Origin of the sequence: Aliivibrio sp. EL58 (genome assembly GCF_900312675.1) — a bacterium.
In the GTDB taxonomy this organism is placed as follows: Bacteria; Pseudomonadota; Gammaproteobacteria; order Enterobacterales; family Vibrionaceae; genus Aliivibrio.
Genome location: NZ_OMPC01000009.1, coordinates 1211102 through 1326444 on the forward strand (window position 1 = coordinate 1211102; position 115343 = coordinate 1326444).

General features: G+C 39.3%; 112 protein-coding genes (2 of these 112 running past the window's edge). 48 read left to right on the plus strand and 64 right to left on the minus strand.

The genetic code is table 11. The annotated features are described in order from the left end of the window. The 10 genes from ED622_RS16460 to ED622_RS16500 all read right to left on the minus strand — a co-directional run. Nucleotides 1-1796 carry the 5' portion of an extracellular solute-binding protein gene (locus ED622_RS16460; protein ID WP_122035863.1) on the minus strand. The gene continues 49 nt to the left of window position 1, outside the view, so only the first 1796 of its 1845 coding nucleotides appear in the window; it begins with the start codon at nucleotides 1794-1796; its stop codon lies off the left edge, out of view. A 39-nt stretch (nucleotides 1797-1835) separates the two neighbouring features. Further along, complete coding sequence (locus tag ED622_RS16465) at nucleotides 1836-2888, minus strand: ABC transporter permease subunit (protein ID WP_122035865.1); 1053 nt, start codon at nucleotides 2886-2888, stop codon at nucleotides 1836-1838. 3 nt (nucleotides 2889-2891) lie between these two features. Next, nucleotides 2892-3920 (minus strand): ABC transporter permease subunit, encoded by a 1029-nt coding sequence (locus ED622_RS16470; RefSeq protein ID WP_122035866.1) that lies wholly within the window; start codon nucleotides 3918-3920, stop codon nucleotides 2892-2894. A 262-nt stretch (nucleotides 3921-4182) separates the two neighbouring features. Next, nucleotides 4183-4350: a hypothetical protein gene (locus ED622_RS19975; protein WP_162922540.1), complete on the minus strand. Its 168-nt coding sequence runs from the start codon at nucleotides 4348-4350 to the stop codon at nucleotides 4183-4185. A gap of 165 nt (nucleotides 4351-4515) precedes the next feature. Then, nucleotides 4516-5247: a DUF3726 domain-containing protein gene (locus tag ED622_RS16475; protein ID WP_122035868.1), complete on the minus strand. Its 732-nt coding sequence runs from the start codon at nucleotides 5245-5247 to the stop codon at nucleotides 4516-4518. After that, complete coding sequence (locus tag ED622_RS16480) at nucleotides 5244-6929, minus strand: hypothetical protein (protein WP_254052649.1); 1686 nt, start codon at nucleotides 6927-6929, stop codon at nucleotides 5244-5246. Before ED622_RS16480 ends, ED622_RS16475 begins: the two co-directional genes overlap by 4 nt. A 120-nt stretch (nucleotides 6930-7049) precedes the next feature. Then, a complete protein-coding gene (locus ED622_RS16485) occupies nucleotides 7050-8642 on the minus strand; it encodes a BCCT family transporter (RefSeq protein ID WP_122035872.1) in 1593 nt (530 codons plus the stop codon). Between the two features lie 99 nt (nucleotides 8643-8741). Next, nucleotides 8742-9731 (minus strand): membrane dipeptidase, encoded by a 990-nt coding sequence (locus ED622_RS16490; protein ID WP_122035874.1) that lies wholly within the window; start codon nucleotides 9729-9731, stop codon nucleotides 8742-8744. Between the two features lie 56 nt (nucleotides 9732-9787). Further along, nucleotides 9788-11251: an aldehyde dehydrogenase family protein gene (locus ED622_RS16495; RefSeq protein ID WP_122035876.1), complete on the minus strand. Its 1464-nt coding sequence runs from the start codon at nucleotides 11249-11251 to the stop codon at nucleotides 9788-9790. An 89-nt stretch (nucleotides 11252-11340) separates the two neighbouring features. Then, nucleotides 11341-11751: a RidA family protein gene (locus ED622_RS16500; RefSeq protein WP_371413440.1), complete on the minus strand. Its 411-nt coding sequence runs from the start codon at nucleotides 11749-11751 to the stop codon at nucleotides 11341-11343. 142 nt (nucleotides 11752-11893) lie between these two features. Between ED622_RS16500 and ED622_RS16505 the strand changes: the two genes are divergently transcribed. Next, nucleotides 11894-12778, plus strand: a complete 885-nt coding sequence (locus tag ED622_RS16505) for a LysR family transcriptional regulator (RefSeq protein WP_045101431.1) — start codon at nucleotides 11894-11896, stop codon at nucleotides 12776-12778. 68 nt (nucleotides 12779-12846) lie between these two features. On the opposite strand, the gene gmhB is transcribed toward ED622_RS16505, so the two are convergent. Continuing rightward, nucleotides 12847-13398: a D-glycero-beta-D-manno-heptose 1,7-bisphosphate 7-phosphatase gene (gmhB, locus tag ED622_RS16510; protein WP_045101430.1), complete on the minus strand. Its 552-nt coding sequence runs from the start codon at nucleotides 13396-13398 to the stop codon at nucleotides 12847-12849. Nucleotides 13399-13639: 241 nt separating this feature from the next. On the opposite strand from gmhB, the gene metN reads away from it, so the two are divergent. Genes metN through ED622_RS16525 form a run of 3 tightly spaced genes read left to right on the plus strand, consistent with a single transcriptional unit; the run spans nucleotide 13640 to nucleotide 16192 of the window. Next, nucleotides 13640-14674: a methionine ABC transporter ATP-binding protein MetN gene (gene metN / locus ED622_RS16515; protein ID WP_122035880.1), complete on the plus strand. Its 1035-nt coding sequence runs from the start codon at nucleotides 13640-13642 to the stop codon at nucleotides 14672-14674. Next, complete coding sequence (locus ED622_RS16520) at nucleotides 14664-15341, plus strand: methionine ABC transporter permease (RefSeq protein ID WP_061005169.1); 678 nt, start codon at nucleotides 14664-14666, stop codon at nucleotides 15339-15341. The genes metN and ED622_RS16520 overlap by 11 nt, the downstream gene beginning before the upstream one ends. A 41-nt stretch (nucleotides 15342-15382) precedes the next feature. Next, nucleotides 15383-16192 (plus strand): MetQ/NlpA family lipoprotein, encoded by an 810-nt coding sequence (locus ED622_RS16525; RefSeq protein WP_122035882.1) that lies wholly within the window; start codon nucleotides 15383-15385, stop codon nucleotides 16190-16192. A gap of 62 nt (nucleotides 16193-16254) precedes the next feature. Here the strand turns inward: ED622_RS16525 and ykgO are convergent, their stop codons facing one another. Continuing rightward, entirely contained in the window at nucleotides 16255-16392 is a 138-nt protein-coding gene (gene ykgO / locus ED622_RS16530) for a type B 50S ribosomal protein L36 (protein ID WP_012549672.1), read from the minus strand. Beyond that, nucleotides 16392-16649, minus strand: coding sequence for a type B 50S ribosomal protein L31 (locus ED622_RS16535; protein WP_061005174.1), 258 nt, complete (start codon nucleotides 16647-16649; stop codon nucleotides 16392-16394). Before ED622_RS16535 ends, ykgO begins: the two co-directional genes overlap by 1 nt. A gap of 145 nt (nucleotides 16650-16794) precedes the next feature. Here ED622_RS16535 and tsaA point away from each other — a divergent pair, with 145 nt between their 5' ends. The 15 genes from tsaA (at nucleotide 16795) to ED622_RS16610 (ending at nucleotide 31365) form a co-directional block, all read left to right on the plus strand. Further along, nucleotides 16795-17493, plus strand: coding sequence for a tRNA (N6-threonylcarbamoyladenosine(37)-N6)-methyltransferase TrmO (tsaA, locus tag ED622_RS16540; RefSeq protein ID WP_122035884.1), 699 nt, complete (start codon nucleotides 16795-16797; stop codon nucleotides 17491-17493). Nucleotides 17494-17642: 149 nt separating this feature from the next. Next, nucleotides 17643-19358 carry a proline--tRNA ligase gene (locus ED622_RS16545; protein WP_122035886.1) on the plus strand — a complete coding sequence of 572 codons (1716 nt, stop codon included), beginning with the start codon at nucleotides 17643-17645 and terminating at the stop codon, nucleotides 19356-19358. A 472-nt stretch (nucleotides 19359-19830) separates the two neighbouring features. Beyond that, complete coding sequence (locus ED622_RS16550) at nucleotides 19831-21435, plus strand: ABC transporter substrate-binding protein (RefSeq protein ID WP_254052650.1); 1605 nt, start codon at nucleotides 19831-19833, stop codon at nucleotides 21433-21435. Further along, the gene (locus ED622_RS16555) at nucleotides 21426-22409 is read left to right on the plus strand and encodes an ABC transporter permease (protein ID WP_162922541.1); all 984 of its coding nucleotides are present in this window, start codon (nucleotides 21426-21428) and stop codon (nucleotides 22407-22409) included. Before ED622_RS16550 ends, ED622_RS16555 begins: the two co-directional genes overlap by 10 nt. A gap of 16 nt (nucleotides 22410-22425) precedes the next feature. Next, nucleotides 22426-23193, plus strand: a complete 768-nt coding sequence (locus tag ED622_RS16560) for an ABC transporter permease (RefSeq protein ID WP_122035891.1) — start codon at nucleotides 22426-22428, stop codon at nucleotides 23191-23193. 1 nt (nucleotide 23194) lies between these two features. Next, nucleotides 23195-23956 (plus strand): ATP-binding cassette domain-containing protein, encoded by a 762-nt coding sequence (locus ED622_RS16565; RefSeq protein WP_122035893.1) that lies wholly within the window; start codon nucleotides 23195-23197, stop codon nucleotides 23954-23956. Further along, nucleotides 23940-24527 (plus strand): ATP-binding cassette domain-containing protein, encoded by a 588-nt coding sequence (locus ED622_RS16570; protein WP_122035894.1) that lies wholly within the window; start codon nucleotides 23940-23942, stop codon nucleotides 24525-24527. Before ED622_RS16565 ends, ED622_RS16570 begins: the two co-directional genes overlap by 17 nt. A gap of 368 nt (nucleotides 24528-24895) precedes the next feature. Further along, the gene (locus ED622_RS16575; RefSeq protein ID WP_122035895.1) at nucleotides 24896-25759 is read left to right on the plus strand and encodes an urease accessory protein UreD; all 864 of its coding nucleotides are present in this window, start codon (nucleotides 24896-24898) and stop codon (nucleotides 25757-25759) included. 15 nt (nucleotides 25760-25774) lie between these two features. Further along, complete coding sequence (locus tag ED622_RS16580; protein ID WP_122035896.1) at nucleotides 25775-26077, plus strand: urease subunit gamma; 303 nt, start codon at nucleotides 25775-25777, stop codon at nucleotides 26075-26077. A gap of 10 nt (nucleotides 26078-26087) precedes the next feature. Further along, entirely contained in the window at nucleotides 26088-26441 is a 354-nt protein-coding gene (locus ED622_RS16585; protein WP_122035897.1) for an urease subunit beta, read from the plus strand. Next, complete coding sequence (gene ureC / locus ED622_RS16590; RefSeq protein WP_122035900.1) at nucleotides 26441-28144, plus strand: urease subunit alpha; 1704 nt, start codon at nucleotides 26441-26443, stop codon at nucleotides 28142-28144. The genes ED622_RS16585 and ureC overlap by 1 nt, the downstream gene beginning before the upstream one ends. Before the next feature lie 71 nt (nucleotides 28145-28215). Further along, entirely contained in the window at nucleotides 28216-28704 is a 489-nt protein-coding gene (ureE, locus tag ED622_RS16595; RefSeq protein WP_122035902.1) for an urease accessory protein UreE, read from the plus strand. An 11-nt stretch (nucleotides 28705-28715) separates the two neighbouring features. Continuing rightward, nucleotides 28716-29381 (plus strand): urease accessory protein UreF, encoded by a 666-nt coding sequence (locus ED622_RS16600; RefSeq protein ID WP_122035904.1) that lies wholly within the window; start codon nucleotides 28716-28718, stop codon nucleotides 29379-29381. 10 nt (nucleotides 29382-29391) lie between these two features. Then, entirely contained in the window at nucleotides 29392-30012 is a 621-nt protein-coding gene (gene ureG / locus ED622_RS16605; RefSeq protein ID WP_122035906.1) for an urease accessory protein UreG, read from the plus strand. An 84-nt stretch (nucleotides 30013-30096) separates the two neighbouring features. After that, nucleotides 30097-31365 (plus strand): RidA family protein, encoded by a 1269-nt coding sequence (locus tag ED622_RS16610; RefSeq protein WP_122035909.1) that lies wholly within the window; start codon nucleotides 30097-30099, stop codon nucleotides 31363-31365. 123 nt (nucleotides 31366-31488) lie between these two features. Here ED622_RS16610 and nanQ read toward each other — a convergent pair whose 3' ends face one another. Genes nanQ through ED622_RS16630 form a run of 4 tightly spaced genes read right to left on the minus strand, consistent with a single transcriptional unit; the run spans nucleotide 31489 to nucleotide 35167 of the window. After that, a complete protein-coding gene (nanQ, locus tag ED622_RS16615) occupies nucleotides 31489-31959 on the minus strand; it encodes an N-acetylneuraminate anomerase (RefSeq protein WP_122035911.1) in 471 nt (156 codons plus the stop codon). Between the two features lie 56 nt (nucleotides 31960-32015). Beyond that, a complete protein-coding gene (locus ED622_RS16620) occupies nucleotides 32016-33533 on the minus strand; it encodes a sodium:solute symporter (RefSeq protein WP_122035914.1) in 1518 nt (505 codons plus the stop codon). A 54-nt stretch (nucleotides 33534-33587) separates the two neighbouring features. After that, nucleotides 33588-34463: an N-acetylmannosamine kinase gene (locus ED622_RS16625; RefSeq protein WP_122035916.1), complete on the minus strand. Its 876-nt coding sequence runs from the start codon at nucleotides 34461-34463 to the stop codon at nucleotides 33588-33590. Further along, nucleotides 34460-35167: an N-acetylmannosamine-6-phosphate 2-epimerase gene (locus ED622_RS16630; RefSeq protein WP_122035918.1), complete on the minus strand. Its 708-nt coding sequence runs from the start codon at nucleotides 35165-35167 to the stop codon at nucleotides 34460-34462. Before ED622_RS16630 ends, ED622_RS16625 begins: the two co-directional genes overlap by 4 nt. 258 nt (nucleotides 35168-35425) lie before the next feature. Between ED622_RS16630 and nagA the strand changes: the two genes are divergently transcribed. After that, the gene (gene nagA / locus ED622_RS16635; RefSeq protein WP_122035920.1) at nucleotides 35426-36586 is read left to right on the plus strand and encodes an N-acetylglucosamine-6-phosphate deacetylase; all 1161 of its coding nucleotides are present in this window, start codon (nucleotides 35426-35428) and stop codon (nucleotides 36584-36586) included. Between the two features lie 60 nt (nucleotides 36587-36646). Here nagA and ED622_RS16640 read toward each other — a convergent pair whose 3' ends face one another. Further along, nucleotides 36647-37525, minus strand: a complete 879-nt coding sequence (locus ED622_RS16640; protein ID WP_122035922.1) for a MurR/RpiR family transcriptional regulator — start codon at nucleotides 37523-37525, stop codon at nucleotides 36647-36649. A 291-nt stretch (nucleotides 37526-37816) separates the two neighbouring features. On the opposite strand from ED622_RS16640, the gene ED622_RS16645 reads away from it, so the two are divergent. The 4 genes from ED622_RS16645 (at nucleotide 37817) to ED622_RS16660 (ending at nucleotide 41897) form a co-directional block, all read left to right on the plus strand. Further along, entirely contained in the window at nucleotides 37817-38710 is an 894-nt protein-coding gene (locus ED622_RS16645) for a dihydrodipicolinate synthase family protein (RefSeq protein ID WP_122035924.1), read from the plus strand. Nucleotides 38711-38839: 129 nt separating this feature from the next. After that, nucleotides 38840-39046, plus strand: a complete 207-nt coding sequence (locus tag ED622_RS16650) for a YaeP family protein (protein ID WP_122035926.1) — start codon at nucleotides 38840-38842, stop codon at nucleotides 39044-39046. After that, the gene (locus tag ED622_RS16655) at nucleotides 39046-39234 is read left to right on the plus strand and encodes a DUF4250 domain-containing protein (RefSeq protein ID WP_122035928.1); all 189 of its coding nucleotides are present in this window, start codon (nucleotides 39046-39048) and stop codon (nucleotides 39232-39234) included. Before ED622_RS16650 ends, ED622_RS16655 begins: the two co-directional genes overlap by 1 nt. 461 nt (nucleotides 39235-39695) lie before the next feature. Further along, the gene (locus tag ED622_RS16660) at nucleotides 39696-41897 is read left to right on the plus strand and encodes an immunoglobulin-like domain-containing protein (protein WP_122035931.1); all 2202 of its coding nucleotides are present in this window, start codon (nucleotides 39696-39698) and stop codon (nucleotides 41895-41897) included. Between the two features lie 111 nt (nucleotides 41898-42008). Here the strand turns inward: ED622_RS16660 and ED622_RS16665 are convergent, their stop codons facing one another. Beyond that, on the minus strand, nucleotides 42009-43355 hold the full coding sequence (locus ED622_RS16665) for a sodium-dependent transporter (protein ID WP_122035933.1): 1347 nt from the start codon (nucleotides 43353-43355) through the stop codon (nucleotides 42009-42011). A gap of 492 nt (nucleotides 43356-43847) precedes the next feature. Here ED622_RS16665 and ED622_RS16670 point away from each other — a divergent pair, with 492 nt between their 5' ends. The 3 genes from ED622_RS16670 to ED622_RS16680 are packed head-to-tail and all read left to right on the plus strand — an operon-like array spanning nucleotide 43848 to nucleotide 46247. Continuing rightward, a complete protein-coding gene (locus tag ED622_RS16670) occupies nucleotides 43848-44288 on the plus strand; it encodes an ATP-dependent zinc protease (RefSeq protein WP_122035935.1) in 441 nt (146 codons plus the stop codon). Further along, nucleotides 44288-45193: a 30S ribosomal protein S6--L-glutamate ligase gene (gene rimK, locus ED622_RS16675; RefSeq protein ID WP_122035937.1), complete on the plus strand. Its 906-nt coding sequence runs from the start codon at nucleotides 44288-44290 to the stop codon at nucleotides 45191-45193. Before ED622_RS16670 ends, rimK begins: the two co-directional genes overlap by 1 nt. Continuing rightward, a complete protein-coding gene (locus tag ED622_RS16680; protein ID WP_162922542.1) occupies nucleotides 45180-46247 on the plus strand; it encodes a succinylglutamate desuccinylase/aspartoacylase family protein in 1068 nt (355 codons plus the stop codon). Before rimK ends, ED622_RS16680 begins: the two co-directional genes overlap by 14 nt. A gap of 70 nt (nucleotides 46248-46317) precedes the next feature. Here the strand turns inward: ED622_RS16680 and ED622_RS16685 are convergent, their stop codons facing one another. The 4 genes from ED622_RS16685 to purL all read right to left on the minus strand — a co-directional run bounded on the left by ED622_RS16685 (nucleotide 46318) and on the right by purL (nucleotide 51995). Further along, complete coding sequence (locus ED622_RS16685) at nucleotides 46318-46803, minus strand: GreA/GreB family elongation factor (protein WP_122036167.1); 486 nt, start codon at nucleotides 46801-46803, stop codon at nucleotides 46318-46320. Between the two features lie 97 nt (nucleotides 46804-46900). Further along, nucleotides 46901-47221 carry a DUF3622 domain-containing protein gene (locus ED622_RS16690; RefSeq protein WP_122035939.1) on the minus strand — a complete coding sequence of 107 codons (321 nt, stop codon included), beginning with the start codon at nucleotides 47219-47221 and terminating at the stop codon, nucleotides 46901-46903. Between the two features lie 169 nt (nucleotides 47222-47390). Beyond that, nucleotides 47391-47900: an RNA methyltransferase gene (locus ED622_RS16695; RefSeq protein ID WP_122035941.1), complete on the minus strand. Its 510-nt coding sequence runs from the start codon at nucleotides 47898-47900 to the stop codon at nucleotides 47391-47393. 198 nt (nucleotides 47901-48098) lie between these two features. Further along, a complete protein-coding gene (purL, locus tag ED622_RS16700; protein ID WP_122035943.1) occupies nucleotides 48099-51995 on the minus strand; it encodes a phosphoribosylformylglycinamidine synthase in 3897 nt (1298 codons plus the stop codon). A gap of 362 nt (nucleotides 51996-52357) precedes the next feature. On the opposite strand from purL, the gene mltF reads away from it, so the two are divergent. Continuing rightward, nucleotides 52358-53842 carry a membrane-bound lytic murein transglycosylase MltF gene (mltF, locus tag ED622_RS16705; protein WP_122035945.1) on the plus strand — a complete coding sequence of 495 codons (1485 nt, stop codon included), beginning with the start codon at nucleotides 52358-52360 and terminating at the stop codon, nucleotides 53840-53842. 163 nt (nucleotides 53843-54005) lie between these two features. Further along, nucleotides 54006-54164 carry a hypothetical protein gene (locus ED622_RS19980; RefSeq protein ID WP_162922543.1) on the plus strand — a complete coding sequence of 53 codons (159 nt, stop codon included), beginning with the start codon at nucleotides 54006-54008 and terminating at the stop codon, nucleotides 54162-54164. Nucleotides 54165-54258: 94 nt separating this feature from the next. Here ED622_RS19980 and tadA read toward each other — a convergent pair whose 3' ends face one another. After that, nucleotides 54259-54789, minus strand: a complete 531-nt coding sequence (gene tadA / locus ED622_RS16710) for a tRNA adenosine(34) deaminase TadA (RefSeq protein ID WP_122035947.1) — start codon at nucleotides 54787-54789, stop codon at nucleotides 54259-54261. Nucleotides 54790-54791: 2 nt separating this feature from the next. Further along, nucleotides 54792-55664, minus strand: coding sequence for a LysR substrate-binding domain-containing protein (locus tag ED622_RS16715; protein ID WP_122035949.1), 873 nt, complete (start codon nucleotides 55662-55664; stop codon nucleotides 54792-54794). A gap of 189 nt (nucleotides 55665-55853) precedes the next feature. Here ED622_RS16715 and ED622_RS16720 point away from each other — a divergent pair, with 189 nt between their 5' ends. From ED622_RS16720 to fghA, 4 genes are all read left to right on the plus strand, one after another. Further along, nucleotides 55854-57002: an S-(hydroxymethyl)glutathione dehydrogenase/class III alcohol dehydrogenase gene (locus tag ED622_RS16720; RefSeq protein WP_122035951.1), complete on the plus strand. Its 1149-nt coding sequence runs from the start codon at nucleotides 55854-55856 to the stop codon at nucleotides 57000-57002. A gap of 159 nt (nucleotides 57003-57161) precedes the next feature. Further along, complete coding sequence (locus tag ED622_RS16725; protein ID WP_122035953.1) at nucleotides 57162-58451, plus strand: dicarboxylate/amino acid:cation symporter; 1290 nt, start codon at nucleotides 57162-57164, stop codon at nucleotides 58449-58451. A 294-nt stretch (nucleotides 58452-58745) separates the two neighbouring features. Further along, nucleotides 58746-59894 carry an S-(hydroxymethyl)glutathione dehydrogenase/class III alcohol dehydrogenase gene (locus ED622_RS16730; RefSeq protein WP_122035955.1) on the plus strand — a complete coding sequence of 383 codons (1149 nt, stop codon included), beginning with the start codon at nucleotides 58746-58748 and terminating at the stop codon, nucleotides 59892-59894. A gap of 217 nt (nucleotides 59895-60111) precedes the next feature. Continuing rightward, a complete protein-coding gene (fghA, locus tag ED622_RS16735; RefSeq protein WP_122035957.1) occupies nucleotides 60112-60954 on the plus strand; it encodes an S-formylglutathione hydrolase in 843 nt (280 codons plus the stop codon). A 96-nt stretch (nucleotides 60955-61050) separates the two neighbouring features. On the opposite strand, the gene ED622_RS16740 is transcribed toward fghA, so the two are convergent. After that, nucleotides 61051-62355 carry an amino acid permease gene (locus tag ED622_RS16740; RefSeq protein WP_122035959.1) on the minus strand — a complete coding sequence of 435 codons (1305 nt, stop codon included), beginning with the start codon at nucleotides 62353-62355 and terminating at the stop codon, nucleotides 61051-61053. 290 nt (nucleotides 62356-62645) lie between these two features. Between ED622_RS16740 and ED622_RS16745 the strand changes: the two genes are divergently transcribed. Genes ED622_RS16745 through ED622_RS16755 form a run of 3 tightly spaced genes read left to right on the plus strand, consistent with a single transcriptional unit; the run spans nucleotide 62646 to nucleotide 65022 of the window. Further along, nucleotides 62646-63026: a Rid family detoxifying hydrolase gene (locus ED622_RS16745; RefSeq protein WP_122035961.1), complete on the plus strand. Its 381-nt coding sequence runs from the start codon at nucleotides 62646-62648 to the stop codon at nucleotides 63024-63026. Nucleotides 63027-63048: 22 nt separating this feature from the next. Further along, entirely contained in the window at nucleotides 63049-64326 is a 1278-nt protein-coding gene (locus ED622_RS16750) for a serine dehydratase subunit alpha family protein (RefSeq protein WP_122035963.1), read from the plus strand. Nucleotides 64327-64386: 60 nt separating this feature from the next. After that, nucleotides 64387-65022: a transcriptional regulator gene (locus ED622_RS16755; protein ID WP_122035965.1), complete on the plus strand. Its 636-nt coding sequence runs from the start codon at nucleotides 64387-64389 to the stop codon at nucleotides 65020-65022. Between the two features lie 72 nt (nucleotides 65023-65094). Here the strand turns inward: ED622_RS16755 and ED622_RS16760 are convergent, their stop codons facing one another. The 3 genes from ED622_RS16760 to guaB form a co-directional block, all read right to left on the minus strand. Further along, on the minus strand, nucleotides 65095-66654 hold the full coding sequence (locus ED622_RS16760; RefSeq protein ID WP_122035967.1) for an AbgT family transporter: 1560 nt from the start codon (nucleotides 66652-66654) through the stop codon (nucleotides 65095-65097). 276 nt (nucleotides 66655-66930) lie between these two features. Then, entirely contained in the window at nucleotides 66931-68484 is a 1554-nt protein-coding gene (gene guaA, locus ED622_RS16765; protein ID WP_045101397.1) for a glutamine-hydrolyzing GMP synthase, read from the minus strand. A 209-nt stretch (nucleotides 68485-68693) separates the two neighbouring features. After that, nucleotides 68694-70157, minus strand: coding sequence for an IMP dehydrogenase (guaB, locus tag ED622_RS16770; protein WP_045101396.1), 1464 nt, complete (start codon nucleotides 70155-70157; stop codon nucleotides 68694-68696). A gap of 208 nt (nucleotides 70158-70365) precedes the next feature. Here guaB and xseA point away from each other — a divergent pair, with 208 nt between their 5' ends. Further along, entirely contained in the window at nucleotides 70366-71700 is a 1335-nt protein-coding gene (xseA, locus tag ED622_RS16775) for an exodeoxyribonuclease VII large subunit (protein WP_122035969.1), read from the plus strand. Here xseA and ED622_RS16780 read toward each other — a convergent pair. The 21 genes from ED622_RS16780 to trmJ form a co-directional block, all read right to left on the minus strand. Then, nucleotides 71693-71926 carry a zinc ribbon domain-containing protein gene (locus ED622_RS16780; RefSeq protein ID WP_122035971.1) on the minus strand — a complete coding sequence of 78 codons (234 nt, stop codon included), beginning with the start codon at nucleotides 71924-71926 and terminating at the stop codon, nucleotides 71693-71695. The two genes, xseA and ED622_RS16780, sit on opposite strands and share 8 nt — an antisense overlap. 307 nt (nucleotides 71927-72233) lie before the next feature. Continuing rightward, nucleotides 72234-73112: an alanyl-tRNA editing protein gene (locus ED622_RS16785; protein WP_122035973.1), complete on the minus strand. Its 879-nt coding sequence runs from the start codon at nucleotides 73110-73112 to the stop codon at nucleotides 72234-72236. A 74-nt stretch (nucleotides 73113-73186) separates the two neighbouring features. Beyond that, nucleotides 73187-74689 carry a ribosome biogenesis GTPase Der gene (gene der / locus ED622_RS16790; protein ID WP_122035975.1) on the minus strand — a complete coding sequence of 501 codons (1503 nt, stop codon included), beginning with the start codon at nucleotides 74687-74689 and terminating at the stop codon, nucleotides 73187-73189. A 180-nt stretch (nucleotides 74690-74869) separates the two neighbouring features. After that, nucleotides 74870-76027 (minus strand): outer membrane protein assembly factor BamB, encoded by a 1158-nt coding sequence (gene bamB / locus ED622_RS16795; RefSeq protein WP_122035978.1) that lies wholly within the window; start codon nucleotides 76025-76027, stop codon nucleotides 74870-74872. 10 nt (nucleotides 76028-76037) lie between these two features. Further along, nucleotides 76038-76649 carry a tetratricopeptide repeat protein gene (locus ED622_RS16800; RefSeq protein ID WP_122035979.1) on the minus strand — a complete coding sequence of 204 codons (612 nt, stop codon included), beginning with the start codon at nucleotides 76647-76649 and terminating at the stop codon, nucleotides 76038-76040. Nucleotides 76650-76660: 11 nt separating this feature from the next. Continuing rightward, a complete protein-coding gene (gene hisS / locus ED622_RS16805) occupies nucleotides 76661-77929 on the minus strand; it encodes a histidine--tRNA ligase (protein WP_122035981.1) in 1269 nt (422 codons plus the stop codon). A gap of 41 nt (nucleotides 77930-77970) precedes the next feature. Next, a complete protein-coding gene (ispG, locus tag ED622_RS16810) occupies nucleotides 77971-79089 on the minus strand; it encodes a flavodoxin-dependent (E)-4-hydroxy-3-methylbut-2-enyl-diphosphate synthase (RefSeq protein ID WP_122035983.1) in 1119 nt (372 codons plus the stop codon). Nucleotides 79090-79101: 12 nt separating this feature from the next. Beyond that, entirely contained in the window at nucleotides 79102-80019 is a 918-nt protein-coding gene (locus ED622_RS16815) for a RodZ domain-containing protein (RefSeq protein ID WP_122035985.1), read from the minus strand. Next, entirely contained in the window at nucleotides 80009-80770 is a 762-nt protein-coding gene (gene pilW, locus ED622_RS16820) for a type IV pilus biogenesis/stability protein PilW (RefSeq protein ID WP_122035986.1), read from the minus strand. Before pilW ends, ED622_RS16815 begins: the two co-directional genes overlap by 11 nt. A gap of 30 nt (nucleotides 80771-80800) precedes the next feature. Then, nucleotides 80801-81919, minus strand: a complete 1119-nt coding sequence (locus ED622_RS16825; protein WP_122035988.1) for a bifunctional tRNA (adenosine(37)-C2)-methyltransferase TrmG/ribosomal RNA large subunit methyltransferase RlmN — start codon at nucleotides 81917-81919, stop codon at nucleotides 80801-80803. Nucleotides 81920-82160: 241 nt separating this feature from the next. Beyond that, nucleotides 82161-82595 (minus strand): nucleoside-diphosphate kinase, encoded by a 435-nt coding sequence (gene ndk / locus ED622_RS16830; protein WP_122035990.1) that lies wholly within the window; start codon nucleotides 82593-82595, stop codon nucleotides 82161-82163. A 143-nt stretch (nucleotides 82596-82738) separates the two neighbouring features. After that, a complete protein-coding gene (gene pepB / locus ED622_RS16835) occupies nucleotides 82739-84025 on the minus strand; it encodes an aminopeptidase PepB (protein WP_122035991.1) in 1287 nt (428 codons plus the stop codon). Between the two features lie 230 nt (nucleotides 84026-84255). Then, nucleotides 84256-84456, minus strand: coding sequence for a Fe-S cluster assembly protein IscX (gene iscX, locus ED622_RS16840; protein ID WP_122035993.1), 201 nt, complete (start codon nucleotides 84454-84456; stop codon nucleotides 84256-84258). 115 nt (nucleotides 84457-84571) lie between these two features. Then, nucleotides 84572-84910, minus strand: coding sequence for an ISC system 2Fe-2S type ferredoxin (gene fdx / locus ED622_RS16845; RefSeq protein WP_122035996.1), 339 nt, complete (start codon nucleotides 84908-84910; stop codon nucleotides 84572-84574). Nucleotides 84911-84912: 2 nt separating this feature from the next. Further along, nucleotides 84913-86766, minus strand: coding sequence for a Fe-S protein assembly chaperone HscA (gene hscA, locus ED622_RS16850; protein WP_122035998.1), 1854 nt, complete (start codon nucleotides 86764-86766; stop codon nucleotides 84913-84915). Nucleotides 86767-86801: 35 nt separating this feature from the next. After that, nucleotides 86802-87317, minus strand: coding sequence for a co-chaperone HscB (gene hscB / locus ED622_RS16855; protein ID WP_122036000.1), 516 nt, complete (start codon nucleotides 87315-87317; stop codon nucleotides 86802-86804). Between the two features lie 15 nt (nucleotides 87318-87332). Beyond that, on the minus strand, nucleotides 87333-87656 hold the full coding sequence (gene iscA / locus ED622_RS16860) for an iron-sulfur cluster assembly protein IscA (RefSeq protein ID WP_045101378.1): 324 nt from the start codon (nucleotides 87654-87656) through the stop codon (nucleotides 87333-87335). 127 nt (nucleotides 87657-87783) lie between these two features. Beyond that, nucleotides 87784-88161 (minus strand): Fe-S cluster assembly scaffold IscU, encoded by a 378-nt coding sequence (iscU, locus tag ED622_RS16865; RefSeq protein ID WP_045101377.1) that lies wholly within the window; start codon nucleotides 88159-88161, stop codon nucleotides 87784-87786. Nucleotides 88162-88193: 32 nt separating this feature from the next. Next, entirely contained in the window at nucleotides 88194-89408 is a 1215-nt protein-coding gene (locus tag ED622_RS16870; protein ID WP_122036003.1) for an IscS subfamily cysteine desulfurase, read from the minus strand. 31 nt (nucleotides 89409-89439) lie between these two features. Beyond that, entirely contained in the window at nucleotides 89440-89946 is a 507-nt protein-coding gene (iscR, locus tag ED622_RS16875) for a Fe-S cluster assembly transcriptional regulator IscR (protein WP_122036005.1), read from the minus strand. A 96-nt stretch (nucleotides 89947-90042) separates the two neighbouring features. Then, complete coding sequence (trmJ, locus tag ED622_RS16880) at nucleotides 90043-90780, minus strand: tRNA (cytosine(32)/uridine(32)-2'-O)-methyltransferase TrmJ (RefSeq protein ID WP_122036007.1); 738 nt, start codon at nucleotides 90778-90780, stop codon at nucleotides 90043-90045. A gap of 207 nt (nucleotides 90781-90987) precedes the next feature. On the opposite strand from trmJ, the gene suhB reads away from it, so the two are divergent. Further along, complete coding sequence (gene suhB / locus ED622_RS16885) at nucleotides 90988-91791, plus strand: inositol-1-monophosphatase (RefSeq protein ID WP_122036009.1); 804 nt, start codon at nucleotides 90988-90990, stop codon at nucleotides 91789-91791. A 98-nt stretch (nucleotides 91792-91889) separates the two neighbouring features. On the opposite strand, the gene truC is transcribed toward suhB, so the two are convergent. Together truC and ED622_RS16895 are read right to left on the minus strand one after the other, a co-directional pair. Then, nucleotides 91890-92654 (minus strand): tRNA pseudouridine(65) synthase TruC, encoded by a 765-nt coding sequence (truC, locus tag ED622_RS16890; protein WP_371413446.1) that lies wholly within the window; start codon nucleotides 92652-92654, stop codon nucleotides 91890-91892. Nucleotides 92655-92676: 22 nt separating this feature from the next. After that, nucleotides 92677-92991 (minus strand): YqcC family protein, encoded by a 315-nt coding sequence (locus tag ED622_RS16895; RefSeq protein ID WP_122036013.1) that lies wholly within the window; start codon nucleotides 92989-92991, stop codon nucleotides 92677-92679. A 102-nt stretch (nucleotides 92992-93093) separates the two neighbouring features. Between ED622_RS16895 and ED622_RS16900 the strand changes: the two genes are divergently transcribed. Both ED622_RS16900 and ED622_RS16905 read left to right on the plus strand, forming a co-directional pair. After that, the gene (locus tag ED622_RS16900; protein ID WP_122036015.1) at nucleotides 93094-94131 is read left to right on the plus strand and encodes a DUF3549 family protein; all 1038 of its coding nucleotides are present in this window, start codon (nucleotides 93094-93096) and stop codon (nucleotides 94129-94131) included. Between the two features lie 4 nt (nucleotides 94132-94135). Further along, nucleotides 94136-94444 (plus strand): DUF3301 domain-containing protein, encoded by a 309-nt coding sequence (locus tag ED622_RS16905; RefSeq protein WP_122036017.1) that lies wholly within the window; start codon nucleotides 94136-94138, stop codon nucleotides 94442-94444. A 75-nt stretch (nucleotides 94445-94519) separates the two neighbouring features. Here ED622_RS16905 and ED622_RS16910 read toward each other — a convergent pair whose 3' ends face one another. From ED622_RS16910 to ED622_RS16940, 7 genes are all read right to left on the minus strand, one after another. Then, nucleotides 94520-95797: a carbohydrate porin gene (locus ED622_RS16910; RefSeq protein WP_122036019.1), complete on the minus strand. Its 1278-nt coding sequence runs from the start codon at nucleotides 95795-95797 to the stop codon at nucleotides 94520-94522. A 255-nt stretch (nucleotides 95798-96052) separates the two neighbouring features. Then, the gene (locus tag ED622_RS16915; RefSeq protein ID WP_122036020.1) at nucleotides 96053-97057 is read right to left on the minus strand and encodes a LacI family DNA-binding transcriptional regulator; all 1005 of its coding nucleotides are present in this window, start codon (nucleotides 97055-97057) and stop codon (nucleotides 96053-96055) included. 70 nt (nucleotides 97058-97127) lie between these two features. After that, complete coding sequence (locus ED622_RS16920) at nucleotides 97128-97451, minus strand: PTS lactose/cellobiose transporter subunit IIA (protein WP_122036022.1); 324 nt, start codon at nucleotides 97449-97451, stop codon at nucleotides 97128-97130. Between the two features lie 11 nt (nucleotides 97452-97462). Further along, nucleotides 97463-98398: an ROK family protein gene (locus ED622_RS16925; protein WP_122036024.1), complete on the minus strand. Its 936-nt coding sequence runs from the start codon at nucleotides 98396-98398 to the stop codon at nucleotides 97463-97465. A gap of 26 nt (nucleotides 98399-98424) precedes the next feature. After that, nucleotides 98425-99834, minus strand: coding sequence for a glycoside hydrolase family 1 protein (locus tag ED622_RS16930; RefSeq protein WP_122036026.1), 1410 nt, complete (start codon nucleotides 99832-99834; stop codon nucleotides 98425-98427). Nucleotides 99835-99920: 86 nt separating this feature from the next. Further along, a complete protein-coding gene (locus tag ED622_RS16935) occupies nucleotides 99921-100226 on the minus strand; it encodes a PTS sugar transporter subunit IIB (protein WP_122036028.1) in 306 nt (101 codons plus the stop codon). Nucleotides 100227-100258: 32 nt separating this feature from the next. Then, the gene (locus tag ED622_RS16940) at nucleotides 100259-101629 is read right to left on the minus strand and encodes a PTS sugar transporter subunit IIC (protein ID WP_122036029.1); all 1371 of its coding nucleotides are present in this window, start codon (nucleotides 101627-101629) and stop codon (nucleotides 100259-100261) included. A gap of 950 nt (nucleotides 101630-102579) precedes the next feature. Here ED622_RS16940 and ED622_RS16945 point away from each other — a divergent pair. Together ED622_RS16945 and ED622_RS16950 are read left to right on the plus strand one after the other, a co-directional pair. Beyond that, complete coding sequence (locus ED622_RS16945; protein WP_122036031.1) at nucleotides 102580-102849, plus strand: hypothetical protein; 270 nt, start codon at nucleotides 102580-102582, stop codon at nucleotides 102847-102849. Then, nucleotides 102849-103298 carry a YaiI/YqxD family protein gene (locus tag ED622_RS16950; protein ID WP_061005246.1) on the plus strand — a complete coding sequence of 150 codons (450 nt, stop codon included), beginning with the start codon at nucleotides 102849-102851 and terminating at the stop codon, nucleotides 103296-103298. Before ED622_RS16945 ends, ED622_RS16950 begins: the two co-directional genes overlap by 1 nt. Nucleotides 103299-103385: 87 nt before the next feature. On the opposite strand, the gene ED622_RS16955 is transcribed toward ED622_RS16950, so the two are convergent. Both ED622_RS16955 and syd read right to left on the minus strand, forming a co-directional pair. Continuing rightward, entirely contained in the window at nucleotides 103386-104159 is a 774-nt protein-coding gene (locus ED622_RS16955; RefSeq protein WP_122036033.1) for a Zn-ribbon-containing protein, read from the minus strand. A gap of 99 nt (nucleotides 104160-104258) precedes the next feature. Beyond that, on the minus strand, nucleotides 104259-104807 hold the full coding sequence (gene syd, locus ED622_RS16960; RefSeq protein WP_122036034.1) for a SecY-interacting protein: 549 nt from the start codon (nucleotides 104805-104807) through the stop codon (nucleotides 104259-104261). A gap of 107 nt (nucleotides 104808-104914) precedes the next feature. On the opposite strand from syd, the gene queF reads away from it, so the two are divergent. The 5 genes from queF (at nucleotide 104915) to xni (ending at nucleotide 112149) form a co-directional block, all read left to right on the plus strand. Further along, complete coding sequence (queF, locus tag ED622_RS16965) at nucleotides 104915-105760, plus strand: NADPH-dependent 7-cyano-7-deazaguanine reductase QueF (protein ID WP_122036036.1); 846 nt, start codon at nucleotides 104915-104917, stop codon at nucleotides 105758-105760. Nucleotides 105761-105855: 95 nt separating this feature from the next. Then, nucleotides 105856-108078 carry a lipopolysaccharide assembly protein LapB gene (locus tag ED622_RS16970; RefSeq protein ID WP_122036038.1) on the plus strand — a complete coding sequence of 741 codons (2223 nt, stop codon included), beginning with the start codon at nucleotides 105856-105858 and terminating at the stop codon, nucleotides 108076-108078. 173 nt (nucleotides 108079-108251) lie between these two features. Then, complete coding sequence (locus tag ED622_RS16975) at nucleotides 108252-109814, plus strand: GGDEF domain-containing protein (protein ID WP_122036041.1); 1563 nt, start codon at nucleotides 108252-108254, stop codon at nucleotides 109812-109814. A 95-nt stretch (nucleotides 109815-109909) separates the two neighbouring features. Further along, the gene (gene ppnN / locus ED622_RS16980) at nucleotides 109910-111268 is read left to right on the plus strand and encodes a nucleotide 5'-monophosphate nucleosidase PpnN (protein ID WP_122036044.1); all 1359 of its coding nucleotides are present in this window, start codon (nucleotides 109910-109912) and stop codon (nucleotides 111266-111268) included. Between the two features lie 92 nt (nucleotides 111269-111360). Continuing rightward, on the plus strand, nucleotides 111361-112149 hold the full coding sequence (gene xni, locus ED622_RS16985) for a flap endonuclease Xni (protein ID WP_122036046.1): 789 nt from the start codon (nucleotides 111361-111363) through the stop codon (nucleotides 112147-112149). Nucleotides 112150-112379: 230 nt separating this feature from the next. Here the strand turns inward: xni and rlmM are convergent, their stop codons facing one another. The 3 genes from rlmM to ED622_RS17000 are packed head-to-tail and all read right to left on the minus strand — an operon-like array spanning nucleotide 112380 to nucleotide 114755. Beyond that, a complete protein-coding gene (gene rlmM / locus ED622_RS16990) occupies nucleotides 112380-113471 on the minus strand; it encodes a 23S rRNA (cytidine(2498)-2'-O)-methyltransferase RlmM (protein ID WP_105054109.1) in 1092 nt (363 codons plus the stop codon). Then, a complete protein-coding gene (locus tag ED622_RS16995) occupies nucleotides 113468-113854 on the minus strand; it encodes a DUF423 domain-containing protein (protein ID WP_122036048.1) in 387 nt (128 codons plus the stop codon). Before ED622_RS16995 ends, rlmM begins: the two co-directional genes overlap by 4 nt. Continuing rightward, complete coding sequence (locus tag ED622_RS17000; protein WP_122036050.1) at nucleotides 113847-114755, minus strand: transcriptional regulator GcvA; 909 nt, start codon at nucleotides 114753-114755, stop codon at nucleotides 113847-113849. Before ED622_RS17000 ends, ED622_RS16995 begins: the two co-directional genes overlap by 8 nt. Before the next feature lie 369 nt (nucleotides 114756-115124). On the opposite strand from ED622_RS17000, the gene csdA reads away from it, so the two are divergent. Next, nucleotides 115125-115343 carry the beginning of a cysteine desulfurase CsdA gene (gene csdA, locus ED622_RS17005; protein WP_162922544.1) on the plus strand. It continues 999 nt past the right edge of the window, so the window shows 219 of its 1218 coding nt (coding positions 1-219); its start codon is at nucleotides 115125-115127; the stop codon falls past the right edge of the window.

The window sequence follows — 115343 nt, forward strand, 5'->3', positions numbered from 1 at the left end:
CCTGATTTCATTGCGGCCTTCGTCTCTTTTTTCATTGCGTCATCAATCCAGAATGTACTGAAGGTTTGAGAGAATCCCCAACCATGGAATAAATACCCCGTTTGTTTGGTTGCCATATTTTCTGGCAATTTCATCCAACGCCAGTAACCTGCGCGAGCATAAGGAACCATGTAACCAGGAACAATGACGTTAGCATCCGCAATCACTTGTTGGATCTTACGAGAAAGGGCGCGTTTTTTCTCAATATCAAATTCATTCTTAAATGAATCAATCAAGCTATCTAACTCTTGAGAGGTAAAATTGGTAAAGTGGTTTGTTTGTGGTTTATTGGCATTGTCTGAATGAAAGTATTCCCAATAAGCAGGGATATCAGCGGTTCCCATATTATGAAAAGAGATGTCATGCTTTTTCTCAAGCACATATTTGAACATACTTGAGCCATCAATCAGGTTCAGTTCAAAATCTAAACCGGCCAGTTTTGCTCGTTCTTTTAAAACAGCAACACGAGGAGTGAATGTCTGTTGAGAGTAAGTCACTGCAAAGCTCAAACGCTCGCCTTTATCATTAAGACGAATACCATCAGACCCTATGTTAGTAAATCCTGCTTTTTCAAAATATTCGATGGCTTTTTTTGCATCAAATTTAGGAGCCTTAATCTCTGTATTATCATAGCCAATATGACCAAATCCCATCCCGTTAGGTTTACGAGAATAGTCTCCACGAAGGACTTTTTCGATCATCATGTCAAAATCCGTTGCATGCATAATGCCTTTGCGAACATTAATATCGTTCAGCATTGGTTTTGCCGTGTTCAGCCATAATCCTCCGGCTCCTACCGCAGCTTGGTTGTATACCCACGCTTTTTGAATATAGCCACTTTGGTAGTTTTTACCGTTAGATTTTTCATGCCACAGATCAGGGCGCACTAATCCAAATGAATCTAGATTTCCTTTTTCAAAATGTTTTAAGGCGATATCTGCATCACGGATCACCTTGATGTTTATTTTCTCAACGTTAAAGCGATTTTGATTGTATTTATTCTCATAACCCCACCAATCCTCACCCACATGTTTCAAGGTGATATTCTTACCCTTTTTAATTTTATCGATGTAGTAAGCCCCTGTTGTTGGCTCAGGTTTGAAGTTATATTTACGAACGAATTTGTCGTCGATACCGTCATTGTTTTCATCTAATTTAGGTTTGCCATAAAAATGCTCAGGGCGAGGCATTAGGTTGGTGTATTCAATTAACTCATCACGATTTCTTGGTTTTGCAGAGACGATTGCCACGGTATGCTTATCAAAGGTAATAATGTTCGAAATTTCATTGGTGAAAAAGTCATTATACCAAGGCGCAACAATGTCTGTTGAGCGCATTAGTTTAAGCATAAATTGGTAATCTTTTGCAGTAACCGGTTTACCATCACTCCACGTCGCATTAGGGTTTAATTTAAAATAGACCGTTTTATTATCATCCCCAAACGCCCATGACTGTGCCAAACCTGGCAGCCATTCACCCGTATTCGGATGTTTGATTAATGGGGGTAAGTTTGCTTCTAGTACCCACGCCCTAAAAGCACCATTTGAATCTGGACCAACAGAGCGAAATGTTTGTGGAAAGCTCAATGTATAGGTTCGATAGGTTCCACCAAAAGTCGCTTTAGGTGAAGAAAACGTTGGGGCTGAATCGTTAGTCTGCCATTCTAAATTAGTGGGTAGATCGGCTGCAAAAGCAGTAAAGCTCAACAAAGCACTGGTTGATGCCGCTAATAACGTAAGTCTGCTTTTTATTGTCATAGATTCCTTCCTATTCTTATTATTTATAATCAAGTTACGCTATACGTATCTAGTGTGTTTTTTAGGATCAAACGCTTCTCGGATCCCTTCGCCAATGAAGGTCACCATGATTAATACCGTCACAATCGCCGTCACCACCGAGCTCGCTATCCAAGGTGAATCTAAATTGGATTTTCCTTGCTGCAATAACTCTCCCCAACTTGGTGTTGGAGGCATTAAGCCAAGGCCTAAATAATCCAAAGCCGTAAGAGCGGTAATATTTGCTACTATAGTAAATGGAGCTAAAGTCACAATCATCACCATGGTATTAGGTAAAATATGATGGAATAAAATTCGAGAATTAGATGCCCCTAGTGCTTTGGCTGCCATCACATATTCTCGGGCTTTTTCTTTATAGGTCATGGTTCGCATGTACCAAGTCATCCCCATCCAGCCAAACATGACATTAATTAGAGTGAATAACATAAAGCTCGGTTTCATTATCGACACCAAAATCATGATGACGTATAAAAAAGGTACCATGGACCAAACTTCAATAAAGCGTTGGAAAAACAGATCAAACTTGCCACCAAAGAATCCCATCGCACAACCGACTGAAACGCCAATCGCATAAGAGATGACTAACGTAATTAAAGCAAAGCCCATAGCAATTCGAAAGCCATAAAACAAACGCGATACAATATCTCGACCAATAGTATCTGTTCCTAAGTAGTGTTTTTCTTTGGCACTTGGCTCGGTCGGAGGGAAGTCCCCTGAAAAATCTTGTTCATAAGGATTCCAAGGTACGATTGGCATAATGACAAAGTTCCCTTTATCTTCTTGCTCAAAATGGGTCTGTAGATCTCTATAGTTAGTTTCATGGACATAATCTAAACCAAACGTCTCTCCTGATTTCACATCACCATACGTTGGAAAATGCCATTCACCTTGATAACTCACAAGCAATGCTCGGCTATTAACCAATACCTCTGCAAAAATAGAAAGTACTAGTAATAGTGATAACATGAGCAATGACCAATAACTGCGTTTAATCCCTTTAAATCTCTGGATCTTCTTTTGTGTTAGTGGACTTAAATTTAAAATAGATGACATACATTAAGCTCCAAATTTCACACGCGGATCAACCGCTGCAACACACACATCCGACACTATATTACCAATCATTAGCATCATTGCATTGATTGCAAAAAGTCCCATAACAACAGGGTAATCTCTCTCTATAATGGCTTCATAACCAAGTAGACCAATACCATCAATATTGAAAATAACTTCAATTAAGAAGGAACCCGTCATAAAAAACATCAGTGAATTACCAAAGTGACTCGCAACAGGAATTAGGCTGTTTCTTAATGCGTGTCGACGAACGGCTTTTCTAAATGGCAAGCCTTTAGCAATGGCGGTACGAACATAGTCTGCCGCTAAGTTTTCCATTAAGTTATTTTTCATGGTCATGGTAAGCAATGCAAAATCACCGATGAGATAACAAAATAGAGGTAATACGGCATGCCACATAATGTCTTTTATTTGCTCAAATACTCCGAAGTCATCAAAATCATCGCCAACAAAACCACCCATTGGAAACCATTCCAATTGATAGCTAAACAAACTAATTAAGAAAACACCAATAACATAACCAGGTAGTGCAAAACCGACAAAAATAGCAATAGAGGAGGTAGAATCAAGAATGGAACCGTGTTTTAAGGCTTTAAGGTAACCAAGAGGAATTGAAATTAAATAGCTTAATAAGAAGGTCATTCCCCCATAAAATAAGGAGACAGGTAAACGCTCTGCAATCATATCCCAAACAGGTTCATAGTAGCGGGTAGACTCACCAAGATCGAGAACCACTAATTTTGTTAACCAATCATAATAAGCTTCAAAAACTGGCTTATCTAAACCATAAAATGCATTAAGTTCTGCGATCTGGTCTTCAGATAATGCGTTATTGCCATCGGTAACGCTGCTGGTTCCTCCCGTTTCAGACGCCCCCTGCATTTGTAAACTTAAAAGCATACGCTCTACAGGACCACCAGGAACAAAACGCGTTAGCGCAAAGATAAGTAAGGTAATTCCAATGAAGGTTGGGACAACCAATAAAAGTCGTCTAAGTAGGTAAGATATCATCCGTGACTATTGCTCCAAATCTAATCTGCAGACTCCGCTGCATTTGTTTTTTATAATAGTTTTATTAACTTAGCTCAATAGCATTTCAACTACAATCAGAGCTATTGAGAGTGTAAGCGAGTTAACAGTTTGCAGAATAGTGAGAAAATTAGAAAGGGAAAGACGAGTTTTGGGCTCAGTGGTTAAAAAAGTATCACAAAATAAACCTCATTGGATTAGATTATCCACAAGGAAAAATAAAGGCCTACACTAAGCCAATAGTTTATTGAAATGGCATCGCGGTTAAGTGAGCTAATATATCTTGTTGTTGCTCATCGGTAAGTAGATCCCATGTATTTACGGTATTATCCGTCTGAGTGTCTTGCTCACTTAATGCTTTTGTTGTTTCTACTCCTGAAACTGCTTGGCTAGTATTGTCTAATTTATTCATAATAGTTCACCCAATCCTTAGTACTTATTCATTAAGTGTAAGTGATTCTGCGTTATAAAAAACACCATCTCTGTTTTAATTTTGAGACAAAACAAAAACGCCCATCACTTTCATGATGAACGTTTTGTATTCAGAGCTAATCACTCCACTGAGTATCAGTAATAATTAAACCAACTCTCCTGCCCCTTTTAAAGACTGCTCACTGTTCTCAACTAAAATAGCGGTCGCGGTTTTTTTTAAACTTTCCCAATCAACGTCATCAACGGCAATGCCATTGCGCCATGCATTTTCTTGTGTGGCATGTAATTCGGTTGAATCAATGTGAATGCTATAGCCTTCCGATAATGCCACCACATCAAAATCTCTTATCGATAATTCAATCGTCATATCATTGAGATTTATACTATTTAAATCAACTCTATCCGATAGGAATAACTCAGGAGAAACACAACCTCGATTAAGTATATACAGCGTTCTCTTAGGGCTGGTTCCATTATCCCAAAACGCCTTACACGCAATTCCTTTCGCCGCTAGCTTTACAAGCTCACTGTACGCCAACCAACGGTTATGACATTTTTTAAGCGTGATGGTTAACTGTTTTTCTCCCACCATGTTTTCAACGGCATAATCAATTATCACAGGTAAATGACAAGCAACACTACCGCCATGTAAATCAACAACAAGGTGGCTTGAATCCATGCTCTTTATATCGGCTGGGCAATCTTCTTCTACGGTTAAAAATTGAGTCGCATTATTAAAATGTTTCACCCCATTCAAACCAATCATTTGTAGATCTGCCACCATATTCGCAATCACGTCCGCCTCTCCACACGTACGTCGCATACCTAAAAATGCTTTGTTCGTCACCGCGACAAGTTCATTATGTGAAACGATCATTGGCCTTCTCCTTTACTTGGCAGTAATGGGAATAACCACTCCCCATCATGGATTTCATCTAATAATGGCGCTCCCTGAAAAAACGTAACTCGAACCCAACGTTCAGATCGAGGATCAAACTTAGTTGCCCCAAAGACGGCCAATTTACAGCGTAATAAATGCATTGGTAAAGACGACTTATGCAGTACATTCATTTGAATATCACCCATCGCCTTATGCCCTAACGTCCACACTCGACGCGCAATGGCACGATACTGAGGGTGTTCTACTAGAAATTCAGCCAGAGACATACTCGTTTCACACTTCATTAGTTCATGATAAAGACGATACACTTGACGACCGATATCCAATGGTAACTCTCTGTCCTCTCCCTTCTCTTCTCCTCGAACACCTAATCGTGGCTCTTCTTTATCTTGTGAGCGATACCAAAACCAATAATTATTTTCTGCTTGAGTAAAATCGGTAGTAATGGCCCATTGATAACTATTTTCTAAGATAGCAATTAAGTCTTGGACCTTCTTGCCACTTGGTAAGGACAAGGTCTCACTGCAATTCATTTGCTCTTCAAAGCTATCCACTAATTCTGGGTGAACTTCCATTAAACAAGACAGTACTATCTCTTGTGCTTCTAGACTCATGTCACTTAAGTTCATCATCACATCTTGCCAAGTGCGGCTCTGTGCAAGAAGAGTATCTAATGCATTAATTAAAGACGTTAATTCTGATGCTGCAATGTGATTCAAGTTATCCTGAAGCTCATTAATCGTAATAACCTGCTCTAAGTGCTGTACTGATTTTTTCAACAAGTAACTAAGAGGCGCTTTCTTATTTAATGTAACTCTATGATGTAGAACTTCAGCCAGTGCCATCTCTCGAGCAAACATCCACTGGTCAACAATACAAGGGTGGTTAATCAAATAAGGAGCCATCCCTAAGCCAGTCGCGTTGCCTACCCCAAGGTAGCGCTGCAGTTGACGATCTAAATTAACGGCTTTTTCTCCACCTTGCTCGGTTGCTAAATAGTGAACCCAATCTAAACTAAATTGGCGCAACATATAAACCGCACACATTTGAGCACTAAACGACTGATTAAAATCAGGGTTATTTTCCAGCAATTTAAAATCTGCAATGCCAAATTTACCATTACCATAAACAGCGGTCGTTCGAAGGATATAACCCACCTCCGCAAGCACTTTTTGGGCAGGTTGTTCCCCTTTAGCTAAATAAGAAACAAGATGTTCAAACACTCGTACACTTTTATTTGCTCTGGCTAACACCAATACATTATTCGGATTTCTTCCTGCTTCTTGCAATGGGACATTAGCTTTTAAGCGACTTAATAACTCAACATCCACATCTCCAAGAACTAATGCAAAGGTCACGTCCCACTTTTCAGCAATAACACGATCATTACGTTCTTCATCTGCTATCTCATCACAAAATACAACGAGGTGATAAGTGTGATTGCCCGTAACTAATTTATAAATAACATGACCAAAACCTTGGGGTGATAATTGCCATTCATGTTTAGTTACCTGCCAATTTTGTTGTGCCATTTTTCGTATTAAGCTACGAACAAAACTGATCCTATTTTGATGCATAGCACCCAATCTTTCCGGCGCCATGACAATTTCAGGTTTACGCAGATGAGTTTCAGCGTACGTTGAACGATGTGCATCCATGTTGCTCACCACCATTTCTAGTTATAAGTATATTGATAGGCTCTTTATTATCTTAGAGTCTTTATTAGAGCCGACTTGAGCGGCGTATTTACCGCTCTTGCTTCACGTTATTGAGGGAGTTTAGAGGCCCTGTTCCTTTGCCATCTTCATTGCTATTTGTGGTGCGTTCCACAATGAAGGGAGCAAAATTAAAGATACGGGGACGGCGGTAATAACAATAAAAGACTGCAATGCTGAAATGCCACCAGATCCAAGGGAGATTAAGATGATCGCCGTCACCCCCATCATCACACCCCAGAAGGTTCTGATAATGGCATTAGGCTCGGTCTCACCACTAACAACGACACTGATGGTGTAGGTCATTGAATCCCCAGTTGTCACAATAAAAATAGTGGTTAAGATTAAAAACAAAATAGACATAACCATTGGCATCGGTAGCTGTGAAGTTACGGCAAGTAATGCTCCTGGTAAGTTAAACCCTTCAAAGGCTTTACTGACACTACCTGGTTCAGCAATTTCAAAAGCCAACCCAGAACCACCCACAATCGTGAACCAAAAACACGTAACAAGTGGCGCCACAATACTGATTGTCGTAACCAACTGGCGAATGCTGCGCCCTCTTGAGATACGAGCAATAAATATGGCCATCATCGGACCGTACCCTAAGAACCATCCCCAGAAGAAAACCGTCCACCAGCTTAACCAACCTTCATCACCTCGGTATGTCGCCATTGGAATGAAGTTATTAATCATGCTTCCCACACCTTGGATATAACCGTTTACAATGAAGTTTGTAGGTCCAAAGATAAGGATATAAAGCATTAATGCAGATGCTAAAATAACGTTATATCGACTCAGCATTTGCATACCACGATTCAAGCCACTCAGTGCCGATATGGTATATAAAGCGATAGCAAATAAGATGATAATAAATTGCGTAGTAAAGCCATCTGGAATATCAAACAGAGCGTTTAACGCGTAGCTCACTTGTAAACCTAAAAAGCCAATAGGACCAATGGTTCCTGCTGCAACCGCAACAATACAGCATGCATCAATCAGAGCTCCGGTATGCCCTTTGAGTACTCGCTCTCCAAAAACAGGATAAAGTAAGATCCTTGGCTTTAGTGGTAGCCCCTTATCATAATGAAGGTGCATAACAACGATAGAAGTTAGACTTCCCACAATAGACCATGCTAAGAACCCCCAGTGCATAAAAGATTGTGATAAGGCGTTCACCGCACCTTGTTGGGCATCGACTTGCGCACCATACAATGGTGGAGGATTAACAAAGTGAGCAATCGGTTCTGCAGCAGCCCAAAAAACACCGCCCCCAGCTAATAAGGTACAAAAGATAATCGCCATCCAACGAAAACCATCCATCTCTGGCTTATCAATCCCTCCTAAGATCACTCGCCCAGTACGCCCCGCAGCAAGCCCAATACCAATAAGAAAGGTAAGTAACAATAGTAATTGCCAGTAAGGACCAAAGACTTTTACTGCCCAAGCAAAACCTGTGTTTACCATGGTAGACAGCAGTTCGCTATCAACTAAAGCGATTAAAACAAATGCGGCAATAAAACCACCGCTATACCATAAGGCAGGGTTATTAAGCCCTAATTTTTCCGCGGTTGTTTCACTATATTGTGCTTTTCTCGTTCCTTTTTGCTCTGTACTCTTGCTTGACTCTTTCACGCTATTCATTAAATCAGACATACTCTGACTCCAGGGTATTCTTTGCAGCTGCAAAGGTGTATTTACCACCGACTCTATTATTTTTATATTGAATCGGCTGCTCCATGTATGGGTCTCGCTTTACGAAATAGGCTCTAGTCCTTGTTGTAAAAAGTTAAACCAATTTTCACCCAGAACTTTCCCAGCTTCCGGTTCACTGAATCCGTGACGCATTAATCCATTGTAAATATTTTCCATGCCAGCACTACCGCAAAACCACGGCAGCGCATCTGGCCAACCTGAATTACTCGCTGACCCTTCACCATAATTCATCGCTTTTGACCAACGACCATTACGCATCCACTCCAACACTTCTTGTGGTTGGTTTAAGCATAAATCACTGCCAATACCTAAGTGTTCTATTCCGACCATATCGGCAGTTGTTGCTACCATTTGGCAAAAATCATCTAGGCTACATTGACTGCCATTTGGTAAATGAAATGGGTACAAACTAAAACCAAGTAATCCACCACGTTCTGCTAATGCTTTAATTACCGTGTCTGATTTATTACGTAATGCATCATGAGCAAAAGAAGGATTGGCATGACTAATACAAATAGGTCGTGACGATAAATCAATCGCTTCAAGGGTTGAACGCTCCGCACTGTGAGACATATCGACGATCATCCCTACACGGTTCATCTCTTCAATCACTTGCTGACCAAAACGAGTAATGCCAGTATCATTTTTTTCATAACATCCTGTCGCGAGTAGACTTTGGTTGTTATAGGTCAATTGCATGATCAACAACCCTTGTTGACGCATAACTTCAACTAAACCAATTTCATCTTCAATGGGAGAGCAATTTTGTGCGCCAAAGAAAATACCTACTTTTCCTTTCGCTTTTGCTTCTTCAATATCTGCCATTGAATAGACTGGCATTATAAGATCTGCATTTTGCTCAAAGCGTAAGTTCCACTCAGCAAAACGACTCAACGTTTCTCGTGCGTTTTCGTGGTACACCATGGTGGCGTGAACCGCTGTAATGCCACTGGCTTTTAGAGTCTGAAAATACTCTCTATCCCAATTGCAGTATTGCAAACCATCGATAACAATCCGTTGTTGATACATAACACGCTCCTTATTTCATTTCAGTTTCATCTAGTTGAGTAGATTTTCCATCCATTTTAATAAGGACGTTGATAAGCCGTTTTCACTACCGTATAAAATTCTTTTGCGTATTGACCTTGCTCTCGTGGACCAAAACTTGATTCTTTACGACCACCAAATGGCACATGGTAGTCCGTACCCGCGGTTGGTAAATTGACCATTACACAGCCCGTTTGCGCTTGTTGCTTGAATAAAGCACTGGTACGTAAACTTTGCGTAATGATGCCGCCTGTTAAGCCAAAACGAGTGTCGTTGGTCGTTGCAATTGCTTCTTCTAAATCAGACACGCGGATCACACTTGCCATGGGTGCAAACACTTCTTCTTGGTTTACTTCCCATTTATTGTCCGTATTAATAAACAGAGTTGGCGACATGTAGTACCCATCATGAGCAAGATTTAAACGCTCACCACCAAATGCTAATTCAGCGCCGCTTTGACGTGCATTTTCAATCCATCCAAAATTCGCATCCAACTGATTACCGTCAACCACTGGCCCCATAAATACGCCATCTTCAAGTGCGTGCCCGACTTTTAATTCACTCATACGCTTGATTAGCGCGTCTACGTAAGCGTCGTGAATACCATCCATAACAACCAAACGAGACGACGCGGTACACTTCTGACCTGCGCCAGAAAAAGAACCAGCAATTGTCGCTTCCACCGCGGTTTGAATATCCGCATCATCAGCAATAACCAGCGCATTTTTACTGCCCATTTCTAATTGGCAACGTACAAAGTTTGGCGCGGTAGCCGTTGCTACTTTACGTCCCGTATCAACTGATCCCGTAAAGCTCACGCCATTGATCTCTTTTGAATTAATAAGCGCATTACCCACCTGAGAGCCATTACCTAATACCAGATTAAAAGTACCTTCAGGTAGGCCTTGACGATGAATAATTTCAGTTAGGGCAACCGCACTTGCAGGTGTTAAATTCGCAGGCTTCCAGATCACACTGTTGCCAAATGCCAATGCAGGGGCAATTTTCCAAGCTGCGGTTGCTGTCGGGAAATTCCAAGGAGAAATCACCGCAATCACCCCAACGGCTTCACGCGTCACTTCAACAGAAACACCCGGTCTGACAGAATCTGCGCTATCACCAATTTGACGTAATACTTCAGCTGCAAAATATTGGAAAAACTGACCAGCACGATAAATTTCACCACGCCCTTCCATAAAAGGTTTGCCTTCTTCACTTGAAAGCAAACGCCCTAATTCATCACAACGTGCAATTAACTCATCACCAATCGCCTGCAATACCGCTTGTTTACGCTCTAGTGGGGTCTTCTCCCATTCTGGTTGTGCTTTTTTTGCTGCAGAAATCGCATCTTGAACTTGGCGCTCACTTGCTTGAGCAAAATGACCTAAGTTCTGCGTGATATCTGATGGGTTAATGTTTGCTATCGTACTGATACCAGATTGCCACTCACCACCGATGTATAATGATTTTTCCGCTTGGATAATTTGCGCTTGAACTGTCATGCTATCTTCCTTGTTCTAAGATTTATTGCTTTCAAAAATAAACAATAAATAAACTAATTCGTTAATATTAAATGAGGGTGAGTTTAACGTTATTCTGATTGAACAGCTGCATAAACAACCAACTCAACTAACATTTCTTCACGAGCTAACCCTGCGACAATCATTGCTGCACGGTTTGGATAAGGGGCGTTAAAGTATTCTGCATACACTTTATTTACGGTGGCGAGATACTCTCTGTCAGTGACATAAATCAATACTTGCAGAACGGAATCTAACGACTCTCCCGCACACTCTAATGTATGAACTAAGTTATCTAGAGTTTGACGAGTTTGTGCTTCAATCCCTCCTTCGACCACCATTCCTGATTGATCAATCGGTATCTGAGCCGTATATAAAGTGCCATTATTTACAACAGCCCACTCAAGAGGTGCTTTTGATGCAAATAGCTCGGTTTTTACTGCATGCTTTTTCATTTTAGTCGTCACTCTCTTAATTACCATGTAATAACAATGTTTCAATATAGTTAAATAATGCACATTGACAGGTGATAAATCTAACGGTAAATTTTTTACATTCGATAAGAAAAACTAATCACTTTGGTAAGAGTTCGATAAATAAAGGGCTGACAAGGAAGGAGGATAAATGAGTATCAAGCTACAACAATTGAAACACTTTACTTTAGTCGTAGAAGAAGGAGGCTTTCGTGCTGCATCAAATCGTGCAAATCGTTCTCAAGCGGCGTTATCAACCTCAATTAAAGAACTTGAACGTATTTTAGAACAACCTTTATTTGAAGCTGGTAATAAATCGAAATTAACGCCTTTTGGAGAGATCTGCTTTCCTAAAATAAAACAGTTCTTAGGGGTTTATGAACAGCTAACCAACGATTTACGTGCCGATGCGGCAGGCCAACAAGGACGGGTCCGTATCGCAAGTGTTCCTTCTGTTGCTGCAAAATTAATCCCGAGTGTACTGGGGGCGTTTAGTGAGAAGTACCCAAATGTGGAAGTCAGTTTAATTGATGATAATGCCGCCGCTGTTGAAGCAAGGTTATTATCTGGCGAGGTCGATTTAGCGTTAGGGAATTACTCGCAATTAGAAGAGGAAGCGATTCACTTTACTCCGCTTATCGCCGATCCTATTGGGGTGGTGTGCTTAAAAGATCATCCGATTGCCAATAACCTCGACGGTGTTGAATGGCAGGCATTACTCCCATACCCTTTTATTAAGAACGGGACTTGCTCTTTACTTAATTCCACTCCTGCTCACGTACTTAGCCAACAAGCCCTCTACTCTGTAGAGAATATCACCTCATTGTTTTCAATATTAGAACTCGGTATTGGAATTACGACCTTACCCAAATTAGCCTTCCCAACCAATGAAACCCGTTTAGTCTGGATCCCTTTGATTGATCCACCACTAGAACGACAAATTGGAATATTTCAGTTAGCAGGCAGAACCATCTCACCACAAGCTCAGCAATTCTATGAACTGTGCGTTGAGTACTTAAATTATCAAAAAGAATAACCAATAAAAAAGCCTACAAACAAAAAGTCTGTAGGCTTTCTAAAATTACCGTCGTATGCTTTATTTAATTAAGCAAACAAAAACTTAGGCACATCCGCAATGCTATCAAGAACAGTTGTTGCTAACGCTTCACCTTCTTCAGTTACTGGCTTACCTGTGCGAACAAGAATACGAGTACCAACACCCGCCGCCTGTGCTGCCATCATGTCTTCTTTCTTATCACCAATCATCACAGAGTTTTCCATGTCGATATCTAAGAAAGTTTGAGCAGAAATAAACATGCCTGGGTTTGGTTTACGGCAATCACACACTTCTTTGTATTGCTCTACCGTTGCTTCAGGGTGGTGTGGGCAGTAATAGATACCATCAAAGTCGATGTCGTTTTCAGCAAAATTCCAATCCATCCACTCTGTCAGTGTTTCAAATTGCTCTTCTGTAAACATGCCACGAGCAATGCCTGATTGGTTTGTTACCAATACCAGTAGGTAACCCATGTCTTTGCATTTTTTAACAGCATTAAATACACCATCAATGTATTCAAAGTCATCACGTTTATGAACATAGCCACGATCAACGTTAATCACGCCGTCTCTATCAAGGAATACTGCTGGTTTAGACAAGGTGAAACCCTCTATATAATCAAATCGGTTAATAAAAAATTATCGCACGCTTTTCATTTCTTAGCATCTTATTTATACGTTTAGCCGTCTAGACGTAAAAATATCTATTGACTTAAATCAATATCCGAAATAGCATCAGTAGGATATAAAAAATGAGAGATCGCTCAGATTTTTTAACCTTTGCCATCTTTCTATTTACATTAGCTCTCTATTTTACAAAAAATGCAGTTCAAGGCGAATCATGATTGAAATAAACCGCGTTAATAAGGTGTTTTATCAAGGTGCAAAGGAAATTAATGCCCTTAAAGATATTAACCTACATATTGCCCAAGGCACCATTTTTGGTGTAATTGGCTCATCAGGTGCAGGGAAAAGTACACTGATACGCTGTGTAAACATGTTAGAGAAGCCAACAAATGGTGAAGTTATTGTTGATGGTGTTGATTTAACTAAGCTGTCTTCAAGCGAATTAAGTAAAGCTCGTCGTAATATTGGGATGATCTTCCAACACTTTAACCTTCTTGCTTCACGAACTGTATTTGAAAACGTAGCTCTACCTTTAGAGTTAGCGGGTAAATCAAAACAAGACATTCAAAAGAAAGTAAATGAGCTGCTCGATCTTGTTGGTTTGTCTGACAAACACAACACCTACCCTGCGAATTTAAGTGGTGGGCAAAAACAACGTGTAGCGATTGCTCGTGCACTTTCAACGGATCCAAAAGTATTGCTTTGCGACGAGGCAACCAGTGCGCTTGATCCTGCGACAACAAAATCGATTTTAGAGCTGATTAAAGATCTAAACCGTAAATTAAACATCACGATTTTAATCATCACGCATGAAATGGAAGTTGTAAAAAGCATCTGTCATCAAGTGGCGATTATCGGTGGTGGTGAATTGGTTGAAAAAGGCATTGTAAGCGATATTTTTGCTCACCCTAAGACCAAGCTTGCACAAGAGTTTATCCGTGCCACATTAGATTTATCGATTCCTGATGATTTCAAATCTCGTCTTCAAGAAACCTATGTAGAAGGCAGTTACCCTCTTATTCGTTTGGAATTTACTGGTGCGAGTGTTGATGCTCCTGTGATTAGCCAAATATCTCGCGAATTTGATATTGATATCAGTATATTAAACGCAGATATTGATTATGCAGGCGGCGTTAAATTCGGCCTTATGCTAGCGGAATTTTTCGGTAACCCTGAATCAACAGAGCAAGCAATTGCATTCTTACGCAATCATCACGTAAAAGTAGAGGTATTAGGTTATGTCATTTGATGTGATTTCTGCATGGCTTGATTTAAACAGCAAGCTGTTATTAAACGCAACAGGCGAAACTCTTTATATGGTTGCGGTTGCTGGTATTGTTGGTTTTGCTATTGGGATCCCTCTTGGTGTTGTTTTACACATCACTAAAAAAGGCGGCTTAATGGAAAACACTGCATTTAACAGTGTGCTTGGCGCTATTGTAAACGTAGGTCGTTCAGTGCCTTTCTTGGTTCTAATGGTTGCCATTATTCCAGTAACAAAATTGATTGTTGGTAGCTTTATTGGTACGACAGCGGCAATCGTTCCACTGACTATTGGTGCTATCCCATTTGTGGCTCGTCTGATTGAAGGCGCATTAATTGAAGTACCAAGTGGCTTAGTTGAAGCAGCACAATCTATGGGCGCAACACCGCTACAAATTATTACTAAAGTATTGCTTCCTGAAGCACTACCAACAATATTAAATGCAGTGACTATCACTCTAGTAACGCTAGTTAGCTACTCTGCAATGGCAGGTACGGTTGGCGGTGGTGGTTTAGGTGATGTTGCTATTCGATATGGTTTCCACCGTTATGATTTAACTATCATGGCTGTGACTGTTGTAATGCTGATTGTTTTGGTGCAAATCATTCAATCTGTAGGTGATGCTTTAGTTAAGAAAGTTGATCATCGTTAATCTAATTTTTATATATGGAATTCATTTTTAAGGAGTAAATAATGAAATTGAACCTAAAAACACTGGCAGCAGCTGCTGGCCTAGCATCAACACTAATTCTAACTGGCTGTGGCCAAGAAGAAGCAAACACAAACCTAATTAAAGTAGGTGTAATGGCAGGTGCTGAAGCGCAAGTTGCAGAAGTAGCCGCTAAAGTTGCAAAAGAACAATACGGTCTTGATGTTGAGCTAGTGACATTTACCGATTACGTAACACCAAACGCTGCGTTGGATGATGGTTCTATCGACCTAAATGCATTCCAACACAAGCCATACCTTGATCAACAAGTGGCTGACCGTGGCTACAAAATTGAAGTTGCTGGTAATTCATTTGTTTACCCAATTGCAGGTTACTCTAAGCAAGTAACGTCGGTTGACCAAATTGAAGATGGTGCACGTATTGCTGTACCAAACGATCCAACTAACCTTGGTCGCTCTCTTCTTCTGCTTCAAGAACAAGGCCTAATCACATTACGTGATGGTTCTGGTCTTGCTGCAACGGTTCGTGATATTACTGCTAACCCTAAAAATATCACCATTGTTGAGCTAGATGCAGCACAACTTCCTCGTTCTCTTGATGACGTTGCTCTATCTGTAATCAACACTACTTACGCAAGTAGCCTGAACCTTACACCAGAGAAAGATGGCATCTTTGTTGAAGATAAAGAATCTCCATACGTAAACCTAATTGTTGGCCGCACTGATAACGTAAATACTGATAACGTAAAAACGTTTGTTAAAGCGTACCAATCAGACGAAGTTTACCAAGCTGCTCTAAAAACATTTAAAGGCGGCGTAGTTAAAGGTTGGTAATTCCTCTTTTGACTTAATCAAACCTAAAAAGGTTGGCAGTGATGCCAACCTTTTTTTATATCTTACTTTTTCTTCTTCCCTTGAACCGCTTTAAATCGAGGATTAGTTTTACAAATAACAAAAACTCGCCCTTTTCGCTTTACGATTTGACAATCTTTATGTCTAGATTTAGCACTTTTCAATGAGCTTAATACTTTCATTATACTTTCCCTTTTAATGCACCAAATCGACGATTGAAGTTTGCAACTCGGCCTTCAGTGGATACCACTCTTTGCTCACCGGTATAAAACGGGTGTGATTCAGAAGAGATATCTAATGTCATATAAGGGTATTCCTTACCATCTTCCCATGTCATTTTTCTATCTGTCTGCAATGTAGATCCAATAAGGAAGTATTTATTCACACTCGTATCGTGGAAAATAACCTTTCTGTATTCTGGGTGAATGCCTTCTTTCATCTTTTTCTCCATATCAAATTACGCACTAATTGTTATGTTATAACATAACAATTATCATTTGAGAACTATTATCATCTAAAGTAAAAAAGTGCCTTTTCATTACTTATGATAAAATTCAGTCATATTCACCGTTGAGCTTACATAAATGACTTATCACATCGATCCTGTTGGTTTTATCCAATCACCTTACAAAGAAAAGTTTGCGGTTCCTCGTCAGCCTCGCTTAGCGCCTAGTGCCACATCTCGCCTAAAACTGGTGGGCGATGCTAATTCACCTGAAGCGGTGCGTGGAATCGAGCAATTCTCTCATTTATGGTTATTATTCTTATTTGACCAAAATTTAGAGGCGGGATGGAGACCAACGGTTCGTCCGCCACGTTTGGGTGGCAACGAGCGTATTGGTGTGTTTGCTTCGCGTGCGACCTTTCGTCCCAATGGTATTGGTATGTCAGCCGTCGAATTAAAAGGCGTGGTTCAAGAAGGCAATCAAACCTATTTAGAATTGGGCAGCGTTGATTTAGTGGATAACACGCCAATCATAGACATCAAACCTTACATCCCTTATTCCGATTCTATCCCTGATGCTTTAGGTGGTTTTGCCGAAAATGAACCCAATGTTCTTGATGTGTATTTATCGATAGAGGCCCAAAAATCACTTAGATCACACCCACAAAAAACACATATTGAAGCGGTGATAAAAGAAGTGCTTGGGCAAGATCCTCGTCCTGCTTATAAAAAAGGAAAAGCAGATACTAAGGAATACGCGGTAAATTTGTTTGATTTGAACGTAAAATTCACTGTAGATAGCAATTCGATCACGGTAACTGCAATTGATCGCTTTTGAGATCGCTTTTAGGCTGATATCATAGAGGGCTTAATTTTAGATTTGACTCCATTCTGATTAAAGAATTGGCCCAAGCTAAAATTGACCTCTCGATTTAACTGTTTAAATCGAGGTATTCCAATATTCATAACTAACAAATGGATGAAAACATGCGCACTAGCAAATACCTTCTTTCAACACTGAAGGAGACTCCAAACGACGCAGAAGTAGTGAGCCACCAGCTCATGCTACGTGCAGGTATGATCCGTCGTCTAGCTTCAGGTTTATATACTTGGCTACCGACAGGTCTACGTGTATTGCGTAAAGTCGAAAATATCGTTCGTCAAGAGATCGACAATGCAGGTGCAATCGAAACTTTGATGCCCGTAGTTCAACCGTTTGAGCTTTGGGAAGAGACAGGCCGTTCTGAAAAGATGGGTCCTGAACTACTTCGCTTTACTGACCGTCATGTTCGTCCGTTTGTACTTAGCCCAACAGCAGAAGAGGTTATCACTAGCCTTGTTCGTAACGAAGTTAACTCTTACAAACAACTTCCGCTAAACCTATACCAAATTCAAACTAAATTCCGTGATGAACGTCGTCCACGCTTTGGCGTAATGCGTGCACGTGAATTCTGCATGATGGATGCGTACAGCTTTGATATCGACAAAGAAGGCCTGCAAAAGTCTTACGATGCAATGCACGATGCTTACTGTAAAGCATTTGACCGTATGGGTCTTGAGTACCGTCCAGTATTGGCTGACTCAGGCGCTATCGGCGGCAGTGGTTCTCAAGAGTTCCACGTACTTGCAGAAAGCGGCGAAGATTTGATCGCATTCTCAACAGAATCTGATTACGCAGCTAACATCGAAAAAGCAGAAGCTCTAGCACCGACAACTGAACGTGCTGCTCCTACTCAAGAGATGACAACGGTTGATACACCAAACGCAAAAACAATTGCTGAATTGGTTGAGCAACACGGTATCGCAATTGAAAAAACAGTGAAAACATTATTTGTTAAAGCATCTGATGAAGTTGACGCTGATATCATTGCTCTTATCATCCGTGGTGATCACGAGCTTAACGAAGTTAAAGCTGAAAACCTTCCACAAGTGTTATCTCCACTAGAGATGGCTGACGAAGCACAACTTCGTGATCTAATCGGTGCTGGTGCTGGTTCTCTTGGCCCTGTTGGCCTAGAACTGCCATTCATTGTTGACCGCTCTGTTGCAGTAATGAGTGACTTTGGTACAGGCGCAAATATCGATGGTAAGCACTTCTTTGGTGTGAACTGGGAGCGTGATGTACAGCTTGGTCAAGTTGAAGATCTACGTAACGTTGTTGAAGGTGATCTAAGCCCATGTGGTCAAGGTACTCTACAACTGAAACGCGGTATCGAAGTCGGTCACATCTTCCAATTAGGTACAGCCTACTCAGAAGCAATGAACTGTGGCGTACTTGATGCTAACGGTAAAAACTCTATCCTTGAGATGGGTTGTTACGGTATCGGTGTTTCACGTGTTGTTGCATCAGCTATCGAGCAAAACAATGACGAATACGGCATTGTATGGCCAGAAGCGCTTGCACCATTTACGGTTGCTATCGTTCCAATGAACATGTACAAATCTGACCGCGTTAAAGAAGCAGCAGAAAAACTGTATGCAGAATTAACAGCGATGGGTATCGACGTTCTATTTGATGACCGTAAAGAACGCCCAGGTGTTATGTTCAAGGATATCGAACTTATCGGTATTCCACATACTGTAGTGATCGGTGATCGCAGCATGGACGAAGGTAACTTTGAATATAAGAACCGTCGTGCAAACACAAAAGAAGTCGTAGAAATTGCAAACATCGTTGAGCACATTAAAGCTCAATTAAGCTAATTTCATCACCTTTTAAATACCAAAGGCTAAGTAAATTTACTTAGCCTTTTTTATATCTATGAAATAAATTTCCATTTTATTATTTACCCCTTGTTATGACTTAATCTACTGATAGAATTTATCTCAACAAAGCCATACTCTTTTATTACCGTTGTTCTACGGTTTTATGGCTTTATATATCTTACAGTTTTATAGTCTTGTAGCTCTTTGGTGTACCTTACCTGTCTTTGTAAATTCACCAGATGCGATCTATTTTTTCTTACCAGTTAAGTCTATACATAGTTGTCTTATTCTCGTTATAAATATCATTGCTTCTTTATTGACAATACTTATTACTACGTTGAATAAAACTTAATAGCCTAAATAACCCTTTCTGTGTAATTCAACTAGATCACTACTTTATTTCTAATGCAGATCGTAAATGCGCTCTTTCATTTACCTGTACTCACTTTCTTTATATTGGAAACAAGTTGTGAATATATTATCTAATTTAATAAATAAAAAATTAATACTATCCCGCTTTCTATTTATATTACCTTTATTTCTTTCAGTCTGTTTTGCATCTCAAGCCTCTGCAGATAGTAATCAGCCTGATACCTTAAAAGTCGCACTAGGTGGTGAACCAACAACCGGATTTGATCCTATTTTAGGTTGGGGGAAATATGGTAATCCATTATTTCAATCTACATTATTGAAAAGAGACAATAAATTAAATTTTGTGGGTGATTTAGCTACAAAGTGGCGTTTGACTAACGAGAACCTAACTTGGATCGTCACACTTAGAGATGATGTCCTATTTAGTGATGGTAAACCACTCACCGCTGAAGATGTCGCCTTCACATACAATCAAATTCTGACTCAAAGCAGTACTCACGATCTCAGTGCATTAAAAGTAGCTGAACCTTTAACACCTTACTCCGTCGCTTTTCATTTAAAAAGACCCGACATTACTTTTTTAGACCGATTATCCTCAATTGGAATCGTACCTAAACACGTCTACGAAAAACAAAATCATAATGGCTTTCGTTACGGCCAACATCCCATCGGTTCAGGCCCTTACATATTGACTCAATGGGAAAGGAATCAATTTGTAAGTATGAAATTGAATCCACTTTACTACGCTAAAAAGCCAAAGTTTAAAAAACTTATTGCGGTTTTTGGTAGTGAAGAGTCACGCTTTATGCAATTAAAGACCCATCAATTGCAGTTAAGCGTCATACCTCAACGTTATGCTACTCAGCATATTGATGGATACAAACTCTGGGCAGTGCCAACCCTAGATAATCGCGGTATTGTTTGGCCAATGTCTTATCAAAAAGGTGCTGATATGACTTTTGTTAGTTCAGACCCTGCAATACGTAAAGCGTTTGAATCCCTAATTGATAAACAGCTGATCGTAGACAAATTATTAGATGGTTATGCAACACCTGCCTATTCACTTGCAGACAATATGCCGTGGGGTCTAAATACCACAGAGATCAAACCAGCCACTATCGATGCGACAAATATACGCAACGTATTGAACCAAGCTGGCTGGTACGACAGTAATAACAACGGTACGATTGATAAGCAAGGTTATGAAGCGTCATTCACTTTACTCTATAAGGCGGGAGACAGCGTTAGAGAACAACTTGCACTAGCAATAAGCTCAATGGCAAAAAAAGTTGGTATACATGTCGATGTCAAAGGCCTTGAATGGAATGTAATCGCTCAACAGATGACGACAACACCCGTCCTTATGGGATTTGGCAGTCACTCTGCTAGTGAAGTAAGGTATGTGTATCATTCTGATTTTGCTAATACTGATTTTTATAATTCAGGAGGATATAAAAACACCATCGTAGATACTGCCATTGATAATGCGTTAAAAGCCGATTCTTGGAATACATCCATCCCATTTTGGCAGCAAGCACAACAGCAAATTCAACAAGATCGTCCTTGGACATGGCTGGTAAATATAAATCATTTATACCTTGCTAACGATTGCTTAGATTTAGGAACGCCAATAACAGAGCCTCACAATCACGGCTGGCCATTAACCGCTAATATTGAGGAGTGGCGTTGGCAATGTCAGTAATTCACATTAACTCTAACTGTTTCTGTATTGGTCTAGTTCGTCTTGCTCTGCAATTGTGTTTAGCGTTATTAGTAATGACATTACTCTTATCATTATCACCGATAGATCCTATCAGTGCTTATTTTGATGGTAATGCTCTTGCTGTCTTTGGTGATAGAAAAGAGCAATTAATACAACAATTAGGGTTAGACCAAACACTAATAGAGCGTGTACTAACATTTGGCAAAGCGTTATTAAATGGAGAGCTTGGATACTCTCTTCATTATCAACAAGCCGTCAGTGACATTATTTGGCAACGCAGCCAGCACTCTATTTATTTAATGGGGTGGGCCGCTTTACTATCTTTGATACTCGGTTATAGCATTGGGTTAGTTCTTGGCATTAGCCCAAATAATCCTTTCAGTAAAATGATGTCTCAGTTGGCATTGGTGATGAACTCATTACCAAGCTTTTGGATTGGCTTATTATTAATTTCGCTGTTTGCAATTAAGTTATCCTGGATGCCAGCCGGAGGGATCGCTCCTATCGGAGTATCTTCTGATGAACTCAATGTTAGAGAGCAAGCCACTTATTTTATTCTGCCTTTAATGACGCTATGCCTAAGTTTAATTGCTCCTATTATTCTACATACCAAAGAAAAAGTAATTGAAGTTAATAATAGCCAACACGTACATTATGCTCGTATTCATGGCTTATCGACCTTCTCAATTATACGGTTTCATTTAATCAGAAATACTATTGTGCCCGCTCTTGTTATTCAACTGGCTGGCTTTTCTGAGCTTCTTAGTGGCTCTGTTATTGTTGAAACTGTATTTAACTTTCCAGGAATTGGGCAAACCTTAGTAAAGGCTGGATTAAGTGGTGACACGCCACTCTTGTTTGGTATTACTTTGTGCTCTGCCCTGTTTGTTTTTACTGGTAATGCTATTGCATCGTTGTTAAGTAGACAGCTTTCTTTATCAACTTCTTTATGATTTAAAGGATCGATTTATGCGACCAACGCATCTTCCTTTATTGCTGTTTTCTCTTTTATTAGTGACAACTGTTGCATGGCAAAATAATGGGGAAACACTCGATTTATTCAGCAAAAACCTTCAACCAAATTGGCAGTATTGGTTTGGGACAGATTGGCTTGGAAGAGATGTTTTTAGTCGAACATTAAAAGCCTTACTGTTTAGTTTAGCAATGGGGGGGCTATCGTCATTATGCTGCGCTTTTTTATCCATGGGTTTGGCTTTAATTGGCAATATAAATAGTTCATTTAGCTATGTCATCAATACGTTAGTTGATGCTTGGAGTTCGCTTCCACACTTACTAGTTATGATTGTCTTGTCCGTTTTAGCTGGCGGCGGATTTGAAGGACTTGTGATTGCGATTACGTTTAGTCATTGGCCTAAATTAACTCGTCTACTAAAAATAGAAATCGAGCAGTTACGTAATAAGCCTTATATTTTGCACGCATTAGCGTTCGGACATTCAAAAACAAAAAGCTACATTACACACCTGACACCCCATGTCTTACCACAGATATTGACAGGAACCTTAATTTTATACCCCCAAGCACTTGTCCATGGGGCTGGTTTGACTTTTTTAGGATTAGGCATAGAACCATCCACTCCCTCTATGGGTGGAATGCTTTCTGAAGCAAGCAAGTATCTATTAAGTGGTCAATGGTGGTTAGCCCTGTTCCCTGGCATCGTATTAGTCATTAGCTCACTATTATTAATGTCCATTGGGCAAAAACTAAAAAGAGAATAGCGTGATAGCCCTACAAATAACAAATCTTACTATAAAGCAATGCTCGCAGATAAAACCCTTACTTTCGGGGCTCTCTTTAACCATTAAAAAAGGAGAAGTCCTGGGTATTATAGGCACCAGTGGTAGTGGAAAAAGCGTCTTGATTAACGCATTAATGGGGATATTATCTCCTACTTTCGAATTATCTGGCTCAATCAAATACGATGAAGAAACTCGAATATCATTAGTACCGCAAAGTGTTGAAGCGCTGAACCCAACCACTAAAATAGGAGATCAACTCTCACAATTCGACCCACATAAAAAGTGGTATCGTTCAAAAAATAAAATGCTTATAAACTCAGCACTATCACAAGCTCAGTTGCCGTCAGTTGTTGCAGAGCGGTATCCTTATCAATTATCTGGAGGAATGGCAAAGCGAGTAATGTCGGCATTGGCCTTTATTCAAGATACCGACATTATCATTGCTGATGAACCCAGTTGTGGCGTAAATGATGAGTTCGCTCACCCCTTGTTCCAACATTATGCATCACTCGCTCATGGCCCTAAAAAAAAGGCCATTATTATGGTGAGCCATGATTTAAAACACGTCATTGGTATTGCTGATCGCATTCTTGTTTTACAAAGCACAGCTAACAGCAATGCTTTATCCATAATAGAACACACCACACCAAATGAAATTAAACAAGGAAGCAGCCAATGCTATAGTCAAGCTTTATGGCAAGCTCTACCTGAGCACTGGAGTCATCATGATTCACTTAACTAATGTCAGCGTCCAATTTCAATCAACCACACTTAGTCTACCTAACATCGCGATTAACCAAGGCGATATTATCGGCTTAAGTGGAGAAAGTGGCTCGGGAAAATCAACTATTGCGATGTTATTTTCTGGTTTTCTTCTACCAAAAACGGGGCATGTTTGTACTCCTTGCTATGACAAACATACTGCCAATCCTGTGCAATGGGTTGGGCAACACCCTGAGCTTTCTTTTAATCCTAAATGGACGATTTTACGTTCATTAAAGGAAAGTTATCGAGATACAGAATTTGAATCTCGTCTTATCGACTTTAATATTCAAAAAGAATGGCTTACTTGTTACCCAAAACAACTCTCGGGAGGACAACTCCAACGTCTTGCTCTATTTCGAGCTTTACTACCAACAACTCGTTACTTGTTGTGTGATGAAATCACTGCTCAATTAGATCCACTAACTCAAATATCAATTTGGAAAAGCTTACTTAACTTTTCGACTCGACAAAATATTGGATTATTAGTTATATCTCACGAATCCTCATTATTAAGTTCGATTTGCAAAAAAGTAATTACACTAAATTAAGAACTTTTATTCAGACATAAATGGTATTTAAAAGAATAGTTTTTCACTTATTAACATAATAAAAAAAATGATAAAAAAAACGTGTTTTTTACTTATTTTATCATTGCCAAGTACAAAATATAGGACTACTATCTATTTTGTAAGTCGTTCAAACAATCATCTCTAAAGTTAATTTATTTTCACATATTCATGTATACATAAAATAAATTATCTTTACTGTAAATGAGTACTTTACTCACACTACCTAGACTTAGGTAATTACAATTTATTTAAAATTCTTATTTCTCTAGTTTTTAACTGGAGGTATTTGCTATTTGTTTTCATTATTTCTTTTCTCAAGAAAATATGCCATATCGGCAGGGATAATTATGCAAAAAATAAATACATCATCTTCTGGTTGGCTGGCTGATATATCCCTTTTCTATGAAAAAAGAGGCTCTAACACCAAACTGGTTCATCGTGAACAAATTGGGCCATTAATGGTTCAGCGCCCCTTTTATCCGGAAATAGGGATAGCTCATACTTATCTACTTCACCCACCAGGTGGTGTGGTAGGTGGCGATCAACTAAACATCAACATTCACGTTGCCTCTGAAGCACATTCATTAATAACAACACCTGGGGCAACTAAGTTTTATCGAAGCTCAGGAGCAACATCAACTCAAACCCAACGATTAAGTGTAGATTCCGATGGGTTCTTGGAGTGGTTACCACAAGAAAATATATTTTTCCCAAATAGCCAAGCGCATATAAAGACACAAGTAAATATTCATAAGAACGCACATTTTATTGGCTGGGAAATGAATTGCTTCGGTCGTCCTGTTTTAAATGAAATATTTACACAAGGATTAATCACAGGACGAACCAATATTCAGATTGACGGTAAATTATTACTTTGTGAATCGATTTATATTGATTCAATAAATGAAACTAAACACGCAGCGGGAATGCGAAATTACCCAATGTTTGGCAATCTTTATATCTACCCCGCTTCTGATGTATTAGAAGATAAATTAAGAACACTAATTAATGAACATTTCCATGAACAAACTGGGTTATTTGGCAATAGCGATCCTATTTGTGGAATTACTGAAATTGATGGCTTATTGGTTATCCGTTATTTAGGTTATCAAACAGAGCCGATGATGGCCTGCTTCAGTACTTTATGGCAACACACTCGTCAACATTGGTTAGGAACATTACCCGAAGTCCCGCGCATCTGGGCTACATAATTAGTTGGAATCATCATGGAATTAACACCAAGAGAAAAAGATAAGCTGCTCCTTGCTTCTGCTGGAATGATTGCAGAAAGACGCAAAGCTCGCGGATTAAAATTAAATTACCCAGAAGCGATAGCTTTGATCTGTTTTGAAATAATGGAAGGTGCTCGAGATGGGCGTACCGTGGCTGATTTAATGAATTATGGCAGAACCATCTTAACCGCTGACGATGTAATGGAAGGTATTCCTGAGATGATCCCAGATGTTCAAGTGGAATGTACTTTCCCTGATGGCACTAAACTTGTGTCTATCCACGAACCCATCATTTAAGGAGTTACCAATGATCCCTGGTGAAGTGAAAATTAATAATGAACTTGGCCATATAGAGTTAAATGTAGGGCGAACAACAACCACTCTTTCTGTTGCTAATTATGGCGACCGTCCTATTCAAGTTGGTTCCCATTATCATTTTTACGAAGTTAATGAGTCGCTGCATTTTGACCGTGAACCAACTAGAGGCTTTCGTTTAAATATTCCTGCAGGTATGGCAATTCGCTTTGAGCCTGGTCAACGTAGAATAATTGAATTAGTTGCATTTGCAGGCAAGCGTGAAATCTATGGATTCCAAGGTGCAATCATGGGGCCTTTAGATCCTATCGTTGCAGAACAAACAGAAAACAAAGAGGTTAACTAATGGCTCACATCTCACGCACAGCCTATGCAAATATGTTTGGGCCGACAACGGGAGACCGATTACGCTTGGCAGATACTGAACTGTTTCTAGAAGTAGAAAAAGATTTCACCACCTATGGTGAAGAGGTGAAGTTTGGCGGTGGTAAAGTGATCCGTGATGGTATGGGTCAAAGCCAAGTTCTGAATAAAGATTGCGTCGATGTCCTAATTACCAATGCATTAATTGTCGACCATTGGGGGATCGTAAAAGCAGATATCGGCATTAAAGATGGTCGCATCTCAGGCATTGGTAAAGCGGGGAATCCTGATATTCAGCCTAATATTGATATCGTTGTAGGTCCTGCAACAGAAGTCGTTGCAGGCGAAGGAAAAATAATTACAGCAGGTGGTATTGATACCCATATTCACTTTATCTGCCCTCAACAAGCAGAAGAAGGACTATCATCAGGCTTAACGACCTTTATTGGTGGCGGTACAGGTCCTGTTGCAGGATCTAATGCAACAACAGTAACACCCGGTATTTGGAATATGCACCGTATGCTCGAGGCGGTAGACGAACTACCCATCAACGTTGGTCTCTTTGGTAAAGGTTGCGCAAGTAAACCAGAAGCATTACGTGAACAAATTGAAGCAGGCGCAATGGGATTAAAGCTTCATGAAGATTGGGGCGCAACGCCTGCTGCTATTGATACTTGCCTTACTGTTGCCGATGAAATGGATATTCAAATTGCCATTCATTCAGATACCTTGAATGAAGGTGGTTTTTACGAAGAAACAGTAAAAGCGATTGGGGATCGTGTTATTCACGTTTTCCACACTGAAGGTGCAGGTGGCGGCCACGCTCCTGATGTTATTAAATCTGTTGGCGAAGCTAATATATTACCGGCATCAACTAATCCAACCATGCCGTATACGATTAATACCGTCGATGAGCATTTAGATATGTTAATGGTATGCCATCACTTAGATCCTTCAATTCCTGAAGATGTGGCCTTTGCAGAGTCTCGTATCCGCCGTGAAACCATTGCTGCTGAAGATATTCTTCATGATCTTGGTGCTGTTTCAGTAATGTCATCGGACTCACAAGCAATGGGCCGTGTTGGTGAAGTGATTATTCGTACTTGGCAATGTGCGAACAAAATGAAATTACAACGTGGTGCCTTAGAAGGCGATGATGAGAACAGTGATAACAATCGAATTAAACGATACATAGCTAAATACACCATCAATCCGGCTATTGCTCACGGGATCTCTCATGAAGTCGGTTCAGTTGAAATAGGGAAATTAGCGGATCTTGTTGTATGGAATCCTGCTTTCTTTGGGGTTAAGCCATCACTAATAATGAAAAGTGGTTTAGTGGCTTATGCGCCAATGGGAGACATCAATGGCGCAATACCAACACCACAACCAGTACATTATCGTCCAATGTATGCGTGCTACGGCAAAGCAATGTACAAGTCATCAATGATATTTATGTCACAAGCCAGTATTAACGCAGGCGTACCAGAAAAACTGAATTTACAAAGCCAAATTGGTGAGGTGAAAGGTTGTCGTAATATCTCGAAAAAATCGATGATCCATAATAGCTATACACCACACATTGAATTAGATAGCCAAACCTATGTAGTAAAAGCCGACGGTGTTCCTCTTGTCTGTGAACCAGCTACAGAATTACCGATGGCACAACGTTATTTCTTATTTTAAATAACTAACCAAAAAACCTCGCTCTGCTAGTTTGCCTATTGCTGGTGGGGCACCTTTTACAGTGAACAATCATGATTAAATTTACTCATCTTGTTCATCATCATGACGCAGATAATCATGATCAGATGAACACCGAAAACACAGTAACACTAACTCTATGCTTAACCATGTTAGAGCGTACAAAAAGCCGTTTAAAAATCACTTTAAATGATGGATCTGATGCGGGTCTATTTCTACCTCGTGGCACCGTATTAAAAGAACACGACATCGTTGAAAGTGATGATGGTATTCAAGCCAAAATCACCGCTGCAGAAGAGACCGTATCTACCGTGTATAGCGATGATTTACTATTACTTGCTAAAGCGTGTTACCACCTAGGTAATCGCCACGTTCCTCTTCAAGTTGAAACAGGATGGTGTCGCTACCTACACGATCACGTACTTGATGACATGGTGCAACGTTTAGGATTAATAGTAAAAGTTGAACAAGCTAAATATCAACCTGAGCCTGGAGCCTATGGTGGTTCAAGTGCGGGTTCACACGATGGTCATCACCACTAAGCGAGGCCATTATGCTAGAGGATTTAAGGCTCTATCAATTAATTAGTCCCTCTCTTCCAGTAGGATCATTTACTTATTCACAAGGATTAGAGTGGGCAATTGAAAAAGGTTGGGTTAGCAATGTTACCGAACTAAAGCATTGGTTAAGTAATCAATTAATGGACAGCATCGCCACATTAGAGTTGCCAATTTTAGCCAAAATGACCCTATTAATAAAAGAAGAAAAATGGCAAGACGCCCAAGAGTGGTGCGATTTCATTATTGCCAATCGAGAAACCAAAGAGCTACGTCTTGAAGAGAGGCAGAGAGGGTTGGCTTTCTCAATGTTATTACCAAAAATAGGGATTGAATTAAATAAAACCACCCTACCGATAGTAAAGCAAACACAAATTGCCGCCTTTGCACTAGTCGCTACTCACTGGCAATTAACACCTAAAAAACTCGCAGTCGCGTATGCCTGGGGATGGCTTGAAAATGCCGTTATTGTAGGAATTAAGCTAGTTCCATTAGGACAAAGTGCCGGACAACAACTGCTGCTCGAAATGGCAGACGTTATTCTAGAAGCAGTAGAAAAATCACAGCACTGGCCTGAACACTTAATTGGTAGTTTCACCCCTGCGCAAGTATTGGCAAGTTCTCGACACGAGAGTCAATACACTCGACTTTTTAGATCATGAGGATAAGAAAATGCAAGATTATAAACAACCTTTACGCATCGGCGTTGGTGGTCCTGTAGGTTCAGGTAAAACAGCACTCCTAGAAATCCTATGTAAAACACTGCGTGATACTTACCAAATCGCAGTCGTTACTAACGATATTTACACTCAAGAAGATGCAAAGATCCTAACTCAAGCAGAAGCTCTAGCGGCAGATCGAATCATTGGAGTTGAAACGGGAGGTTGCCCGCATACCGCCATTCGTGAAGACGCATCAATGAACTTAGCTGCCGTTGAAGAGCTAGCCCAACGCCATAAAAACTTAGACGTCGTATTTGTAGAAAGTGGCGGTGACAACCTAAGTGCGACATTCAGTCCTGAATTAGCCGACTTAACTATTTATGTCATTGATGTTGCTGAAGGCGAAAAGATCCCACGTAAAGGTGGTCCAGGTATCACTAAATCTGATCTTTTAATCATCAATAAAATCGACTTAGCGCCGTATGTTGGTGCTTCACTTGAAGTGATGGAATCAGATACCGCTCGTATGCGCCCTACTCGTCCATACGTGTTTGCCAACCTGAAAAAAGGCGTCGGCCTAGAAAAAATTATCGAATTTATCATTGAGCGCGGCATGTTAAATGAAAAATAGTTTTCTTTAATAACTAGAGAATGATGCCTTTAAATTATAGGCATAGTTACGAACAACATTTAAAAAATTAATTTAGGAAATATCATGAATCATAAAATTATTAAGCTTTCAAGAAATACACATAATGCACCCCAAAACACTATACACTCACAAACCGTTGCTTTTTCTCATTATAATAATATTTCAGCGCAGTTACCTATAGATCCAACAACCAATAAAATTGTTAGTACTGATATAAAAGAGCAAATAAATCAATGTTTAAGTAACCTTGAGTCAATTATAAAAAGTATTGGTCATGCAAAGGAGGATATTATAAAAATAAATATTTTCCTTACTAATATTTTAGATATTGATGCTATCGATGATATTTACGCCAACTTCTTTCAAGATTATTATCCTACGCGTATGGTTATTGCTGTCGAAGCCTTACCTATCGATGGGGCTTTAGTGCAAATTGATGCTGTAATTTCAAATGGTGAAGGAACTCATCCACAACAACCTTGCCAACTAATAAAAATGGCAAGAAACACAGATAGCGCCCCTAAAAATGCCTTATCCACCCAAACGGTTGCTTTCTCTCATTACAATAACATCACAGCACAGTTACCTATAAATCCCAAAACAGGCCTAATCATCTCTGACAATATCAGTGAACAAACAGAGCAGTGCCTTAACAATATTAAAGCTATTTTAGAAAGTATTAATGTCCCTCTTGATGATATTGTTAAAATAAACATTCATCTTAAAAACCTTAAAGATATTGATGCTGTAAATGAAGCATATTCTACATTTTTCCCTGACTCAGCTATTGCAAGATCTGTTGCCTATGTTCCAGCTCAAACAGTAACTATTGCGTCGGCATTGCCTATGAATGCATTGATACAAATTGATGCTGTCGTGTCACATGGCGACGGTACTCCTCCGCAAGCGGTTGAAGATAGACATGATATTGTAATAAGAGCTAGCAATACAGACAATGCACCTCAGAATTCAATGTCTACACAAACTGTTGCTTTTTCTCATTACAATCATATTTCAGCTCAATTACCAATCAATCCAACAAATTCTGAGATTAGTATTGGCAATATAAAAGAACAAGCAAAACAGTGTTTACAAAACATCAAAGCGATCGTAGAAAGCATTAATCACACGATGGATGATATCGTTAAAATAAACATTCAACTTACAAATGTTGCAGATATCAATATTGTAGATGATGTTTATGTTCAGTTCTTTAATAATGATCGTCCAGCAAGAACGGTTATTGGAGTTTCAGCTATACCTATGAATTCACTAATACAAATAGAGGCCGTTGTTTCTAATGCTGAAGGGACGCCTCTGATAAAACATTAATAAATTACTCTTCTGATGAGAATTTAAATAAAAAGAACTCTTCCTAGATAATTGAAAGCCTCAATAACAAGTATTGCCATAACAGGCTTGTTTTGAGGCTTTGTTTATTTAACTCTTCGTAAATTATGTTAGTAAAGAACGGTGAACTTTAATCACTATCTTTTTAATCAATCCAGATTGAGATACTACACATCCCGGTTTATGCGGCTCTTCAGGAAAAAAAACAGCAAACATTTTAGAATGCATAATGACTTCATTACACTGATTCATACTTTCAACTAAGTAAAAATCGTTTTCTTCATCATAAGATTTAGCGATTGGATTTGCCGCATCTTCCAATGAATATTGAATACGTTCTTCCCCACGAATTAAACATTGTACATCGATATACTCTTTGTGAACCTCAGCTTGCTTACTACTTGCTTCACCTGTTTCAAACTCCATTACATTGGCAAATATTCTCTCACCATCAATAATGTGCTTTCCTGTTGGCAGCGCTTCTAAATCTGTTTCATTTAAATACGCTAAACATTGTTGAATCACACTTGGTAAATACTGGTTTGTTTTTTGATGTTCAATATGACCGTAAATCATAAACTGTCCTTAAAAGAGCCTTTAGGTAAATGCAAAGGCTCAAAGTAAATTATCAATTATGCTTTTGCTGCTGATGTTGAGTTCTTGTCTTTCGTTGCACTTAACTCATCAATTTCGTCGCTATTTAAATTATTTTTAAACATCGGTGCCGTTAAGTAACCAACAATAACCACCATCAACGTCCCGATAACACCATAGAAGAAGAAGTTTAAATCGGTAGCAGAACGAACCCACAGCACAGTAGCGATACTTGCAACCACACCTAGTAACGCACTGTTTGCATTTGCTCGGCGGATAAAGATGCCTAGCATAAACAATCCTGTCATTGGGCCACCCATCAAACCAAGTAAGCTGTTAAACGCATCCCAGATTTCACTTTCATTCGACATAATCAAATAAGTAGAGGCAACAACACCCAGGATACCTGCCACAACAGTTAAGGTTCTACCCACTCTTAATTTCTGTTCAGAGGTTGGGTTTTTACTTACTTTCTCATAAATATCAGAGGTGAAACACGCGGCAATACTATTCAAGCTACTTGAAATACTTGATTGTGATGCAGCAAAAATAGCTGCAATAATCAGGCCTGCAACGCCGACAGGCATTTGCGAAATAATATAGAAAGGTAAAATACCACCAGTATTGAAATCAGCAGGAAGCAGCTCTGGATTTTGAGTGTAGTAAGCAAATAGTGCAGAGCCAACCGCAAAGAAGAACACAGGAACACAAGCGACTAATTTTGCATTCGTGATCAGTGCTTTTTTAGTTTCATCAATATTGTCGGTAACGATATAACGTTGAACCACATCTTGGCTTGCTGTGAATTGTTGTAGAGAAGCAAAGAAGAAACCAATCATTAATACCGGAATCGTACTTTCAGTCCAACTCCAACTAAATTGCTCAGCTGGGAAGTATTTGTTTGCTTGATTTGACATGCTAAACACTTCAACAATACCGCCATCTACGTTAAAACAAACAACAACAAAGATAAGAATAGCCGCAATAGAAAGCATAATACCTTGGATTACATCGGTCCAGATAACCCCTTCAATACCACCTAAGAAGGTGTAGATAATACAAAGAACACCAATTAAGAAGACAATCATTAGCGGGCTAATATCGATAAATGGCATTAGTGCTAACGCCGTTAAATAAGTAACAATTGCAATACGACCAATATGAAACAACATAAAAGAAATGCTGCCAAACAAACGCATTCTTACGTCAAAACGTCTTTCTAAATATTCATAAACAGAAGTAAGATTCAACTTTCTAAAAAAAGGAATGTAGAACCAAAAGACAATAGGAAGAATAGCAATAGCAACATATTGTCCAATCAAAAATGTCCAGTCACTGGTGTACGCTTTTGCCGGAATAGACATAAATGTGATAGAACTTAGAGTAGTAGCAAAAACGCTGAAACCTGCGGCCCAGCCGGGGATTCTTCCTCCAGCTTTAAAGTAATCATCCGCTGATTTTTGACGACGAGCAAAGTAAACACCCACTGCCATAATTGCCGCTAAATAGGCAAAAAGAGCGATGTAATTTAATGTACCAAATGATTGTGCTTCCATTCGAATATACCTTGTATAATTTTTGTAGGGTTAAGTTTCTATTTTTTATAAATTCTAATTTGTTGTGCTAGCCCAATGAGCAACGCCAATCAATCCAGCATCTGCACCGCAACGAGCATGCTGAACCTTGGTTTGGTATGGTGAAGGTTGTTGTGCTAGGTAGTGCTGTACACGTTCTAAATAATAAGGTGCAAGACCAACACTGCCACCTAAAGTAACCAATTCTATGTCTAGGACCATTTTTAAATCGGCAATTAAATGAGCGATAGCCCTTGCGGAGCGATTAACGATATCTATTGCATTCGGATCATTTTGAGAGAAATATTTAAAGACTATTTCACCTGTACAGTCATCTCCAAAAAATGCTTTTCCGGCTTGTCCTATCGCCGTTCCTGAAGCAATGCTTTCGACACAGCCCCGACGACCACAACCACATATCGGTCCATTAGGATCAGCAAGTGTATGCCCAGCATGACCTGCGATACCATTAGTCCCAATAAGCAAATCATTATTAATCACAACACCTGCACCAACCCCCGTAGATACGGTAATAAAAGCCATATTGACTCTATTTAGCTCAAGAGTCTGGTACTCTGCCCATGCAGCAGCTTGTGCATCATTGATCGCGACTGTTGGTTTTTTCGTAATATTTTCAATAACCTTTCTTAATGGATAATTATTTAATCCACCAAGGTTTAAAGGATTTAACGCCGTTAGTATCCCGTCTTTAATGATCCCCGTTGAAGCAACGGCAACCGTTGAAACTTCGCTAATCAATGGCGTTAATAACCTCTCTAATGCCTTATCCATATCTTTAGGGTTACTAGAAGAAGGCGTTGGTGTTTGCTGACGGCGAATCACTTTTCCTGACTCAATTATTGCCGCCGCAATTTTAGTTCCACCAATATCTACCGTTAAGCAAGACTTCATGCGATGTCCTTAATAGTACTTTTTTTACCTAGATCGACTTCTGATTTAAACCAACCACAAATATGTTCAATCCGCGTTATTGCAGAACCTACCGTTACACATGACGCCCCTGCTTCTATTGCCTGACGAGCCAATAAAGGAGAATTAAATCGACCTTCCGCCATTACAAAACACCCTTGTTTTGCAAGTTGCTCAATAAATCTAAAATCTGGATCTTTTGGCGTAATTGGGGTCGTATAACCTGACAATGTCGTGCCAATAATTTCAACACCAAGATCATGACAGAACATTCCTTCTTCATAAGTCGAAGAATCAGCCATAACTACACAACCTAAGCTTTGAATCTTTTTCACTAACTCTTCAACAGATACAGGGCGAGATCGATGCGTTGCATCAATGGCGATGATGTCAGCTCCTGCCTCTTTTAATGCAACCACATCTTCAATATAAGGCGTAATTCGTACCTCTGAATCATCAAGGTCACGCTTAATAATGCCTATAATTGGAACCGATACATGAGGTCTTACTGCTTTTACATTATCAATGCCTTCAATTCTTAAACCAACCGCACCACCTTCAATGCTTGCCATTGCCATAGCAGCGACAATTTCAGGTTTATCCATAGGTCCATCATCAACAGGCTGGCATGATGAAACGAAACCTTGTGATAATGCATTCAGTGTTTTGTTGATATTGCTTCCCATAAAGCCAAACTCCAAATCTCATAATAGTACAATAGTATTGCTCCAAATATATATTTATGGAGTTATACTTCAATAACGAGATGTAAAAATGGAGATCTAGATCTCCTAAAAAATAAAGACCATAGAATAAAAAAGAACAAACACCCTTATTTATAAGGATTTTAATTGATTGAAATGTGACATTACTGTATTTTTGATTACATCATGCTTGGAGTATTACTCCAATAAAAGTAAATATTTGATTGATAAGGCAGATAAATGAACAGTAAAAATGCTCAAAATAATCAGTATATGATTACCAATATTGATGTATTTAATGGTCAAAAAATAGAAGAAAAACAAGCTATTATTATCAATAATGACTCCATTTCATCCATCATCCCAATGGAAAAAGCGCACTCTTTAGCGATGGAAAGCGTTGATGGCCATGGCGCACTAGCTACTGCTGGCTTTATTGATATTCAACTTAATGGCTGTGGCGGCGTATTACTAAATACAGATATTAATTTGTCTACATTAGATACGATGAATAAGACCAATGTGAAATACGGAACCACTCAGTACTTGCCAACATTGATCACCAGTACTGAAGTCGATCTCAATGACACTTTATCGTTAATGACTAGTTTTGATAATGCAGAACAAGAAGGTGTATTAGGACTTCACCTTGAAGGGCCTTTCATTAGTATAGAAAAAAAAGGGGCTCACCAAGCGCGATACATTCGAGAGCTAGACTTAACAACAGCTCAACGACTTGCAGAACATAGCTCTCACATAAAAGTATTAACGCTTGCCCCTGAGCATATCAAACAAGACGTTTTAGATTGTTTAACTGATGCTGGGATCACTGTATCTATTGGACATACCAACGCAACGTACGATCAAGTCAATTCACGTTCTGGTTTTAGTATGGCAACGCATTTATATAATGCAATGACACCTCTTGGCTCAAGAGAACCTGGTGTAGTTGGTTATATTTTCGATAAAAAGCCTCATGCTGGCATTATTGTAGATGGTATTCATGCTTCTTACCCATCGGTTCGAATTGCCCACCAACAACTAAAAGAAAAACTCTTTTTAGTTACCGATGCCGTAACGCCTGCAGGAACGGATTTAACTGAATTTGATATGGCAGGAACTCAAGCCTATGTGACAGATGGAAAATGTCATTATGAAGATGGAACTATTGCAGGTGCAGCAATTACCATGATTGATGGGGTTAGAAATTTAATTAATCATGTGGGTTTATCAAAAGAAGAAGCGTTAAGAATGGCGAGTTTATACCCAGCTCAAGCATTAAAAATAGATGATGAATACGGACAGTTAAAAGAAAACTACAAAGCAAACATTACCCTGATCGACAGTAATAATGACATCACGACGACGATTCAGATGGGTAAGCTTGTTTATCAGAAATAAAAAATAGGCCGTGAAAATATCTTAATATTCACGGCCTAATTATTTTATATTACCAGAAACTTATGACTGATTTGAAAGCGCTTCTGTCGTTTTCAATTTATTGGCTTTTGCTCCACTAATGTCGCGTTTGACTAATAATGTATAAATTAAATCCAATACGAACAACTGCGAGATCTTAGTACCAATCGAGTCACCTTGAAGTTGCCCCTGCCTATTACCATTAACTAATACATAATCAGAATATTTAGTGATATCCGAACGTGGATTATGCGTAATAGCAATCGTCGTCGCACCGTTCTCTTTTGCTAAGCGTAAAGCTTTGGTTGTTTCCACAGAATTACCCGAGTGGCTAAGACCTACCGCAAAATCTCCCGGTTGCATTAACGATGACTTAATATACATAAAATGGTTATTGGTAAATGCATCCACATTCAAGCCAATTCGCATAAATTTATGTTTTGCACTTTCGGCTGTTAAGCCAGATGAGCCTACACCAAAAAAGTAAATCGCTTTCGCATCTTTTAGCGCTTCAGACACCGATTCCAAAGATTGAAAATTAAGAAGGTTCATGGTTTCAGACAACACGCTTTCAATGGTTGACTGCAGCTTATGCCCTATCACTTCTGCATTATCTTCTGCGGTTACATCAGTATCAAAAATCTCCTTCTCTCTCCCCTGAAGGTTAGAGACCTCTATCGCCAGTTCCATTTTAAAATCTTGATAGCCTTTAAAACCTAATGTACGACAGAAGCGAATAATTGTCGCATCACCGGCATTAACGATCTGTGATAATTCCGCAATTGAATGCTTACTCACTTGAGTCGCATTAGACATAACATAATCAGCAATACGTTTTGAAGACGGGGTTAGGCTATTATAAAGACTGCCTATCGTATCGATGATGTTGCCCGCTTTTATTTGAATATTGTGGTTGGACATCAGTTAATAATCCTTGAATAAAACACCCTACTCATTCCATTCTGTCACGCCACTCCTATTTTGTGAAGTGTAACTCCATAATTATTATTCCTCTTTTCCACACTAAAAATCGATAAATTCGACGCATATAAAAATAATTCGTTCTAAATAACCCTTTATAGATCACATTTACAGCATCGAACTATGATTTTCATATTGCCAAATGAAACTTTACTCCATAAAATTAGTTTAACTCCAATATTGATATTTAAATGAAGGATAACTTCATAAAAATAAACTAATGAGGCTTAAATGAAAAAGTTAACCGGTTTAATTGCTGCTCCACATACACCTTTTGATTCTTCAAATAACGTAAACTTTGAAGAGATTGATAAAATCGCCAAGCATTTAATCAAAGATGGCGTAAAAGGTATTTATGTATGTGGTACAACGGGTGAAGGCATTCACTGTAGTGTTGAAGAGCGTAAAGCAATTGCTGAACGTTGGGTAAGCGCTTCTGATAATCAATTAGATATTATCATTCACACTGGTGCATTAAGTATTGTTGATACTTTAGAGCTTACACGCCATGCAGATACACTCGATATTCTAGCAACATCAGCAATTGGCCCATGTTTCTTCAAGCCGGGTAGTGTCGCTGATCTCGTTGAATATTGTGCAACTATCGCTGCCGCAGCACCATCAAAAGGCTTCTACTATTACCATTCTGGCATGTCTGGTGTGAATTTAAATATGGAAGAATTTTTAATCCAAGCCGATAAGCGCATTCCTAATTTATCAGGACTTAAATTTAACAGCGGTGACCTATACGAATACCAACGTTGCCTTCGCGCTTGCGATGGTAAGTTTGATGTGCCATTTGGTGTTGATGAGCATCTACCAGGTGCATTAGCGGTTGGCGCTAAAAGCGCAGTAGGCAGTACTTATAACTACGCCGCTCCTCACTTCAATTCAATCATCGATGCGTTTAATCGTGGTGATCAAGAAGCTGTATTTAATAAGATGACAAATGTTATTGAGCTTATTCGTGTCTTAGTCGATTTCGGTGGTGTAGCTGCAGGTAAAGTTGCTATGGAGCTTCACGATATCAACGCAGGAGATCCTCGCTTACCGTTAATGCCATTAAGTGCAGAACAAAAAACAACCGTTGTAGAAAGAATGAGAGCTGCAGGCTTCATTCAATAATATATTAAACCTTCTTGCTCTAGAGCTGAAAAACTTCCCCCTAGGTTTTTCAGCTTTTTTTTGATCTAGGTTTTCCCTTTTTCAACGTGTAAACTTCATGATAGTTATCATTTTAAAATGGAAAGTCTAATGAAAGTATATGATTGTTGTGAGATGGTTCGTGAGTTGTATTCATTAATTGGTAGTGGCGATCAGGGTTACATCCCTCAAGCGATTACGTGTGCAGTTAAATCATTAAATGATATTGCTGCTGACGAAACGCTTCCAAAAGCAACTCGTGAAAAAGCCGCATTTGCCGCTGCAAACTTATTAATTTCTGATTTTGAGGATGAGTAATGACACCTGAAAAAGTAGCTACAATGGATCCAATTATGTTGATGAGCATTGTTAACATGAAAATTCGAGATGAGTTTGGAGATCTTTATTGCTTAGTTAAGTTCTATGAACTAGATCAGAATGTATTAGTTAAACGATTATCTGAAGCAGGCTTCGAATATTTAGAAGAAGCAAAACAATTTAGATAAATATAAAATAAGAGGGGTATATATTTCCCTCTTATTTTTCTATATAAACATTTCCAGTACCCCTTCCATTACCATGAAACTTTGAACGCACATTCTTATTATTAACCAATAAAAAACATAATATAAAAAGAGATATTGGTCCCATATCATTATGATACAAAAATGCTATTAATCTTATTTAAACACATCGGAATAGTGATATTTATTCCACTTTAAAAATAAGAATGGAACAAAAAACAAAACAATTAAAATCAAAAACTTAAGTTGATAAATTGCATTTTAATCACAATTAAACATCCATTTAACTTCTATTTAATATAACAAAAATAAGATAAAAACATTTTGTTACACTTATAAAATCAGAACTTTCAAATATCCATGATAATTTTATTTTTCTTTATATTTATCGTTAATTAAGTATTTAGTTAATAGATTACCCACCAATTAAAAGTGAATTATGTATGGCATTACTAACAAAAAAAATGAAGCTAAACACTATTGCATTAGCATTATTGGGAGCAGGTTTCTCTGTTCAATCACACGCAAATGACATGATAAACCCAGATGGCGGTATTGTTGTTGGCTATTGGCATAACTGGTGCGACGGTCGTGGTTATCAAGGTGGTAACGCTCCTTGTATGACATTAAAAGAAACAAATCCTATGTATAATGTCGTTGATATTTCATTTATGAAAGTCTATGACACTTCCGAAGGTCGTATTCCGACCTTTCGCCTTGACCCAACAGTTGGTTTGAGTGAAGCTGAGTTTATTGAACAAATTCAAGAGTTGAATACTCAAGGTCGCTCTGTATTAATCGCACTTGGCGGTGCAGACGCTCATATCGAATTAAAACGTGGGGATGAAATACCATTTGCAGACGAAGTTATCCGCTTAGTTGAACTATATGGTTTTGATGGCTTAGATATCGATTTAGAGCAAGCCGCTGTAACTGCTGCCGATAACCAATGGGTAATTCCAGAAGCACTAAAAATAGTAAAAGATCATTATAGATCGCAAGGGAAGAATTTCCTTATTACGATGGCTCCAGAATTCCCTTACCTAAAAGCTGGTGACAAATACGTTCCTTATCTTGAGCGTTTAGAAGGGTATTATGATTGGATTAACCCACAATTCTATAACCAAGGTGGCGATGGCATTTGGGTTGATGAAGAGAACGCATGGATTACTCAAAACAGTGATGCAATGAAAGAGAAGTTTATCTACTACATCTCTGACTCATTGATCAACGGTACTCGTGGTTTTCACAAAATCCCTCACGACAAACTTGTTTTTGGTATCCCAACAAATAATGATGCTGCAGCAACAGGATTTGTTAAAGAACCCCAAGATCTTTACAACGCATTTGATGCTCTAAAGCAGCAGGGACAACCTTTACGTGGTGTAATGACTTGGTCTATTAACTGGGATATTGGTACTGATTCTGCTGGTACTCCATATAACAGCAGCTTTATTAATGCTTACGGCCCATATATTCACAGTCAAACGCCACCACCACCAGTGGTTGGTAAACCTGTGTTTACAGGGTTAACTGATACACGAGTTCCACACGGTAGTGTATTTGATTCATTAGCGGGAGTTACCGCAATGGATAAAGAAGACGGTAACCTAACATCATCAATTACGGTTGAGGGCTCAGTGAACACACAGGTTCTTGGTGACAATGTACTTGCTTATAGCGTAACTGACTCTGATGGTAACGAAACGAAACAAGCTCGTAATATTGAAGTTTATAGTGCGCTTCCTGAATTAACAGGCGTTGCAAACACAACCATTAAAATAGGCTCAGATTTCAACCCTCGAACTAACGTAAAAGCAACTGATGCTGAAGATGGAGACTTAACGTCTCAGATCTCTATTGAAGGAACAGTAAATACTTCTCTTGCAGGTAAGTACACATTAACTTATTCAGTAACAGACAGTGCGGACCAAACTACAACAGCACAGCGTACAATTACGGTAAATGATGGTTCACAAGTTTGTGTTAACCCATGGAAAGCCGATCAAGTTTATTTAACTGACGAAACAGTAAGCCATAACGGAAAAACATGGCAAGCTGGCTGGTGGACACAAGGTGATGAACCCGGCACAACCGGAGAATGGGGAGTTTGGAAACAAATTGGTGATAATGATTGTGGTGGTGTAACTCCAGAACCCGGTATTGAGTTAACGGCAAAAATCACAGATCTCAGCAATGAATATTCAATTGTAAACTCAACTGCTAACGTAACGTTTTCTATTACAACAAATGATACCGCTTCTGTAACGGTTGATATCATTGACCGTATGGGCAACAGCATTGCATCGGAATCAACCTCAATAACTGGTATTCAAGCTGTTTCTTTAACGTTAAACAACGTTGAATCCGGTTATTACTCAATGCGTTTATTAGCATCGAACGCTGATGACTCGGTAGAAGAACGTTACAGCTTTAATCTAGTTTCTGAAGATACGCCAACACCACCACCAACCGATATTCCTGCATATGAAGTAGGTAAAACATACGCAGATGGCGAACAAGTTCTAGGTTCTGATGGAAACATTTATCAGTGTAAGCCTTGGCCATACACACCATGGTGTTCAAGTGCATCTTATGCTCCAGCAGAAAGTCAATACTGGGCTGACGCTTGGGATAAGGTATAAATAAAAGCGCTAAAATATACAAACGTATTTAAAAGTAACACATAGAAAAAAGCCAGCATATCAATGCTGGCTTTTTATATTTAACTCATTTTATTAATGCCCTAACTAATATTAGAACGATGCCCAAAGAACGGTAATTACTAAGATAGGACAAACAAATTTCACATACAGAGGCCAAATCTTACCGAAGAAACCCTGTTGGAATTCTGGATAACCTTGCTCAAGTTCTTTGATTTTAGAATGTCGGCTCCATACCCAACCACCAAATACACAGAATAATAATGCTGCGACAGGTTGCAAGTACTGAGTCGCAACCATTGCAACCAAACCAAATAACTCACCAAAATTAAATACAATTATCACACTGAACACAGCAATTAGAGCACCTAAAAACCAACTTGTTGGCGTTCTTTTGGTTTTGAATCGCTCACTCACTAAAGAAACTGAACACTCAAGCATTGAAATTGAAGAGGTTAATGCTGCAATCGTTAATAGTAAGAAGAAAACAATCGCAAACAGATCACCAAACAATCCTAAGCTATCAAACATCATTGGTAATACAGTAAATACTAAGGTATCAGAACTGATTAATGAACCATCTTCTGCATAGATTTGAACGCCCTTCTCCATTGCAACAAACATTGCAGGCATTACCACTAATCCAGCAATAAATGCCACAGCCGTATCCACTAAAGTCACGTTCATTGCCATCTTAGGAAGGTTTTCTTTCTTACTTAAATATGAGCCATAGATAAGCATTGAACAGCCACCAATGGTTAACGAGAAAAAGCCTTGTCCCATCGCTGCTAAGATCAATTTTTTATCCATTACCTTTTCAAAATCAGGGATAAGATAATGCTTCAATCCTTCAATCGCACCTTGTTGCATCATGATATAAACAAACAATAAGCCAAATAAAACAAACAAAGCAGGCATTAAACGTGTTGACCATTTCTCAATACCGTCTTTAATTCCACCTTGTACGATTAGAATAGTTAATACATAAAAGATTATCGTACCCAGTAAATTACGTTCAATACTAAAACCTTTAAACCATTCAGCAAGATCATGTAATCCAACGACGTTCGCCATTGCACCAAACAAGAAACAAATTAACCATCCGCCAACAATGCTATAGAACATCAACACTGCACTCGGGACACTCAAACCAATCCAACCAACAAAAGCACCTACACGCTTACCTATTGGGTTAGAAGTCAATGAACGCATACTATCGACTGGGTTCGCTTGGCCATGACGACCAATCGCCATTTCAACAACAAGCATAGGAAAGGCCACCACAAGGATCATGATAAGATAAACCAATAAGAAAGCCCCACCACCATTACTAGCAGCTTGAGTTGGGAATCCCCAAATGTTACCTAACCCAACAGCCGCGCCTGCCGCCGCTAATATAAAACCTATACGTGAACTAAAACTTTCTCTGTTACTGGTCATTCTCTGTATCACCACACTAGTACAATGCAGGCATAATAACTTCACTAATAATGAAACACCAGTTTTAAATCTCTAATTAACTCATTTATTTACGTCACTAATAAAAGTCCAGAGCTTCCTACTTCGTTAATACGAATAAGTAATATTATATCTATTCATTATTTATCAAAAAAAATGGTATTTAAGTGCTCTTTTTTTAAACAATACGAATAATTTCACATAATCTATTAACAACAAAAGTCCATTAGAAAAAGTAATGACAAAAGCGTCAAAATTATAATCTATTTTTTATTTGACGAAATTAAAAACTACTGATAAATTCGCCGTCATTGAGTCACGGTGTACACATCCTATAACACCTCTCTACTTACTCCACCAAACTCCAGACTACTGAGTTATACACTCAGACAACTAGATGGTAGCCAAATGGGTTAGATATCCACCAAGTATTAACTATACTTAGGGTGGGTTTTTTCTATTTGAGACAAATTAATGACAGATAAAATCATTGTCGGATGGCGCGAATCATTAAGCCTTCCAGAACTTGGTATTAAATTAATTAAGGCAAAAGTTGATACTGGCGCCAAAACTTCTTGCTTGCATGCTTTTAAAGTAGAGCCCTTCACAAAGGATGGTGAAGACTGGGTCCGTTTTTGGATTCATCCAGAAAAACGTAATAACGATTTTGTGCAAATTTGTGAAGCACCAATTGTTGACCGCCGAAAAGTAAAAAGCTCAAGCGGTCAAGAAGAACTACGCTACGTTATTAAAACAATGATCCGAATCTCAGGCCAAGAATGGCCAGTTGAAATTACATTAAGTAACCGAGAAACAATGGTGTTTCGTATGTTACTAGGAAGAACAGCAATGCAAGATCGTATTGTTGTAGATCCATCGTCATCTTACCTTGTTGATTTTGAGGAAACTGTATAATGAAAATCGGTATTTTATCGCGCAACCAATCTCTTTACTCTACTAGCCGCTTAATTGAAGCTGCTGAGAGTCGTGGACACGAAGTAAAAGTAATTGATGCATTACGTTGCTATATGAATATCAATTCAGAAAAACCTCAGATCCACTTTAAAGGTGAAGAGCTTATTGATTACGATGCAATCATTCCTCGTATTGGCGCATCTGTAACGTTCTACGGAACAGCAGTATTACGTCAATTTGAAATGATGGGTGTATACCCTGTAAATGAATCAGTTGCGATCACTCGTTCTCGTGACAAACTACGCTCAATGCAATTGCTTTCTCGCAAAGGTATTGGTATGCCTATTACAGGCTTCGCAAGTAAGCCTGATGACGTTAAAGACCTATTAGACATGGTTGGCGGTGCGCCAGTTGTGATCAAGCTCTTAGAAGGCACTCAAGGAATAGGTGTTGTTCTTGCAGAAACGCGTAAAGCAGCAGAAAGTGTTGTTGAAGCATTCATGGGCTTAAAAGCGAACATCATGGTTCAAGAGTTCATCAAGGAAGCTGGCGGTGCAGATATCCGTTGTTTCGTTATTGGTGGCAAAGTGATCGCAGCAATGAAGCGTCAAGGTGCAGAAGGCGAATTCCGCTCTAACTTACACCGTGGTGGTTCAGCGTCACTGGTAAAATTAACTCCAGAAGAGCGTAAGACAGCAGTAGCTGCAGCAAATATCATGGGGCTAAATGTAGCAGGTGTAGATTTACTTCGTTCTGAGCGTGGTCCACTAGTTATGGAAGTGAACTCATCTCCGGGCTTAGAAGGCATTGAAAAAGCAACAGGCAAAGATGTTGCTGGCCTAATTATTGATTTTATTGAGAAAACTGCAGCGACTAAAAGGACTAAAACTCGTGGCAAAGGCTAAAAAAAATCAAGCGTTTGAAATACTAACGCACTCGGTTGCACCTGGTGAAAGAAAGGTAATTGAGATTGAAGCCGCTAAGCTTTATACACACTCACCTCTATCGATCCCTGTTGAGATCATTAACGGCCAGCATGCTGGCCCAATCCTGATGGTAAATGCTGCCATTCATGGTGATGAACTTAATGGTGTTGAAATTGTTCGACAGTTAATTAACAACGTTGATCCTAAGACATTAAAAGGAACGCTTATTGCAGTACCTATTGTTAATGTCTTTGGTTTCATCCATAAATCACGCTATCTTCCGGATCGCCGTGATTTAAACCGTTGCTTCCCTGGTTCAGAGAAAGGTTCGTTGGCATCTCGCATGGCACATACCTTCTTCACCCAAATAGCACAGCGTTGTGATTATATTGTTGATCTACATACAGGTGCTATTCACAGAACGAATTTACCTCAACTTAGAGCGGATCTAAGCAACCCTGAAACGTTACGAATTGCACACGCTTTCGGCACGCCAGTGATTGTAGATTCACCTCTTCGCGATGGTTCTCTTCGTAGTGAAGCTGAAAAATGTGAGATCCCAGTATTAACGTATGAGGCAGGTGAAGCATTACGCTTTGAGCCTATCGCTATTAATGCGGGTTATGTAGGTGTACAACGTGTGATGCAAGCTATTGGTATGCTAAAAGCAAGCAGAAAACGCTTGCCAGAAGCCATCATTGCTAAATCAACAAGTTGGTTACGCGCAGAAAGCGACGGTATCTTACGTACGGTTGTAACTCTGGGTGAGCAAGTTGAGAAAGGTCAAGTTTTGGCTTATATCAGCGCACCATTAGGCCACAGTGAAATCGAACTTCGAGCTCATAAAGGCGGCATCGTTATTGGTCAACAAACCTTACCTTTAGTTAATGAAGGTGATGCTGTTTTCCATCTTGCTTACTTTACCGAAGACGATGAAATGGTTGGTCAAACGGTTGAAACGTATATCGATGAAATTATCGAAGCGGATACTGACCAATTAACTAACGGTCAAATCACGACATCTACACTTTAGTATTTTTTACTAGCATTACTTATTAATAAGAGAGGTTCGCCTCTCTTATTTTATAATGAACTATCTGTTATTACTGCACATCTATAATTTCATATTGCTGCTTCTTGCCAGCTAAATTCAATTCAAACTCATCACCAAGTTGCTGCCCTATCATGGCTTTCCCAAGTGGAGCTGACGGCGTTATTAGTGAAAATGTCATTGTATTATGAGTGACTTTTACTCCACCCGCTGACGGACCGATAAAAAACATACTCTCGACATCATCTTGATTTACAAGCGTCACTAAAGCGCATTGGTTAATTGTACTATCTTCACTATATTCTAAACGCGGTAATTTACGATACGCTAGAATATCAGCTTCACACTCAGCAACTCGTAGTGCTTGCCCATGAGCTAAATAAGAGGCTTCTAAGCCAAAGGTTTCATACTTACTGCGTGCAATCGCTTCTTTATCTGTCGCTTGATCAATGGCTCGTTGCGTGGCTTCTACTGCCATTTGATGAATTTGACGCAGCTCCTGAATGATGGAGCTTAATAACGCTTCTTTTTCTATCATAAGTGAAATTACTTTATTGGAAATATAAAAAATGGCAGTTACGAATAACTGCCATTTCATGATATCTATTTTTCTATCACATTACTGTGATGACAAATTACTCTTCGTCGTATTCGTCTTCATCGTTTGCTGCATCACGAGCGGCTTCATATTCCGCTTTTTGTGCTGCTGATTTTTCTTTCTTACGCGCGATCATTTCTTCTTTTTCGCTGCGTTGTTCCGCTTTACGATCATTACGAACTGCTTGCGTTTTTGCAAATTCAACAAGCTCTTTCTCTGCCCATTCAACTGCTTCTGCTTCGCTTTCAAAACCAAGCTGACGCTTAGATACAACCGTTCTGCGAGAAGTTACTTGGCGCGTAATTTCAGCAGCCCAAGCGTTACGTTTTTCTACAATACGGTAATCAAATTTTGCCATTTTTTTTTCCTAGAATTCGATAGTTAAGGGATAGATCATTGTTAAAAAATCCATCTATAACTGCAGTACAATATCTGCATTCCCTTTAATGCCCGCTATTAGAACACATCTAGCCAAAAATGCATCAAAAAGATGTCAATCTATAAGCGCTTTAAAGGAGAAGTTGATCTTATTTTTTTACAACTAAATGATTTCGGTTATCTCGACTACTGCGGATCAACTCGTCACCTTTCACAATATCAACGGATTTTGCTAATCGATCATATAGAAGTACATTGACAGTCGCAGCTAAATTCATGCAACCAACGGTTGGAACATAAACGACATGATCAGCTCTATCTGCAACCTGTTGAGTAATTGAACCATCTTCAGGACCAAAAACATAAATTGCTTTGTCTGGATGTTGAAACTCAGGAAGAGATATCGCTCCCTCAGCAAGTTCAACACACACCACTTTCATGTCTGCTGGTAATTCATCCAATAAACACTCAACACTGGTTAGCGGGATCTTGTTGGCTACTTTTTTAGTATCCGTTTGAAACTTTGCCGCACGATCATATCTCTCACCCGTATAACGAACATCATCAACTTGATAACAACCAGCAGCACGCATCACTGCGCCGACATTCGTTGGGCTTTTTGGGTTACTCAAACCAATCGTAACGTGCGTATCTTTCATTGTTTCTTCCAACAGATAAAAATAAAGCGTTATTCTAACAAAAAAACCGCTGAAGCCTAAGCCTCAGCGGTTTTTTTTAAAAAGAGCCGTCTTTACCCAACTCTTTTATTCATTATAGGACATTGCATTCATAAAAATTTTAATATTTATCACAAATTTTTATTCATCCTAATAAATACTTGTCAGGTATGAACCTAATTAACCGATATTCTTACGAGCGTTTTGGAACATACGCATCCAAGCACCATTCTCGCCCCAAGTCTCAGGAGCCCAAGAGTTAGCAACAGTACGGAATACACGCTCTGGGTGAGGCATCATGATCGTTACACGACCGTCCGTTGTTGTTAAACCTGTGATAGCGTTTGGTGAACCATTCGGGTTATTTGGATATTGCTGCGTTTGATTACCGTTGTTATCAACATAACGTAGAGCAACAGTACCTGAGTTTTCAATCGCGTTTAGGTGGTCGTTATCACGAACTTCTACGCGGCCTTCACCGTGAGAAACAGCGATTGGCATACGAGAACCTTCCATCCCATTGAAAAATACAGAATCAGACTTCTGAACTTCAACTAGGCTGAAACGCGCTTCAAAACGCTCTGATTCGTTACGAACGAAACGTGGCCAATACTCTGCACCAGGGATAAGTTCACGTAGGTTAGATAACATCTGACAACCATTACATACACCTAGAGAGAACGTATCTTCACGCTTGAAGAAGTTTTCAAATTGGTCACGCGTAGAGTCGTTAAACAGAACTGATTTAGCCCAACCTTCACCAGCGCCTAGTACATCACCGTAAGAGAAGCCACCACACGCCACAAGACCGTTGTACTCTTCTAGTACCGCTTGACCCGTTAGGATATCACTCATGTGAATGTCAGTTGCTTCGAAGCCTGCGCGGTCAAACGCTGCTGCCATTTCAACGTGAGAGTTAACACCTTGCTCACGTAGAATTGCCATCTTAGGTTTAGCACCTAGGTTGATATAAGGCGCTGCAATATCTTCGTTTACATCAAAGCTTAGGCTAACGTTTAGACCTGGGTCTGAGTTGTCTTTCTTCGCTTCATGTTCTTGGTCTGCACATACAGGATTATCACGTAAACCTTGCATTTTATGCGTAGTTTCTGCCCAGATAGTACGTAATTCAGTACGGTTACGTTCTACTATAACCTGCTCACCAGACTTAATAACCACTTCGTCAGACGCTTCAACAGAACCAATAACGTGTGAACATTCACCTAGCTCATTTGCTGCTAATGTTGACAACACCGAATCTAAATCGTCATTACGAACTTGGATTACCGCACCTAACTCTTCGTTAAATAATGCAGCTAATGTATCTTCGCCTAATGCTTCAATGTTCGCACTCACACCACAGTGACCAGCAAATGCCATTTCTGCAAGCGTTACAAATAAACCGCCATCGCTTTTATCGTGGTAAGCCACTACTTGATCATTTGCGATTAAGGTCTGAATGCCTTCGTAGAAGCCTTTTAGCTGTACTGCGTTGTCTACGTCTGCTGGCTTATCACCAAGTTGTTTGTAAACCTGCGCTAGTGCTGTCGCACCCATACGGTTTTTACCATTGCCTAAATCGATAAGAACTAGGCTTGTATTGCCTTTGTCAGTGCGAAGCTGAGGAGTAATTGTTTTACGCACATCTTCAATTCGAGCAAATGCAGTAATAACAAGAGAAAGAGGAGAAGTAACTTCTTTCTGCTCACCATTCTCTTCCCACTTAGTCTTCATCGACATTGAATCTTTGCCCACTGGAATAGTTAGACCAAGTGCCGGACAAAGCTCTTCACCTACCGCTTTAACGGCTTCGTAAAGACCTGCATCTTCACCAGGGTGACCCGCTGGAGACATCCAGTTTGCAGATAATTTAATATTCTTAATATCGCCAATATTTGTCGCAGCAATGTTGGTAATTGCTTCACCAACCGCTAAACGAGCTGATGCTCCAAAGTCTAGAAGAGCTACGGGTGTACGCTCACCAAGAGACATCGCTTCACCGTGGTAAGTATCATAACTTGCCGCAGTTACCGCACAGTTAGCAACAGGAACCTGCCATGGGCCAACCATTTGATCACGAGCCACAAGACCTGTCACCGAACGGTCACCAATCGTGATTAAGAATGTTTTCTCAGCCACTGTTGGTAAACGAAGAACACGCTCAATAGCATCATTCATTTCAATGCTTGAACGATCAATGGCTGGGTTATTCGCTTTTAGTGTTTTCGCATCACGGTGCATCTTAGGCGTTTTGCCTAGAAGGATGTCCATTGGCATATCAATTGGTGTATTGTCGAAATGTGAATCTTCTAATTTCAGCTCACGCTCTTCCGTTGCTTTACCAACTACCGCATATGGTGCACGTTCACGCTTACAAATCGCTTCAAATGTCGCTAAGTCTTTATCAGCAACGGCCATTACGTAACGCTCTTGAGATTCATTACACCAAATTTCAAGTGGGCTCATGCCCGGCTCATCATTCGGAACATCACGTAAATTAAAGATACCGCCACGCTCACCATCATCAACAAGTTCAGGTAATGCGTTTGAAATACCACCCGCACCCACATCGTGGATAAATGCGATTGGGTTTGCATCACCAAGCTGCCAACAACGGTCGATAACTTCCTGACAACGACGTTCCATTTCTGGGTTTTCACGTTGTACTGAAGCGAAATCTAGATCTTCAGAAGAAGAGCCTGAATCCATTGAAGATGCTGCACCGCCGCCAAGGCCGATGTTCATCGCAGGACCACCAAGTACGATTAAGCTTGCGCCTACTGGGATCTCTTTCTTCTGAACATGATCATCACGAATATTACCTAAACCACCCGCAAGCATGATTGGTTTGTGGTAACCACGTACTTCCTCACCATTATGAGAGTTTACTTTTTCTTCATAAGTACGGAAGTAACCTAATAGGTTTGGACGACCAAATTCATTGTTAAATGCCGCGCCACCTAGAGGGCCTTCAAGCATAATATCAAGCGCAGTAACGATACGACTTGGCTTACCAAAATCCGTTTCCCACGGTTGAACAAAATTAGGAATTTTTAAGTTAGATACAGAGAAACCGACTAAACCTGCTTTTGGTTTACCACCGATACCTGTTGCGCCTTCATCACGGATTTCACCGCCAGAACCTGTTGACGCCCCCGGCCAAGGAGAGATTGCTGTTGGGTGGTTATGCGTTTCTACTTTCATCAAGATGTGTGTTTTCTCTTGATGGTAACCATAGCCACGAGTTTCTGGATCTGGGAAAAAGCGACCGACAGTAGAACCCGTCATTACAGCTGCGTTATCTTTATAAGCAGACAGTACGTTTTCAGGGGTTACTTCGAAGGTGTTTTTGATCATTTTGAATAATGATTTATCTTGCTTAACCCCATCGATAGTCCAATCCGCATTGAAGATCTTGTGACGACAATGCTCTGAGTTCGCTTGTGCAAACATCATTAATTCGATGTCAGTTGGGTTACGACCTAGCTTTTCAGTAAAGCTTTCTAATAGGTAATCTATTTCATCTTCAGCCAGTGCAAGACCAAGGGTAACGTTTGCGTTTTCTAGCGCTTTACGGCCACCAACAAGTAGATCAACTTCTGCGTATGGTGCAGGCTCCGCTACCGTAAATAATGCCGCTGCTGATTCAAAATCAGTAAAGACCACTTCCATCATGCGATCATGAAGAATGGCTTTTAGTTCGACTAATTGAAGTTCAGAAAGTGTTTCGGACGTTTCTACGTAATAAGCTGTGCCGCGCTCTAAACGTGCGATGTTAACTAAACCACAGTTACGAGCAATATCAGTAGATTTTGAAGACCAAGGAGAAATAGTGCCCGGGCGAGGAGTAGAAAGAAGCAATAAACCTTCAGGCTCATGTTCTTCAATCGTTGGACCGTAAGTCAGTAATTTTTCTAACTTAGCAACCTCAGACGCATCAAGGTCTGCCGTTACATCAGCAAAATGGGTAAATTCAGCATAAATACCAGTAACAGGTAAATTTAGCTCGCAACAAAGCTCAAGTAGCTTGTTAACACGAAATTCAGATAGAGCAGGTGAACCACGCAAAATTCTCATGTACTTAGGTCTCTTTGGCAATGAATTAAAGGTAATATTGGAATAGTTTCATGCTGTTATAAATACTTAACTCAATTAAATATTCATAACTCATGTGGCTATGCCGATGTTACCTCTGCTATTGCGAACGCATTATAAAGGATTTTGTTTTGTGAAGTAACACCAAAAGCAACCGTTTGCGTATTTTTTTTAAAAAAAGTGTAAATGTCCTCTTAATTAGATAAATTTGAATGAAAAACAAACAACCATAAAAATAAACTGTCTCAATCTCTAATAATTGTTGTAATTTGTTACCGTGCTTTTGCCTCTTGATATCCCATTTGATATAACTACGCCCTACTTATTTAAAAGAGCATTCTGACTTGAGCCGCATCCCTTATCATCGTCTTCTAAAATCTTGCCTTGTTATTTCTACACTGGTTTTTACCCTCACAGGGTGCCAAGTAGAATCAGAGCCAAAAACAAAACTAGAGCAGGTCAGAGAACGCGGTGTTTTACGAGTCAGTACATTAAATAATCAGCTTTCTTATTATATTGGTTCTAATGGCCCAACAGGATTGGATTACGATCTTGCAAAAGCCTTTGCTGAAAAATTGGAAGTTAAGCTCGAGATCACTCCGGCATATACTTACTCAGGCTTATTCCCTGCCCTCAATCGTAATGAAGTCGATATTATTGCGGCTAATATGACCATTACTCCTGAACGCTTAGCTGAATATAATCCAGGGCCTGTCTATTACTATGTCAGCCAACAAGTCGTTTATAAAAAAGGCAGTTGGCGTCCGCGTAACATTAAGAACTTAACTCAACTTGATGAAAACGTAACTATCGTTAAAGATTCAAGTTTTGAAGGCACGTTAACCAAGTTAAAAGAGAAGCACCCTAAACTTGAGTGGCATACCGAAGCTGATACCGATGTTAGTGAATTATTGAAAAAAGTTGCTAATGGAGAGATTCACTACACGCTGGCTGACTCGGTTGAATTATCACTCACACAACGTATTCACCCTGAGTTAGCGGTGGCTTTTGAGCTAACCGAGGATCAGCCTGTCGCTTGGTTCTTACAAAAAACAGAGGACGATAGTTTACAAGCTTTGGTCATTGAATTTTTTGGTGAGCTAAAAGAAAGTGGCAAACTGGCTCTTTTAGAAGAAAAATATTTTGGTCATGTTGAATCGTTTGATTATGTTGATACACGCGCTTTCATTCGTGCATTAGAGAGCAAACTTCCTAAATGGGAACCTCTATTTAAAAAGTACGCAGGTGACTTTGATTGGCGTTTCTTAGCTGCTTTGTCATACCAAGAATCACATTGGAACCCGTTAGCAAAATCACCAACAGGCGTACGAGGCATGATGATGTTAACGCTTCCAACAGCTCAATCTGTTGGCGTTAAAAATCGCTTGAGCCCAGAGCAAAGTATTCGCGGCGGAGCTGAATATTTACGTCGTATAGTAAAACGAGTACCGGATTCAATAACAGAACATGAAAAGATTTGGTTTGCCCTTGCCTCTTACAATATTGGCTTTGGACACATGATGGATGCGCGTCGATTAACTAAGCGCCTAGGTGGCGATCCAGATTCTTGGACTGATGTAAAAGATAACTTACCGCTATTACGTCAGAAGCGTTATTACAAATATCTTCGTTATGGTTTTGCTCGTGGCGATGAAGCTCAAAATTATGTAGAGAACATTCGCCGTTATTACCAAAGTATTATTGGCTATGAACAAGAACAAGCAAACAAGTTGATCCAAGAAGAAATTACGGTTGAAGATTTAACCGTAATTGATGTTCCACTTTCTTCTGCAGCTGCGACGATTAGTAATGCCACATCTAGCAAATAAGTCTCTATTTGCTGGTAATAAAATTTGTTAAAAAAACTTACTAAATGGCATGTTCATGTTACGGTAACAATTAACACATACTCTGAGTTAACTTGTTCTCAAGATCATGCCAATTAAAGTTAAACGTACTTTAATTTTTATTCGTTAAATTAAGGGGGAGCCCATGCTCTCTAATAGAAGAAAACTTAAACCAAGTACCTCGCTAAAAGGCAGCACTCAACGTCGACGTAAGCTGTTAAATAACCATAAGAAAGTACTTCATCGTCAACGTACTTATGCTATGTCACTGTTTGATGAAGGCGAAGCATTCTCTTGTCGCTAATCTTTAGGCGACAATTTTTTATTCGCACGCAGTAAAAAGGCAAATTGCGATAATTCAATTTGCCTTCTCTACTATATTTTCTTTATCTTCTCGATTAATCCATCATCTGATTTTTCAATTCAGCTTCCCGCTGTAACTTACGTTCTTCTTTTTTCTCTTTACGTCTACGTTTAAAAAAAGCTTGTAGCTGTGCTCTACACTCTTCTTCCATCACTCCAGATTCACACTCCACAAAATGAAATGCGGTTGCAGAAGTAAATAGATTAATCACACTGCCAGATGCACCTGTTTTCATATCTGTCGCACCAAAAATCACATGCTTAATGCGGCTGTGAACAATAGCACCTGCACACATAGGGCATGGTTCTAATGTGACATATAAAGTCGCATCGACTAGCCGATAATTTTCGATGGTTTTACCTGCCTCTTTAATCGCCATCATCTCAGCATGAGCAGTGGCATCATGAGTACCAATTGAACGGTTCCACCCTTCCCCAATGATCTTACCATCTAAAACAATCACAGCTCCGACTGGCACTTCGCCCTCTTTTTCAGCTATCGCGGCAAGTTCCATAGCGCGTTGCATATAGCGGTGTGCGTCTTTAGTTTCTATTTCAACCGTCATAGTTACTCTGCTAATTCTTTTGCTAGGAACTCAACCAATAAACGAATCTTAGTGGAAAGATGTCGATTATTTGGATATACCGCCCAGATCCCTTCTTTTGGCTCACGATAAGGTACTAGTATCTCTACAAGCTCACCTTTATCCATCGACTCTTGAACATAAAAATCAGGCAACTGAACAATGCCTAAACCTTTTAATGCCGCATTCGTTAAAGCGGCCCCGCTATTACAGTGAACAGACCCTTTTACTCTTACGCTTTTTTCTTTTTTATTTTCGATAAAGCGCCAGATAGGTAAGCTACCAACCAAGCAATTGTGTTGCGATAATTCAGATAAGGTATGAGGCTCACCATGTTTCTCAATATAACCAGGAGAGGCACACACTCGAACTTGTCTGCTAGATAGACGCTTTGCCATCATGGTTGAATCGGTTAATCGGCCTAATCGAATCGCTAGATCAAAATCCTGTTCAACCAAGTCTAATGTTTGATTTGATAAAATTAATTCAAGCTCAAGCTGTGGGTACATCAGCATAAAGTCGCTAAGCAGTGGGGCAATTAGCTGCTCACCATAAGTTACTGACGACGTGATCTTTAAACGGCCCTGAGGCGTTGCGTTAAGCTCAGTGATCGCTCTATCTGCTTGCTTTAACCCTTCAACTAAATGGCGACAATGCTGATAATAGGTTTGCCCTGCTTCAGTTACAGATACTTTTCTCGTTGTTCGGATCAATAACTTAATGGATAAACGATCTTCTAATGCAGCTACTTTACGACTAATTTGAGCCACCGATGTATCAAGAGCTCTGGCTGCTCCTGTAAAGCTTTGCGCTTCAGCAACGGCAACAAATTCAGTTACCCCTTCCCAATCAATCACTGGCTGTTCTCCACTAGTATTATTACATATTCGTAAAAATTATTTACTATTCTACCGTATTATCAATTGGTGGGAAATACTTATAATGGCACCCAACAAGACGACGAGCACAAACAAAAAATTGCATTACACTTAAAATAAAACTGTTATTTATGTCGTCGATTAAATTATCCCAATAAGGAAAAACCAATGGCTCTTGATATTAAACCTAATCAAACTCACATCAAATCTAAAGCAATGGTAGCTTGGGCTGCTGGCGAACCTCTAAAAATGGAAGAAGTGGATGTTCAACTTCCTAAAGCTGGTGAAGTTTTAGTTCGCATCGTTGCTACTGGTGTATGTCACACTGACTTATTCACTCTTTCTGGTGATGATCCAGAAGGTATCTTCCCTTCAATCCTAGGCCATGAAGGCGGCGGTATTGTTGAAATGATCGGCGAAGGCGTAACAAGCGTTGAAGTTGGCGACCACGTTATCCCTCTTTAYACTGCTGARTGTGGTGAGTGTAAATTCTGTAAATCTGGCAAAACTAACCTTTGTCAGGCGGTTCGTGAAACTCAAGGTCAAGGCCTTATGCCTGATGGAACAAGTCGTTTYTCTATCAACGGTGAAACTATCTTCCATTACATGGGTTGCTCTACGTTCTCTGAATTCACAGTACTTCCTGAAATCTCTYTAGCGAAAGTTTCTAAAGAAGCACCACTTGAAGAAGTTTGTCTTYTAGGTTGTGGCGTAACGACTGGTATGGGTGCGGTTCTTAACACRGCTAAAGTTGAAAAAGGCGACACGGTTGCTGTATTCGGTCTTGGTGGTATCGGTCTTTCCGCTATCATCGGTGCGAAAATGGCGGGTGCAAGCCGCATCATCGGTGTTGACTTGAACGAAAGCAAATATGAACTGGCTAAAAAATTAGGTGCAACTGATTGCATCAACCCAACAAACTTCGATAAGCCAATTCAAGAAGTAATTGTTGAAATGACTGATGGCGGCGTGGATTACTCTTTTGAGTGTATCGGTAACGTAAACGTAATGCGTGCTGCACTTGAGTGTTGTCACAAAGGTTGGGGTGAATCAATCATCATCGGTGTTGCTGGTGCGGGTCAAGAGATCTCAACTCGTCCTTTCCAACTTGTGACTGGTCGTGTATGGCGTGGCTCTGCATTTGGTGGCGTAAAAGGCCGCACTGAGCTTCCAGGTATCGTTGACCGTTACATGCAGGGTGAATTCGCTCTTGATGATTTCATCACTCACACTATGGGTCTTGCTGATGTAAACGCAGCGTTCGATCTAATGCACGAAGGTAAATCTATCCGTACTGTTCTACATATGGATAAATAAGCTCTAACATTTAAAATTTAACCATCATTAACTAAACGTAAAGCCCGTTAGATTCATTTCAAACGGGCTTTATTTTTTAAAGGTACATATGTTTATTAAAGGAAAAGTCCTTCAATAAACGTATAAAGCCCCCTATCCAAACCACTGGAAACCATGATTATGTTGACTAACCTTCGTCAATCTTTGCCTTTGCAATTGCTACTAGCTGCATTACTTGCATGGCTTTTTACCCTATTTATTTCTCCGACAACTGACGTAACCCAAGCTTCTTGGTATCAATTAGTGATGCTAGGTAAAGTCACTTATATCGGTTTGCTTAAAATGGTCGTTGGTCTGGTCGTTATGTTTTCTTTACTTCAAGGCATAACAAGTATTGGTTCTATCACTCGCCTAAAGCAAGTCGGTCGAAATACCCTACTGTTCTATAGCTTTACTACACTGTTGGCCATTTCTCTTGGTTTAGGTGCCTCATTACTATTACCTGCATGGCAACCTCTGACAGAGTTTGCACCTGTTGGTGACAACGTTCAGCTCATTAGCGAAGAGTCCGCTGGTGGCGCTGCCATTGCAGGTAAACTGCTAAATATGGCTTTTGTAAATCCAGTTGCTGCATTATCTCAGGGGAATTTGCTCGCTATCGTTGTGTTTTCATTCATGTTGGGATTAGCTTTACTCTCCTCATTACCAGAAAAACACCCTATTTTTGATCTACTCAATGGCTTAAATAAAAGTATTAATACGATAGTAGGTTGGATAATTAAATTATCTCCACTCGCAGTATTTGCCATTATTTTTGATTTTAGTATCCGTGGTGGTGAGTCTTTATTTGAACAGTTAGCTCTATTTGCTCTACTGGTTTTTATTCTTACTTTAATTCATGGCGCTATTGTTTTACCAACGATTGCAAAACTAGCAACAGGCATTAAATATACAACCTTATTTAAAGCAATATCCGCTCCTATGGCGATGGCTTTTGCTACCTCTTCTAGCTCTGCAACTTTGCCATTAGCAATGCAAAGTGCCCAAGAAAAACTTGGTGTATCACAAAGTACAAGCAGTATGGTATTACCCCTTGGTGCAGTAATGAATATGGACGGAACCGCATTATTTGAAGGTGTTGCTGCTATATTCTTAGCTCAACTTTTTGGGGTGGATTTAACAACCTCAGGATTAGTCATGATTTTTATTATGGCAATGGTTTCATCTGTTGGTGCTCCAGGAATGCCATCAGGATCTATGTCAGGTATGCAATTAGTTCTTTTGGCTGCAGGGATCCCATTAGAAGCTATCGCGATCCTGTTAATCATTGAACGTCCACTTGATACTTTCCGTACTGCGGTTAACGTTGAGGGGGATATGATTGCCGCTTTAGTCATTGATAAATGGCAGAAGAAACAAAAGCCACTAACTGAAAAGCAATCATTATCTCAAACATCTTACTCCGCATAACCTCTATGAAAGCCCGTTGGATAACCTCTAGCGGGCTGTTTTATGCTTCACACTTTTTATTCGATATTAGCGCATACCTCCCTTTATTATTTACCTTTCTAATCATAAAGACTCCGTGATCAACTAAAAGTCTAAGTATTATTACATTTTCGTAAAAATCATTTTCATTTTAGGGGGATTATCAATTCTTTAGAAACACCTATACTAGCCACATCAAAACGAGAGGGCAGAAATACAAAACTCAACTACGCTTTAGTTGACTGCTCATCCGAATATATTAATAAGGAAAAACCAATGGCTCTTGATATTAAACCAGGTCAAACATCAATTAAATCTAAAGCAATGGTAGCTTGGGCTGCTGGCGAACCTCTTAAAATGGAAGAATTGGATGTTCAACTTCCTAAAGCTGGTGAAGTTTTAGTTCGCATCGTTGCAACTGGCGTATGTCACACTGATTTATTTACTCTTTCTGGTGATGATCCAGAAGGTATCTTCCCTTCAATCCTAGGCCATGAAGGCGGCGGTATTGTTGAGATGATCGGCGAAGGCGTAACAAGCGTTGAAGTTGGTGACCACGTTATCCCTCTTTACACTGCTGAGTGTGGTGAGTGTAAATTCTGTAAATCTGGCAAAACTAACCTTTGTCAGGCGGTTCGTGAAACTCAAGGTCAAGGCCTTATGCCTGATGGAACAAGTCGTTTCTCTATCAACGGTGAAACTATCTTCCATTACATGGGTTGCTCTACGTTCTCTGAATTCACAGTACTTCCTGAAATCTCTCTAGCGAAAGTTTCTAAAGAAGCACCACTTGAAGAAGTTTGTCTTCTAGGTTGTGGCGTAACGACTGGTATGGGTGCGGTTCTTAACACGGCTAAAGTTGAAAAAGGCGACACGGTTGCTGTATTCGGTCTTGGTGGTATCGGTCTTTCAGCTATCATCGGTGCGAAAATGGCGGGTGCAAGCCGCATCATCGGTGTTGACTTGAACGAAAGCAAATACGAGCTAGCTAAAAAATTAGGTGCAACTGATTGCATTAACCCAACAAACTTCGATAAGCCAATTCAAGAAGTGATTGTTGAAATGACTGATGGCGGCGTGGATTACTCTTTTGAGTGTATCGGTAACGTAAACGTAATGCGTGCTGCACTTGAGTGTTGTCACAAAGGTTGGGGTGAATCAATCATCATCGGTGTTGCTGGTGCTGGTCAAGAGATCTCAACTCGTCCTTTCCAACTTGTGACTGGTCGTGTATGGCGTGGCTCTGCATTCGGTGGTGTTAAAGGCCGTACTGAGCTTCCAGGTATCGTTGACCGTTACATGCAAGGTGAGTTCGCTCTTGATGACTTCATCACTCACACTATGGGTCTTGCTGATGTAAACGCAGCGTTCGACTTAATGCACGAAGGTAAATCTATCCGTACTGTTCTACATATGGATAAATAAGTAAAAGTGAGGGGTTAGATACTCTAGCCCCTATTCTACTTTTGATCTTTAAGTGCTTTATATCAAGAAAGTATGTTTATCTGCGTGGGTGGCGCAATTTATAGATAATCTTGCGAAGGTTTCATTCTTCATTTTAAAGCACTTCAAAATCAACCAGTAGATCTCTATTCAATACAGTGATCTCGCTGATATGAATCAAAATATAAAAGGGCTCATCATGACAATCGAAAATATCAGCCAAGCAAAAGTTGCCGGTGGTTGGCACAAACAATATACACATACATCATCTACACTAAATTGTGATATGCGCTTTGCTATCTTTCTACCAGCGAACGCTTCTGAAAGTAATCCTGTTCCTGTTTTATACTGGTTATCAGGCTTAACTTGTACTGATGAAAACTTCATGCAAAAAGCAGGGGCATTCAAAAAAGCCGCTGACTTAGGCATTGCTATTGTTGCTATGGATACGAGCCCTCGTGGTGAAGATGTTGCTGATGATGCAGAAGCAGCTTACGATTTTGGTCTGGGTGCAGGGTTCTACTTAAATGCAACTCAAGCGCCATGGAATCGTCATTACCATATGTATGATTACGTAACAAAAGAGCTGCCATCTTTAATTGAAGATCACTTCCCTGTTTCAAATAAAAAATCGATTTCAGGGCATAGTATGGGTGGTCATGGTGCAATTACCATTGGCTTGAAAAACCAAGATGCATATCAGTCTATCTCTGCGTTTAGCCCTATTTCTAGCCCAATCAATTGTCCTTGGGGTCAAAAAGCATTAGGCCTATATCTTGGTGATAATAAAGAGACTTGGAAAGAATACGATAGCTCAGAACTACTTAAAAAAGGCTCTAAATTGCCAATTTTAGTAGACCAAGGTGAAGCTGATGGTTTCTTAGAAGAACAATTAAAACCTGAATATCTGCTTTCTTCTGCAGAGCAATCTGGTGCCGATGTAGAAGTAAGAATGCAACCAGGTTACGACCACAGCTACTTCTTTATTTCGACGTTTATTGATGAACATCTAGAGTTTCATGCTGCTTATTTAAATAAATAATACTGATTTAAGATAAGCAAAAGCATAAATAGCAAAATCCCAGAGTAAGTTCTCCTTCTCTGGGATTTTTTATGTCTATATATTAATTTTCTATAATTAGATAAACGCTAACACTGGAGAGATACAAAGAAGAATACCTGTAACAATAATTAGGTTAGTTGATAAGCCTTTGTACTTATGAAGTGTTGGTACCTTATGAACAAGGTAAGCAGGAATTAAACAGCCAACTAAACCAAATACAGGGCTACAAATTGATGTGAAAGATAAGATAGGTGCATTTAATGCGACTGCTGACCAAGCCAGTAAAACAATAAATACTGTGATAAGTTTATTAACTAACTCTTTGTTAATTGCAGACTCATCCATACGTCTTAGTAAAACATTCATAGCTAAACCACGACACGCTTCTTGGAATGCCATAAATACACCGAAGAATGACGTTACTACAGCAAAAATATTAATCACGATACCTGTAACTGTTGCCCAGCTTCCTGGGAAGTAATGAGCAATAATGGCTAGAGCGGAGATATTTTTATTCATCGCTTCAGCGGCTTGCTCTTGGCTGATAGCAAAAGTAAACGACACCGCAAAGAAGAAAACAACAACAAATAAGATTGAAAAAGCAATATTCATTGCTCTTAGTGATTTGTAACGCGCAACTTCAATTGATGTCTCACGTGAGCGATATGAGATAACCATAGGGCTAAGAGATTGAATAAAAAGAATAGACGTTAATGTGAATGGAAGCGTGATAATCGCATCTTTTAACATTGGGCCAAACGAACCAATAGCAGGAACGTTAGCAAAATCCCAACGAGAAACCAGTAATAAGCCCATAACAGCAACTAATGAAAGTACCGTTACAGCCATAAAGCCAGATAGTTTAAATAGTAATTTCTCACCTTTAGAGCCAATAAAAGCAAGAACACAGATCAGCCCTAAACCATAGAAAACATTCTCATTTAAGTGCCCTTCAGTAACGCCAAACGAGTGTAAGTATGAAGAACTATCATTGGTTACCGCTAATGAATAAACCAATACCCAAATAACCAACATAATGAAATAAAGAGCACCTAAAGCCACACCCCAGTTTTTACCTAAATATCCAGTAATCACACCTGGGTAATCTGTACATGTTTTTGCTTCGGCAAGGGTGTTGATAAAAAGTTTTTGAAACAAATACATTGCTGGGTAACCAATAATTGAAGACAGAAGGAAAACCCAAATCCCCATTATCCCAACTTGAACAGGCAAGAAGACAATCCCAGCCCCTATAGCCATACCAATACTGATAACAATCCAACCAATATCAACGCTATCGAATTTGGTGGCCTTTTTCCATTCAGAATCCGTCATATCACTTTGACCACGACCAAGTCCTGCTAATGTAGCTGTGTTCATATAAAACTCCATCTTTGTAGGGATCACTATTTTTATAATTTTAAAGCGACAAATCGTCGCCAACTTGCAACTTTTGAAGAATTTACTCTCTAATTCAAAAATAACAATGCAATTTTATTTGAAATGATAGCGAGATCTCAGTTCGTAAAATAAACAAAAAATTGCTACAAAGTAATTGCAATCCCTTGAAAATAAGCATAAATTCAACTCACACAAACTAAATGCAATTATTTTTGCATATTTAGAATTGAAACTTAAATCAAAAATAGTTGCAAAAAAGGACAATACATATGAAGCAAATTATCGTGGCAAAATCAGCACCAGAAGCAATCGGTCCTTACTCTCACGGCACCGCATTTAATGGTCTTATCTTTACATCAGGTCAATTACCGGTAGATGGTTCAACAGGATCTGTTGTAGAAGGAGGGATTACCGCTCAATCTGAAATGTCTCTTAAAAACTTAATTTCAGTAATCGAAGCTGCTGACGGCGATGTAAATACGGTTTTAAAAACAACCTGCTACCTTGCTAACATCACTGATTTCGCTGCATTTAATGAAGTATATAAAACCGTTTTTCATACCGACTGCCCTGCACGCTCTTGCTTTGCGGTAAAAGATCTTCCGCTTGGTGTACTTGTTGAAGTAGAAGCAATTGCGCATCAAAAATAATAATTAGATAAAGGCGAACAAAATGAACTCTACCTGGAAACAATACATCACTATTTTAAAAAATGTTGTGAAACCAGCCCTTGGATGTACTGAACCTATTTGTGCAGCCTATGCGACAAGCGTAGCAACACAGATGCTTGGAGAAAAACCAGAAACTATTGATGTTTTTGTCTCTGATAATTTGTATAAAAATAGTATGGGTGTTTTTGTTCCAAGAACAGGTAGAGTTGGTCTTGCTATTGCCGCAGCTACTGGCGCCACTGGTGGAAACCCAGATGCTGGATTAGAAGTACTTGCAAAACTGACAGAATCTCAAGTAAATGAAGCACAACAGCTTATTGATGCAGGTCGAGTTCAAGTAAAACGAGAGGCCACTGATGAATTTATCTATTGTCGCGTTATCGTTAAAGGCTCACAACATCACGCAGAGGTTACCATCTGTGGGGGGCATACTCTCATTGTAGAAAAACGACTTGATGGTAATGTCACCTATACACTTGATTCTTCATTACCAAAAGCCTCTACCGCTTCTATTTGTGATGGCGTCGATATCACTATTTCCTCGATTTATGATTTCGCTACTCAAGCCAAATTTGATGACATTAAATTTATCCTTGAAGCTAAAGAACTCAATATTGCTCTTGCTCAAGAAGGATTGGATAACCCATACGGATTAGAAGTGGGCCGAACTTATCAAAAGAACATAGATACTGGGCTGCTTTCAAAAAGCTTAGACAGTGATATTTTAATCTATACCTCTGCAGCATCTGACGCTCGAATGGGCGGTGCAACCTTACCGGCGATGTCTAATTATGGTAGCGGTAATCAAGGTATAGCAGCAACAATTCCTGTCGTTAAAATGGCTGACTTTTATAATGCAGATGAAGAAGCATTAGCAAGAGCATTTATTATGAGTCACCTTGGGGCTATTTATATTAAATCTCATTATCCACCACTATCAGCATTTTGTGGTAATGCCGTAACCTCTGCTGCTGCAGCAATGGCGATGGTATATTTGGCTGGTGGTACATTCGAACAATCTTGCTCTGCAATTCAAAATACCATTAGTGATACTAGCGGAATGATCTGTGATGGTGCGAAATCAACCTGTGCAATGAAAGTAGGCAGCAGTGCTCAATCGGCAATGAAGTCATCCCTACTCGCTTTGAATAATCATTGCGTAACAAAACAGGGCGTTATTGCTGAAGATGTAGAAAAAACCATTAAGAACATCGGTAGAATGATAACCACAGGAATGCCAAATATAGATCATGAAATCATTGAAATAATGGCGTCATAATGAAAAGATGTCACTTACACGCTAAGTGACATCATCTTTTTACCAACATAAAGAAAACATATGCTACATAAACTCTCTACTGCCGATAAACTCATACTGAAATCAACTTATAGTATTGTTGATGGCATTGCTGCTATGTTTGGAAAACATGTTGAAGTGGTACTGCACTCTCTTGATTCTGACAATCCATCAATCATTAAAATTGCTAATGGCCATGTCACTGGTCGCGGTATTGGTGCGCCCATTACCAATCTTGCACTCGAAAAATTGAAAGCCGGATCCGATGTATCAACGCCTTATTTCACCCGAACAGAGAAAGGTGAATTAATGCGTTCTGTTACTTCGATGATTCGAAATGAGGCAGGTACTCCTATCGCTTTACTTTGTATTAATTCTAATCTTGATGTGCCGATGAATAGCTTCTTTATGGACCTATTCCCACAAACAAATCAATTAGCAGCGTCACCTGAAACCTTTGCCAAAGACAGTATTGAAATGCTGACAGATTCGATAGCTAGAATACAAAGCGAAGTATTGGAAGACGAAAGTATTGCGGTGTCTCGAAGAGTAAGAACCATTGTTGAGCGCTTACATCATCAAGGGGCGTTTAATATAAAAGATGCGACTCAAATAACCGCCAATATTCTTAATGTGTCTAAAGACTCTGTTTATCGTTATCTAAGAAAATTTAAGTAACACCGAACATTGAAATGCAAAAAAGCCCTGAGAACTGATCATTCTCAGGGCTTTTATTTTTACTAATACAAATTAACCCGGCAGGTTATATGTATATGGCGCTTGGATACCTAGTGGAATACCTAGAGCCCAGTACGCTAGTAAGAAGATTGTCCAACCAATTAGCATTGCGATAGAGAAAGGCATCATTAGAGAAGCCAGTGTACCGATACCCGTTGATTTAACGTAACGTTGGCAGTAAACCACAACTAATGGGAAGAACACCATTAGTGGTGAGATGATATTTGAAACAGAATCACCTACACGGTATGCCGCTTGAGATAGCTCAGGAGAGATACCAACACCCATTAGCATTGGAACTAGTACAGGACCAATTAATGCCCATTTAGCTGATGCAGAACCAATTAGTAGATTTACAAACGCAGTAAGCAAAATCATACCAATAATGGTTAGCTGACCAGGAAGCTCCATTGCTTTAAGTACATCAGCACCGTACATTGCTAAGATTGTGCCGATATTTGATTGGCTAAAAGCAACTAAGAACTGCGCACAGAAGAATGACATAACCATGTAGGCACCCATTGTGCCCATTGTTTCTGACATTGCTTTAATTACATCATTACTGCTTTTAAACGTACCAGAAACACGTCCAAAAACGATACCAGGGATGATAAATAGAATGAAGATAAGTGGAACAATAGACTTCATTAGTGGTGCAGAGAATGAGGTAATTTCACCATCAGGAGAACGAAGTGCTGAATCTTCAGGGTAAATAAGCGCGATAAGTAGCGCGATACCTGCAACCATTGCCCAACCAGCAAATTTAAATGCTCTTGATTCAATCTCAGTAAATGAACCTAAATCTGGCGCTGTTTCTGCATCTTTATCTACTGGTGTTTTAGCTAAACGAGGCTCAATGATTTTCTCGGTTACATACCAACCAATCACAACAATTAAAATTGAAGAAAGACCAGTAAAGTAGATGTTTGCTAATGGATTAACGATGTAAGAAGTATCTAATACTTGTGCTGCTGTTTGTGTAAAGCCAGCCAGTAATGGATCAATACCCGATGGGATAAAGTTAGCAGAGAAACCACCTGATACACCGGCAAATGCTGCTGCAATACCCGCTAACGGATGACGACCCGCCGCGTGGAAAATGATACCACCTAGTGGAATAACTAATACATAACCTGCATCTGCTGCTGTGTGTGACACGATAGCAACAAGAATAAGCATTGGTGTTAGTAATTTAGCTGGAGTGAAGTTCAGCATTTTCTTTAGGCCAGTTTGAATAAAGCCTGAAGAGTCAGCAACACCAACACCTAGCATTGCCACTAATACGATACCTAGTGGAGCAAAACCGGTAAAGTTAGTTACCATAGTTGCTAAAAAGTTTGCTAAAGAATCACCAGTTAAAAGGTTTTTCACTTGAACTGCATCTTGAGTAACAGGATGAATCAAGTCAAATTGTACTTGTGATAATAGCGCTGAAAGACCCCAAACAATTAAAAGGCCCCAGAAAAACAGTAGTGCAGGATCTGGGATCTTGTTACCTACTCGTTCGATTGTATTTAGAAAACGATCCATACCACTTGGCTTAGATGCTTTCTCTGCTGTTTGGCTACTCATCCGTAACTCCATCTATTATTAATGTTGTATTTTCAGAAAAGAATTTGGAAATTATGTGACTTCTCTTAACTTTTCTTTTGCTGAAACAGTGTAAACCACTTAAAGAATAAATAGAGCATTTAGTTGAATAATTTAGAAGTGCAAACATATATTTTGTAAGATAAGTTTTCACCGAAACAAATAGCCAACAATATAGTTCATTATACTTTACAACTGAAACAAAAAAAGCGCCTTTCGGCGCTTTCTTAAATTAAACCAGATTCATTGAATCAGGGATTATTCCCATTCGATTGTTGCTGGTGGCTTACCAGAAATGTCATAAACAACACGAGAAATGCCACTAACTTCATTAATAATACGGTTAGATACTTTACCTAGGAAATCGTATGGTAAATGTGCCCAATGCGCCGTCATAAAGTCAATCGTTTCTACTGCACGTAGAGAGACAACCCAATCATATTTACGACCATCGCCCATAACACCAACTGAACGTACAGGTAAGAATACAGTGAATGCTTGAGATACTTTGTGGTAAAGATCCGCATTGTGCAGCTCTTCAATGAAGATAGCATCAGCACGACGTAATAAGTCACAGTACTCTTTTTTAATCTCACCAAGAACACGAACGCCTAAACCAGGTCCAGGGAACGGGTGGCGATAAAGCATATTGTATGGAAGACCTAATTCTAAACCGATCTTACGTACTTCATCTTTAAACAGTTCACGTAATGGCTCAACAAGACCCATTTCCATGTCATCAGGAAGACCACCAACGTTGTGGTGAGACTTGATAACGTGCGCTTTACCGGTTTTAGATGCGGCTGACTCGATAACATCTGGGTAGATAGTACCTTGAGCTAGCCACTTAGCATTTGATAATTTCTTCGACTCTTCATCAAAAATATCAACAAATACGTGGCCAATGATCTTACGTTTTGCTTCAGGATCTGATTCACCACCAAGCGCCGCTAAGAAACGCTCTTCAGCTTCAACATGAATGATCTTAAGACCAAAACCTTCACTAAACATTTCCATAACTTGTTCAGCTTCATTTAAACGAAGTAAACCGTTATCAACAAATACACATGTTAGCTTATCGCCAATTGCACGGTGAGCAAGCATAGCAACGACTGATGAATCAACACCACCAGAAAGACCTAGAATGACTTCATCATCACCGACTTGCTCTTTAATACGAGCAACAGCATCTTCAATAATCGATGCTGAAGTCCACAGACCTTCACAACCACATACATTAAGAACAAAGTTCTCAAGCATTTTAAGGCCGTTTTTAGTGTGTGTTACTTCTGGGTGGAATTGAACACCGTAATATTTTTTCTCTTCATTCGCCATTGCAGCGTAAGGACAAGTTTCTGTCTCTGCAATTTTCACGAAATCAGCTGGAATTTCAACAACTTTATCACCGTGGCTCATCCAAACATCTTGAGTTGCTTCAAGATCTTTAAATAGCGCAGATTCACCTGTTACTTGTACTGCTGCATAACCAAATTCACGCTCAGTAGATGTTGCTACTTTACCGCCAAGTTGCTCTGCCATTGTTTGCATGCCGTAACACACACCAAATACAGGAACACCAGAATCAAATACATATTGAGGAGCACGAGGAGAATTTTCTTCAGTCACACTTTCTGGACCGCCAGATAAGATGATGCCATCTGGATTGAAATCACGGATGTCAGATTCTTCTACATCCCAGCTCCAAAGTTCACAGTAAACACCAATCTCACGGATACGACGCGCAACAAGCTGCGTGTATTGAGAACCAAAATCTAAAATAAGAATGCGTTGATCGTGGATATTAGTCGTCATTAGTCTTTCTCAAAAAGTCATTTATTTAGTGTGGCTTCACTATAAAACCACACGCTTAAAATTGAATTTGGTACAAAGTCTTTTTCTTTATATTTCAAAGCAGAATCATTCGAGCTCTAGGAAAAGGTACGGAGTTTACAAATGTAAATGAGTACCTTTGACAACGAACCGGAAAATTCTGCAAAGAAAAATTAGCCTAGGCGCTTCTCTTAACCTAAACGATAATTTGGTGCTTCTTTCGTGATCTGAACATCATGTACGTGTGATTCTTTCATGCCCGCACCAGAGATACGAACAAATTCAGCTTTAGTACGCATGTCTTCAATCGTTGCTGAACCTGTTAGGCCCATGCTTGAACGTAAACCACCCATTTGTTGGTGAACGATCTCTTTTAAACGACCTTTATAAGCGATACGACCTTCGATACCTTCAGGAACAAGTTTGTCCGCTGCGTTATCAGATTGGAAGTAACGGTCTGAAGAACCTTGAGACATAGCGCCAAGAGAGCCCATGCCACGGTAAGATTTGTATGAACGACCTTGATAAAGAATAACTTCACCCGGTGCTTCTTCTGTACCAGCAAACATTGAGCCAACCATGACACATGATGCGCCAGCGGCAATTGCTTTACAGATATCGCCAGAATAACGGATACCGCCATCAGCGATTACAGGAATACCATGAGCGGTTGCAACTTCTGCTGCGTCTGAAATAGCGGTAATTTGAGGAACACCAACACCCGTAACGATACGAGTAGTACAGATTGAACCTGGGCCGATTCCTACTTTAACTGCACTTACACCAGCATCGATTAATGCTTTAGCGCCTGCACCAGTAGCTACGTTACCGCCAATGATTTGTAGATCAGGGAATGAAGCACGAGTTTCACGAATACGTTGTAAAACGCCTTCTGAATGACCGTGAGATGAATCGATAAGTAAAACATCAACGCCTGCCTCAACAAGAGCAGCAACACGCTCTTCGTTACCAGCACCAGCGCCTACCGCTGCACCTACACGTAGACGACCACGTTCATCTTTACATGCATTTGGTTTACGTTCTGCTTTATGGAAGTCTTTTGCTGTGATCATACCGGTTAGTTGGAACTCATCGTTCACTACCAATACTTTCTCTACACGCGCTTCATGCATTTTCTCTTGAACTTCTTCACGAGTTGCACCTTCTTTAACAGAAGCTAGGCGTGCTTTTGGCGTCATTACAACGTCAACTTTCTTAGATAAGTCTGTTACAAAACGAACATCACGACCAGTAATGATACCAACAAGTTCGTTAGTTTCAGTTACTACAGGGAAGCCAGCAAAACCGTGTTTTTCAGTCAGTTCTTTCACATCTTGGATAGTTGCGTCAGGACGAACGGTTACTGGAGCAGAGACAACGCCTGCTTCAAAGATTTTTACTAAGCGAACTTGTTCAGCTTGCTGTTCAATAGACATGTTCTTGTGGATAAAACCGATGCCACCCTCTTGCGCTAATGCAATAGCAAGGCGCGCTTCTGTCACTGTATCCATTGATGCTGAAATCATTGGGATATTTAGAGAGATAGTCTTCGTTAACTGAGTGCGAAGATCAGCGGTGTTAGGAAGAACTGTAGAGTGTGCTGGGACGAGTAAAACGTCATCGAAGGTTAAAGCTTCTTTTGCGATTCGTAGCATTTGCAATATCTCACAACATAAGTGTTTAAAGGAATAAATCCCACTTTATCGTTTCGCATAATAAAGTGTTTTGGATTTGATATTGCAGACGGATTATACGCACAGCGCAATCGCTTGGCTACACATTTTTTTATTTTTAATTTGCATTACCCCCCTTGATATGTATTATATTGCCGCTAATTCCTATACTCACGTCTAAGGCATTTACATGTCTCTCGATTCTAATCCTCGCATCTTTACAGTCTCTCGTCTTAACTCTGAAGTCCGCTTATTATTAGAAAATGAGATGGGTATTGTTTGGCTTGTTGGCGAAATATCAAATCTAACCGTTCCAGTCTCTGGACACTGGTATCTCACCCTAAAAGACAGTCGCGCTCAAGTTAAATGTGCCATGTTTAAGGGCAATAACCGCCGCGTTACTTTTAAGCCACAAAACGGTAAACAAGTTCTTGTTAAAGCTCGCCTTTCTCTCTATGAACCTCGTGGTGACTATCAAATAATTATTGAGAGTATGCAACCAGAAGGTGACGGTCGGCTTCAACAAGAATTTGATCAGCTAAAAATGTCACTGGCTGCTGAAGGCCTATTCGCTCAAACCGCAAAAAAAGCATTACCAGAACAACCAAAACGTGTCGGTATCATTACCTCACAAACAGGCGCAGCCCTATTTGATATCTTAAATGTATTAAAACGACGCGATCCTAACCTCCCAGTGGTTATCTACCCAACCTTAGTGCAAGGTGCCAACGCTGCAATCCAAATAGCGCAAGCCATTGGTCGAGCAAACAGTCGTAATGAATGTGATATTTTAATCGTTGGACGTGGCGGCGGTTCATTAGAAGATCTTTGGTGTTTTAATGAAGAGATCGTTGCAAGAACGATTGCGGCAAGTGAGATCCCTATCGTCAGTGCTGTTGGTCATGAGATCGATATTACTATTGCCGATTTTGTTGCTGATGTAAGAGCACCAACGCCTTCTGCTGCTGCCGAATTAGTGAGCCGAGATTTATCTTCTCAACTGCAAATCGTAACGCATCAGAAACGCCGTTTAAATAGTGCAATGGATCGCTATTTAGCAGGGCAACAACGTCAATTATCAGCACTTCAACATCGTCTTGAAAAACAGCATCCACAAATGCAGTTAAACAGTCAAAGCCAGAAGCTAGATGACCTAAATCAACGTTTAATGACGTATATGCAGCAACGCCTGCAGCGTCATCAGCATAAAATTGAAAATCTGACTTTACGTTTAAGCAACCTATCACCTGCAAAAAAAGTCTCTCAAGATAAGTTACGTATTGAAGAGTTAAAACGTCGCTTATTAGATTCAATGGATAGAAACCTACTCATGCAACGTCATCAATTAGCATTGGCCGCTGAGAAACTAGATACCGTCAGCCCATTAGCGACATTACAGCGTGGCTACTCCATTACTCGTAATAAGAAAGGGGCTGTTGTCACATCAACAAAACAAGTAGAAGCTGGTGAGAACATAACCACTCGCTTTGTCGATGGTGAAATTACATCTACCGTAATTAACTAAGACTTGTTTCTACAAATTCTGTTTTGGCACGAGATTTTGATTTCAACTCATTACAATCATGACAAAAATAGCTTGGTGCACCACACGCATTAAGCTTTTCCATCTCTTTACTGCAATCTGGGCAATAAGCCACTTTTTTAAAATCGACCTGACAAAAATCACAATGATATCCTTCTCTCTGCCAGCGTAATTCAGACTGACATTTAGGACATTCGTTTGTTTGCATCGTCTTTTCCTTCTTAATCTATTTCAAATAAAGACTGTGTCTCTGTACGCATCAAAAAGTGCAGATCTTCATGCTTATAGGGATCTGATCAGCGATCATGCCCTTTAAGAACATTTATATAACCACACCCCGAAAGCATTAGTTACATATCCTGTTTTTCAATTTTAAACGATATTAAATTTCAATTAACACCATTTAAAATAGAAGATCCAGCACATCAATCAGTATTTTACATATCCATTTCAGTCAAAAAAACGGAAATTACACAATATACAGAATAAGAGTTACATCTGATGTAATTTCAATTTTAAGCTCGTTTACTTGAACGAGTTAACATCAATAGCTCTTGTTCACCTCGCGCTTTAAGTTGAACGTTAATCTCTTGATAATCTTTAAACGAAGAGACGTGAGTTCCACCACAAGGTAGTTTAGCTATTCCATCTATACCAAAATCTGCAATCCAGTAACGTGAATCAGTTAACGCTTTACCTTCACACTCGATAGAAACCTCATTTTCTAAGGCTAACCATACACTAATCTGTTGATTTACTTGCTCTTCAATTGAATCAAGCGCTGACATCATTTCTGCACTATTTAGCCCACGCTTACGCAGTGTTTTACCTAAACGATAAACATCTTCACAATGGTCCTCTGTGACAAAACTGGTTTCTTGAGCGTAACTATTAAAGTTGTAGTGGCCTAGCTCATCTTTTCTATCTGCATCTTTACGCCAATAATTAGCATGAAGCACTTTATTTAAGGCTAAATAAGCAATATGCCCCGCGCTATGGCCACGACTTAACGCATCTTGATATTCTTTATCAACCCGTAAGGTAACGATATTTTCTACTGATAAATCGACATTTTCAGATATTAAATGTGCAACCACAAACACCCATCCCGCTTCACCACGTTTAATTGGAATGTCTTTATCTATATATAATTCGCCGGTTGCCAGCTCAATCGCACCCGTTTGACAGGCAAGGATTGAACATTCATTGTCGCCGATTTGCACAGTCCCTTTATCATCTGGATGATCTGGCCAAATATGACTGACTGGATGAAAAGGCGTTTCTTTGGTTACAAACCACTTACCTTGTTCTGTTTCTTTAATCAGTTGAACAAGTGACGTGTGGTGCCATGTGTTATGGCAAAAAAGAATCTCTGTTGCAGATAATACGTTCATGATTTTTACCTAAAAAAAACGCCCAACAAGATGGGCGTTTTATTATTCAATATGTATAAATAAAGTAATTACGATTATTTTTTATGACGGTTTTTCACTGCGCCAACTAGACGCTTACGTTGACGCTCTTGAGATAGAGTCAACTTGCCACCGCGATCTTCAAATGGGTTTTCACTATTCTGGAATTGAATACGAATAGGTGTACCCATAATTTCTAATGATTTACGGAAGTAGTTCATTAAGAAACGTTTGTAAGAAGAAGGCAGTTCTTTTACTTGGTTACCGTGAATAACGATAAGCGGTGGGTTATAACCACCTGCGTGAGCATATTTCAGTTTCACACGACGGCCACGAACCATTGGTGGTTGGTGATCATCTTGAGCCATCTTCATGATACGAGTAAGAACAGATGTACCTACACGCTTAGTCGCTGATACATAAGCTTCTTGTACTGATTCATATAAATGACCAACACCTGTGCCATGTAGAGCAGAGATGAAGTGAAGACGAGCAAAGTCAACAAAGCCTAGACGACGATCTAGCTCAGATTTCACTTTCTCTTTAACTTCATTATCAAGACCATCCCACTTATTCACAGCAATAACTAATGAACGACCCGCGTTCAATGCAAAGCCTAATAAGCTTAGATCTTGATCTGAGATGTTTTCACGAGCATCGATAACAAGTAATACTACGTTCGCATCTTCAACCGCTTTCAATGTCTTGATTACAGAGAATTTCTCAACCGTTTCATTGATACGACCACGGCGACGAACACCAGCTGTATCAATAAGTACGTATTCTTGACCTTCACGTTCCATTGGAATGTAAATAGAGTCACGAGTTGTACCAGGCATATCGTAAACAACCACACGCTCTTCACCTAAAATACGGTTAATTAGCGTTGATTTACCTACGTTAGGACGACCGATAATCGCAAGTTTGATTGGTTGATCTTGAAGACGAGAGAAATCATTTTCTGCGTCTTCTTCTGTGCGTTCTTTTTCTTCTTCTTCGAAATCTTCAAATTCAGTAAGATCCATGATCTCACCATTTTCATCTTTCAAAGATTCTTCAATTAGCTCTTCCATGAAAGGAGCAAGCGCTAATTCAAGTAGAGACGTTACACCACGGCCATGTGAAGCGGCAATTTGATAAACTTTGTTCATCCCTAATTGCCAAAACTCAGCACTTGCCGCATCAGCATCAATACCATCGATCTTATTTACTACTAAGAACGTTGGCTTTTCACGTGAACGTAAGTGTTTTGCAATCGCTTCATCAGATGATGTTAAACCAGCACGGCCATCAACCATAAATAACACAACATCAGCTTCTTCAATCGCAGCTAATGACTGTTCTGCCATTTTAGTTTCTACACCTTCTTCAGTTCCATCAATACCGCCGGTATCGATCAAAATGAATTCAAGCTCTTCTAACTTAGCACGGCCGTATTTACGGTCACGAGTTAAGCCTGGAAAGTCAGCAACTAATGCATCCCTTGTACGCGTAACACGGTTAAACAGCGTCGATTTACCAACATTTGGACGCCCTACCAGAGCAACAACAGGAATCATATATACCTCTTAATTTAATCATAGGCATAGCGCGAGCTAATACCAATTTGATGATAGTTTTTTTAATATGAACGGATAAAAACCATCACCAAATTGGATTATCTTTCACTATCTAAAAACAATAAAAGGCCCCAAAGTCAAAAGGACTTGGAGCCAATTCACAATTATAGCAAATAAAACTTATTTAATTCGCATTTTTTTGATATCGCCTTCGCGAGTGACAATTAAAAAGCCATCTTCAACAATAATTGGGGATACAGCGATACCATCACTGTCGATCTCTTGTTGAGAAACGAACAGTCCAGTATCTCTATCTAACCAATGTAGATAACCTTCACTGTCAGCTAAAACGATATAATTATCAATAATCATCGGTGATGTCAGCTGACGGTATTCAAGCTCTTCATTGTTCCAAAGCTCAGTACCACTTCGAGCATCTACTGCCACAACGTGATCTTTCTCTGTTACTAAGAAAAGACGTTTACCATCTGATGACATATTTATCGCTGATGAGTAATTGCGCTTCCATGCTGGTTGCCCAGTACGAAGTTCCAATGCAATTAGCTGACCATTATAACCAATGGTATATAATCGCCCACCTAAAATAAGCGGAGACGCATCAACATCAACTAAACGATCAATTTCAGTTGCGCCTTTTGGTGTACCTACTGGTTGCTGCCATAACAGTTGACCTTTAGAGATCAATGCAGCGGCTAAACGACCGTTAGACATACCCCAGAACACACCACCAGAAATACTAACTGGCGCACTGTCACCACGTAGGGTTAAGTTAGGCACTTCACTGTTGATCTGCCATTTCTCATCGCCTGTCTCAGCATCAAAAGCAATTAATGCACCGCGACTCGTATGAATAATGACATAACCTTCATCTGCTAATGGTTTAGCAAGTACTTCACCATCTACATTTTTACGCCATAACTCTTCCCCAGTTTCAGCATCAAGAGTGATTATCTCACCATTTTCTGAACCGATGAAGACTTTGCCATAAGTCAGAGTTAAACCGCCAGATAAACGAGCGGTATCATCTTGCTCTAAATCTTTTTCCCAAATGGTTTTTCCATTTTCAGGATCAAGCGCTTTAACAAGACCATCTCGACTTGCAACATAAACTTTTTGATAAGCATACACTGGCGTTAAGCGAGAAAAATAATGCCCAACACCATCGCCAATTGAACTTGTCCATTCCGTTGTTGGTTCAAATTGATTTTGAACTACAGGAACCGGTGCCATTACGATTGTATCTTCTTCGCTCGCACAGCCAAAAAGCATGGAGAAACCAAAGGTACATAATGCCGCTTTTTTTAACACCTTACGCATTCAGTTGTCCTTACTCTGCTAAGTCATCCAGTTTCATTTGAACTGCTTGGTTCATACCAGCTTGTAGTGCTTCTGTATAAGCAGAACGAGCCGTTGCTACATCACCTTGACGAAGAGCAATATCACCTTTTAACTCAGCAACACGAGCAGCCCAGCTCGCAGGCTTAACACCCGCTAATGTCGCTAATGCTAGATCAAACTGTGCTTGTTCTGTTTGAATTCGAGCAGCACGCACTTGAGCCGTAGCAATTAATGACTCGTCTTTGCTGTTGCTTGCAATCCAGTTTAATTGCTCAAGAGCCGCATCCAGTTGGCCTGCTTCTACTTGTACTTTTGCTAACTGAAGGGCAGCAAGAACTGCATACTCACTGCTTGCATTTGCGCTAATAAACGCCTGAGTCGATTCAGCCGCTTCTGCACCAGACGCTTGTAAAGCCGTTAGTGTTTTCTCATAAGACATTGAAGCGATATCTTTCGCTTCAACTTGTGCTGATTGGTAATATTTCCAGCCTAAAATAGCTCCTATACCAACAACGCCACCAACAACGACTGCCTTGCCATTTTCTTTCCACCAACTTTTAATGGCTTCAACTTGTTGTTCTTCAGTTTCGTAGGCTTCCACGTCCTATCCTCTTAAATCAAATCAGCTAATTTTGCGAACACATCTGCTTGAGCTAAAGTTTCTTGCTCACCAGTAAGTAAGTTTTTAACGTTTACCGTTTGCTCAGCCACTTCACTCTCACCTAAGATAAGAACAACCGCAGCACCAGCATTATCTGCACGTTTAAATTGCTTTTTAAAATTACCACCACCGAAGTGGCACATAACGCGTAAGCCTGGAACTTGTTCTCGTAGTGATTCAGCTAGCTTCATACCAGCCATCAATGTACCTTCACCAGAAGTCACCATGTACACGTCTACTGAGCGACGTACATTGGTTAATTCTAATGTTTCCATTAATAACACTAAACGCTCTAGGCCCATTGCAAAACCAACAGCTGGAGTTGCTTTACCACCTAATTGTTCAACAAGACCATCGTAACGACCGCCACCACATACTGTTCCTTGAGCACCTAGACTTTCAGTGATCCACTCAAAAACAGTACGGTTATAATAATCTAATCCACGAACTAAACGTTCATTAACTTGATATTGGATGCCAGCAGCGTCAAGTAGTTCACATAATCCAGAAAAATGTGCTTTTGAATCATCATCTAAGTACTCAGATAACTTAGGTGCATCACCTAAAATAGCTTGTACATCTGGATTCTTCGTATCAAGAACACGCATTGGGTTTGTATGCATACGACGTTTACAATCGTCATCTAACACATCTAAATGCTGTTCTAAAAATTCAACTAATGCGATACGGTAGTTAGCACGTGACTCTAATGAACCAATAGAGTTAAGTTCTAAACGTACGTGCTTATCAATACCTAGTTCACGCCATAAACGAGCTGTCATCATGATAAGTTCAGCATCAACATCTGGGCCATTTAAGCCAAAGACTTCAACACCTACTTGATGGAATTGACGGTAACGACCTTTCTGAGGGCGCTCATGACGGAACATAGGACCCATGTACCATAAACGCTGTTCTTGGTTGTAAAGTAAACCATTTTCAATTCCTGCACGTACACAACCCGCAGTCCCTTCTGGACGTAGCGTTAGGCTGTCGCCATTACGGTCTTCAAACGTGTACATCTCTTTTTCAACAACGTCTGTTACTTCACCAATAGCACGTTTGAATAAGTTTGTTTGTTCAACAATCGGCATACGTACTTCGTTGTAACCATATGCACTAATTACGCGTTTTACGCTATCTTCAACTTTGTGCCACAATGGAGATTGTGTTGGAAGGCAGTCATTCATGCCTCGAATTGCTTGGATTGCTTTAGCCACGTTCACTTCCCGATGGATTTCATTTATATCTGGTTTGCTAATCAGTCGATCTGATTAACATCAATTTGGTTTTCTTTAGATAGCATTGCTGCTTTCGCACGGATCTTCGCTTCTAGCTTGTCCACAATATTGTCATTATCAAAGCGTTCTTTTTGACGAATGCCATCTTCATAGAATGCACTTTTTCGATTACTACCGGCAATGCCTAAATGAGACACTTCTGCTTCACCTGGGCCATTAACCACACAACCAATCAAAGAAACATCCATTGGTGTGATTAAATCTTCTAGACGCTGTTCTAACTCATTAACCGTACTAATAACATCAAACTCTTGACGAGAGCACGTTGGACACGCAATAAAGTTAATACCGCGAGAACGAATACGTAATGATTTTAGAATATCAAAACCAACTTTGATCTCTTCAATTGGATCAGCAGCTAATGATATACGCAATGTGTCACCGATACCTTCAGATAGAAGTATACCTAAGCCTACTGCCGATTTCACAGAGCCTGCACGTGCACCGCCCGCTTCAGTTATACCTAAATGCAATGGTTGAGATATTTGCTTAGCCAATAGTCGATAAGAATCTACCGCTAAAAAGACATCTGATGCTTTTACGCTGACTTTAAATTGGTCGAAGTTCATTCGATCCAAGATATCTACATGGCGCATTGCTGATTCAAGTAACGCTTCTGCTGTTGGCTCTTTGTATTTTACTTGAATGTCTTTTTCTAATGAGCCGCCATTCACCCCAATACGAATTGGAATATTTTTATCTCTTGCGCAATCAACAACAGAACGAATTCGTTGTTCATTACCAATATTGCCTGGATTAATACGTAAGCAATCCACGCCATATTCTGCAACTTTTAATGCAATACGATAATCAAAATGAATATCAGCGACTAATGGCACAGATACTTGCTGTTTAATGATCTTAAACGCTTCTGCAGCATCCATTGTTGGCACTGAAACTCGAACAATATCAGCGCCTACTTTTTCAAGTGCTTTAATTTGGGCTACCGTCGCAGCAACATCAGTCGTTAATGTATTTGTCATTGACTGAACAGCGATAGGCGCTCCATCACCAATAGGAACATTACCCACATAAATGCGAGTAGATTGGCGACGTTTAATTGGGGACTCTATATGCATGGAATCAACTCATTATTGAGGTAAGGTTAATCGTGCAACTTTACCTGCTGGATAAGCAGATAAATCAACAGGTTTGCCTTTATAAGTTAGTGTCACGGCACTTGGTGCGCCAATAATTAATTTATAAGGGGCTTTACCTGTTAGTTTTAATGTTTGATTTGCTTTTTTTACGCCAGAATACAAACGATTGTTTGAAGCGTCTTGAACTTGTAGCCAGCAATCGCTGTTAAAGGTCATCGTTACATCTTCAGTCACGATAACTTTTGTCTCAACAATTTTCTCAGCTTTTGCTTCAACCGGAGTAACAGCCTTAGGCTCTTCTTCGATTTGCTTTTCAAGTTCAGCAGGATCTGTTTCTAGATCAGAAACCTTAGTATCTAACTCAAGCATTTCAGCTTCTGTTAATGTTGGTTCCAGCTCTGTCGCAGTAGCATCATTTTCTGTTGGTTCAATTGCTTCTGCCGTTGCTACATCACTTATCAATGTAACATCCTGTGTGCTTTCTAGTTGAGCTTGTTCTTGCCACCACCATAAAACAGACATACTTAAGATCAGAGCAAAAATAACCCATGTTAACTTCATAATACGATTGTCATGTTTTTCTCTTTTTGTCTTACGAGAAAAACTTTGCATGTCATGCTCTTCTATTAAGGTTTTACCAAGCTGATCTAAGGCATTTAATACTTTAACTTCTGGTACGTTCACCACTTTGGCGTAAGATCGATAATAACCCCGAGTAAACGTGGCTAATTTCCCCATGTCAAATTCGTCAGCTTCAATTTGTTGTAAGACTTCGACACGTAAACGCAAGCGAGATGAGACTTCCTCAAGTGTTAGTCCTAGCTCTTCACGGGCTTCTTTCAATAATTGCCCTGGAGCAATAAGAGTCTCTTTTACTTCACTTGTTATTTCAATATTTTCAGTAGTCATAATTTATATAGTTCTGATATTCGATGGAGTCCGGATACTCTGTCCCAAGTATATTTGCGTACTTGTTAACTAAGTGCATATTGCCTGCTTTTTTTTCTAATTCTATGAGTAAGCTTAGGCTAATGGGTTTATATCCGTACTTCTTATTAAATTTAAACAGTAAAACTCTCGGTTCTGAATAGTTGCCTTCATCAATATTCAATTTTGCCAATTGAAGGGTAGAACGAACACGATTTGGATCATGAGCCAGCGAGCGCTCAAAATACGTTTTAGCTGTCACTTTATCCCCACTACTCAATGCACACATTGCGGCATTTTCATAACTTGTAGAAACAAGATAGTAGTCAGGTAATTCGATTGCTTGAGAAAAATTTTGCTGGGCTTTCTCATATTCGCCATTTTTACAAAGAAAAACGCCGTAGTTATTTAATACATTACCATTTTTTGACGAAGAACGTAATGCTCGTTTGTAAGCCTTTTCAGCTAAAGCGGTTTCTTGGACTTGTTGGTAATAATAAGCGAGGGAGGTTTGAGAACGGTAATAGTTAGGGGCGTACTGTGCAGCCAATTCCAAATTTTCACGGGCTTTGATCATATCCCCCGCATTCAAATAGCTTAATCCAAGGGCAATTCGAGCTTCTGCTGCTCGAATTTCCTCTTCTTTACTCATGTCATCTATTTTATTAACAGTGACACAACCAGCACTAATCAATAATCCAAACGTTATTAGTGCTGCTCGCCATTTTTTCATTCTGCCTTCCCTTGCTGTTATACACCAAGATTAAACAGTTTTAACAGGGATCCCTTCGCCTTGCTGTTTAACTTGAGTACGTTTAGTTCTATCGATTACATCGCCAACCAACTGGCCACAAGCAGCATCGATATCGTCACCACGTGTTTTACGAACGGTTACCGTAAAATCATATTCCATTAGTGTTTTCATGAATCGATCAATTCGTGAATTACTTGGTTTCTTGTATGGTGACCCAGGGTATGGGTTAAATGGAATCAAATTAATCTTCGCAGGTGTTTCTTTTAATAGTTCTGCGAGTTGTCTTGCATGGTTCATATCATCATTAACATGATCTAACAGAACATACTCAACGGTCACGCGACCACGGTTAGCATTTGATGAAGCAATGTACTCACGTACACACGCTAAAAACGCTTCAATATTCCAACGGTCATTAATCGGCATGATTTCACTGCGCAATTCATCCGTTGGTGCATGAAGAGAGATAGCTAAAGCAACATCAACTTTACCAATCATTTGCTCTAAACCTGAAACAACACCTGATGTAGATACTGTTACACGACGTTTAGACAGACCAAAACCAAGATCATCAAGCATGATGTCTAGTGATGGGATCAAGTTTTTCATGTTTAGTAATGGCTCACCCATCCCCATCATTACAACATTGGTAATTGGGCGGCGACCTGTTTCTTTCTCTAAACCAATCTCACGAGCTGCACGCCAAATTTGGCCTACAATTTCAGATACTTTAAGGTTACGGTTAAAACCTTGTTGTGCCGTTGAGCAGAATGTACATGCTAGTGCACAACCCACTTGAGAAGAAACACATAATGTTGCACGGTCTCCATCTGGGATATATACCGTTTCAACGTCTTGATCGCCAACTTTCATTGCCCACTTAATCGTACCATCAGCTGAATGTTGAGCTTCAGATACGTAAGGTGCACGGATCTCACACTTGTGTTTTAGTTTTTCACGAAGTTTTTTGTTGATGTTATTCATTTGATCGAAGTCATCACAACCAAAGTGATACATCCACTTCATAATTTGATCGGCTCTGAATGCTTTCTCTCCTAATTCCTCAGAAAAAAATGCTCGAAGTCCTTTACGATCAAAGTCCAGTAGATTGATTTTAGCTGTAGTCATGTTGCCTCTCTGATAAATAACATCACCGCGAATATCGGGCGCAGAATTGTACAAGTTTTGAGAGAATATTACTAGAGGTAGAGGTATGAGGAAAAATCAAAGAATAGAAACTATATGCACTTCGTGCCTGGATACTATAAGAGCAGATAGGCAGACAGCGTAAGCTACACTGCTCTTATAGGAAGTGAAGCGATTAGTTTCTAGTTAATATAGAAAGCTTAGCTTACTTTTTAACATGACTTTATTCTGCTGGACGAGAACAAATTTCATCATCAGCGAAGAAATACGCAATTTCACGAGCCGCTGATTCTGGGCTATCTGAACCATGAACTGAGTTGTAACGCATGCTTATTGCATAGTCAGAACGAATAGTTCCGCATGCAGCTTGCTCTGGGTTTGTTTTTCCCATTAACTCACGGTAACGAACAATTACATCTTCACCTTCAAGTACTTGAACCATTACAGGTCCTGATGTCATGTATTCAACTAAGGCATTAAAGAACTCTTTACCTTCATGTTCAGCATAAAAACCTTGCGCCTGCTCTTTGGTTAAAAGAAGCATCTTCGCGGCTACAACTTGCATACCTGTTTTTTCAATACGACGATAAATAGCGCCAATTAAATTACGTTTAACAGCGTCTGGTTTTACAATTGAAAAAGTACGTTCTATTGTCATTTTACTTTCCTTTAAAGTGTCTTTTTAGATCTTATATTAATTCTAAACAGTACTCTCTATTCTCTTAAATCGACAATAAAAATACTGATGGGAATTATCTAAAAGAAAAAAGAAGACCGAGCATGACTCGATCTTCATTCTATTTATTTCGTTAAAAGGTTTGCTAATGTTCTTACACCAACCCCTGTTGCTCCAGCAGACCATTTATCTGACGGGGCAGTACGGTAAGTTGCTGAACAATCCATATGCAACCATCCTTTCTTATAATCATCAACAAAGTAAGAAAGAAAACCTGCAGCTGTACTTGCACCTGGTGAATATGGACCAGATCCAATGTTTGCTAAATCAGCAAAACTTGATGGCAACATAGTTCGGTGGAATTCCATTAACGGTAAGCGCCATAGCCCTTCATTTTCTTCCTGAGCAGAAGCAAGTGCTTTTTGACTTAACTCATCATCAAAGCTTAACAATGAATGGAAATCATTACCTACTGCCATTTTAGCTGCACCGGTTAGTGTTGCACAGTCGATAATAAGCTCTGGGTTTTGTGCTGAAGCAAATTGAAGACCATCAGCTAATACTAAACGACCTTCTGCATCGGTATTTAAGATCTCTACTGTTTTACCATTTTTGTAGGTAATGATATCGCCTAGCTTTAATGCTCGACCAGAAATCATGTTTTCAGCACAACATAAAATCAATTTAACACGCTTGTCTAAACCACGAAGAATCGACATTGCAAGGCCAGCCGTCGCTAATGCAGAGCCGCCCATGTCCGCTTTCATTGATGCCATGCCGCCAGACGGTTTAATACTGTAACCACCTGAATCGAACGTAATGCCTTTACCAACCAAACATGCAAATACTGGTGCATTTTCGTCGCCCGTCGGGTTGTAATCTAACTGTAGCATCGCTGAAGTACGTTCTGAGCCACGACCTACCGCATAAATACCCGTCCAACCTTCAGTAAGTAAATCTTTATCTTTAACAATCTTAGCCGTAACGGTACCAGCAGGCGCCACCGACTTAATAAACTCAGCAGCCATTGTCGTTAACTGACGAGGGGCTACTTCTTCTGCCGTTTTATTGATAACTTCACGAGTCCAATTAGTCGTCAAAATACGATCATTCAACTCTTTTTCATCTGCCGCTGCAAGCCCAGCCCAAGTCACGTCATTATTGCTTTTCGAATCACGGAAGCCTTGAACAAAAGACCAAATAGACTCTAAATCCCACTCTGAACCTTCTAGTTCAACAGCAACAATACCTTGACCTGTTAACTTTCGAGCTGCACGCTGAATTGCACTATAAACGTCGCTGTCGGTACAGTGGATAACAGCACCTTCAGCCGTAAATGAAAGCGGTGCGTTGTCACCCCAATGAGTAGGTGCAGCAATTGATGAAAGTTGTACAGTCAACTTTTGTGACATGGTGAATCTCCTTTAAGCACGCAATAACTCCATACAATCATACAGATTAGCTCTGCCAATTATTTATATTGCGTTAATACAAACCGGTAATAAGCGAACAGAATGTTCTTTTAATATAATTTGCCTACTTTACCTTGGCGATACAAGGAATTTCAGCAAAATCTAAGAGATTGATCTAAGCAGTTGGTGGGAATTTAGACGTTATAACTGAATTGATTAATTTTAGTGAACTAATCCCATTCATCCATCCAACAAAGCACTATCGCTTCCAATACTTTTTCTCCAGAATGTTTAGGATCATCATCGAAGTCGTCTAACTCTAAAACCCATTGGCACAAATCAGTAAACCGCACTGTTTTTGGATCCGTATCCGGATACTTATCTGACAATTCAATCGCTATTTCTCTAGAATCTATCCATTTCAAACTCATTGTAAACTCCTTTTAAATTGGTCATTTTATAGCTAATAAAAAAGGCAAGCTTGAGGCGAGTAATCACTTACTTCTCAAAACTTGCCCTCTTATTTAACATCTTAGGTTTTGAAGATTAATGATCTTCTGATGCTAAGTTTAGTGTATATTTTGGAATTTCTACCACTAAATCTTGTTTTGCCATTCTCGCTTGGCAACCAAGGCGAGATTCTGGTTCTAGACCCCATGCTTTATCTAGCATGTCATCTTCAAGCTCATCACTTTCTTCAAGTGAATCAAACCCTTCACGGATAACAATATGACACGTTGTACATGCACATGATTTCTCACACGCATGCTCAATCGCAATACCATTTTTAAGGGCTACATCTAAAACCGTTTCGCCTTCATTTGCTTCAAGTACTGCACCTTCTGGGCATAACTCATTGTGTGGTAGAACAATAATCTTTGGCATTTCTATACCTCATCAATAGATTGACCGGCTAATGCGGCGCGAATAGATGCATCCATTCGACGCGCAGCAAACTCTTGGCTTGCTTCATCAGCGTGTTTAATTCCATCTTCAATTGCTTGCGTATCTGTACCTTGACGTACTGTGATCAACGCTTCAACTGCTTGTAAAACTTCTGCTTGTTCTTCTTTGGATAGTAATGCATCGCCATCATTATTAAGCGCGACAACTAATCCTTCGATAACACGGTCAGCTTCAACTTGCTGCTCTGCTAATGCACGAGCTTGCATATCTTCTTTAGCAAACGTCATTGAATCTTTCAGCATGCTAGCTACTTCATTATCACTTAAACCATAAGAAGGCTTAACTTGAATATGAGATTGAACACCGGTACTTTTTTCCATTGCAGTTACAGATAAAAGACCATCAGCATCCACTTGGTAAGTCACTCGGATATGTGCAGCACCCGCCGTCATCGGTGGAATACCTTTCAATGAGAAGCGAGCAAGAGAGCGCCCATCTTCCACCATTTCACGCTCACCTTGAACGACATGAACCATCATGCCTGTTTGACCATCTTTAAAAGTGGTAAATTCTTGTGCTTTCGCTACAGGGATCGTGGTATTACGCGGAATGATTTTTTCAACCAAGCCGCCCATGGTTTCTATACCTAGAGACAATGGAATAACATCAAGCAATAACATTTCAGCATCAGGTTTATTACCCACTAAAATATCCGCTTGAATGGCAGCGCCAATAGCAACCACTTGATCAGGGTCGATACTGGTTAATGGCGTTTTGCCAAAATAATCTCCTACAGAGCTACGTACGATAGGTGTTCTTGTTGAACCGCCAACCATAACCACTTCCATTACTTCTTCTGCGGTAATATCTGCATCTTTTAATGCACGGCGACAAGCCATTAGTGTTTTCTTCACTAACGATTGAATTAATTGATTAAAAATATCAACTGTAATATTGCCTGACCATTCTTTAAAAGAAACAGTCACTGAGTCTGCATCTGACAATGCCACTTTAGTTTCTGTTGCTAATGTCAAAAGCTCACGCTGTTCTTGATTAGAAAGTGCTGATGTAATACCTGCTTGGTCTTTAATCCATTGCGCTAATGCATGGTCAAAGTCATCACCACCCAGTGCAGAATCACCACCTGTTGCTAATACTTCAAATACGCCTTTTGATAAACGTAGGATTGAAATATCAAACGTACCACCACCAAGATCATAAACTGCAATAACGCCTTCTTGACCTGAATCTAAGCCATAAGCAATCGCAGCGGCTGTTGGTTCATTTAATAGACGAAGCACATTTAAGCCAGCTAATGTTGCTGCATCTTTGGTTCCTGCGCGCTGAGCATCATCAAAATAAGCCGGTACTGTAATGACAACACCTTCAAGATCGCCACCTAACGTTGCTTGAGCTCGGTTAGATAATGATTTAAGGATCTCTGCTGATACTTGAACTGGGTTCACATCACCTTGAGGTGTATTAATAACAGGTAACCCATTATCACTTTCTTTAAATTCGTAAGGTAAATCAGGGTAACGTGTTTGAATGTCTTTCAGCGAACGGCCCATTAAACGTTTTACCGAAATAATGGTATTTTGAGGATCTAAAGCCGCAGACTGGTAAGCGTTGGCACCCACACAAATTTTATCGTTTTGATATTGCACTACGGACGGAAGAATTACATTGCCTTTTGTATCCGGTAATGTCTTTGCTTCACCACTTCGAACCGAAGCGACTAGTGAGTTAGTTGTGCCTAAATCGATGCCGACTGCTAGTTTATGTTGATGTGGTGCAGCACTTTGTCCAGGCTCAGAAATTTGTAGAAATGCCATGGGTAATATCCTTCACTTAATTAATCTAACAAAGATTAATTTAATAATTTATCTTCTAACTTTTCGACTTCTTGATTGAGCTTATCAATAAACTTCAATTTACGTACGCTTTGTGCCGCTTCTTGCCATGCATCCGCGTCTAATTGTTTTTTTAATTCAGACAATTGTGATTTACGCATTGCGGAAACATTTTCAGAAAAATCAAATAACGCACTTTCAGGATCTGAACTTGATGAGATATCTTCTAGATCTTCTCGCAGTTCCATTTGTTGCATTAAAAACATTGGATCTTGCATCGTCGTTTGTTCACCACGAATATCATGACCTTGTTCTGAAAGTAAGTATTCTGCACGGGAGACTGGATTTTTTAGCGTTTGATAAGCGTCGTTAATTTGCGCCGCTTTTTGAACGGAAAGTAAACGGTCACGTTCTGACGAAGTCGCGAAGTTATCAGGGTGGAATCGTTTCTGCAATTCACGGAATTGAGCAGAAAGAAGGCCACCATCCAGTTCAAACTGGTTTGGCAGCCCAAATAATTCAAAATGATTCATAGTTAACGTTATGCTCTATACGTTGAAGCTTTCACCACACCCACATTCACTTTTTACGTTTGGATTGTTGAATTGGAAACCTTCATTTAGACCTTCTTTAGCAAAGTCTAATTCAGTTCCATCCATGTAAGCTAAGCTTTTTGGATCGATGATAATCTTAACCCCAAACTCTTCAAACACTTGGTCTTCTTCGTTTAGTTCATCAACAAATTCAAGAATATACGCCATACCAGAGCAACCAGAGGTTCTTACGCCTAAACGTAGACCAATGCCTTTTCCTCGGTTTTCAAGAAATGTTTGAACACGGCTTGCTGCTGCTTCAGTTACTGAAATGGCCATACTACAACCTTTACTATATTTGTTTGTGGTCATGGGTGTCGTTAATCAATAACGACCTATATTAGACAATAAAGCGCCGTATTTACACGATATCACGTAAACAGACGCTTTATAACGTTACTTAATCTTAGTGTTTATTACGGTAATCAGATACCGCTGCTTTAATCGCATCTTCCGCTAAGATTGAACAGTGAACTTTCACTGGTGGTAATTCTAGCTCTTCAGCGATTTCAGCATTTTTAAGCGCTGCTGCTTCGTCTAATGTTTTACCTTTAACCCACTCAGTAACTAGTGAGCTTGATGCGATTGCTGAACCACAACCGTATGTTTTAAATTTTGCGTCTTCAATAATACCTTCTGGAGATACTTTGATTTGCAATTTCATAACATCACCACACGCTGGTGCACCAACCATACCGCTACCAACTGATGGATCATCTTTTTCAAATGAACCAACGTTACGTGGATTTTCGTAGTGATCGATTACTTTTTCGCTATAAGCCATGATAAATACCTCTAAATTCTGGAACGTCCGTGTTAGTGGTGTGCCCACTCAACCGTGTTTAAGTCGATGCCTTCTTTATACATATCCCATAATGGAGACATATCACGCAGTTTATTTACTGCTTGGCTAATTTGTGTGATTGCATGATCAATCTCTTCTTCCGTCGTATAACGACCAAATGAGAAACGAATTGAACTGTGTGCTAGCTCATCATTTAGACCTAGCGCACGTAATACATACGATGGTTCAAGACTTGCTGACGTACATGCTGAACCCGAAGAAACCGCAAGATCTTTCAATGCCATTAGCAGTGATTCACCTTCAACAAATTCGAAGCTGATGTTTAAGTTATGTGGTACACGTTGGTCTAAATCACCATTAATATGTACAGCTTCCATATCTTTAACACCATCAAGAAGACGATCGCGCATTGCTAAACAATGGTCATAATCTTTTTGCATCTCTTCTTTTGCGATACGACACGCTTCACCCATGCCAACGATTTGATGAGTTGCTAATGTACCAGAACGGAAACCACGCTCATGACCACCACCGTGCATTTGTGCTTCTAAACGAATACGCGGTTTACGACGAACGTACAATGCGCCAATCCCTTTAGGACCATACATTTTATGAGCAGAAAGAGAAATTAAGTCCACTTTCATTTCTTGTACATCAAGAGGGATTTTACCTGCTGATTGTGCTGCATCAACATGGAAAATAATTTTACGTGAACGACAAAGCTCACCAATTGCTGTGATGTCTTGAATCACACCAATTTCGTTGTTTACATGCATAATAGAAACAAGCACGGTGTCTTCACGCATCGCTGCTTCTAATTTAGCTAGGTCAACTAAACCATTAGATTCTGGATCTAGGTAAGTAACTTCATACCCTTCACGCTCAAGCTGACGGCACGGATCAAGAACTGCTTTATGCTCAGTTTTACAAGTAATTACGTGCTTGCCTTTCTTATGGTAGAAATGCGCAGCACCTTTAATTGCAAGGTTATCTGATTCTGTAGCGCCTGATGTAAATACGATCTCACGAGGATCAGCATTTAGTAGGCTAGCGATGTTGTCACGAGCTGTATCAACCGCTTCTTCAGCCTGCCAGCCGTAACGGTGCGAACGTGATGCTGGGTTACCAAAGCATCCATCCATTGTCATATGTTGAACCATTTTATTCGCTACACGCTCATCAACAGGACAAGTCGCCGAATAATCAAAGTAAATTGGCAGTTTCATTTTCATCTCCGAGAATACAGACGTTTGACCGTCAAAGGCGGACATTAACACCCACAGAATTTATTATTTTAGAACCCGTTGCTAACCCATTATTTAAGGCTGCATCGATATTTTGTCTATCTGATACTTGTTGAACTTCATTGTCGACCATCAGTTCACCAAGTGTAATTCCATCTAAAAAGCTACTAATACGTGAACTTAAATCACGCCACAAGGTATGCGTTAAACAACGAGTTCCACCTTGGCAGCCTTCTTTACCATGGCATTTGGTTGCATCAACCGATTCATCAACAGCAGAAATAACCATTCCTACCGCAATATTATCAGCACTTAATCCTAAGCGATAACCACCACCAGGACCTCTGACACTTGCAACCAAGCCAGCTTTACGTAATTTAGAGAATAATTGCTCAAGATAAGATAATGAAATCCCTTGTCGCTCAGATATATCAGCAAGCGGTACAGGACCTTCTTTGGCATGCAGTGCAACATCAAGCATTGCTGTTACTGCATATCTTCCCTTTGAAGTTAATTTCATAAGTTACCTCATATCCACACTATTCGTATGGAATGAATCTTCCCATACCTGACTGTTTTGGTCAAGTATTTAACCTAGTATTTTAGTCAGGTATTATTACTTGCTTATATTTTCGTCTTTCATGCTTCTTTCTACAGCAGTCAAGATCCCACGTAACGTACGTAATTCATGCGTTTCTGGACGAGCACGGTTAAACATACGACGCATTTTATTCATTACTTGGCCAGGGTGAGCCTTATTAATAAAGTCAGTCTCTGTCATCACTTTTTCAAGATGCTCATAGAATAGCTCTAACTCAAAATTTAAAGGGTATTCTGCTTCTTTTGATTCCCCTTTATATGCTTGACTATCTAACCAAGCAACTCGAGCTTCATAACTGATTGTTTGTACAGCCATCGCTAAGTTTAGTGAGCTGTACTCAGGATTTGCTGGGATACACACATGAAAATGACATTTCTGTAATTCTTCATTAGTCAATCCAACTCTTTCTCTACCAAAAATAAATGCGATAGGGTGCGTTGGCGCTTCTTCAATCGCTTTAACGCCTGCTTCACGTGGTTCAAGCATTGGCCATTCAAGCGTTCTTGAGCGAGCACTAGAGCCAATAACCAAACCACAGTCTGAAATAGCTTCATCTAATGTATCAACAATACGAGCTCGATTCGCAATATCACTTGCGCCTGCTGCTAATGCAATGGCTTGGCCATCAACTTCACATTCTGGTGCTACTAATACCATATTAGTTAACCCCATTACTTTCATTGCGCGAGCTGCTGAACCAATGTTTCCTGAGTGACTGGTACCAACAAGGACAATACGAATTCTATCTAACATGTTATTTTTCCATCTGATGAAAAGAGCCGCCGGATACTATCATAAAGCAATTACCCTTTCCTCTTTATATACCCGAGATTTTAACCTTGCCTCGCTTTTTTTATAATAAACCTACCAACTGAACAAAAAATAAACGCTTCCTTTTGATAACTACTTTGTGTATACTCGCCGCGATTTCTGTTCTTTAACATCTTTTGGGATATAACTATGCATCCAATGCTAAATATTGCTATACGTACTGCGCGTAAAGCCGGTGACTTTGTTGCTAAATCTTTTGAGCAAACTGACAAAATTGAAACAACAAAAAAAGGCAATAACGAGTTTATTACGAACATCGAAAACGATGCTCAATACATGCTTGTTGACATGATCAAGAAATCTTACCCTGATCACAGCATCATTTCTGAAGAGTCTGGCCTAATCGAAGGCAAAGACGCTGACGTTCAATGGATCATTGACCCATTAGATGGCACGACTAACTTCGTTAAAGGTATCCCACACTTCTCTATCTCTATTGCGGTTCGCATTAAAGGCCGTACAGAAGTGGCTTGTGTATACGATCCAATCCGTAATGAATTATTCACAGCTCAACGTGGTGCTGGTGCTCAACGCAACAACCAACGTGTTCGTGTTCAAGAATTAAAAGACATGAACGAAACAATTCTTGCGACTGGTCTTCCATACCGTCAAAAACAACACGCAGCAAGCTACTCAAAAGTATTGAGCGCAATGTTTGTTGAATGTTCTGATATCCGTAGCTCTGGTTGTCCTTCTCTAGATTTATGTTACCTAGCTGCAGCTCGCATCGATGGTTTCTTCGCTCTTGGCCTTAAGCCTTGGGAAATGGCAGCAGCAGACCTAATCGCTCGTGAATCTGGCGTTATCTGTACTGACTTCACTGGCAACACTGACTACATGAAAACTGGTAGCCTAGTAGCTGGTAGTCCACGTATCGTTAAGTCTATGCTTAAGAAGATCCGTGAAAACGGCAGCGAAGCAATGGCTAAATAATCTTAATTGATTATCAAGATTTGAATTAAAAATCTTAATTAAAAAAAGGGAAGTGAGTTTATCTCACTTCCCTTTTTTATTGTCTTTAATCCAATGTTCTATAACTCAACATCCCAACCGAACTCGACCATTAACCTCTGCCATGTTTCATCAACACTTGCTTTTATTACTATGTTTTCATTCGTGATTGGATGAGTAAAACTCAACTCTGATGCATGTAATAACAAACGGTGGCTATCCAAGTTCTCTTTAAATAATCGATTATGCTTACCATCACCATGACTCGTGTCCCCAACGATTGGATGACGTAAGTGTGCCATATGACGACGAAGCTGATGCTTTCTACCCGTATGAGGTTTAAGCTCCATTAAGCAATAACGACTGGTTGGAAATTTACCGGTTGAATAAGGTAACTCCACCTTAGCTAGTGGTTTATATTCCGTTATAGCCTCTTTTGCTTCAACTTCTTTTGAGGCCTTTTTATCGGCTATTTTATCCAACTCTTTTTTAAGAGGATAATCTAACGTATCTGCCTCTTCTATCCATCCACGAACTATCGCATGATAGGTTTTCTTTATTTCTCGACTCGCAAATAGCGGCGAAACTTGAGCGGCAATCTCACTTGATAAAGCAAAGAATAATATGCCTGATGTTGGTCTATCTAAACGGTGTAATGGAAAGACATGTTGACCAATTTGATCGCGTAATGTCTGCATGGCAAATACGGTTTCATGTTTATCAAGCCACGAGCGGTGTACTAGCATTCCCGCAGGTTTGTTAATCGCAATTAAGTGCTCGTCACGATAAACAATCTCAAGCTCAATTGGCTCAACCTGCTCTTCTAATAACTCATCGTGAGTCACTGCGTTTTCTTCTGTATTCACTTTATTTACCTAATGCATCAATGGCGTGGCATAAACGAACAATGTCAATGTAGCCATCAACATCTTTTAATGCTTCTTCAATATAAGGCGCAATCGAAAACCCTTTTGGCGTCGGTTGACCATGAGAAATTAGCTGATTCATTTTAGGGATGAAAATCCACTGTAGCCATTCCGTAGCAGATAAGGTGTCGATTGAAAAAGGTTCTGTACTTGATAAATCAGCTATCGATGGTGCTGTAATTTGCCAGTGCCCATGATAGTCCAATTGTTGAGCTAACTGCTCTAGTAACTCTGATAATACTAACGATGCTGTCATAACCGATTGAACTCGCACTCTCTGATACTTTTAATGACAAAGGATACCATCTTATCAAGGCTTGGGTATAATCACGATATTAACCATAGAATAAGACATATCATGGACCAGATTTATACGCTTAGCCAACTGATACAACAATCAGACTGTGAATACACAATTTATGATTTAGGTCGTCGTGTACAACCTATTTCAAATAAACAATTTGAATCCATAGAAGCGGCTCAGCAACCTTATCCTTATCCTCTTCAACGTCATGCTCATTTAGCAATTGCGTATTGGAATAAAAGTAAACAACCTTGGATTTGGTTTTTAAAACTTCCTTTAGATGAACGCGGTTTATTACAACAAGGTGATATCGGTAACTTTATTAAATATGTTGTTGAAGCTATTGGCGTATCATTAAGTGGCGATCTAAACGAAGAGCAACAACAAAAGCTTTCAAGTAACCCATACACGTTTAAGCCTAAAGATGACAAGATGGCCATGTTTCACAGTGTATTACGTACCACGCTGAAACAGCCTATGAGTCAGTATTACGAGCATGCTCAAACTTACCTCTCTGGTAATAATGGTTGGGATAACTGGCAGTTTGTTGGGGTGCAGGGCTTAGCGGATGTCTGTGCAAATCTTGATAAAGAAAATAATGGCGTTGCATTACGTAAAGCATTACCGCATTTACCCACTACGGTTTTATATGCAACTCTTGGCTGTTTAGAGCACATTGAGCTGCCAGAGAAGTTAGCGCTAAAACAGCAAGAAATCATTAGCGATCTTTGTAGTGATGATGGTACTGATCTATTTTTACTATCTGCACATATTCGTGCTCTTTCTGGTGCGGAAACAAAAATCTTATCTCAAGCATTAACTCAAATTTTATCGAGTGAACGTTTAAGTCACCCTGAAGTATTGGTAGCGATTGCTGGTCGTTGCTGGACAGGATTAGAAGATATAGCGACTGCGAATTTATTTTTACTTCGTTTAGCTCAAACGGGCGATCAGCAACTGTTCAACCAGCTGTTTTCCGATTTAGTAATGCAACCTAAATTACGTATGTGCATGCTACAGATCCTTCATGGTGAAGCGGATCCAAAACTAGCAGACGCACTATTAACTTTACAGCAAACCACCAAGAGCTAATGATATGGATAATCTTTTTGCGATACTTGGCTTAACCTTTTTCTGTTTTCTTTTTTGGCAACAAAGAAGACAATCAGAATACGCACATCAAGCTATCCAGCAATACTGTAAAAAAATGGAGTTGCAACTATTAAGTGTAGCAAGAGGATCATATGGCTTTCGCTTACCAAGTGGAAAGAAACGCTTATATACCATGTATGAATTTGAATTTTCTTCTGTTGGTGATGATCACTATACGGGCAAATTGATCATGGTAGGCTTTAAAGCGGCAAAGTTTAATTTACCTCCATATCGTATGGCAGAAGAATATTAAGTGCTTTAATGAAAATTGAGCAGGCCCATAATGTTGCAGCCTGCTCAATTCCCCCCTTATTTTATACTCTTTCTCTTACCACCAAGCTTCCCACATAGCACCAACAGCAAAGGTATCTTGTTTACCCGTTTCTCCACGAGTTAAATCAACCTCTGTATTTGAATCACCCACCGTTGCATAAAGTCTCAGCATTGGGCGTGCACCTGAATCCATATCAAAGCTAATATTTTGAGATAGCGTTACTTTCCATGCATCGTTTTGTCCGCTTTGATTATCAAAATCAACTAATGAATATCCCGCTTCTAACCAAGTAGAGTGAATACTGTTCCATGCATAGGTTGGGCGCACAATTGCACTGTAGTTCGCACGATCATCTTGACTGGCATTTTTATCTTCTAGTGACTGGTAGCCAACTAAATATTCAATATTAGTTTGATTACTCATCACTAGCTTACCTTCTAATTGCATTAGTAAAGTAGAAAGGTCTTCTGTTTTATTAAAGATATTATTATCGACATTATTGCCATAGCGAGTCACAAATTTGTTACTTAACATTCCAACACTATGATTTAATTCAATTGCTAGTTGATAGGAATCAATATCATCCACATAACACTGTTTAGCTACCCCCGTACCCGTACAAGTTTCGGTATCCTTGTCGGTTTCAGTATTTTTAGAGGAAAAGCCATAGTTTGCGTAAAAAGAAAGGTCTAGAGCACCTGTTAAATTAATATCATGCAATTTAGAAGTAATCGCATAGTTTCCGCTATCGCCTGTACCGCCATTCTCATCAACTTGTGCTACCGCAGCCATATCGAATTTTACACTTCCAAATTCAAGATTTTTAATACCAGCACCTTGAGCATCATTCTGCATCCAGAAATAATCGTTCAACCCTGTTTGAGGTCGGTTGTGGAAATCTCGGCCAGCCCAAATATAAGCATTAGGTTGTGATTCAAAAACATTCGTAGCCCCCGCATAGAATTTCTTCAAACCAACGTCATCACCCCAATGCTCTAGCATTAATACAACATCCCAAATCGTACCATTATCTGATACAAACCCTTTGGCAAATTGAAACTCACCACCATTACCTTCATTCCCCAAACGCCCAGTAGCATTTCCAATTAATTGCCCATCAGCAGAAACGTACTTTTCTACATCATCTGAGAAATGGAAACCATAACGAGCATACCCAGAAAAAATGATTCCATCAGGAATGTCTGTTGCTGGTGAAATAACTAACGGTTGCTGATCATCTACTTGAATATTATCTAATGGATCTGTTTCGGCCAAAATATAAGGTGATGTAAATGTTGCCGCAACAGCAAAAGCGATAGGTAATAATTTCATTGTAATTCCTTTAATCTATTTAAATAATAGTTTCAAATTTTCATAATATTATCGATTTATAAATACCGACTCATTAATGAACTATTTTAATTATTCACTTTCAAACAAATATTATTCAACTACAATTAATTTCAAACATTAACCTGATCACGCATGTTTTATATTTATATATATTTTATTTTTAGATTTATTTTCAATATTAAAAACAAGTATTCGACATATAAAAGGGTTACATTTAAAATAACCCTTTTATATTTACTTAAGTTTACAACTAGAATCTCGAACAATTAACTTACCTTTTAATATTTCAGTTGTTGGTTTAACTTCTTTATCTGATATTAATTTTAAAGCTTTGTTCATTGCTAATTGAGTTATCTCTTGAATTGGTACATTAATTGTTGTTAATGCGGGAGATAAAAAAGCAGAAATCTCATCATTATCAATACCCACAATAGAAATATCTTCAGGAATGCGGATATTCATCTCTTTTAATGCTTTAATCGCCCCTAGTGCTAAATGATCATTAAAACAAAAAATAGCGGTAATATCTCGTGAACGCTTAAGCAATTCCTTACATGCTTGGTATCCATCTTCTAACTTACCATTTTTTATAATAATTAAGTTCTCATCATCATTAATACCATGTTTTGTAAGCGTTTCTTTCGCTCCTTTTAAGCGAATTTGCCCAGTACTTGAACCCTGATTAAGGGTAATCATTGCTATTTTTTTATGGCCTAATTCAATAAGATGCTCAATGGCCATTTGGCTTGCATCATATTGATCAAAAGCCACTGCATGCCCTAGCCCATCAGGTAACGTTCGGTTAATAACAACAAGTGGGATAAGCAATTTCTTTTGAATATCACAATAATCATCAGCCGTCATAGTACGACTATAAATTAAAATAGCATCGCACTTTCTTGCTACTAATGAATTGATGGCTTCAATTTCAGTTTCAAGTTGGTTATGACCATCAGTAACAATTAACTGTTTTCCTGATTCTTCTGCAATTCTTGTCGCCTCTTTGAGTAAAATACCAAAATAATAACCATCAAAGAAAGACACAATAAGGCCAATACTATTCGAACTATTTGTTGCCAATGCTTGAGCTACGAGGCTCGGTTTATAGTTCAATGTTTCCATTGCATCAAAAATCAGTTTTTTTGTTTCTTCTTTTACTGGTCCTTTCCCATTCATTACTCGAGAAACGGTTGCTTTAGAGACACCAGCAAGCTTACATACGTCATTGATTGTTGCCATTGAAGCCCTCAAAAATATGTATATGAAATTAGCGTAATAATATCTAAGTTATTACGCTAAATACACTTTATTATTTATTCTGCAATGCGCGATGGATCTCAATTAACTCTTGAATCATCTCTTTCGCAAGCATTGAGGTCATAATATGATCTTGGGCATGCACCATAATTAAATTAACGGGTACTTTACCTTCTCCTTCATCCATACCAATGAGTTGTGTTTGTACATCATGCGCTCTTTTTGAAGCTTCTGCAGATTGCTTTAAAAGCTCATCAACTTTATCCCACTCTCCAGATTTTGCCGCTCGCAATGCTTCCATTGCACATGATTTTGATTCACCTGCATTAATAATTAATTCCATTACTGTAGTTTCTAATTCTTCACCAACTAACATGTTATTTATTCCTATTTAAATTTGTTTTTCATCGTTAAAAAGTGATATACCGCCCCGATTAATCCACTGTCATTATTGAAAGTGCTTTTTTCAATCGAAACTAACTCTTTAACACTAAATTTATTAATTGAACCTTGGCTTTTAATAATATGATTAAATTTTTCTTCAATATTAAAAATTAAGTCTTCTCTACTACTTATTGCTCCACCAATGATTATTTTTTCTGGATTTAAAATAAAAGTAAGATTATATAATCCAATAGCAATATTATTATAAAAGTCATCAATTACTTTTATTGCAATGTCATCACCAGTTGATGCGAGATTAAAAATATCTTTTCCTGATAAATCATCAATACTATTAATATTTTTTAAATCCGAATAACGACGTCTCAACCCTTCTCTAACGGAGGCAGTAAAGCTCATACTAGCTGTTGCTTTATCTTCAATATCAAATATATTTTTGGTAAACATATAACCAAATTCTCCAGCCATAAAAGAATGACCTCGAACCATTTGGTTATTGATATAAATAGCGCCACCAATTCCAGTGCCTATCGTAATACAGATAAAATTCTCAACATTTTGTGCTTTGCCGCGCCATTTTTCAGCAAGGGCTACGCAATTAACATCATTCTCTAACTCAACAGGTAAAGATAATCTTTTGGTCAGCTCATCTTTAAACTGAAAACCATAAAAGTCATCTATTGCTCCACCGGTTTTTAAATACCCTGTATTTACATCAACAAATCCAGGAAGAGAGAAAGCTGCACCATCAAACGTATACTTTTTTGACCACTGCTCTTTTATATCGACAAGCGTGGCTATGATTTGTTGACCACAAGCTTCGGTTTTTACCTTACCTTGCTCAAGAACTTGTCCTTGCTCATTTAACACGCCAAACTTTATGTCTGTACCACCAATATCAAATGAAATATACGTTGCCATAATACGAGCCTCTCCCTTTATTTTCGTTAAATGTTTTCACCACGGGTAGCGATAACGTCTTTAAACCAATGGAACGACGCTTTTTTCTTACGTGCTAATCCATTTTGATGATCGACATAAATAAAACCATATTGTTTTTTATAGCCATTTAACCAGCTCAATAAATCAATCGCAGACCAAGCGTAATACCCTTTAATATGAACGCCTCGACGAACCGCTTCTTTAACTGCGCCTAGATGATCTTTAATAAAGTTAATTCGTGGAATATCACACACTTCACCATCAATAATCGGGTCTTCATCTCCCAAACCATTTTCTGTAATGTAAAGCTTGATCTGACCATAATGCTCTTTTATCATTTCAAGCCCAGCAACAAAGCCTTCTGGTGAAATTTCCCAATCCCATTTAGTGTATTTTTTATCGTCCATTTTTACTGTGCGATACACATTATCGTAACTTGGATTGCCTGGTGATCCTGTTGAGTTTTCACGAGTAATCGTGCGAGACGCTACACCACCTTCAATTTTTTCAACACGCTGTGGTTGATAGTAATTCAGCCCCATAAAGTCATTCAAAGGCGCTGCTTCAAAAATAGTTTGCAACTCTTCATCTGTCCAATCAGGTAAGTTCCCTTCTTCTTGTAGTTGTTTAACTACGTATTCTGGGTATTTACCAAGCAGAATAGGATCATAGAACCAGTTCATACTAAATTGATTTGCATGCATTGCAGCAAAATGACTCGTCTCTGAATCATCTACTCCAAACGCAGGGCTAAATACATGACTCAAACCAATTTCACCAAATTGATTTAATTTTTTGTATTCAATAACCGCTTTAGCATGAGCATAAAATACGTTGTGTGTAGCTTGAAAATATTTCTTAGGATCATTTTGGATCCCCGGTGGATGTGCGCCTGCCATGTAACCTAGCGCACAGAAAACTACGGTTTCATTAAAGGTAATGAAATGTTTAACACGATCTCCAAATTCATTAAAACATAGTTTTGCAAACTCAACATACGCATCACAAGTTGCTTTATTTAACCATGAACCTTCTTTTTCTAGTGTTAGTGGTAAATCCCAGTGATATAAAGTAACAAAAGGAACGATGCCATACTTTAAGCATTCATCAATTATGTTGTTATAAAAGTCGATACCTTTTTGATTAATCTCACCGGTACCATTAGGGAAAATACGAGCCCAAGATATTGAGAAACGGTAGGACTCCAGCCCCATTTCAGCCATTAATGCAATGTCTTCTTTATAACGATTATAATGGTCAATAGCGACATCACCATTAGTACCTTCGAACGTTTTTCCTGGGATTTTAGTAAACTCATCCCAGTTTGTTGGACCTTTTCCATCTTGATCCCATGCGCCTTCTATTTGGTAAGAAGCGGTTGCTGCGCCTAATAAAAAATCATTTGCAAATTTCATCTCGAATTCCTGCTTTACTGCTGCTAACGAATCGATAGCCAACTGATGTTTGTTTTAACCTAAGTCATCCTAGGCCTAGAATGTTATTAACCTAAAAGTACCAATGCATCTTTAAGGATTTTGTCACCTTTCATCATGCCGTAATCCATCATGTCGATAACTTCGACCTTCTTATTTACTTCATCAGCTAATTTCTGCAGCTCATCTTTTTTAAAGCGGATTTGTGGCCCTAATAGAAATAAATCATATTCAGCTAAATAGTCTTGAATTGTCTCAACACCATGGGCTTCGATATGAATCTCTAATCCCTGTTGTGCCGCTGATTCACGCATTTTTTTTACAACCATAGATGTTGACATTCCCGCTGCGCATAGTAGTAAAATCTTTTTCATAATAACCTCGATAATAATCCAATAAATTTCAATTAAGCTGTTGCTGTCGTTGTTACAGATTCTGTTTCTGGCGCTGCTGATTTCGTTTCTTCTTGCGCCGTTAATTTGTCTAGATACTTAAAGAATGGGAAGTACACACATAGCGTCATACAGAAAACTGCAACCTGTAATACTGCGGCACTCCACCCCCCAACAATAAATCCACTCAATACTATTGGTGTTGTCCATGGCACTTGAACTGCGGTGAATGGTCCAACAAACCCCATATTAATTGAGGTATAAACCATGATTGCAGACAGTACAGGAGCCGTTACGAATGGAATAAACATAATTGGGTTAAAGATAATTGGTGTTGCAAAAATTACAGGCTCATTGATATTGAAAATACCTGGAATAAAAGAGAGACGACCTAGTTGTTTAAACTGAATAGAACGGGCAAATAGCACCATACAACACACCAAACCAAACGTTAGACCTGAACCACCAACGGTAATAAATTGGTCAACAAATTGGTTAGTCACTATCTTTCCATTCTCACCAGCAATCAGTACTTCACCTGCATTTACTATTGATTGGTTATGAAGTGCATTCGCCGTTACGATTGGTCCCATAATGCCCATAACAATGACTGGACCATGAACGCCACACCACCAAAGTAGAGAAATAAGTAGAGCAATACCGACAGCCCCAAAGAATGAATCAGACATACTTTGTAATGGTGTTTGGATGATGTGATAAATGGTTTCAATAAAGGTTTTTTCAAAAACGACTTCAAAGAATATGTAGGTTAAGAAAGCAAGAGTGATAATTAGAAAACCAGGAATAAGAGATTTAAAGGCATTAGATACACCTTCAGGCACGCTGTCTGGCAATTTAATAACCCAGTTACGGTTAAAGGCCATTGAGTAAATCATGCCAACAACTAAGCCAATAACAATAGCTGCAATCATGCCCTTACCACCAAGGAAAGCTTTTGGTATAACACCACCTATATGCGTCACGCCATCAGGAGCAACAACAAACGCATTCATCACAATAAGAAGAGACACAATAGCTAATACCCCCGCATTTACGCCATTGTGCCCTTCATATTTAACGTAAGTGTAAGCGATACCAAAAGCACCAATTAGCGCCAAAATATCGAATGTTGCCCCTACAACTTGGAATAGTGGTGTTGACCAATTAGCACCGAAAATGCCAGCCATGAATTCACCGTAGCCATCAATAGGAACGAACGCAAGTAATAAAAATACTGAGCCAATAATGGTCAGTGGCATGGTCAACATGAAGCCTTCTTTAATGGCGACAATTGGTTTTGAATTAACGACCTTTAAGAGTTTAGGAAGGATTTTATTTACCTTCTCCATTATTGTGCTTTGCATCGTTGCCGCTTGCGTACTCATTTTTCACCCCTGAATTGAATTTTAAACATGCGAATTAAATTAACTTGAAAGCAATGTAACCGGTTTCAGTAACCGGTTACATTGCGTAATTGAGCAAATTTGATTCAACTCACGCTTATTAATTAAACGAATAATAAAAATGTGATCTACGTAATTTAAATTTATTACTTAGATTATTTTGGGAGGGAGTGTTTAAGGTGATTTAAAAAGAAAAACCCCATTAAGCTTTTGCCTAATGGGGTCATAACTCTACTCGCAGCGATCCGGCTACTTATGGTGCTCCGTGCATCAAATCCTTGATAGTATGCTGAAATCCGTCAGCGTATTCCTTTCATCGCTGTCCTAGCGGTGTCCATGATCTAATCCTGATCCGTTAACAATCCTTCGCTAACTCTCTTCACTTAATCCTTAAGCGGTGTCCTTTACATCATCCTGATGTTTAATCCTTCCTCTATCCTAGAAGTGTCCATTGTCTTTCCTTAGTAGTAACCATCCTAGCTACTATTGAATCCATTCAATGTCCGATTTTGCTTTCCATGCCGATTACTCATCCTAAGTAACCGAGTGCCTCATCCTGAAGCGTACCAAATCCTTGGTCAATTCCTGTTCCGTGTCAGCATCCTTCCGACACCAATAAGATTACGCTTTTGACTTTTTTGAACAATGGTATAGCGACACTTTTTTATTTACTTCTCGTTTCAATATATCAAATCAAAAGCAATTAACCTTACAAAACAGAACCTTAACAAATAGATGGTATTTATTTATGATAAAAGAAACGATATTTCTCACCTTTTGTGTGAGAGATCTCGCACAGACTAATTCCTATTTTTCCATTTTTCTTTAACTATCCCGTCTAAAATAGAGAGATCTAGATCACGTATTTATTCTTATAGTAGAAATGTTGATCTTTAGTTATCATGAGTTCATATGAAACATAGGACGTCATAATGAAAAACGTAACGGATGAACTGCAAAAAATATTGCAAGACTTGACCGATGAAGGAAAAAAACCAACAACGGCTCTTGTTCGCTCACGATTAACAACTCAAGTACCAATGCCAGCCATTATTACTGCGGTTAAATCCTTTAAGTCCACTTCAAACATTCCAAAAATTGAAGTCAAAGAGACCCCATTAACAGCAGATGAACGTATTGCTCAACTTGAACTTCAAGTAAAAGAGTTGTCACAACGTTTAGCTGCTCTGGAGAACAAATAATGCAAATTTGGGTAGATGCTGATGCATGTCCAAAAGTCGTCAAAGAAGTACTTTGTCGTGCCGCTACACGTACTGGTATTCAACTTACTTTTGTTGCAAACCACTATATTCCGGTACCAACCGCTTTCAACATTAAATCAATACAGGTTGAATCTGGCTTTGATGTTGCAGATGATGAAATCGTAAGACGCTCAGAAGCGGGTGATTTAGTGATCAGTGGTGATATACCTTTGGCAGCAGAGTTAATCGCAAAGAAAGTTCAAGTATTAAACCCTCGTGGTGAACTATATACAGAAGCAACCATTAAAGCACGACTGAACATCCGTGATTTTATGGAGACAATGCGCGCCAGTGGTATTCAAACTGGTGGCCCTGCAGCGCTGTCACAAACTGACCGACGTGAATTTGCCAATCAACTAGATCGTATTCTTGCTAAATTTAAAAAATAAATAGCTAAAAAATAGAACGTTAAAAATAAAAAATGGGAGCTCACAATGAGCTCCCATTTTTTTATCGGAATAAGTATTTTATTAATATCAGTCTTTAAAATCCCAAGACAGATTACTGACCAATCGACACTCATCACATTTAAAATCAAACACTTCGTGAACTGGCTCTTCTAACGCCCACTCACCGTCACATACTGGACATTTACGAGCGAGTTCTTTTTCTTTGCTTTCACCAGCAACACGATAAATATATAAATACGTTGGAATACCACTAACTACAGCCATACGGCGGCATAAATCCCAACCACGCTTAAATAAATGACTTTTACTTGAGCTAATTTCATGCAAAGACGGATGCTCAACAACAGAACCATTCATTTGTAATTGATCACAAGCACTCCAATCTTCTTGCCATTTAATAAACTGTTTTTGATCGCCATTAGCAACAGCAGGTAAACGATAGAGTGGGATTGGCTGAAATGTCTCACCATGACGGATCGGAGAACAAGTATGTAAGTGGCTAGTATAAAGAATTTGCCAACTTATCTTTTCACTCTCATCACTTGGATCAGAGTTCATGTCTTGACCAACAATCTTAACTTTAGGTTGTAGTAATCCAAATTCACTTAATTGTTTAAATGCTAGTTTTACTTGCGGACTATGATTATCTGGGTGAAGTGAATCTTCTTCAGGACAAACCACTCGAGCAACAAAGTTGGTTCCTTTCATAACCACTGGCAGCTCGCGCCCAATTACTTGTCCGTTATAACGTAGACAATCTAAACAATAATTGATGGCTTTCTCTACTGCTGCCATTGAGGTATCACAATACACTTCAAAATCTAATTCAGTTACAAACATTACCGCTTCTTTCCTAACATCTTTACAATAAAAATTCCGACAAATACGTTTATCGGAATCTATTAAATCATGGCACTTTATCTATCTTAATAACCGAGCTTATTCAACAACAGGTTCAAGCTTTTCTAAAAACTCAGTCATTGTTTTAGCCAATACAGTTCTTTTCTTGGTGCCAACCGTATCTAAAATAATTTCACCTGTTTGATTGCAAATAGAGATCACTTCCATTTCATCATCGGTGACGGCAATAAATAATGTTGGGACTAATTTTAATCGGCGTTGCATCACAAGATGACCTAACATATTACCTTGTAAGCGTTCTAAATCTTCATCACTCCATACTTGAAGCAACTCTACATTCATATCACCAAATTTTGCCATCATATCAGCACTGAATTGTGCGCCATAAAAGGCATGGAAATCGTCATGTAAATCAAGCTCAATACCTTGCTCAATATTAACTAAGCGAATGCTTTCATCACGATTAACGGGTTGCCATGAAATTTCTAAATCACGAGTTTCATCAATACAAGGAGAAGCTAATCCCACTAATTCTTCATTTATCGGAAGGCTATTATGTTTTGTTTTCCATGCTTCAACATAACGTTGACTAAAGTTAGCAAGCGCTTGCTCTACCGAAAGTGGCATTCGATTCTCCTAATAAGGCAAAAATTCAAGTAAACTAGGTTACATTAAATGAATAACGACTGTTTACTCCGTTATTCTTATTCTAATCTACTTTTGGCATTTTCAATATGACTAAATACACCAATGCTGATGAGCTAAAATCTCTGACTCTTGGCCAAAAAACCGAATATAAACACAGCTATGAACCAGAATTGCTGCAAGCCGTTCCTCGTAGTTTAAACCGAGACGATCTTAATTTAGGTGATGAACTGCCATTTGTTGGTTGTGATGTATGGACGCTTTATGAACTATCTTGGCTAAACCAAAACGGTTTACCTCAAGTAGCCGTTGGCGATGTCACTCTGCCTGCAACCAGCCCAAACCTTGTTGAATCAAAGTCATTTAAATTATATTTGAACAGCTTTAACCAAACTAAATTTGCATCATGGGATGACGTTACTCGCACCTTAATTAAAGATTTAAGTGCCTGTGCAGGCGGTGATGTAAAGGTTGAGATCCACCCAGTTCAAACTTACTCTCAACAGCCTATTGTTGATATGACTGGTGAATGTATCGATAACCAAGATATCATTATTGATAATTATGAGTTTGATGCTGAATACTTACAATCAAGCACGTCTGAAGAGTTAGTTGAAGAAACCTTACACAGTCATTTATTGAAATCTAACTGCTTAATTACAAACCAACCAGATTGGGGCAGTGTTGAGATTAGTTATATAGGCAATAAAATTGATCGTGAGAAGCTACTGCGCTACTTAATCTCATTCCGCCAACACAATGAATTTCATGAACAATGTGTTGAGCGTATCTATACTGATATTATGAAATTCTGTAAGCCAAATTCGTTAACCGTATTTGCTCGTTATACCCGTCGTGGCGGCTTAGATATTAATCCATTCCGCAGTTCACATATAGAGAAACCAACTCACAACCTTCGTTTAGCTCGCCAGTAAAAAACGCTCTATTTTGTCTACTAAGAATAGATCTTAGTAGACAAATCTCACCACATCGCTAGTATGTAACGGTTGCTTTCTAATGGATTATTTACATGTCTTTGCGCCAATGCTTTCTTCTTATTTTTCTCTTTCTACCGCTTTCAGCTTGGGCTAAATTTTTTTCTGCGCCTATTTTAAATGACGCTTATCAATTGCTCGATACAAACCCTGAACAATCCCGAACTATTGCTGAACAATATTTAGAGCAACGTCAGATCACTCCAGAACAAGACCCTAATCGCATACAGGTTAATAATGATTCAGAACGAACTATTCGAACTCCGATTAGCACCGTAGAAGCATTCCAAATTAAAGCACTTGCAAATAAACGCCTTGGTCGTAATCGCGAATCAATAAAAGCGATCAAACAAGCAATATCACTTGCTCAAGAGTTTCACTTACAGGCTGGCTACTTAGAGTCAAAATTAATCTATGCGGGGCTTTGGTGGAATTTAACCAATGACGTCGATGAAACGAATGTTATTTTGGATGATATTAGTCGTGAGTTAAATGAATTTGATAAGCAAATTGCGATTCATCAAAAGCTCTATTTTGGGTTGGCATTAATCCATGCAGAAGTTGAATCTAAACAAGATAATAACAGCAAAGCCCAACAGTATTATAAACAGGCCCTATCTCACGGAAGTTCACTTAACGACCCTAGTAGCATGATTTATTATCACCTGTCTTATGGTAAACATTTTTTAAAAAACAAACAATTTGATCAAGCGTTGACTGAATTATTGAGCGCGTATTGGCAATCGATTGAAGCCGACCAAAGTGGTCAATTAGCCAGTGCGAATTTTTTGCTTGGCCAACTATTTTTCCAAAGACAAGTGCTAGATAAAGCATTAGAGCATGCCTCTCAATCTGCTGAATTTTATGGTCGTTATAATAAGAGTGAGCAACTCTCAAATGTCTTAATTTTAATTGCTCAGATCCATTTAAAACAAGGTCGATTTAACTTAGCACTAGTTCAATATTTTAATGCACTGGATCAGGAAAAAGAAAAAAACAACGTTAACAAACTCATTTCACTACGCTTAGATATCGCTAATACCTACTTTTCACTTTATAACTATGCGTTAAGTGAGCACTACCTTAAGCAAGCAAATAATCTTAATGAGTATGTCGAGTTACCAAAACAAAAAGCCAATGCAGCGCTCTTGCAAGCCAAGCTTTATCTAGTAAAAAATAAAGCAGAACTTGCTATTGAACAAATACAAAAAGCCATTAAATACAGTAAACGAGATAATGATGTTTCGTTAAAATTACAATCTCAAAAATTGCTTTCTACAACCTATGAGAAAATGGGGCTATATGAACTCGCGCTAAAGTCCCAAAGAGAATATGAGACATTAAACTCATCGATTCAAGCGGTTCAAAATGAAATTAATGAAGAAGTATTTCGCCAACAAAAAAGCATCGTTGAACAATTTTTGCACTATCAAGGCTTAGAATTACAATTAAAAGATAATCACTTACAAACACGAAAAATCCAAAAAATTGCCGGCTTTCTTCTTGTATTATTAACGGTAATTTCTATCTATGCTTTCAGAAAACAGCAAGTAAACCGTTTTTTGAAAAAGCGTTTACACCTGCTATTAAATAAGTACTACACACACCCAAGAAGTGGATTACGTAACTTCCGTTTATTAACCGAAAGATTACCATCATCTTTACAACAAAGTAGTACGAATATAGAACAGTGGCATTTAGGTGAGTTAATCAATGAACCGTTAAGTGATCGTCTTCGCTTTACTCTCTTTCATGTACCCATGCTACAAGAGCTGTATTTTACTCATGGTTACCAAGGTGGCTTAGCCATTGAAAAAGAGTTTGGCGATTATCTATCAACCGTAGTTACTTTACCTAGTCGCATTTATCACTTCTCAGATGCAAGTTTTCTTTACATTGAGCATAAATCCGATTCAACATGTAGTACTCAAGAAATGGCTGAAACAATTCAACGTTGGATTAATAATTTTGACTCTAAAGCCATGACAAACAGAATCGTAAATATAGGAATGGTTGAGTATCCTTTTTTACCACGAGCGTATACTGCTATTAATGATCGAGAACTGATCGATATTCTTCTTATGGCAACAAACAACGCGTGTAACAATAATAAAGAAGGTACTGAAAGCCAATGGGTTCACTACCGAGCAATAGATAACGCTCCAGCGGCAAGTTTTGCTAGTAATAATATACTCTCTGCGTGTGAGCAAGCGATTAATCAAGGTTTGATTAAAGTGACAAGCCAAGGCATTAATTAATGATTTGGCTAACACATCACAAATTTAATAATATTCATTACTAAATGATTATCAATTAAACAAATGTTACATTTTTTCAAACCTGTTACTTATAATTTTGTTATTATAAATAAATTGATCCTATCAATAGTTTAACAGTTTTTATAAATACAGGGATTGCCTCCTAGGTTATTATGATTGAAGTATCCATCGTTGCCTCAGAATTAAGTCAATTAAAGCAACAGCTAGATCAAACACGTTTATCACACCGTGATTCTACCTTGAAGTCACGTCGTGAAATATTGCTATTAAAACGCATTATCTTGCGCTTTTGTGCTGCGTGTAAACATCATGATAGCGAGCTAGATAAAGAGATTGTAGAACTTGCATCAAGTATCGAACAAGTAGAAAATACGTCCGATCTTACGGTACAAATCGCCACCTTTGAGCGCCTTATTAACCGCTATAAAATGACGGTACAAAGAGAGCACGCAGTTATGAATGACCATATTTCATACTGCGGTGAAACTCTTCAACGTGTAGTTGGTCTTCCTGCTGGCCTTAAACGTGATTTGCGAATTCTTCTGCAACACCCTTCTCAAGATGGCTGTAAGCATGTTCAGCGTATTGTCCGCTTAGTTGAATTATATGAACGTGCGATTAAATTCATTTCTGTTGGTAAACTCTCTTCTGAAATCAACAACAATGAAATTATTGATGTTGATACTCAAGAGCAGTTAAGTAACGAATTACAGCATCTTATCTCAGAGCTTGATTTCAATAGTTCATCAGGTAATAAGTTACTTGAGATCCGCAATAAACTATTAACCGGCACAGATGCAATCTCTCTTATTGATTTAGCATTGCAAACGCTGCAATTAGTTTTAGAAGGCACGAACAATGAACGTAAGGCATCACAAGTCTTCGTTGGTGATGTTAATACTCAAGTCGCTCAGATTATAAAAACCAGCGAGCAGAACCAAGCTCAGGGACAATCTTACTTAGAACAACGCTCATTACTTAATGAAGAGTATTCGCTCTTAATTAAGCAAGCTGAAGGCCTATTAGAAAGTAAAGCGAGCGAGCGAGAGCATAAAGAAAAAATGGCGATGCTGTTAAGTGAAATGCGAGACTTATCAGAGCGAAATAATGCCATGCAAGAGCGTGAGTCTGCATTAATTGAGCGCCATGAATATACAACAAAAAAATTAAACCACTTGTATGAAGAAACACTTGAATATCGTCGTCAGTTAGATGATCAACAGCAACGCGTATTTAAAGACCCACTAACCAAAGTATATAACCGTGCAGCTATGCATGAACGTTTAGACTTAGAGTACAAACGTTGGGTTCGTCATCAACACTCACTTGTTTTAACGATGATAGATATTGATCAATTCAAACGTATTAATGAACGTTTTGGTCATCTCGCTGGTGATAAAGCGCTATCAATTATTGCCAAGACTATTGAAAATCAAGTCGCTGATACTGACTTTGTTGCTCGTTTTAGTGGCGAAGAGTTCTTAATCTTATTTACAGAAACCGAAAAAGAAGAAAGGAATAAAGTACTTAAAGCGATTCAATTGGCTATTTCAAAACTTCCCTTCAAGTTTAAAAACGACCACGTTCAGATAACAGTCTCTATTTGCAGCTCTGAATTTACTAACAGTGATATTCCTGAAAAAGTAATCAAGCGCGCTATTGATGCTCTGTACAAACAGAAATCCAAAGGTACTGAGCAACTCATATATTTGTAAACCTCTCATTTTTGTTGTCTTTTTCTCGCAAATCCTCCCATTGCTGTGTAAGTTTAGTAATTAAACAATAATAAAAACAGCTAGGGAGGCACTATATGATCACTCATATTAGTCCGGCAGGTAGCATGGATTTGCTATCACAATTAGAAGTCGACCAATTAAAAAAAACCGCTTCTAGTGATTTATATCGAATGTACCGAAATTGTACATTAGCCGTATTGAACTCAGGCAGTCATACTGACAGTTCAAAAGAACTCCTTAATAAATACAAGTCTTTTGACGTATCTGTAACTCGTCGTGACCGAGGTATTAAACTTGAGCTAAGTAACCCACCTGAACACGCCTTTGTTGATGGAAATATTATTAAAGGAATACAGGAACATCTCTTTTCTGTTTTACGCGATATGATTTACGTTAATATGCAAATCGCGGATCATAACCGTCTAAATCTCACCAAAGATACCCATTTAACTAATCTCGTCTTCAGTATTCTGCGCAATGCTAAAGCCCTACATACTGGAATAGAACCAAATTTAGTGGTCTGCTGGGGCGGTCATTCAATTAATCCAATTGAATACCAATACACTCGAGAAGTAGGCCATGAACTAGGGTTGCGTGAATTAAATATTTGCACAGGCTGTGGCCCTGGCGCAATGGAAGGACCGATGAAAGGTGCAGCTATTGGCCATGCGAAACAACGTTATTCAAGCAGTCGCTTTGTGGGATTAACAGAGCCTTCAATCATCGCTGCTGAGCCACCAAATCCTATCGTAAATGAACTGATCATCATGCCAGACATTGAGAAACGATTAGAAGCCTTCGTTCGTATGGCTCATGGTATTGTGATCTTTCCAGGCGGCCCTGGTACTGCTGAAGAGTTGTTGTATATCTTAGGTATCATGATGAACCCTGCTAACCGCCAGCAACCGATGCCAATTGTGTTAACTGGACCAGAAGAGAGTGAAGCTTACTTCCTTTCTATTGATACCTTTATTCGTGAAACGCTTGGAGAAGAGGCAACTCATTATTATGAGATTGTGGTTGGTGATCCAGAAAAAGCAGCCATAATTATCAATCATGGTATCAAGAAAGTGAAAGAGTATCGTAAAGCAACTGATGATTCTTATAGCTTTAACTGGGCACTAAAAATTGAATCTGAGTTCCAACACCCGTTCGAACCGACTCATGAAGCAATGTCTTCACTGGATTTACATTTAGATCAGCCCACAGAGAATCTTGCTGCCAACCTACGCCAAGCGTTTTCAGGGATTGTGGCTGGTAATGTCAAAGCTGAAGGTATCGCTGAAATAGAAGAGCATGGCGTGTTTAAATTACACGGTGATCCTATATTAATGAAAAAGATGGATCGTCTTCTTCAAGACTTTGTTGAACAGGGTCGCATGAAACTACCTGGTTCCAAATACGAACCTTGCTATGAAATCGTTGTAGATTAAGGCTGGAATATCTCCCCTTCTGTAACGTACAATATAAAGCCTATGTTAAACGCATAGGCTTTTTCTTTTTTCTACATAGGAATGAATACGTTATGGCAATTCATCTGGTTATTATTGACGCATTAAATCTTATTCGTCGTGTTCACTCAGCTCAACCAAACCAAGATGACATTCAAGCGGTAATCACCACAACGAGCCGCACAATAAATCGTATTTTAAAAGAAACTGAACCAACCCATATCATCGCTGTATTTGACCACCACTTACAAGATCGAGGTTGGCGAGCAGAAGTGTTACCGAAATATAAAGAAGACAGAAAACCAATGCCTGAAGCTCTACAAAAAGGCATGGATGATATTCAAGATGCATGGTGGAAACTCGGCATTGATTCCTTGTTATCTGATGGTGATGAAGCCGATGATTTAGTCGCAACTCTTGCTAATAAAGTTGCCTCCCATAATGAACAAGTCACTATTATTTCGACAGATAAAGGGTATTGCCAATTACTGTCTCCAACGCTGCGAATTCGTGATTACTTTCAACATCGTTGGTTGGATGCCCCTTTTGTTGAAAAAGAGTTTGGTCTAAAGCCTGAGCAATTAGCTGATTATTGGGGACTGGCTGGAATTAGCTCAAGTAAAATTACGGGGATCCCAGGTGTAGGTCCTAAAGCTGCCTTAGAAATTTTAACTCAATTCCCAACGATTGAAGCGGCAAACGAATCTGAAAAGTTACCGAAAAAATATCGTAAGAAGTTTGATGAGCATTATGACACCGCTATTCTGTGCCGTAAGGTTGCAGGGTTAAGAACCGATATTGAACTTGGGTTTAATTTGCAAGATATTCGCTATGTAAAGCCTGATTTAGGGACTAGGGACTAGGGACTAGGGACTAGAATTATAAATCCCACAATATATAGAAGCTAATGTGCTTTGGAACAAAAAAGCTGTTTGTCATTGCTGAGCCATCAGCACCAAATATAGCCATCCTTCTTTTGAGGAAAAGCATATTAGCTTCTATGTGCATAGTTTATCTTAAATAAAAACGCCCGCAGATCAAATGACCTGCGGGCGTTTATTTTTATCTCTCAATAATTGGTATTACATCAATATTAGTGAGGAGAAATATTAGAAATCGCTTGGATATGAACCGTTATTTCTTCACGGTCATGATACAAGTGCTTCGCTTGAAGCTTGTATTGGAAGTTATTCTTCTTCAAAAACTCTTTTAAGTTTTCAATATCTTGAAGTACTTCATCGTAACGGCCTTTCATTGGCAATTTAAGGTTAAATAGTGCTTCTTTAGCCCAACCTTTAATTAACCATTCACCCATAAGGTGCGCAACTCGTGCAGGCTTTTCAATCATGTCACACACGATCCACGTTACGTTCTTTCTTGCTGGTTCAAATTTAAAACCATCAACCATGTGGTGTTTTACTTGGCCTGTATCCATTAAGCTCTGTGCCATCATGCCGTTATCAATTGCATGAACAAACATAGAACGCTTAACAAGTTGGTAAGTCCAACCACCTGGACACGCACCTAAATCAACGCCCCACATGCCAGAAGCTAAGCGAGTATCCCACTCATCTCGTGGAATGAATACGTGAAACGCTTCTTCCAACTTAAGTGTTGAACGGCTTGGCGCATCAGACGGGAACTTCAGACGAGGAATACCCATGAAGAATTTTGAGTTATTGTTGGTATAAGAGTAACCAACGTAACACTGACCCGGTGCAATAAAACAAATATGCATGACAGGGATTCGGTCTGAATCTCTTGGTGTTAGCATCTCTTTACCACGTAATGCGATACGCATTGGTACTGTAAATTTACGACAGAATTTCAATAATTCTTTTGCTTCATTCGTATCAGGTGTTTCAATACGAATATCACCACAACATGGTAAATTTTCAACATCAACTAATGCATTCAAAATTGGTGAGATACGATCTTCAGAAGGTAAATCACTTAATTCAGTTGCTACCGCAAACATTTGACGAGCAAAAATCAGCTCATTAAATTTAATCTCACGGATCAATTTATCTGCATCGCCTTCCTGGTAGCATTCAAATAGCACATAGCCTGTATTATTTTTTAGGCGAGGAAAACCAAACACTTCAAGTTGAGTGGCTTTATCTTGGATCTCACCTGCACACTCTTTCTCAAAACCAGAGCGACAATAGAACATTACTTGTTTCACTTTGAAACCTCAGTCAAACGATAAGTTGAAACAGCCAGCGTTAGCCAACCGATAATAAAACAGAGTCCACCTAATGGAGTAATTGGCCCAAACCATTTTATTCCTGTGAACACTAATGCATATAAACTACCACTGAAAAGTAATATTCCAATGGTAAATAGCAAGGCGGCGTATGATACCCCTTTTGAAAATGAATTTCTCAACAAAATTCCACATCCAAACAGAGCAAGCGTATGCCACATTTGATATTGCACTGCAGTCTCATACACATCAAGTAGATATGGCGATAAAACCGACTTTAGACCATGAGCACCAAAAGCGCCTAAACCAACACTCAGTGCACCACTAAAGCTAGCAATAAGTAGACATAAGCGACTATTCATCGTCGATGATCTCTTGTTCACTGCGAGCTTTACTTAAGATCCACTCTCTAAAAGTCGCAATTCTTCCGGTATCAGCCTGTTTTTCACTGCATACTAAATAAAAAGCATTTTTACTTACTAATACTTCTTCAAAAGGAGCAACCAAACGACCCGCGTCTAACTCTGGTTGAGCAAGGACATTATTTCCTAATGCGATTCCCTGTCCATGAGCTGCCGCTTGTAACACCATGGTTGAATGACTAAAAATAGGCCCATGATTAACGTTCATGCCTTCTAAATTGTATTGTTTTACAAACGACTTCCAATCTTTACGTGATGTATCATGCAATAACGTATGAAAACGTAGATCGTCAATCGTTGCTAACGGTTTTTCATTTAACAACACTTGCGGTGAACATAATGGTAATAGTTGCTCTTGATATAACAAATCAACACGTAAACCAGGCCAATTACCACGACCATAATAGATAGCAACATCCACATCTTCAGTCAAAGAGCCTTCATCCATATCAACCGCTTTAATTCGCACATCAATGTCAGGTTCTTTATTATTAAAATCCGACAAACGTGGAACAAGCCATTGAATAGCAAAACTTGGCGGTAAACTAATGGTTAGTGCACCCTTCGCACTTCTTTCCAATACTTTATCTGTTGCTTCTGACAACGAAGAGAAAATTTCTTTAATATCTAAAAAGTAACTTTGCCCCTCTTCAGTAAGCAGTAAAGAACGATTACGACGTCGAAATAATTTCAAACCAAGAAATTCTTCTAACGCTTTGATTTGGTGGCTAACTGCAGCTTGAGTAACAAACAATTCTTCCGCAGCACGAGTAAAGCTTAAGTGTCTAGCTGCCGCTTCAAACACACGCAAAGAATTTAAAGGTGGTAATCTTCGAGACATAAGAACTCACATTCTGAACCATTAGTTTTTTTAATACCTAGTATTATAAATTGTCCATTGCCGAACTACCAGATAAAACCTAATATTGCCCCCGTAGTTTAGAGGAAAGACATATATTCCTCCCTGAGTATTTTTTATCCCTCTAAACTGCAATGTTGTGTTTGCATATTGGCTCGACTGTTAGAGCCCGAGTATTGATTACAACTATTTGTAAACAGTACCCAATTATTTCCTGTATTTTTGACCTTTTGGTTAGAAAAATTATTAGCATCGTTTAATACGGTGCTTTTTTTTGTCTGTAATTTTGACTTACGAGACAGAAATCCGCATCATTCTCTCTGTTTGCTTACCCTTATTAAAGAAATCACTATGACTGCATTTACTGTTGACGCTGTTCGCTCTCAATTCCCCGCTTTAACCCAAGATGTTAATGGTCAGCCGATTGCCTATTTTGATAGCGCAGCGACTACGCAAAAACCATTATCGGTATTAAATGCGATTCAAGATTACTACCAAAAAAGTAATGCTAATGTACATCGTGGCAGTCATAGCTTAACCGCCTCAGCAACACTGCAATTTGAGCAAGCT

Excerpts from the sequence above, each read along its gene's own strand:
- ED622_RS16520 (WP_061005169.1), top strand. The coding sequence starts at position 14,664 with ATGTCATTTGATGTGATTTCTGCATGGCTTGATTTAAACAGCAAGCTG.
- syd (WP_122036034.1), bottom strand. The coding sequence starts at position 104,807 with ATGCCACTTTCGGTAGAGCAAGCGCTTGCTAACTTTAGTCAACGTTAT.
- ED622_RS16630 (WP_122035918.1), bottom strand. The coding sequence starts at position 35,167 with ATGGGAAGCAATATCAACAAAACACTGAATGCATTATCACAAGGTTTC.
- ED622_RS16825 (WP_122035988.1), bottom strand. The coding sequence starts at position 81,919 with ATGACTACAGCTAAAATCAATCTACTGGACTTTGATCGTAAAGGACTT.
- ED622_RS16580 (WP_122035896.1), top strand. The coding sequence starts at position 25,775 with ATGGAATTAACACCAAGAGAAAAAGATAAGCTGCTCCTTGCTTCTGCT.
- fdx (WP_122035996.1), bottom strand. The coding sequence starts at position 84,910 with ATGCCAAAGATTATTGTTCTACCACACAATGAGTTATGCCCAGAAGGT.
- ED622_RS16665 (WP_122035933.1), bottom strand. The coding sequence starts at position 43,355 with ATGACCAGTAACAGAGAAAGTTTTAGTTCACGTATAGGTTTTATATTA.
- ED622_RS16490 (WP_122035874.1), bottom strand. The coding sequence starts at position 9,731 with ATGTATCAACAACGGATTGTTATCGATGGTTTGCAATACTGCAATTGG.
- ED622_RS16485 (WP_122035872.1), bottom strand. The coding sequence starts at position 8,642 with ATGTCTGATTTAATGAATAGCGTGAAAGAGTCAAGCAAGAGTACAGAG.
- ED622_RS16915 (WP_122036020.1), bottom strand. The coding sequence starts at position 97,057 with ATGGCAACAATCAATGACGTATGTAAGCTTGCTGGTGTCTCTAAAGCA.
- ED622_RS16930 (WP_122036026.1), bottom strand. The coding sequence starts at position 99,834 with ATGAAATTTGCAAATGATTTTTTATTAGGCGCAGCAACCGCTTCTTAC.
- ED622_RS16470 (WP_122035866.1), bottom strand. The coding sequence starts at position 3,920 with ATGATATCTTACCTACTTAGACGACTTTTATTGGTTGTCCCAACCTTC.
- tadA (WP_122035947.1), bottom strand. The coding sequence starts at position 54,789 with ATGACGGTTGAAATAGAAACTAAAGACGCACACCGCTATATGCAACGC.
- ureC (WP_122035900.1), top strand. The coding sequence starts at position 26,441 with ATGGCTCACATCTCACGCACAGCCTATGCAAATATGTTTGGGCCGACA.
- guaB (WP_045101396.1), bottom strand. The coding sequence starts at position 70,157 with ATGCTACGAATCGCAAAAGAAGCTTTAACCTTCGATGACGTTTTACTC.
- ED622_RS16925 (WP_122036024.1), bottom strand. The coding sequence starts at position 98,398 with ATGGCAACGTATATTTCATTTGATATTGGTGGTACAGACATAAAGTTT.
- ED622_RS16475 (WP_122035868.1), bottom strand. The coding sequence starts at position 5,247 with ATGATCGTTTCACATAATGAACTTGTCGCGGTGACGAACAAAGCATTT.
- ED622_RS16465 (WP_122035865.1), bottom strand. The coding sequence starts at position 2,888 with ATGTCATCTATTTTAAATTTAAGTCCACTAACACAAAAGAAGATCCAG.
- ED622_RS16935 (WP_122036028.1), bottom strand. The coding sequence starts at position 100,226 with ATGAAAAAGATTTTACTACTATGCGCAGCGGGAATGTCAACATCTATG.
- ykgO (WP_012549672.1), bottom strand. The coding sequence starts at position 16,392 with ATGAAAGTATTAAGCTCATTGAAAAGTGCTAAATCTAGACATAAAGAT.
- ED622_RS16660 (WP_122035931.1), top strand. The coding sequence starts at position 39,696 with ATGGCATTACTAACAAAAAAAATGAAGCTAAACACTATTGCATTAGCA.
- ED622_RS16685 (WP_122036167.1), bottom strand. The coding sequence starts at position 46,803 with ATGATAGAAAAAGAAGCGTTATTAAGCTCCATCATTCAGGAGCTGCGT.
- ED622_RS16600 (WP_122035904.1), top strand. The coding sequence starts at position 28,716 with ATGCTAGAGGATTTAAGGCTCTATCAATTAATTAGTCCCTCTCTTCCA.
- ED622_RS16755 (WP_122035965.1), top strand. The coding sequence starts at position 64,387 with ATGCTACATAAACTCTCTACTGCCGATAAACTCATACTGAAATCAACT.
- ED622_RS16645 (WP_122035924.1), top strand. The coding sequence starts at position 37,817 with ATGAAAAAGTTAACCGGTTTAATTGCTGCTCCACATACACCTTTTGAT.
- xseA (WP_122035969.1), top strand. The coding sequence starts at position 70,366 with ATGTCTCTCGATTCTAATCCTCGCATCTTTACAGTCTCTCGTCTTAAC.
- ED622_RS16730 (WP_122035955.1), top strand. The coding sequence starts at position 58,746 with ATGGCTCTTGATATTAAACCAGGTCAAACATCAATTAAATCTAAAGCA.
- ED622_RS16695 (WP_122035941.1), bottom strand. The coding sequence starts at position 47,900 with ATGAAAGATACGCACGTTACGATTGGTTTGAGTAACCCAAAAAGCCCA.
- ED622_RS16525 (WP_122035882.1), top strand. The coding sequence starts at position 15,383 with ATGAAATTGAACCTAAAAACACTGGCAGCAGCTGCTGGCCTAGCATCA.
- ED622_RS16970 (WP_122036038.1), top strand. The coding sequence starts at position 105,856 with ATGTCTTTGCGCCAATGCTTTCTTCTTATTTTTCTCTTTCTACCGCTT.
- ED622_RS16535 (WP_061005174.1), bottom strand. The coding sequence starts at position 16,649 with ATGAAAGAAGGCATTCACCCAGAATACAGAAAGGTTATTTTCCACGAT.
- ED622_RS16610 (WP_122035909.1), top strand. The coding sequence starts at position 30,097 with ATGAATCATAAAATTATTAAGCTTTCAAGAAATACACATAATGCACCC.
- ED622_RS16570 (WP_122035894.1), top strand. The coding sequence starts at position 23,940 with ATGATTCACTTAACTAATGTCAGCGTCCAATTTCAATCAACCACACTT.
- der (WP_122035975.1), bottom strand. The coding sequence starts at position 74,689 with ATGATTCCTGTTGTTGCTCTGGTAGGGCGTCCAAATGTTGGTAAATCG.
- pepB (WP_122035991.1), bottom strand. The coding sequence starts at position 84,025 with ATGTCACAAAAGTTGACTGTACAACTTTCATCAATTGCTGCACCTACT.
- fghA (WP_122035957.1), top strand. The coding sequence starts at position 60,112 with ATGACAATCGAAAATATCAGCCAAGCAAAAGTTGCCGGTGGTTGGCAC.
- suhB (WP_122036009.1), top strand. The coding sequence starts at position 90,988 with ATGCATCCAATGCTAAATATTGCTATACGTACTGCGCGTAAAGCCGGT.
- ED622_RS16815 (WP_122035985.1), bottom strand. The coding sequence starts at position 80,019 with ATGACTACTGAAAATATTGAAATAACAAGTGAAGTAAAAGAGACTCTT.
- iscR (WP_122036005.1), bottom strand. The coding sequence starts at position 89,946 with ATGAAATTAACTTCAAAGGGAAGATATGCAGTAACAGCAATGCTTGAT.
- ED622_RS16780 (WP_122035971.1), bottom strand. The coding sequence starts at position 71,926 with ATGCAAACAAACGAATGTCCTAAATGTCAGTCTGAATTACGCTGGCAG.
- ED622_RS16950 (WP_061005246.1), top strand. The coding sequence starts at position 102,849 with ATGCAAATTTGGGTAGATGCTGATGCATGTCCAAAAGTCGTCAAAGAA.
- ED622_RS16500 (WP_371413440.1), bottom strand. The coding sequence starts at position 11,751 with ATGGTAATTAAGAGAGTGACGACTAAAATGAAAAAGCATGCAGTAAAA.
- ED622_RS16655 (WP_122035928.1), top strand. The coding sequence starts at position 39,046 with ATGACACCTGAAAAAGTAGCTACAATGGATCCAATTATGTTGATGAGC.
- ED622_RS16940 (WP_122036029.1), bottom strand. The coding sequence starts at position 101,629 with ATGAGTACGCAAGCGGCAACGATGCAAAGCACAATAATGGAGAAGGTA.
- ispG (WP_122035983.1), bottom strand. The coding sequence starts at position 79,089 with ATGCATATAGAGTCCCCAATTAAACGTCGCCAATCTACTCGCATTTAT.
- ED622_RS16670 (WP_122035935.1), top strand. The coding sequence starts at position 43,848 with ATGACAGATAAAATCATTGTCGGATGGCGCGAATCATTAAGCCTTCCA.
- ED622_RS19980 (WP_162922543.1), top strand. The coding sequence starts at position 54,006 with ATGCTCTCTAATAGAAGAAAACTTAAACCAAGTACCTCGCTAAAAGGC.
- nagA (WP_122035920.1), top strand. The coding sequence starts at position 35,426 with ATGAACAGTAAAAATGCTCAAAATAATCAGTATATGATTACCAATATT.
- purL (WP_122035943.1), bottom strand. The coding sequence starts at position 51,995 with ATGAGAATTTTGCGTGGTTCACCTGCTCTATCTGAATTTCGTGTTAAC.
- ED622_RS16650 (WP_122035926.1), top strand. The coding sequence starts at position 38,840 with ATGAAAGTATATGATTGTTGTGAGATGGTTCGTGAGTTGTATTCATTA.
- ppnN (WP_122036044.1), top strand. The coding sequence starts at position 109,910 with ATGATCACTCATATTAGTCCGGCAGGTAGCATGGATTTGCTATCACAA.
- ED622_RS16575 (WP_122035895.1), top strand. The coding sequence starts at position 24,896 with ATGCAAAAAATAAATACATCATCTTCTGGTTGGCTGGCTGATATATCC.
- ED622_RS16505 (WP_045101431.1), top strand. The coding sequence starts at position 11,894 with ATGAGTATCAAGCTACAACAATTGAAACACTTTACTTTAGTCGTAGAA.
- hscA (WP_122035998.1), bottom strand. The coding sequence starts at position 86,766 with ATGGCATTTCTACAAATTTCTGAGCCTGGACAAAGTGCTGCACCACAT.
- trmJ (WP_122036007.1), bottom strand. The coding sequence starts at position 90,780 with ATGTTAGATAGAATTCGTATTGTCCTTGTTGGTACCAGTCACTCAGGA.
- ED622_RS16545 (WP_122035886.1), top strand. The coding sequence starts at position 17,643 with ATGCGCACTAGCAAATACCTTCTTTCAACACTGAAGGAGACTCCAAAC.
- ED622_RS16975 (WP_122036041.1), top strand. The coding sequence starts at position 108,252 with ATGATTGAAGTATCCATCGTTGCCTCAGAATTAAGTCAATTAAAGCAA.
- ndk (WP_122035990.1), bottom strand. The coding sequence starts at position 82,595 with ATGACAATAGAACGTACTTTTTCAATTGTAAAACCAGACGCTGTTAAA.
- bamB (WP_122035978.1), bottom strand. The coding sequence starts at position 76,027 with ATGCGTAAGGTGTTAAAAAAAGCGGCATTATGTACCTTTGGTTTCTCC.
- ureE (WP_122035902.1), top strand. The coding sequence starts at position 28,216 with ATGATTAAATTTACTCATCTTGTTCATCATCATGACGCAGATAATCAT.
- ED622_RS16740 (WP_122035959.1), bottom strand. The coding sequence starts at position 62,355 with ATGAACACAGCTACATTAGCAGGACTTGGTCGTGGTCAAAGTGATATG.
- ED622_RS19975 (WP_162922540.1), bottom strand. The coding sequence starts at position 4,350 with ATGAATAAATTAGACAATACTAGCCAAGCAGTTTCAGGAGTAGAAACA.
- ED622_RS16725 (WP_122035953.1), top strand. The coding sequence starts at position 57,162 with ATGTTGACTAACCTTCGTCAATCTTTGCCTTTGCAATTGCTACTAGCT.
- guaA (WP_045101397.1), bottom strand. The coding sequence starts at position 68,484 with ATGACGACTAATATCCACGATCAACGCATTCTTATTTTAGATTTTGGT.
- iscA (WP_045101378.1), bottom strand. The coding sequence starts at position 87,656 with ATGGCCATTTCAGTAACTGAAGCAGCAGCAAGCCGTGTTCAAACATTT.
- ED622_RS16920 (WP_122036022.1), bottom strand. The coding sequence starts at position 97,451 with ATGTTAGTTGGTGAAGAATTAGAAACTACAGTAATGGAATTAATTATT.
- queF (WP_122036036.1), top strand. The coding sequence starts at position 104,915 with ATGACTAAATACACCAATGCTGATGAGCTAAAATCTCTGACTCTTGGC.
- ED622_RS16910 (WP_122036019.1), bottom strand. The coding sequence starts at position 95,797 with ATGAAATTATTACCTATCGCTTTTGCTGTTGCGGCAACATTTACATCA.
- xni (WP_122036046.1), top strand. The coding sequence starts at position 111,361 with ATGGCAATTCATCTGGTTATTATTGACGCATTAAATCTTATTCGTCGT.
- ED622_RS16625 (WP_122035916.1), bottom strand. The coding sequence starts at position 34,463 with ATGAAGTCTTGCTTAACGGTAGATATTGGTGGAACTAAAATTGCGGCG.
- ED622_RS16640 (WP_122035922.1), bottom strand. The coding sequence starts at position 37,525 with ATGTCCAACCACAATATTCAAATAAAAGCGGGCAACATCATCGATACG.
- ureG (WP_122035906.1), top strand. The coding sequence starts at position 29,392 with ATGCAAGATTATAAACAACCTTTACGCATCGGCGTTGGTGGTCCTGTA.
- ED622_RS16995 (WP_122036048.1), bottom strand. The coding sequence starts at position 113,854 with ATGAATAGTCGCTTATGTCTACTTATTGCTAGCTTTAGTGGTGCACTG.
- iscU (WP_045101377.1), bottom strand. The coding sequence starts at position 88,161 with ATGGCTTATAGCGAAAAAGTAATCGATCACTACGAAAATCCACGTAAC.
- hscB (WP_122036000.1), bottom strand. The coding sequence starts at position 87,317 with ATGAATCATTTTGAATTATTTGGGCTGCCAAACCAGTTTGAACTGGAT.
- ED622_RS16480 (WP_254052649.1), bottom strand. The coding sequence starts at position 6,929 with ATGGATGCACATCGTTCAACGTACGCTGAAACTCATCTGCGTAAACCT.
- ED622_RS16585 (WP_122035897.1), top strand. The coding sequence starts at position 26,088 with ATGATCCCTGGTGAAGTGAAAATTAATAATGAACTTGGCCATATAGAG.
- iscX (WP_122035993.1), bottom strand. The coding sequence starts at position 84,456 with ATGAGTTTGAAATGGATAGATTCTAGAGAAATAGCGATTGAATTGTCA.
- nanQ (WP_122035911.1), bottom strand. The coding sequence starts at position 31,959 with ATGATTTACGGTCATATTGAACATCAAAAAACAAACCAGTATTTACCA.
- ED622_RS17000 (WP_122036050.1), bottom strand. The coding sequence starts at position 114,755 with ATGTCTCGAAGATTACCACCTTTAAATTCTTTGCGTGTGTTTGAAGCG.
- ED622_RS16785 (WP_122035973.1), bottom strand. The coding sequence starts at position 73,112 with ATGAACGTATTATCTGCAACAGAGATTCTTTTTTGCCATAACACATGG.
- ED622_RS16560 (WP_122035891.1), top strand. The coding sequence starts at position 22,426 with ATGCGACCAACGCATCTTCCTTTATTGCTGTTTTCTCTTTTATTAGTG.
- ED622_RS16690 (WP_122035939.1), bottom strand. The coding sequence starts at position 47,221 with ATGGCAAAATTTGATTACCGTATTGTAGAAAAACGTAACGCTTGGGCT.
- ED622_RS16750 (WP_122035963.1), top strand. The coding sequence starts at position 63,049 with ATGAACTCTACCTGGAAACAATACATCACTATTTTAAAAAATGTTGTG.
- ED622_RS16870 (WP_122036003.1), bottom strand. The coding sequence starts at position 89,408 with ATGAAACTGCCAATTTACTTTGATTATTCGGCGACTTGTCCTGTTGAT.
- ED622_RS16905 (WP_122036017.1), top strand. The coding sequence starts at position 94,136 with ATGGATAATCTTTTTGCGATACTTGGCTTAACCTTTTTCTGTTTTCTT.
- tsaA (WP_122035884.1), top strand. The coding sequence starts at position 16,795 with ATGACTTATCACATCGATCCTGTTGGTTTTATCCAATCACCTTACAAA.
- pilW (WP_122035986.1), bottom strand. The coding sequence starts at position 80,770 with ATGAAAAAATGGCGAGCAGCACTAATAACGTTTGGATTATTGATTAGT.
- ED622_RS16945 (WP_122036031.1), top strand. The coding sequence starts at position 102,580 with ATGAAAAACGTAACGGATGAACTGCAAAAAATATTGCAAGACTTGACC.
- rimK (WP_122035937.1), top strand. The coding sequence starts at position 44,288 with ATGAAAATCGGTATTTTATCGCGCAACCAATCTCTTTACTCTACTAGC.
- ED622_RS16900 (WP_122036015.1), top strand. The coding sequence starts at position 93,094 with ATGGACCAGATTTATACGCTTAGCCAACTGATACAACAATCAGACTGT.
- ED622_RS16745 (WP_122035961.1), top strand. The coding sequence starts at position 62,646 with ATGAAGCAAATTATCGTGGCAAAATCAGCACCAGAAGCAATCGGTCCT.
- ED622_RS16955 (WP_122036033.1), bottom strand. The coding sequence starts at position 104,159 with ATGTTTGTAACTGAATTAGATTTTGAAGTGTATTGTGATACCTCAATG.
- ED622_RS16620 (WP_122035914.1), bottom strand. The coding sequence starts at position 33,533 with ATGGAAGCACAATCATTTGGTACATTAAATTACATCGCTCTTTTTGCC.
- ED622_RS16555 (WP_162922541.1), top strand. The coding sequence starts at position 21,426 with ATGTCAGTAATTCACATTAACTCTAACTGTTTCTGTATTGGTCTAGTT.
- ED622_RS16760 (WP_122035967.1), bottom strand. The coding sequence starts at position 66,654 with ATGAGTAGCCAAACAGCAGAGAAAGCATCTAAGCCAAGTGGTATGGAT.
- metN (WP_122035880.1), top strand. The coding sequence starts at position 13,640 with ATGATTGAAATAAACCGCGTTAATAAGGTGTTTTATCAAGGTGCAAAG.
- ED622_RS16895 (WP_122036013.1), bottom strand. The coding sequence starts at position 92,991 with ATGACAGCATCGTTAGTATTATCAGAGTTACTAGAGCAGTTAGCTCAA.
- ED622_RS16495 (WP_122035876.1), bottom strand. The coding sequence starts at position 11,251 with ATGACAGTTCAAGCGCAAATTATCCAAGCGGAAAAATCATTATACATC.